The sequence below is a fragment of the Enterobacter sp. EGD-HP1 genome, assembly GCF_000733275.2.
GTDB lineage: Bacteria > Pseudomonadota > Gammaproteobacteria > Enterobacterales > Enterobacteriaceae > Enterobacter.
The window spans coordinates 226,468-341,810 of sequence record NZ_AVOP01000012.1; the positions used below are offsets into that span (position 1 = coordinate 226,468).

Consider the following 115,343-nt stretch of genomic DNA (forward strand, 5'->3'; position numbering starts at 1 on the left):
TCCCCTCTCCCACAGAGAGAGGGAGAAAACTGTAGGCCGGGTAAGGCGAAGCCGCCACCCGGCTTTTTTTCATCAGAACACGTTAAACGGGTATTCCACGTAAGCGCGGATCTCGTCCCCGCCCACGTTGTACTCGCTGGCGTTGCTGGAGACGCGCAGGACGGAGTAGCGCAGCTTCAGCTTCAGATCTTTCGCCGGGCCATCCTGCACCTGGTACTGGATCTGGTTAAACCACTCGTGCTCTTTGCCGTTGCTGGTTTCAGACGTTTTAATGTTGTCGCCACGCACGTAGGCGGTGGTCCAGCTCAGGCCCGGTAAGCCAAGGCCGGCAAAGTCCAGACCGTAGGATGCCTGCCAGGAGCGTTCGTCTTCGCCGTTAAAATCAGACCAGTAGGAGTTCGCCAGCCAGATGGTGTTGCCGCCGTCACCCACGCCGCCCTTGTCGCGATAGCCGCCGTAGTTGTAGCCGGTGCTGCCGCTGCTCTGCTGGTACGCCACTTTGAACGTGTGGATGTCCCAGATGTAGCTCGCCGCCAGGCTCCAGATGGTGTTGCTGCGGCCGGTGTCGAGGCTGTCCGCGTAACCCTGGTCCAGACGGGAGTTATAGCCGTTGAAGTCGAGCACCAACTGCTGCCCGGTGCTGAACGGCTGTTTGAAGTTCATACCCAGGTACTGCTTGTTCATCACCTCTTCATTATGAGAGGCGTACAGCGCGCCGCTAAACTGGTCGTTAAACTGATAGCTTGCACCGCCGAAGGAGAGGCTCTTCAGCCCGCTGTCGTGTCGGTCATCGCTTTTACGCTGCTCGTCGGTGAAGTAACCGGCGTTGATTTCCAGACCGTCGATCTCTTTCGAGGTCAGCAGGGTGCCGGTGTAGCTTTCAAACAGCAGGCGGGAGCTGTCGGCATTGATGATAGGCAGCTCGGGACGCTGATTTCCGTAGCTCAGGACGGTGTTTGATATGCGCATTTTGGCGGTTGCGCCAAACTTTGCCAGATCGGATTTTGCCCTGCCATCGTCTTCCTGCTTAAAGAAGTCGATGCCGCCTGCGCCGCTTTTACCACGGCCGCCGTCCAGGCGCACGCCGTATTGAGCAATACCGTCCACACCAAAGCCCACCAGCCCTTCGGTATAGCCGGATGCAAACGTGGCGATGATCCCCTGGCCCCATTCGGCTTTATCCTGCTGGCCCTGATGGTAGTCGCGGCTGATATACGCATTGCGTAAAAACAGATCCAGATGGCTGTCGTCAATGAAACCCCGGCTGTCGGATTGCTGGCTTGCAGCGGCAGGTAATGCGGCAAATAAACTTAAAGCAATTAATGATAATTCTTTTTTCACGGAGGGAACGTCTCTGTCTGGATATATTAATTTGAATAACTGCAGGATGATAATTACTGGAAAAAGTTACCTTTGCAATAATTATGTGACCAGACATTTCAATGTGATAGTGCAGATTTGGCGGGGCTTTCAGGGGAGTTATCGATACGTGCTGTTAAGTTAACAATTCATGCGAAATAAAAAGGAGGCAAATCTGCCTCCTTCCAAAATTATTTAATTCCGTCTGCGGCCATACGGTCGCGAATATGTTGTGCGCGCTCTTCTGAGGCCGGATGATCGTCAAACATGGAGCTTTGGCGTCCCGCTTCCAGCTTGGCCAGTTTTTCAAAGCTGGTGGCTAAACCTGATGGATTAATGCCGCGTTTGCGCAACAGATCGTAGGAGTAGTCATCCGCCTCGGACTCCTGACGCTGTGAGAACTGAGAGTTAACCAGCTTTTCACCCACGTCGCCAAGCTGTGATTGCGACAGGCTGCCAACGATACCGCCCGCTGAGGCCGCCGCTGCGCGGATGGCATTGGTGCCCAGGGCAACCTGCATCCCTTTCTTCACATGGCCCAGGGCAACGTGGCCCATTTCATGGCCGATGACCGCTTCCACTTCGTTGTCGGTCATCATGTCCATCAGCCCGCTATAGACGCGGATACAGCCGTTCGCCATCGCGAAGGCGTTAACGTCTTTCGCCATGTACACCTTGTAGTTCACCGGCTGGCCGTTGATGTTGTCGCCCAGCGCGGAAGCAATCTTATTCAGACGCTGCGTGTAGGTACTGTTAGCCGGCGCAAGGGTGGCTTTTCCGTCCATATCTTTACAGGCCTGGTCGCTCAGCGCTTTCACCTGTGCATCGCTCAGAGAATAGGCCTGAAAGGCCTCTGCGCCTGACGTCATCAGACCGTTAGAATCCATATTCTGACAGCCGCTCAGCAGGAGCGTTGTACCCAGGGCCAGCACTATTGCACGCATTTTCATGAGATTGCTTCCGTACTCGTTAATCTGAATAAAATCTGAAAAGTGCACCGTCAGCGAAGCCGGTGTCGGGCTAAGTATAAGGAATATCGACAGAGCCGGGCGAGTAGATTGCGCAACATGCGAGCATGATCCAGAGATTTCTTAACAAGCAAAAGAATGCTCCATGTACATGCCTTGCGGCTTGGGTTACATTGTTGGCACTTTTTTCCGGCGTAGCCCAAAACGCGCTGTCGTCAAGGGCATGGCCTTTAACAGTCCGATCTGGAGTTAAAATGTCCTCACGTAAAGAGCTTGCTAATGCTATTCGTGCGCTGAGCATGGACGCAGTACAGAAAGCCAAATCCGGCCACCCAGGGGCCCCTATGGGTATGGCTGATATCGCCGAAGTCCTGTGGCGTGATTTCCTGAACCACAACCCGCAGAACCCGTCATGGGCTGACCGTGACCGCTTTGTGCTGTCCAACGGCCACGGCTCTATGCTGATCTATAGCCTGCTGCACCTCACCGGCTACGATCTGCCAATCGAAGAGTTGAAAAACTTCCGTCAGCTGCACTCTAAAACTCCAGGTCACCCGGAAGTGGGTTACACCGCTGGCGTAGAAACCACCACCGGCCCGCTGGGTCAGGGTATTGCTAACGCTGTGGGTATGGCGATTGCCGAGAAGACGCTGGCGGCGCAGTTCAACCGTCCTGGTCACGACATCGTAGACCACTTCACCTACGCGTTCATGGGCGACGGCTGCATGATGGAAGGCATTTCTCACGAAGTGTGCTCCCTGGCAGGTACCCTGAAGCTGGGCAAACTGGTTGCGTTCTATGACGACAACGGTATCTCCATTGACGGTCACGTTGAAGGCTGGTTCACCGACGACACCGCAGCACGTTTCGAAGCCTACGGCTGGCACGTTGTGCGTGGCGTTGATGGCCACGATGCTGACTCGATTAAACGTGCAGTGGAAGAAGCGCGCGCTGTGACGGACAAACCGTCCCTGCTGATGTGCAAAACCATTATTGGCTTCGGTTCGCCAAACAAAGCGGGTACGCACGATTCCCACGGCGCGCCGCTGGGCGATGCGGAAATCGCACTGACCCGTGAAGCGCTGGGCTGGAAACACCCTGCATTCGAAATCCCATCTGAGATCTACGCTCAGTGGGATGCAAAAGAAGTAGGCCAGGCGAAAGAAGCGGCCTGGAACGAGAAGTTCGCTGCCTATGCGAAAGCGTTCCCGCAGGAAGCGGCTGAATTCACCCGTCGTATGAAAGGCGACATGCCGTCTGACTTCGATGCGAAAGCGAACGAATTCATCGCTAAGCTGCAGGCGAACCCGTCTAAAATCGCGAGCCGTAAAGCGTCTCAGAATGCGATTGAAGCATTCGGTCCTCTGCTGCCTGAATTCCTCGGCGGCTCCGCTGACCTGGCGCCATCTAACCTGACCCTGTGGTCTGGTTCTAAGCCAATCAACGAAGATACTGCCGGTAACTACATCCATTACGGTGTACGTGAATTCGGTATGACTGCGATTGCCAACGGTATCTCCCTGCACGGTGGTTTCCTGCCGTACACTTCTACCTTCCTGATGTTCGTTGAATATGCACGTAACGCCGTGCGTATGGCTGCGCTGATGAAACAGCGTCAGGTGATGGTCTACACCCACGACTCCATCGGTCTGGGCGAAGATGGTCCAACTCACCAGCCGGTAGAGCAGGTGGCTTCCCTGCGCGTCACCCCGAACATGAGCACATGGCGTCCATGTGACCAGGTTGAATCCGCGGTGGCATGGAAGTACGGCGTTGAGCGTCAGGACGGTCCAACCGCGCTGATCCTCTCCCGTCAGAACCTGGCACAGCAGGAACGTACCCCAGAGCAGCTGGCGAACATCGCTCGCGGTGGTTACGTGCTGAAAGATTGCGCGGGCCAGCCTGAGCTGATCTTCATCGCCACCGGTTCTGAAGTTGAACTGGCTGTTGCAGCGTGGGAAAAACTGACTGCCGAAGGCGTGAAAGCGCGCGTGGTCTCCATGCCGTCTACCGATGCGTTCGACAAACAGGATGCCGCTTACCGTGAATCCGTCCTGCCTAAAGCGGTTTCCGCGCGTGTGGCAGTGGAAGCGGGTATTGCTGACTACTGGTTCAAATACGTGGGTCTGAACGGCGCTATCGTCGGCATGACCACCTTCGGTGAGTCTGCTCCGGCAGAGCTGCTGTTCGAAGAGTTCGGCTTCACCGTTGAGAACGTTGTCGCGAAGGCGAAAGAACTGCTGTAATTGCTGTTTTGCCCGGTGGCGCGCTAGCGCTTACCGGGCCTACAAATGGCGCGAAAGTAGGCCGGGTAAGCGCTAGCGCGCCACCCGGCTTTTTTGTAGACATTATTCCACCTAAAATGTGACGCAAGTCATATAGCTCGCTTATTCATCTGGACAGACATTCCTTTTATTCCCCGATTCGCTTATTCTTGCTGAAGCGTTTCAGTCGATTAAATGTTCGACAATTGACCAATCAATCGCAGTTTGTGACAGCAAGGATTCCCCTTCGGGCGTAGCTGGATTACTCTTTCAGCCACCTCAAACTCAGGGATTGCTTTGCAGGAGATCTATGACCGTACGCGTAGCGATTAATGGCTTCGGTCGCATCGGACGTAACGTGGTTCGTGCTTTGTATGAATCCGGACGTCGGGCGGAAATAACCGTGGTGGCAATCAATGAACTGGCGGATGCTACGGGCATGGCGCATTTGTTGAAATATGACACCAGCCACGGACGCTTTGCCTGGGATGTACGCCAGGAAAGAGATCAGCTGTTTGTGGGCGATGACACTATTCGTGTGCTGCATGAGAACAGCATCTCCGGGCTACCCTGGCGTGAACTGGGTGTGGATGTGGTGCTTGACTGTACCGGTGTCTACGGCAACCGAGAACATGGCGAGGCGCATCTGGCTGCTGGTGCAAAAAAAGTCCTGTTTTCTCATCCCGGCAGTAACGACCTCGACGCGACCGTCGTGTTTGGCGTCAACCAGCATGAGCTGCAGGCCGAACACCGTATTGTCTCCAACGCCTCCTGTACCACCAACTGCATTATTCCGGTCATCAAACTGTTAGACGATGCGTATGGTATTGAATCCGGCACCGTGACCACGATTCATTCCGCCATGCACGATCAACAGGTTATCGACGCCTACCATCCGGATTTACGACGCACTCGCGCGGCGAGCCAGTCAATCATTCCGGTGGATACGAAACTGGCGGCAGGGATCACCCGAATCTTCCCGCAGTTTAACGATCGGTTTGAAGCGATTGCCGTGCGTGTCCCGACGATTAACGTCACTGCAATCGACCTTAGCGTGACGGTGAAAAAACCGGTAAAAGCCTGTGAAGTCAACCTGTTGCTGCAAAAAGCGGCACAGGGGGCATTTCATGGTATAGTTGACTATACGGAATTACCGTTGGTCTCAGTAGATTTTAACCACGACCCGCACAGCGCCATCGTTGATGGCACGCAAACGAGAGTCAGTGGTGCACACCTTATCAAGACGCTGGTCTGGTGTGATAACGAATGGGGCTTTGCTAACCGAATGCTCGACACCACGTTAGCAATGGCCGCTCAAGGTTTCAGGTAAGACGCATTGTGCGTCTGCAAAACTTTAAGAATCAACGAGAGGATTCACCATGTCTGTAATTAAGATGACCGATCTGGATCTGGCTGGTAAACGCGTTTTCATCCGTGCCGATCTGAACGTACCGGTTAAAGATGGCAAAGTGACCAGCGACGCGCGCATCCGTGCATCTCTGCCAACCATCGAACTGGCTCTGAAGCAGGGCGCGAAAGTGATGGTCACCTCCCACCTGGGTCGTCCAACTGAAGGCGAGTACAACGAAGAGTTCTCTCTGCTGCCAGTGGTTAATTACCTGAAAGACAAACTTTCCAACCCGGTTCGCCTGGTGAAAGATTACCTGGACGGCGTTGAAGTTGCTGCCGGTGAACTGGTGGTTCTGGAAAACGTTCGCTTCAACAAAGGCGAGAAGAAAGACGACGAAACGCTGTCCAAAAAATACGCTGCACTGTGCGACGTATTCGTGATGGATGCCTTCGGTACGGCTCACCGCGCTCAGGCGTCTACCCACGGTATCGGTAAATTCGCAGACGTAGCGTGTGCCGGTCCTCTGCTGGCTGACGAACTGGAAGCGCTGGGTAAAGCACTGAAAGAACCTGCTCGTCCAATGGTGGCTATCGTTGGTGGTTCTAAAGTTTCTACCAAACTGACCGTTCTGGATTCCCTGTCTAAAATCGCTGACCAGCTGATCGTTGGCGGTGGTATCGCGAACACCTTCGTTGCCGCTCAGGGCCACAACGTGGGCAAATCCCTGTACGAAGCAGACCTGGTTGACGAAGCCAAACGCCTGCTGAACACCTGCGATATCCCGGTTCCAACTGACGTTCGCGTAGCGACCGAGTTCTCCGAAACCGCAACCGCGACCCTGAAGTCTGTTAACGACATCAAAGATGAAGAGCAGATTCTGGATCTGGGCGACGTTTCTGCACAGAAACTGGCTGAAATCCTCAAAAACGCAAAAACTATCCTGTGGAACGGTCCTGTTGGCGTGTTCGAATTCCCGAACTTCCGCAAAGGTACTGAAATCGTTGCTAACGCTATCGCAGACAGCGAAGCGTTCTCTATCGCAGGCGGTGGTGACACCCTGGCAGCAATTGACCTGTTCGGTATCGCTGACAAGATCTCCTACATCTCCACTGGTGGCGGCGCATTCCTCGAATTCGTGGAAGGCAAAGTACTGCCAGCAGTAGCAATGCTCGAAGAGCGCGCTAAGAAGTAAGCCATTCAAGGGCAGGGAAACCTGCCCAATTTTCAGCGCGCTTTTAAGAGCTCGCACCTTTTCTAACGGCCGAAGATACAGGACTAAGCAACATGTCTAAAATTTTTGATTTCGTAAAACCTGGCGTTATCACTGGTGATGACGTACAGAAAGTGTTCCAGGTAGCTAAAGAAAACAACTTCGCTCTGCCAGCAGTTAACTGCGTGGGTACCGACTCCATCAACGCCGTACTGGAAACTGCTGCTAAAGTTAAAGCTCCAGTTATCGTTCAGTTCTCTAACGGCGGCGCTGCGTTCATCGCAGGTAAAGGCGTGAAAACTGACATTCCTCAGGGTGCTGCAATCCTGGGTGCTATCTCCGGTGCGCACCACGTACACCAGATGGCTGAACACTACGGTGTTCCAGTTATCCTGCACACTGACCACTGCGCGAAGAAACTGCTGCCGTGGATCGACGGTCTGCTGGACGCGGGTGAAAAACACTTTGCGGCAACCGGTAAGCCACTGTTCTCTTCTCACATGATCGACCTGTCTGAAGAGTCACTGCACGAAAACATCGAAATCTGCTCCAAATACCTGGCGCGCATGGCCAAAATGGGCATGACCCTGGAAATCGAACTGGGTTGCACCGGTGGTGAAGAAGACGGCGTGGACAACAGCCACATGGACGCTTCTGCACTGTACACCCAGCCAGAAGACGTTGATTACGCTTACACCGAGCTGAGCAAAATCAGCCCACGCTTCACCATCGCAGCGTCCTTCGGTAACGTACACGGCGTTTACAAACCAGGTAACGTGGTTCTGACCCCGACTATCCTGCGTGATTCTCAGGAATATGTTTCTAAGAAACACAACCTGCCGCACAACAGCCTGAACTTCGTCTTCCACGGCGGTTCCGGTTCTTCTGCTCAGGAAATCAAAGATTCCGTAAGCTACGGCGTAGTGAAAATGAACATTGATACCGACACCCAGTGGGCAACCTGGGACGGTATCCTGCAGTACTACAAAGCGAACGAAGCTTACCTGCAGGGCCAGCTGGGCAACCCGAAAGGCGAAGACCAGCCGAACAAGAAATACTACGACCCACGCGTATGGCTGCGCGCTGCCCAGACTTCTATGATTACTCGTCTGGAGCAGGCATTCAAAGAGCTGAACGCGGTAGACGTTCTGTAATTTGAGCTGCTAACAGCATCAGAAGGCCCGCAAATGCGGGCCTTTTTTTATGCTTTTTCAATACCCTGCTGGGGCTGTTTTTGTGATCTGTTTGGCAATACTTGCGCTTTTTGTTTACCCTTTACGGACCTGCCTGTCTCCATGGGGGATGGATTTTGTGTTTTGGTTTAACAAAAGGAAGAATAAATGGAACAACTCGATGTTGTAGACAGCATCAATAACGCCGGTAACTGGCTGGTGCGCAACCAGGCGCTGCTGCTGAGCTATGCCGTGAACATCGTCGCGGCGATTGCCATCATCATCGTCGGGATGATCGTGGCGCGTATCGTATCGAACGCGGTTAACCGCGTAATGCTGGCCCGTCACATTGACGCCACGGTGGCTGACTTCCTCTCTGCGCTGGTGCGCTACGGTATTATCGCCTTTACGCTGATTGCGGCGCTGGGCCGTGTGGGCGTACAGACCGCCTCCGTCATTGCCGTTCTCGGTGCCGCCGGTCTGGCTATTGGTCTGGCGCTGCAGGGCTCGCTTTCAAACCTGGCGGCAGGCGTTCTGCTGGTCACCTTCCGTCCGTTCCGCTCCGGCGAATACGTTGACCTTGGCGGCATTGCCGGGACCGTGCTGCAGGTGCAGATTTTCTCAACGACCCTGCGTACCGTCGATGGCCGCATCGTGGTCGTGCCGAACGGGAAAATCATCGCGGGCAACATTATTAACTTCTCCCGTGAACCGGTGCGTCGTAACGAACTGATTATCAGCGTGGCGTACGACTCCGATATCGATCAGGTGAAGTCGCTGATCAGCAACATCATTGCTTCAGACGATCGCATTCTGAAAGACAAAGAGCAGACGGTTCGCCTGAACGAGCTGGGCGCATCCTCAATTAACTTCGTGGTGCGTATCTGGAGCAAGAGCAGCGATCTGCAAAACGTGTACTGGGACGTGCTGGAACGCATCAAGCGCGACTTCGACGCCAACGGCATCAGCTTCCCGTACCCGCAGATGGACGTAAACGTCAAAAAAGTCAAAGAAGCAGAATAATTTCACCCGTAAGCCCGGTAAGCGCTAGCGCTTACCGGGCTTTATTTTTATAAGTACTGCTAATACCCAATTAATATTATCCATTTCCTCTAATGCAATTCGCGCAGTATAGTCTGATTCCAGAACAAAACTGTGAGAATTTCGTCATGTTATCCTATTACTTTCAAGGGCTTGCCTTAGGTGCAGCCATGATCCTTCCCCTCGGTCCGCAAAATGCGTTTGTGATGAACCAGGGCATTCGCCGCCAGTATCATCTGATGATTGCCCTGCTGTGCGCGGTAAGCGATTTACTGCTGATCTGTGCCGGGATTTTTGGCGGCAGCGCATTGCTGATGCAGTCTCCGTGGCTGCTGGCGCTGGTCACCTGGGGCGGCGTGGCGTTTCTGCTCTGGTACGGTTTTGGTGCCCTGAAAACGGCGATGAGCAGCAACCTCGAACTGGCGAGCGCGGAAGTCATGAAGCAGGGCCGCTGGAAGATTATCGTCACCATGCTGGCGGTCACCTGGCTTAACCCGCATGTTTATCTGGATACCTTCGTGGTGCTGGGCAGCCTGGGCGGGCAGCTGGACGTTGAGCCGAAACGCTGGTTTGCGCTTGGCACGGTCAGCGCCTCTTTCCTCTGGTTCTTCGGTCTCGCCATTCTGGCGGCATGGCTGGCACCTCGTCTGCGTACGGCCAAAGCCCAGCGCATCATCAACACGCTGGTGGGGCTGGTGATGTGGTTTATTGCTTTTCAGCTGGCTAAAGAGGGAATTCACCACGTTCAGGAATTGTTCATCTAATCCTTGTCTTATGGACAACTGAACAAGACCCGCTAAGCTTGCTGGCATGCGCCCTGTTAATGGGTACTCTTCGCAACATGGAGGAATAACAGTGAAGTTTAAGGTGATGGCCCTGGCGGCATTAGTAAGTTTTGGTGCGGTGTCGGTGCAGGCAAGTGAACTGCCGGATGGCCCGCACATCGTCACTTCAGGCACCGCAAGCGTGGACGCGGTACCCGATGTTGCAACGCTGGCAATTGAAGTCAATGTGGCTGCGAAAGATGCGGCATCTGCCAAGAAGCAGGCTGACGATCGTGTTGCGCAATATCTCTCTTTCCTCGAGCAGAACGGCGTAGGTAAAAAAGATATTAGTTCCGCTAACCTGCGTACCCAACCGGATTACGACTACCAGAACGGGAAAAGCATTCTCAAAGGCTACCGTGCCGTACGTACCGTGGAAGTGACCGTGCGCCAGCTTGATAAGCTGAACTCGCTGCTTGATGGCGCGTTAAAAGCGGGGCTGAATGAAATTCGTTCCGTCTCGCTGGGCGTTGCGCAACCGGAGAAATACAAAGACGAAGCGCGTAAAGCCGCGATTGATGATGCAATCCATCAGGCGGAGCAGCTGGCTTCTGGCTTTAAGAGCAAGCTCGGCCCGGTTTACAGCGTGCGTTACCACGTCTCTAACTACCAGCCAAGCCCGATGGTACGCATGATGAAGGCTGATGCAGCCCCGGTTTCTGCTCAGGAAACCTATGAGCAGCCAACCATTCAGTTCGACGATCAGGTGGATGTGGTGTTCCAGCTGGAACCTGTTGCAGCACAGCCGAAACCGGCTCAGTAACCTGTAGGCCGGGTAAGGCGAAGCCGCCACCCGGCTTATTTTTTAATCCTGTCTCAGCACCTTGTGCCCAAACGCCAGCAGCGCGTCGGTGACGTTGCGCATCATGCGGCTTTCCGGCGCAAAACGGTGCCAGTAGAGCATCCGGCGCTGATACAGCCCCGGCGTTAGGTCAATCAGCTCACCGCTTTTCAACTCTTTCTCAATCTGCAGATGCGGGATCATGCAGCAGGTGGTGCCCTGACGCGCAAGCTGCACAAAGGCTTCTGACGAGTTAACGATATGGCACGGCACGCTGCCCGGCGGCAGATCGAAGTTTTGCTGCAGGAACGCCTGATGCATATCGTCCAGATGATCGAACGCTACGGCGGGCGCTTTCAGCAGCGCGGCGCGGGTGACGCCGTTCGGGAAGTAGCGTTCGGCAAAGGCTTTTGAACCGACAAACAGGTAGTCCAGGGCGCCCAGCTGATCGACAAGACAGCTTGGCAGCGCCTGAGGCTGGATACTGACCGCCCCAACCACTTCACCGCGACGCAGGCGTTCCTGGGTACGGGTTTCATCTTCAACCTGTAAGTTCAGGCGGATAGGGGAGTCCGCTAATACCGGCGCAAGGGCCGGCAGCAGCCAGGTTGCCAGACTGTCGGCGTTGACCGCCAGAGAGAGCAGCAGCGGCGTAGAGCCCGTTTGTTCGTCACCAAGCCACTCATCTTCCAGCAGTTCAACCTGGCGCAGCAGGGCGAGGAGCTTTTGACCTTGCTCGGTTGGACGTGGCGGGACGGTACGCACCAGCAGCGGCTGACCGAACATGTTTTCAAGCTGTTTTATACGCTGTGATACGGCGGACTGGGTGATGCAAAGCTTTTGCGCCGCGCGCTCAAAACCGCGTTCACGAATAACTGCATCAAGTGCCTGTAGTGTTCTGTAGTCCGGACGTTTCATTGCTCTGGCTGGCTCCTTAATTTTGGTTATTCTGCACTATGACACAATTTTCCCTTCGTGGCAGACGAATTCCATTCGACGTGTTCTATAATGCGCCCTGAGTTTTCACACCACAGGCAAAACGATCATGACGCAGGATGAACTGAAAAAAGCAGTAGGATGGGCCGCTCTCCAGTACGTGCAGCCGGGTACCATTGTCGGTGTCGGTACGGGATCAACCGCGGCACACTTTATCGATGCGCTGGGCACGATGAAGGGGCAAATCGAGGGCGCGGTTTCCAGCTCTGATGCTTCCACGGAAAAGCTGAAAAGCCTCGGCATTACCGTTTTCGATCTCAACGAAGTGGATCGTCTGGGGATTTACGTTGATGGCGCGGATGAAATCAACGGCCACATGCAGATGATCAAAGGCGGCGGCGCGGCGCTGACGCGCGAAAAAATCATCGCCTCCGTTGCGGACAAGTTTATCTGCATCGCGGACGCTTCCAAGCAGGTCGACATTCTGGGTAATTTCCCGCTGCCGGTCGAAGTGATCCCGATGGCGCGTAGCGCGGTTGCTCGTCAGCTGGTGAAGCTGGGCGGTCGTCCGGAATATCGTCAGGGCGTCGTCACCGACAACGGTAACGTGATCCTCGACGTTCACGGTCTGGAAATTCTCGACGCGATTGCGCTGGAAAATGCCATCAATGGTATTCCAGGCGTAGTGACCGTAGGGCTATTCGCCAACCGTGGCGCGGATGTGGCGCTGATCGGCACCGCTGACGGCGTGAAAACCATCGTAAAATGATCTGACGGGGGGAGTCCTCCCCCCGCTAAAAAAATTTTGAAAAGCTAAATTCGGTGACTTGTGTCACGTTTTTCAGCCTCTTTTGCCGATCCTGCCGCGTTTGTAAATTTCCATAGCATTTTCCTCTGACATTTTGCCCTGGATGACTTTTCTTCAGAGTGCCGACGCAAACGTTCATATTGCTGCAATAGTTTTTTTTGATATGTTGGCTACAGCGGATTCATATCCAGCACAACATCAGTTCAGACAAAAACAGGGTCGGGTAAATGGCAAAGGTATCACTGGAGAAAGACAAGATTAAATTCCTGCTGGTCGAGGGCGTGCATCAAAAAGCAATCGATAGCCTTCGTGCGGCAGGTTACACCAACATCGAATTTCACAAAGGCGCGCTCGATACCGAAGAGCTGAAAGCGTCCATCCGTGATGCCCACTTCATTGGCCTGCGATCCCGTACTCACCTGACTGAAGAGGTTATTGCCGCGGCGGAAAAGCTGGTGGCTATCGGCTGCTTCTGCATCGGTACCAACCAGGTTGACCTGAATGCTGCCGCCAAACGCGGTATTCCCGTCTTCAACGCCCCGTTCTCCAACACCCGTTCCGTAGCGGAGCTGGTGATCGGCGAACTGCTGCTGCTGCTGCGCGGCATTCCTGAAGCGAACGCTAAGGCGCACCGCGGCGTGTGGAACAAGCTGGCGTCCGGCTCTTTCGAAGCGCGTGGTAAAAAGCTGGGGATTATCGGCTACGGCCACATCGGTACGCAGCTCGGTATTCTGGCGGAATCTCTCGGGATGCATGTCTTTTTCTACGATATCGAAAGCAAGCTGCCGCTGGGCAATGCGACCCAGGTTCAACACCTTTCTGACCTGCTGAACATGAGCGACGTGGTGAGCCTGCACGTGCCGGAAAATGCGTCCACCAAAAACATGATGGGCGCGGAAGAGCTGGCGCTGATGAAGCCCGGCTCACTGCTGATCAACGCCGCGCGCGGCACGGTTGTCGATATTCCGGCGCTGGCGGATGCGCTGAAGCGTAAGCATCTGGCGGGCGCGGCCATCGACGTCTTCCCGACGGAGCCTGCGACCAACAGCGATCCGTTTACCTCTCCGCTGTGCGAGTTCGACAACGTGATCCTGACGCCACACATCGGCGGTTCTACCCAGGAAGCGCAGGAGAATATCGGTCTGGAAGTGGCGGGTAAGCTGAGCAAATACTCCGACAACGGTTCTACGCTCTCTGCCGTGAACTTCCCGGAAGTGTCTCTGCCGCTGCACGGTGGTCGTCGTCTGCTTCACATCCACGAAAACCGTCCAGGCGTGCTGACCGCGATCAACCAGATCTTTGCCGAGCAGGGCGTCAACATCGCCGCGCAGTATCTGCAGACGAACTCGCAGATGGGCTACGTGGTTATTGATATCGAAGCGGATGACGATGTTGCCGAGAAAGCGCTGCAGAGCATGAAGGCGATTCAGGGAACAATTCGCGCGCGTCTGCTGTACTGATAGTGCGGTTTGTGGTGTCGGGTGGCGGCTGCGCCTTACCCGACCTACGTTGAGGTTTTGTAGGCCGGGTAAGCGTAAGCGCCACCCGGCTTTATTCTACCAGACCCAGATTTTGCTGGGCGTTACCACCGCCGGCAACGGCACATCCCATTTCTCCACCGGCAACGCCTCCACACCCTGACAATCATGCGCGTAGCCCACCGGCTGCAGCCCGTACTGCTGCCAGTTTTGCAGCGTCCGGTCGTAAAAACCGCCGCCCATCCCTAAACGCTGGCCCTGTTCATCAAACGCCACCAGCGGCGCGATCAGTACATCCAGCTGTGACAGCGGCAGCACGTCGCGCACGTCAAGTTTCGGCTCGGTGATTTTCAGACGGTTCACCACCAGCTCGCTGTGCGGGTGGTAGTGCAGGAACAGCAGATTGCCTTCGCTGAACGGGTGCAGCACCGGCAGATAGACCTTCTTCCCGGCGCGCCAGAGCTGCTCTATCAGCGGTTGGGTATCCAGCTCTCCATCAAACGACAGAAACAGCGCAACGGTGTGCGCCATCACGACAGGGGGATACGCCATCATACGGGCGGCGGCCTGCTGGGCAAAATGCGCTTGCTGATCGGGGGTTAACGCACGGCGGCGCTGACGAATGAGCTGACGGATGTCCTGGCGTGAAGCGGAAACTTCAGGGAATTGGGTCATGGTAGTCGGTAGAAGAAAAGAGAGGGAATCTCCGAGATGCCGCCGCAGGCTGTAACCCTTGAACCCTTGGTTCAAGGTGAATGTGTCGTCATAGTTTTAAGGCTTCTCGGACGGACCGAGCATGCTCACCAACCATGGAGCGCCACATTCTTGTGGTATGAAATATCGGCTCAGGGGACTGGCCCGCTTGCGAACATCTCAGAGAAATTTTGTCTTCACAGTTACTCTACCATAGTCAACTGAGAAGTGTTATTCAAACTTTGGTCCCGGTCTTTCGGGATTGCGACCTTGATCAAGCAACGCCTGTTCTATGGTCTGCTGGAGCATTTTAATGCGCTGCTCCATGCTTGCCGCGTAGTCGCGGGTCTTGGCTTTTTCCTGAGTCAGTTCATAGCTGATGTTCAACGCGGCGATGAAAACCAGCTGCTCAGTATTTGTGACTCTAGTGCGTTCTTTTAGATCTTGCAACCGCTGATTCAAATCGTCCGCTGCCTGATTCAAAGCATCCCTTTGTTCAGGCGGACAATTCACTCGCAGTGAACGGCCAAAAATCTGGAGATCGACGGGTTGTGCAGACATGCCACCTTCCTGCTGATTGACTGCGCTGCCTTCGCTTACTGCCCCGGGGGCTGCGAAGGGGCGACACTATAGCTACCCTGATGTGAAGATACAAGCCCTTTTCTGGTATCACCAGGGTCCAAAGTGGTAGCATATCATGAAACTTCCCCCCTTTGATGACGAATGCTCATGTCTATACAGAACGAAATGCCTGGTTACAAGGATTTAAACCAGTTACTGAACCAGCAGGGAGTTGGTTTAACCCCTGCCGAAATGCACGGTCTGATCAGTGGCATGCTGTGCGGCGGAAACAGCGACAGCTCATGGCAGCCGCTGATCCACGACCTCACGAATGAAGGGCTGGCGTTTGGTCACGAGCTGGCGGAAGCGCTGCGTAAAATGCACGCCGCAACCAGCGATTCGCTGGAAGACGATGGCTTCCTTTTTCAGCTTTATCTGCCTGAAGGCGACGACGTCAGCGTGTTCGATCGCGCCGATGCGCTGGCCGGCTGGGTAAACCACTATCTGCTGGGGCTGGGCGTGACGCAGCCTAAACTGGATAAAGTGACCGGCGAAGCGGGTGAAGCGATAGACGACCTGCGCAACATTGCCCAGCTTGGCTACGATGAAGACGAAGACCAGGAAGAGCTGGAAATGTCTCTTGAAGAGATTATTGAGTACGTGCGCGTGGCGGCACTGCTGTGTCACGACAACTTCACGCGCTCACAGCCGACCGCGCCGGAAGTCCGCAAGCCAACCTTACATTAAGAAAAATAACGCACAGGAGGGTGTCATGGTTATCTCGAGTCAAGAGTATTCCCGCCGCCGTCAGGCGCTGCTGGCAACAATGCAGCCGGGCAGCGCCGCGCTGATTTTTGCTGCGCCCGAAGTGACGCGCAGCGCCGACAGCGAATATCCCTATCGCCAGAGCAGCGATTTCTGGTACTTCACCGGCTTTAACGAGCCGGAAGCGGTGCTGGTGCTGATTAAGAGCAATGACACCCACAACCACAGCGTGATGTTCAACCGCGTGCGCGATCTGACGGCTGAAATCTGGTTTGGCCGCCGCTTAGGGCAGGAGGCCGCACCGGAAAAGCTGGGCGTTGACCGCGCGCTGGCGTTTAGCGAAATCAACCAGCAGCTCTATCAATTGCTTAACGGCCTCGACGTGCTCTATCACGCGCAGGGCGAATATGCTTACGCCGATGAGATTGTTTTCACCGCGCTGGATAAGCTGCGCAAAGGCTCGCGGCAGAATCTGTCCGCGCCCGCTACGCTGACGGACTGGCGTCCGGTGGTGCATGAGATGCGCCTGTTCAAGTCTGAAGAAGAGCTGAATTTGATGCGCCGCGCGGGTGAAATTAGCGCTCTGGCGCACACCCGCGCGATGGAGAAATGCCGTCCCGGGATGTTCGAATACCAGCTGGAAGGCGAAATTCACCACGAATTTAACCGTCACGGCGCGCGTTATCCCTCCTACAACACCATCGTTGGCGGCGGGGAAAACGGCTGCATTCTGCACTACACCGAAAACGAAAGCGCGCTGCGCGACGGCGATCTGGTGCTGATTGACGCCGGCTGCGAATATCAGGGCTACGCGGGGGATATCACCCGTACCTTCCCGGTGAACGGTAAATTCTCACCGGCACAGCGCGCGATTTACGACATCGTTCTCGAGTCGCTTGAGACGGCGCTCAGGCTGTATCGTCCCGGAACGTCCATGCAGGAAGTGACCGGCGAAGTGGTGCGCATCATGATTACCGGTCTGGTGAAGCTCGGGATCCTGAAAGGAGAGGTCGACACCCTGATTGCTGAGAATGCGCATCGACCGTATTTCATGCACGGCCTGAGCCACTGGCTGGGGCTGGATGTACATGACGTTGGCGCGTACGGCACCGACCGTTCGCGCGTGCTGGAGCCGGGCATGGTGTTAACCGTGGAGCCGGGGCTGTATATCGCGCCGGATGCCGACGTGCCTGAAGAGTACCGCGGGATTGGCATTCGTATTGAAGATGACATCGTTATTACCGAAACCGGTAACGAAAACCTGACCGCGAGCGTCGTGAAAAACGCTGACGATATCGAGGCGCTGATGGCAGCGGCACGCGTATGAGCGTGATTATCGTTGGCGGCGGCATGACCGGGGCCACGCTGGCGCTGGCCATCTCGCAATTGACGAAAGGCCAGCTTCCGGTGCACCTGGTGGAAGCCGTTGCGCCGCAGGCAAAGAATCATCCCGGTTTTGATTCCCGCGCCATTGCCCTGGCACAGGGTACCTGTCAGCAGCTATCCCGTATTGGCATCTGGCAGGCGATCGCCGATTGCGCCACGGCAATTAACACCGTTCACGTCAGCGATCGCGGCCATGCCGGGTTTGTGACGCTGGATGCCCATGATTACCGTATCGACGCGCTGGGTCAGGTTGTTGAACTCCACGACGTAGGCCTGCGTCTGTTCCGCCTGCTTCAGGATGCGCCGGGCGTTACGCTGCATTGTCCGGCGCGCGTGGCAAGCGTAAGCCGCAATGAGGCGTCGGTCAGCGTGACGCTGGAAAACGGCACCGTCCTTGAAGGCCAGCTTCTGGTCGCCGCGGACGGCTCGCGCTCGGCGCTCGGCACGCAGTGCGGCGTGGAGTGGCGTCAGCAGCCTTACGGGCAGGTTGCGGTCATTGCGAATGTCGCGACCGCAGCTGAACACAGCGGCCGGGCGTTTGAGCGTTTTACGCAGTACGGCCCGCTGGCGATGCTGCCGATGTCGGACGGGCGCTGCTCCCTGGTCTGGTGTCACCCGCAGGATAAGGCTGAAGAGGTTAAAGCCTGGTCAGACGAACGTTTTTGTACCGAGCTGCAAAAAGCTTTTGGCTGGCGGCTGGGGCGTATTACCCATGCGGGGAAACGTGCGGTCTATCCGCTGTCGTTAACCACCGCATCGCAGTCTGTTTCTCACCGCGTGGCGCTGGTCGGCAACGCCGCGCAGACATTACATCCGATTGCCGGACAAGGATTCAACCTTGGACTGCGTGATGTCATGAGCCTGGCGGAAACCCTTTCGCAGGCGTGGGGCGAGCAAAAAGATTGCGGCGCGTATTCGGTGCTAAGCCATTACCAGAAGCGCCGCCAGGTGGATAAAGAGGCGACAATCGGCGTCACCGACGGCTTAGTCCATCTCTTTGCCAATCGTTGGGCACCGCTGGTTGCAGGTCGCAACCTCGGGCTAATGGCGATGGAATTATTCATTCCGGCACGTGACGTGCTGGCGCAGCGGACCCTGGGTTGGGTCGCGCGTTAAGGAGTTATCACCGTGCAAAATGTTGATGTCGCCATCGTTGGCGGCGGTATGGTCGGACTGGCGCTGGCCTGTGGTTTACAGGGCAGCGGCCTGCGCGTGGCGGTGCTGGAGCAAAAGCAGCCTCAGCCCGTTGCACCAGATGCTCCGCCGGAACTCCGCGTCTCGGCGATCAATGCCGCCAGCGAGAAATTGCTGACGCACCTTGGCGTCTGGGCAGATATTGTGGCGCAGCGCGCCAGCTGCTATCACGGCATGGAGGTGTGGGATAAAGACAGCTTTGGTCATATTGCTTTTGATGATGAAAGCATGGGCTATAGCCATCTGGGTCATATCATCGAAAACGCGGTGATCCACCACGCGCTGTGGCAGAAAGCGCAGCAGTGCAGCGACGTGACCCTGATTGCGCCTGCGCAGATCCAGCAGGTGGCGTGGGGGGAAAACGAGGCGTTTATCACCCTGCAAAGCGGCGACATGCTGACCGCGCGTCTGGTGGTCGGTGCTGACGGTGCCAACTCCTGGCTGCGCAACAAAGCCGATATCCCGCTGACCTTCTGGGATTACCGCCATCATGCTCTGGTCGCGACGATCCGTACCGAGGAGCCGCACGGCGGCGTGGCGCGGCAGATTTTCCACAACGACGGCATTCTGGCGTTCCTGCCGCTTGCCGATCCGCACCTGTGCTCGATTGTCTGGTCACTGGTGCCGGAAAAAGCGCAGCTGATGCAGGAGGCGACGCCGGATGCCTTTAACCAGGCGCTGTGCGTGGCGTTTGATAACCGCCTGGGCCTGTGCACCCTTGAAAGCGAGCGTCAGGTGTTCCCGTTAACCGGCCGCTACGCGCGTCAGTTTGCCGCGCACCGGCTGGCGCTTGTGGGGGACGCGGCCCATACCATTCATCCGCTGGCCGGGCAGGGCGTTAACCTTGGCTTTATGGACGCGGCGGAGCTGGTTGACGAGCTGCGTCGCCTGCATCGCGAAGGCAAAGATATCGGTCAGCATCTCTACCTGCGTCGCTACGAGCGCAGCCGCAAGCACAGTGCGGCGATGATGCTGGCGGGCATGCAGGGCTTCCGCGAGCTGTTTGCCGGAGCCAATCCGGCGAAAAAACTGCTGCGCGATATCGGACTCAAGCTTGCTGACACCCTCCCGGGTGTTAAACCTCAACTCCTCCGTCAGGCGATGGGTCTTAACGACCTGCCGGACTGGCTACGTTAATTTAGACCCCTGTCACACTTTATTTTCCCGGCCTCTGCGCCGGGGAAATTCCCTCGTTTGAAATATTCTAATTTCACCTCATTTTTCGCATTAGATAATCTAATGTCACGTTTTTGTCGTTACGGAAATTCGGCCCGTTTTTCCGCACGAAATATCACCATGTGCTAAATCCTGTTAGAGCATTGTTAATTTTGTGCGGGTTTAATCGCATTTTTCCAGTGAATAACTCTGTAGGCTTTTCAGCGTTTTTTGGTCATAAGCTAATGTGATGACCCGTTTTGCCTTATGGTTAACCGCCGGTTTCGGTGGTAAGTTCAGGTAAAAGAGAACGTTTGCGTCGGCACTCGGGAACGAGGCCGATACCGGGTTTCACGGTGAATTTTTCAACGAGGACAAGATGGCTCAACAGACTCCTTTGTACGAACAACACGTGTTATGCGGCGCCCGCATGGTGGACTTCCATGGCTGGATGATGCCGCTGCACTACGGCTCGCAGATTGATGAGCACCACGCGGTGCGCACCGATGCCGGTATGTTCGACGTGTCCCACATGACGATTGTCGATCTGCGCGGTAGCCGCACCCGGGAGTTTTTGCGTTATCTGCTGGCAAACGACGTCGCCAAACTGAAGACGCCGGGTAAAGCGCTCTATACCGGCATGCTGAATGCCTCGGGCGGCGTGATTGATGACCTTATCGTTTATTACTTCACTGAAGATTTCTTCCGCCTCGTTGTAAACTCCGCTACCCGCGAAAAAGACCTCTCCTGGATCACCCAACACGCCGAACCTTATGCCATCGACATCACCGTCCGTGACGATCTGTCGCTGATCGCCGTGCAGGGGCCGAACGCGCAGGCGAAAGCCGCGTCTCTGTTTACTGACGAGCAGCGCAAAGCAACCGAAGGCATGAAGCCGTTCTTCGGCGTGCAGGCGGGGGATCTGTTTATCGCCACCACCGGCTACACCGGTGAAGCGGGCTACGAAATTGCCATGCCGAACGAGAAAGCCGCTGATTTCTGGCGCGCGCTGGTGGAAGCGGGCGTGAAGCCTGCGGGTCTGGGCGCGCGCGATACGCTGCGTCTGGAAGCGGGGATGAACCTCTACGGTCAGGAGATGGACGAAGGCGTCTCTCCGCTGGCCGCCAACATGGGCTGGACCATCGCGTGGGAACCGGCTGACCGTGACTTTATTGGCCGTGAAGCGCTGGAGATGCAGCGCGAGAAGGGCACTGAACAGCTGGTGGGTCTGGTGATGACGGAAAAAGGCGTGCTGCGCGGCGAACTGCCGGTGCGCTTCACCGATGCCGACGGCAATCATCGCGAAGGCGTGATCACCAGCGGTACCTTCTCCCCGACGCTGGGCTACAGTATTGCACTGGCACGCGTGCCGGCGGGTATTGGCGAAACGGCGGTGGTGCAAATCCGCAACCGCGAAATGCCGGTCAACGTAACCAAACCGATTTTTGTTCGCGCCGGTAAGCCGGTCGCCTAATCATTTTTATCAGGAGAACTTCAATGAGCAATGTGCCAGCAGAACTGAAATACAGCAAAGAACACGAGTGGCTGCGTAAAGAGGCGGACGGCACTTACACCGTTGGGATCACCGAGCACGCGCAGGAGCTGCTGGGCGACATGGTGTTTGTTGACCTGCCTGACGTGGGCACGACCGTTAGCGCGGGCGACGACTGCGCCGTAGCGGAGTCCGTTAAGGCGGCTTCTGACATTTATGCCCCGGTAAGCGGCGAAATCGTTGCCGTCAACGACGCGCTGAGCGATTCGCCAGAGCTGGTGAACAGCGAGCCTTATGAAGGCGGCTGGATCTTCAAGATCAAAGCCAGCGACGAATCTCAGGTTGCCGCGCTGCTGGATGCGACCGCGTACGAAGCACTACTGGAAGACGAATAACGTTGTGCCGGATGGCGCTGCGCTTATCCGACCTACAGCTCTACGTAGGCCCGGTAAGCGTTAGCGCCACCGGGCAACAGCGTTACAGATAATTACGATTCACTGCACGTTTCAGGAACCATCGCTCATGACACAGACTTTAAGCCAGCTTGAAAACCGTGGCGCCTTCATTGAACGTCACATTGGGCCGGATGCTCAGCAACAGCAGGAGATGCTGAAGACAGTTGGCGCGGATTCATTAAACGCACTGATCGGCCAGATTGTGCCAAAAGACATCCAGCTTGCCACGCCGCCTCAGGCGGGGGAAGCCACTACGGAATTCGCCGCGCTGGCGGAGCTGAAGGCTATCGCAGGCCTGAACAAGCGCTATAAGTCTTACATTGGCATGGGCTACACCAACGTGCAGTTGCCGCCGGTTATCCTGCGCAACATGCTGGAAAACCCGGGCTGGTACACCGCTTACACCCCCTATCAGCCAGAAGTCTCCCAGGGCCGCCTGGAAGCGCTGCTGAACTTCCAGCAGGTGACGCTGGATCTGACCGGTATGGATATCGCCTCCGCCTCGCTGCTGGATGAAGCGACCGCTGCCGCCGAAGCGATGGCGATGGCAAAACGCGTCAGCAAGCTGAAAAATGCCAACCGCTTCTTCGTGGCGGCGGACGTGCATCCTCAGACGCTGGACGTGGTGCGCACCCGTGCGGAAACCTTCGGCTTTGACGTGATCGTCGACGACGCTGACAAAGTGCTGGATCACCAGGACGTCTTCGGCGTGCTGCTGCAGCAGGTAGGTACCACCGGCGAAGTTCACGACTACGGCGCGCTGATTGCCGAGCTGAAATCCCGCAAAGTGGTTGTCAGCGTTGCCGCCGATTTTATGGCGCTGGTGCTGCTGACGGCGCCGGGCAAACAGGGCGCGGATATTGTCTTCGGTTCAGCGCAACGCTTCGGCGTGCCGATGGGCTACGGCGGCCCGCACGCGGCGTTCTTCGGCGCGAAAGATGAATTCAAACGCTCTATGCCTGGCCGTATTATCGGCGTCTCAAAAGATGCTGCCGGTAACACCGCGCTGCGCATGGCGATGCAAACCCGCGAGCAGCATATCCGCCGCGAGAAAGCGAACTCCAACATCTGTACCTCCCAGGTGCTGCTGGCAAACATCGCCAGCCTGTACGCCGTGTTCCACGGCCCGGCTGGCCTGAAGCGCATTGCCAGCCGCATTCACCGTCTGGCCGATATTCTGGCCTGCGGTCTGCAGCAGAAAGGCCTTAAGCTGCGCCACGCTCACTACTTCGACACCCTGTGTGTGGAAGTGGCGGACAAAGCGGCCGTGCTGGCGCGCGCGAACGCGGCAGAGATCAACCTGCGCAGCGACATCCACAACGCCGTTGGCATTACGCTGGATGAAAGCACCACCCGCGACGATATCCTGAACCTGTTCAGCGTGTTGCTGGGTGACGCACACGGTCTGGACATTGATGCGCTCGACAAAGAGGTCGCGCTCGACAGCCGCTCCATTCAGGAAAGCATGCTGCGCAATGACGCGATCCTGACGCATCCGGTCTTTAATCGCTACCACAGCGAAACCGAGATGATGCGCTATATGCACTCTCTGGAGCGCAAGGATCTGGCGCTAAACCAGGCGATGATCCCTCTGGGATCCTGCACCATGAAGCTTAACGCCGCGGCAGAGATGATCCCGATCACCTGGCCTGAATTCTCCGAGCTGCACCCGTTCTGCCCGCCAGAGCAGGCGGAAGGTTATCACATGATGATCAACCAGCTTTCCGACTGGCTGGTGAAGCTGACCGGCTACGACGCGCTCTGCATGCAGCCGAACTCCGGCGCGCAGGGTGAGTACGCGGGCCTGCTGGCGATCCGTCACTACCACGAAAGCCGCAACGAAGGCCACCGCGATATCTGCCTGATCCCAAGCTCCGCCCACGGGACCAACCCGGCCTCTGCCCAGATGGCGGGCATGGAAGTCGTAGTGGTGGCGTGCGATAAGAACGGCAACATCGATCTGGCCGACCTGCGTGCGAAAGCCGAGCAGGCGGGCGATAAGCTCTCCTGTATCATGGTGACCTACCCGTCAACCCACGGCGTGTACGAAGAGACCATCCGCGAAGTGTGCGAAGTGGTACACCAGTTCGGCGGTCAGGTTTACCTCGACGGCGCGAACATGAACGCTCAGGTTGGCATCACCTCTCCGGGCTTTATCGGCGCGGACGTGTCGCACCTGAACCTGCACAAAACCTTCTGCATCCCGCACGGCGGTGGCGGCCCGGGCATGGGTCCTATCGGCGTGAAAGCGCACCTGGCGCCGTTTGTGCCGGGCCACAGCGTGGTGCAGATTGAAGGCATGCTGACCCGTCAGGGCGCGGTCTCAGCGGCACCGTTCGGCAGCGCCTCTATCCTGCCAATCAGCTGGATGTATATCCGCATGATGGGTGCGGAAGGACTCAAGCAAGCGAGCCAGGTGGCGATCCTCAACGCCAACTACATTGCGACTCGCCTGAAGTCCGCCTTCCCGGTGCTCTATACCGGCCGCGACGGTCGCGTGGCGCACGAGTGCATCCTTGATATTCGTCCACTGAAAGAGCAGACCGGCATTAGCGAACTGGATATCGCCAAGCGTCTGATCGACTACGGCTTCCACGCGCCAACCATGTCGTTCCCGGTAGCGGGTACGCTGATGGTGGAGCCAACGGAATCTGAAAGCAAAGCCGAGCTGGACCGCTTTATCGACGCGATGCTGGCCATCCGCATGGAGATCGACCGCGTGCAGGACGGCGAGTGGACGCTGGAAGATAACCCGCTGGTCAACGCACCGCACACCCAGCACGAGCTGGTCGCAGAGTGGAACCACGGTTATTCCCGCGAGCTGGCGGTCTTCCCGGCAGGCGTGGCAAACAAATACTGGCCGACCGTGAAGCGTCTTGATGACGTCTACGGCGACCGTAACCTGTTCTGCTCCTGCGTGCCGATGAGCGAATACCAGTAATATTGCTGATGTAGTAACGTAAGCCGGGTAAGGCGAAGCCGCCACCCGGCTTTTTTATTGGGAGAGGAAAATGGCAATTGCACTGGTCACCGGCGCCAGCCGGGGCATAGGGAAAGCCACCGCGCTGCAGCTGGCACGCGAAGGCTATACCGTGGCGGTGAACTATCACCACAACATTAAGGCCGCGACGGACGTGATCAACCAGATCGTTGAAGCGGGCGGTAAAGCCTTTGTCGTCCGCGCAGATATCAGTGATGAAGCCCAGGTGCTGGCGATGTTTGACAGCCTCGATCGTGAAGGCGAGCCGCTTCGTGCGCTGGTCAATAATGCGGGCATTCTGTTTGAGCAATCGACTATCGAGAATTTGTCCGCCGAGCGCATTAACCGCGTTCTGGCGACCAACGTCACGGGCTACTTCCTCTGCTGCCGTGAGGCGGTAAAGCGCATGTCCTTCAAACATGGCGGCAAGGGTGGGGCGATCGTGAATGTCTCTTCCGCGGCATCGCGTCTGGGCGCGCCGGGTGAATATGTGGATTATGCCGCGTCGAAGGGGGCGGTGGATTCGCTAACCACCGGGCTATCGCTGGAGGTGGCGGCGCAGGGCATTCGCGTCAACTGCGTCCGTCCAGGGCTGATTTATACCGATATCCATGCGTCAGGCGGTGAACCGGGGCGCGTGGATCGCGTGAAATCGTTGCTGCCGATGCAGCGCGGCGGCCAGCCGGAAGAGGTGGCGCAGGCGATTGTCTGGCTGCTGAGCGAGAAGGCGTCGTACGTAACGGGAAGCTTTATTGAGTTAGCGGGCGGGAAGTAAGCGCCGGGTGGCGGCTTCGCCTTACCCGGCCTACGATCCGTGTAGGCCCGGTAAGCGCAGCGCCACCGGGCAAAAAAATTACAGCGCCTCGCCGTTGCTGGCAATCACGCCCTTATACCACTCGAAGCTCTTCTTGCGGGAACGCGACATATCGCCCGTGCCGTCGTCGTGTTTGTTCACGTAAATAAAGCCGTAGCGCTTGCTGTACTGGCCGGTGGTGAACGACACGCAGTCGATGCAGCCCCATGGCGTATAGCCCATCAGATCCACGCCATCGTGGGTGACGGCTTTGATCATCTCTTCCACGTGGGCACGCAGGTAGTCGATGCGATAGTCATCGTTGATGCTGCCGTCTTCTTCCACCTTATCGTAGGCGCCGAACCCGTTTTCCACGATAAACAGCGGCTTCTGATAACGTTCGTACAGTTCGCACAGGGCATAACGCAGGCCTACCGGGTCAATCTGCCAGCCCCAGTCGGACGCCTTCACGTGCGGGTTCGGCACGCTGCCCTCGAAACCGGAGATGGCATCGCCGGTACCACCTTCTGCTTTCACCGCGTTGGTCATGTAGTAGCTGAAACCTAAGTAGTCGCAGGTGCCTTCACGCAGGATCTGCTCGTCGCCTGCCTCCATCTTGATGGAGAAGCCACGGCGCTCCCACTCGTTCAGCACGTAGGACGGGTAGTAACCCCGCAGCTGGACGTCGGTAAAGACATAGCGCTCGCGCATGGATTCCTGGGCGAACATCACGTCTTCCGGTTTGCAGGAGAACGGATAGAGCGCCACCATGGCCAGCATGCAGCCGACTTTCATCTCCGGATTGATGCGGCGCGCGGCTTTCACCGCCAGGGCGCTGGCCACAAACTGGTGGTGCAGGACCTGGTACATGGTCTCTTCCGGATTGTCATGTTCGGTATAGACCACGCCCGAGCAGCAGTAGCCGAACAGCGGCGCGCGCCAGTTACGCTGGTTGTTGATTTCGTTGAAGGTCATCCAGTATTTGACCTTGTTTTTGTAGCGCTCGAAGACCACTTCCGCGAAGCGCACAAAGAAATCGACCACTTTACGGTTGGTCCAGCTACCGTACTCCTGCACCAGGTGCAGCGGCATTTCGAAGTGGGAGAGGGTGATCACCGGTTCGATGTTGTATTTCAGCAGCTCGTCGAACATGTCGTCGTAGAACTTCAGCCCCTCTTCGTTTGGCTGCGTTTCGTCACCGTTCGGGAAGATACGCGTCCAGGCAATAGAGGTGCGGAAACACTTGAAACCCATCTCGGCAAACAGCTTGATATCTTCTTTATAGTGGCCGTGGAAGTCGATGGCTTCATGATTGGGGTAGTATTTCCCCGGAACCACTTCCTGTGTGATTTCGCGAGGCACGCCGTGCGCGCCGCCGGTCAATACGTCGCAAATGCTTGGCCCTTTTCCGCCTTTGTTCCAGCCGCCTTCAACCTGGTGAGCCGCAACCGCGCCGCCCCATAAAAAATCTTTTGGTAAGGTCAATTTTTTCATCGCTGCTATTCTCAATAAATGGCTTATTGGCATCGAGTCTAGCAAAGCGAAATTAAATGTCACGATATAACAATTCACAGTAAATGTGATTTGTCACATCAAAAAAACAAGGTGTTTTATTCTGTGAGTTTCTTCGCCAGTTTACGTCCGAGAGACTCCAGAATATAAATGACGGGAATTTGCGTGGTGATGTCGTAGACGCCTGCAATACGCGTCTGAGGAACATGCCAGGAGAGATTAAAGTCCGCCAGTTTTGCGAGACGCGAGTGCTCGTGGCTGGTAATGGAGAGCACCTTGCAGTGATGCAGGCTGAACTGGCTGGCGAAGCGCAGGATCTCCTCGGTCTCACCCGAGACGGAGAGCACAATCGCCAGCGCATTTTTCGCCATATCGTTGGTGACCGGGAAATAAGGGTCATCAATATGGTTACTGAATTTCCCGATATTAGAAAAGAAACGTGCGCCATATTTTGCCAGCGAACCCGATGTTCCGGCACCGACAAATATAATTCGCTCGGACGATAAAATAATATCTACCGCATTATCCAATAACGCGTCGAACTCTTCATTATTCACGCTTTTAAAAAAGCTGATAATTTCGCTGGCACCGAAGTTCGCCTGCTGGGGCTCGTTCTGTTCAAGATAAAGCTTAAAGCGCACGCGAAACTCCGAGTATCCATCGCAGTTAAGCTTGCGGCAAAAGCGCAGGATAGTGGTGGTTGAGACGCCCGCCGCATCCGCCAGCTCGCGGATGGTCATATACATGACTTTGTCACGATTTTTTATGACATAGTTGTAGACCATCATCTCCAGGTTATTGAGACTGGCAATGGCGGAGTGGGTGAACATACTCACAATGGCATAACTCTCATTCTGATCTCATCGTCACATCATAACATGCACCCAGACGCCAGGATCCATTTTTATGCTCTTGATTCATAATGATTAAATTTTTATGTGAACAATTGTTAGGTGAAAGATTTCTTTATGTCTCTGATTTTTAGTTATAAATTTTGAAATGAATTTTTTTTAGCTAACAGGTGTTCACTGGAATCATTCTCAGTTAGCATAGTTGTGCGATGAATAATCATCTTTTGTTTTCCCGGAGTTTTGTATGGTGAGCAGACCATTAATCGCGCAGGGATATTCGCTGGCTGAGGAAGTAGCCAACAGCATCAGCCACGGCATTGGCCTGGTGTTTGGGATTGTCGGTTTAGTGTTATTGCTGGTGCAGGCGGTGGACGCCAATGCCAGCGCGATGGCCATTACCAGCTACAGCCTGTATGGCGGGAGCATGATCCTGCTGTTCCTGGCGTCGACGCTGTACCACGCCATCCCGCATCAGCGGGCCAAGACGTGGCTTAAGAAATTTGACCACTGCGCTATCTATCTTCTAATTGCAGGTACTTATACGCCGTTTCTGCTGGTGGGGCTCAACTCACCGCTGTCGCGTGGCCTGATGATTGTTATCTGGAGCCTGGCACTGCTGGGGATCCTGTTTAAGCTGACCATAGCGCACCGGTTTAAGGTGCTGTCACTGGTCACCTATCTGACCATGGGCTGGCTGTCGCTGATTGTGGTGTATCAACTCGCAGTCAAACTGTCGGTAGGAGGGGTAACGCTTCTGGCATTAGGCGGCGTGGTGTATTCGCTCGGCGTGATTTTCTACGTCTGCAAGCGCATCCCGTACAACCATGCCATCTGGCACGGCTTTGTGCTGGGCGGCAGCGTGTGCCACTTTTTGGCGATTTATTTGTATGTGGGGCAGGTGTAGTTTTTTGTCGGGTGGCGGCTTCGCCTTGCCCGACCTACGGGATAAGTAGGCCCGGTAAGCGCAGCGCCACCGGGCGATACGGCATCACTCTTCCAGAGAGTACGGCAGCGGCTCAATACTCAACGTATTCGCATCGTCACGCACGCGGAACACGCTGTCGGCTTCCATGTCGTTATTCATGACGGCTTGAACCAAAAGACGTCCATCATCCAGCTGTACGGCGGCTAACACGGTGCCGGTGCGGCGCCAGTTATCACCCATCTTCAGCTCTAAGTCCTCACCCGCTTCAGGTACACGGCTGGCATGGCCTGCCAGCGTCCACAGCCCACGTTTGTTTGCGCCGCGGAATTTTGCACGCGCCACCATCTCCTGGCCGGTGTAACAGCCCTTTTTAAAGCTGATCCCCCCCAGCGCCTGCAGGTTGGTCGCCTGAGGAATAAACTGCGCGCTGTTTGCGGCGTCAATCACCGGCAGACCCGCTTCGATGTTCAACGCCAGCCACTGCTGACTGTTGTTGAGCTGCGCTTCGCCGCGCAGCGCGTCGGTCACGCGTTCGGCGGTTGCCGCATCCGTGACTAACAGGAAACGCTCCGCCGGGTGTTCAAACCACAGGATGGAGGTCGCGCTTTCGCTGACCACCTGCTTTTCTGCATCCGGCAGTTCGCTGAAGAGATTTTTCAGCGCCGCACGCGCCTGGAAACCGGCCACACCCAGCAGGACATGTTCGTCATCCGGGGTGATAGTGACTTTGGAAAAGACCGCGTACTTTTTCAGCTCTTTGAGCTGGGCCTCTTGCAGGCTGCGGCGCTCAATAAAGGCAAAGCCGTCCTGACGGCGGAAGATGCGCAGATTGCTCCACATTTTGCCTTTTGGGTCGCAGTGCGCGGCCAGCAGGTGCTGGTGTTCGGTCATCAGGCTGACGTCGGCGGTCACCTGGCCCTGCAGGTATTTTTCGGCGTCGGCACCGGTGAGCGTTGCCAGCGCCCAGTCATCAAGAGAAATAAGCGTCAGCGGCAGACGCGCAGAGGCGGCGGGCTGGCGAGGAGAAAATGGTGTAAATGCCATAACGATATCCTGAATTGCTTAACGCTTTGATAATGCCTAATGGTAAAAGAGCCTGCAGGCAATGCAAGCGCTTTCAACAGACCATTTGTGCCATAAACCGGTTATGCGTAGCGCTACGCAAAATAATGTAATCCGCTGTCTTTGTAGGGATTATTCTGGAAGCCTGCTCGGCGATCGCAATATTCCAGTAATGAAACGGTCAAAAACACGTTACACTAGCTGGTGTCCCCGTAGAGAAATAAAGAACACTGAACGGGGTACCGACTGTGCCAAACGTAATGCAGGAAACTGAACATGGATATTAACAACAAGGCCCGTATTCACTGGGCGTGCCGTCGCGGCATGCGTGAACTTGATATTTCCATCATGCCTTTCTTCGAATATGAGTATGACAGCTTAAGCGATGACGATAAGCGTCTGTTTGTTCGCCTGCTTGAGTCTGACGATCCGGATTTGTTCAACTGGCTGATGAACCACGGCAAACCCGCCGACACCGAGTTGCAACGGATGGTGCAATTAATTCAAACACGGAATCGGGAACGTGGTCCTGTGGCAATCTGATCTTCGCGTCTCGTGGCGCTCGCAGTGGATGTCTTTATTGCTCCACGGCCTGGTTGCGGCCTTTGTGTTACTGATGCCGTGGCCGCTGAGCTATACGCCGCTGTGGCTGCTGTTACTGTCGTTTGTCGTTTTTGACAGCGTACGCAGCCAGCGTCGCATTAATGCCCGTCAGGGAGAGATTAAATTACTGATGGATTCCCGCCTGCGCTGGCAGGGAAAAGAGTGGGAGATTCTCGGTATGCCCTGGATGCTTAACTCCGGCATGATGTTGCGGTTACGCAAGGTGGACGGTGGGCGTTGCCAGCATCTGTGGCTGGCGGCTGACAGTATGGATGCTGCCGAGTGGCGGGACCTGCGCCGGATGCTGTTGCAGCAGACGACGCAGGAGTAACGCGCGTTAGCTAAACTTTTCTGCCATTTCGCCCAGAATCTGCTCGCACCAGCTTTGCAGGCGCTCATCGCTGAGATCGTACTGATTGGTTTCATCCAGCGCGAGCCCAACAAACAGCTCGCCGTCGGCAATAATCGGTTTTTTACTGGTGAACTCGTAACCTTCGGTTGGCCAGTAGCCGATAAACGACACCCCTTTCGGCGCCAGTTTGTCATGCAGCATGCCGAGCGCGTCCAGGAACCACTCCCCGTAACCCAGCTGATCCCCCATGCCGTACATGGCAATGATTTTGCCGTCGAGGTTGAGCGTATCAAGCTGGTCCCAGATAGCTTCCCAGTCTTCCTGTATCTCGCCGAAATCCCATGTCGGGATGCCGAGGATCAGCACGTCATACTGCTCCATCAGGGTTAGCGCGTCATCTTTCAGGTTATGCAACGTCACCAGTTCCGGGCCAATGATGTCGCGAATTTTCTCTGCCGCCATTTCGGTGTAGCAGGTGCTGGAACCATAGAACAGACCAATATTCATCGCGTAACTATCTCAATTCTTGCGTTGACTTTGCGCGTAGTGTACCAGAAACCGGTCGCAATCAGGCATAATGGCCTGACTGCAGAATCAAAGGGGCTGATGTGGAAAAGGATCTCGCACTGATCGAACAGTTTCTCGACGCGCTGTGGCTGGAGAAAAATCTGGCCGAGAATACCCTCAGCGCCTACCGTCGCGATCTTACCATGCTGGTGGAGTGGCTTGCACACCGGGGGTTATCCCTCGCGAGTGCGCAACGTGACGACCTGCAGGCGCTGCTTGGGGAACGTATCGCGGGGGGCTATAAAGCCACCAGTTCCGCGCGTTTGCTCAGCGCCATGCGTCGGCTGTTCCAGCATCTCTACCGGGAGAAGATTCGCGAAGACGATCCCAGCGCGCTGCTGGCATCTCCTAAGCTTCCGCAGCGGCTGCCGAAAGATCTCAGCGAAGCACAAGTTGAGAGATTATTACAGTCACCGGCTGTTGACCTGCCGCTGGAGTTACGCGATAAAGCCATGCTTGAGCTATTGTATGCTACCGGCTTGCGCGTTTCGGAACTGGTTGGCCTGACGATGAGCGACGTCAGCCTGCGTCAGGGCGTGGTGCGCGTCATCGGGAAAGGAAACAAGGAGAGGCTGGTTCCGCTGGGTGAAGAGGCGGTTTACTGGCTGGAAACGTACCTGGAGCACGGTCGTCCGTGGCTGCTCAATGGTACGTCTATCGACGTCCTGTTTCCGAGCCAGCGCGCCCAGCAGATGACGCGGCAAACGTTCTGGCATCGCATCAAGCATTACGCCACACTGGCGTGTATCGACAGTGAAAAGCTTTCGCCGCACGTATTGCGTCACGCCTTCGCGACGCATCTGTTAAACCACGGCGCTGATTTACGCGTGGTGCAGATGCTGCTGGGCCACAGCGATCTTTCCACGACGCAGATTTACACCCATGTCGCGACGGAACGCCTGCGGCAGCTACACCAACAGCACCACCCTCGTGCGTGAGTGCCGATGAATTGTAACAGGATCACATATGAAAAAGTCTTTCGCGCTGTTCACCCTGCTGGCAGCCTCATTTACCGGTTTCGCCCATGCGGACGACGCCGCCATCAAACAGTCGCTGGCTAAGCTTGGCGTCACCGGTAGCGATATTCAGCCTGCACCGGTTGCCGGCATGAAAACGGTACTGACCAACAGCGGCGTGCTGTACGTCACCGAAGACGGCAAACACATTATTCAGGGGCCAATGTACGACGTGAGCGGCGCGCAGCCGGTGAACGTCACCAACCAGCTGCTGATGAAAAACCTGAACGCGCTCGAAAAAGAGATGATCGTCTATAAAGCGGCGCAGGAAAAACACGTCATTACCGTCTTCACCGACATCACCTGCGGCTACTGCCACAAGCTGCATGAAGAGATGAAAGACTACAACGCGCTGGGCATCACCGTGCGTTACCTGGCCTTCCCGCGCGCGGGCGTGCAGAGCCAGCCAGAGCAGGACATGAAGGCGATCTGGTGTGCGAAAGACCGCAACAAAGCCTTTGATGATGCGATGAGCGGAAAAGAGGTTAAGCCAGCCTCCTGCGATATCGACATTGCTAACCACTACGCGCTCGGCGTGCAGTTTGGCGTGAGCGGTACGCCAGCGATTGTCCTGAGCAACGGGTATGTCGTTCCGGGCTATCAGGGACCGAAAGAGATGAAAGAGTTCCTCGACGCGCACCAGAAACAGGTGAGTGGTAAATAATCCGCGTGAAAGCCCCGATAAAATTGCGCCGCCGCGAGGCGGTTGAACCGGTTGATTTACCGGACGATCTCCCGCCGCTGCTGAAGCGCCTCTACGCCAGCCGCGGCGTGCGTCGCGCTGAAGATCTTGAACGCAGCGTGAAAGGGATGCTGCCCTGGCAGCAGCTGAACGGCATCGAAAAAGCCACTGAAATGCTCTACCACGCCCTGCGTGAGGGAACGCGAATAGTGGTGGTAGGGGATTTCGACGCCGACGGCGCCACCAGCACCGCGCTGAGCGTGCTCAGCCTGCGCGCGCTGGGCTGCGATAACGTCACGTATCTGGTGCCGAACCGTTTTGAAGACGGCTATGGCCTCAGCCCGGAAGTGGTCGATCAGGCCCACGCCCGTGGTGCACAGATGATCATGACCGTCGATAACGGGATCTCTTCTCATGCGGGCGTCGATCGTGCTCACGCTTTGGGGATCCCGGTGCTGGTCACCGATCACCATCTGCCGGGCGAAACGTTGCCCGCAGCGGAAGCGATTATTAACCCTAACCTGCGCGACTGCGATTTTCCGTCGAAATCCCTCGCAGGCGTGGGCGTGGCGTTTTATCTGATGCTGGCGCTGCGTACCCTGTTACGCGATAAGGGCTGGTTCGATTCCCGCGGTATTGCCGTACCGAACCTGGCCGAATATCTCGATCTGGTGGCGCTGGGTACCGTCGCCGACGTGGTGCCGCTTGATACCAATAACCGTATTTTGACCTGGCAGGGCTTAAGCCGCATCCGGGCAGGCAAGTGCCGTCCGGGGATCAAGGCGCTGCTGGAGATTGCCAACCGCGATCCGCTCAAGCTGGCGGCAAGCGATTTGGGCTTTGCCCTCGGGCCGCGTCTTAACGCAGCCGGAAGACTGGACGATATGTCCGTCGGCGTGGCGCTGCTGCTGTGCGATAACATTGGTGAAGCACGCGTGCTGGCCAACGAGCTGGACGCACTCAACCAGACCCGTAAAGAGATTGAGCAGGGGATGCAGGCCGAAGCGCTGACCCTGTGCGAAAAGCTGGAGCGCAGCGGCGATACGCTGCCGGGCGGCCTGGCGATGTACCATCCTGAGTGGCATCAGGGCGTGGTCGGGATTCTGGCGTCGCGTATTAAAGAGCGTTTCCACCGTCCGGTCATCGCGTTCGCCCCCGCGGGCGACGGCACGCTGAAAGGTTCCGGTCGTTCGATTCAGGGACTGCACATGCGCGATGCGCTGGAGCGTCTTGATACGCTGTACCCGGGTCTGATGATCAAGTTCGGCGGTCACGCGATGGCGGCAGGCCTGTCGCTGGAAGAGGCGAAGTTCGACGAGTTCCAGCGTCTGTTTGGCGAACTGGTCACCGAGTGGATCGATCCGGCTCTGTTGCAGGGGGAAGTGGTGTCCGATGGCGAGCTTTCACCGCTTGAGATGACGATGGACGTGGCGCAAATGCTCCGCGATGCTGGCCCATGGGGGCAGATGTTCCCGGAACCGCTGTTCGACGGGCGTTTCCGCCTGCTGCAGCAGCGTATCGTCGGCGAACGTCATCTGAAAGTGATGGTCGAGCCCGTGGGCGGCGGCCCGCTGCTCGACGGCATTGCCTTTAACGTTGACACGGCGGTATGGCCGGACAACGGCGTGCGCGAGGTTGAGCTGGCGTACAAACTGGACATCAACGAGTTTCGCGGTAACCGCACCCTTCAGATCATCATCGACAATATCTGGCCAATTTAGCGGCAGTAATCTCTATAAAAAAGGGCGTGGATTCGGTACAATCCCGCTCTTATCACCGCATTTTGACAAGTCCATAAAAGAAAACAGACCATGTTTGAAATTAATCCGGTAAAAAACCGTATTCAGGACCTCACGGAGCGCTCTGACGTTCTTAGGGGGTATCTTTGACTACGATGCCAAGAAAGAGCGTCTTGAAGAAGTAAACGCCGAGCTGGAACAGCCGGACGTCTGGAACGAACCTGAACGCGCACAGGCGCTGGGTAAAGAGCGTTCCTCTCTCGAAGCTATCGTAGATACGCTGGATCAAATGGCCCAGGGGCTGGAAGATGTTTCCGGTTTACTGGAGCTGGCCGTCGAAGCCGACGACGAAGAAACCTTTAACGAAGCCGTGGCAGAACTCGACGTGCTGGAAGAGAAGCTGGCGCAGCTGGAATTCCGCCGTATGTTCTCCGGCGAATACGACAGCGCTGACTGCTATCTCGATATTCAGGCTGGTTCTGGCGGCACCGAAGCGCAGGACTGGGCCAGCATGCTGACGCGTATGTACCTGCGCTGGGCCGAAGCGCGCGGCTTCAAAACCGAAATTATCGAAGAGTCTGAAGGTGAAGTGGCCGGTATTAAATCCGTGACCATCAAGATCATCGGTGATTACGCCTATGGCTGGCTGCGTACCGAAACCGGCGTTCACCGCCTGGTGCGTAAGAGCCCGTTCGACTCCGGTGGCCGTCGTCATACCTCCTTCAGCTCCGCGTTTGTTTATCCGGAAGTTGATGAAGATATTGATATCGAAATTAACCCGGCGGACCTGCGTATCGACGTTTATCGCGCATCCGGTGCGGGTGGTCAGCACGTTAACCGTACGGAATCTGCGGTGCGTATTACCCACATTCCAACCGGGCTGGTAACACAGTGCCAAAACGACCGTTCCCAGCATAAGAACAAAGACCAGGCCATGAAGCAGATGAAAGCGAAGCTTTATGAGCTGGAGATGCAGAAGAAAAATGCTGAGAAACAGGCGATGGAAGACAACAAGTCCGACATCGGTTGGGGCAGCCAGATCCGTTCTTACGTCCTTGATGACTCCCGCATCAAAGACCTGCGTACCGGGGTTGAAACCCGCAACACGCAGGCGGTGCTGGACGGCAGCCTGGACCAATTTATCGAAGCAAGTTTGAAAGCAGGGTTATGAGGAACCAACATGTCTGAACAACAAGCACAGGGCGCTGACGCGGTAGTCGATCTTAACAACGAACTGAAAACCCGCCGCGAGAAGCTGGCAGCGCTGCGCGAGCAGGGCGTGCCGTTCCCGAACGATTTTCGTCGTGACCACACCTCAGACCAACTGCACGCTGACTTCGATGCGAAAGAGAACGAAGAGCTGGAAGCGCTGAACGTTGAAGTGGCCGTTGCAGGCCGCATGATGACCCGTCGTATCATGGGTAAAGCCTCCTTCGTGACCTTGCAGGACGTTGGCGGCCGTATTCAACTGTACGTTTCCCGTGACGACCTGCCGGAAGGCATCTACAACGAGCAGTTCAAGAAGTGGGACCTGGGCGATATCCTGGGCGCGAAAGGTAAACTGTTCAAAACCAAAACCGGTGAACTGTCTATCCACTGCACCGAGCTGCGTCTGCTGACCAAAGCCCTGCGCCCTCTGCCGGACAAATTCCACGGCCTGCAGGATCAGGAAGCGCGCTATCGTCAGCGCTACCTGGATCTCATCTCTAACGATGACTCCCGCAAGACCTTCAAAATTCGCTCCCAGATCATGGCCGGTATCCGCCAGTTCATGGTGAACCGCGACTTTATGGAAGTGGAAACCCCAATGATGCAGGTGATCCCTGGCGGCGCGTCTGCGCGTCCGTTCATCACCCATCACAACGCCCTGGACCTGGACATGTACCTGCGTATCGCGCCGGAACTGTACCTGAAGCGTCTGGTCGTCGGTGGTTTCGACCGCGTGTTCGAAATCAACCGTAACTTCCGTAACGAAGGTATCTCCGTTCGTCATAACCCAGAGTTCACCATGATGGAACTCTATATGGCGTACGCGGATTACAAAGATCTGATCGAGCTGACCGAATCCCTGTTCCGCACCCTGGCGCAGGATATTCTGGGCACCACGCAGGTTCCTTACGGTGAAGAAGTCTTCGACTTCGGCAAGCCGTTCGAAAAACTGACCATGCGCGAAGCGATCAAGAAATACCGTCCGGAAACCAACATGGCGGATCTGGATAACTTCGACTCTGCGAAAGCGATCGCGGAAAGCATCGGTATCAAGGTTGAGAAGAGCTGGGGTCTGGGCCGTATCGTGACCGAGATCTTCGAAGAAGTGGCCGAAGCGCATCTGATTCAGCCGACCTTCATCACCGAATACCCGGCTGAAGTCTCCCCGCTGGCGCGTCGTAATGACGAGAACCCGGAAATCACCGATCGCTTCGAATTCTTCATCGGCGGCCGTGAAATCGGCAACGGCTTTAGCGAGCTGAACGATGCGGAAGACCAGGCTCAACGCTTCCAGGATCAGGTTGACGCGAAAGCGGCAGGCGACGACGAAGCGATGTTCTTCGACGAAGACTACGTGACCGCGCTGGAGCACGGCCTGCCACCAACGGCAGGTCTGGGTATCGGTATCGACCGTATGGTGATGCTGTTCACCAACAGCCACACCATCCGTGACGTGATCCTGTTCCCGGCGATGCGCCCGGTGAAATAAGGCGTCAAGATGTAAAAAAAAGCCCCGAAAGGGGCTTTTTTATTGCGTCGCGAAGGCTTTGAGTTTTTCGCGGGCGGTCTTCGCTTCCATGACCATCCACGGGCTAAAGGCCCAGGGCGTCGCGTCCAGCGCGCGGAATAACGCGTCCAGCTCAACCCACTGATAGTCCATCACTTCATCTTCGTTTATCGTCACGTCATTGGTGATGCGGGCAGCAAATACCGGACAAATTTCATTTTCCACGATCCCCGACGGGTCGGCTTCCCGATAGCGAAATTCAGGGGCGACGGCGGTGATATCGGCCAGTTCAGCGCCCACTTCAAAGCGGCAGCGGCGGATTATCGCCTGTACCGTCTCTTCGCCGGACTGCGGGTGGCCGCAGACGGAGTTGGTCCAGACGCCGGGCCAGGCTTTTTTGCTTAAGGCGCGTCGGGTGATCAGACATTCGCCGTTTGCGTTAAAAAGCCAGGACGAGAAAGCCAGATGCAGCGGGGTATGTAAGGTGTGCGCGGCATATTTTTCCTGAGTGCCAATCACCATTCCCTGGTCGTTTACCAAAATAACGTGTTCTTGAATACTCATTGATGCTCCAGTGCCAAAATGCCGAATGGTTCGGCACCATCAGCCGGATCATTATACTGCATTCTTATACGAACGGTTTGGCTCGTAGAGCGGAAAAGGGCATGACCCATATTCGTTTTGGCTGTTATCATAGTGCGCCATTCACGCTGACCGAGGATCTGTTTTGTTTGCAGGAAGCCTGACGAAAAATCCCATTACCGCCATTTTTTGCCTGACGCTGACGCTATTACTGGCGGGCTGCTCAGGAAGCAAATCATCAGATATGGGCAGCTATTCCGGTTCGGTCTATACCGTTAAGCGCGGGGATACGCTGTACCGGATTTCGCGCGCAACGGGGACCAGCGTGAAGGATCTGGCGCGGCTGAACAATCTCTCTCCACCCTACACCATTGAGGTGGGGCAGCAGCTGAAGGTGAGCGGCGGATCGTCCTCGGGTAAAAAATCCTCTTCGAAAGGCAAAACCGCCAAAGTGACGCCGTCCTATCAGGTGCCGCAATCGTCATGGCCGCCGGTTGGACAGCGCTGCTGGATTTGGCCTGCCAGCGGTAAAGTGGTCGCCCCTTACTCACTCTCTGAAGGTGGCAACAAGGGAATTGATATTGCCGCTGCGCGCGGTACGCCGGTTTATGCCTCCGGGGCAGGGAAGGTGGTTTACGTGGGTAACCAGCTGCGCGGCTACGGTAACCTGATCATGATTAAGCATGGCGAAGACTACATCACGGCCTATGCGCACAACGACACGATGCTGGTCAACAACGGGCAGAACGTCAAAGCCGGGCAGAAGATTGCCACCATGGGCAGCACCGGTACGGACGCGGTGAAGCTGCATTTCCAGATTCGCTATAAGGCGACGGCCATCGATCCGCAGCGTTATCTTCCTGCACCCGGCAGCAAACCGAAGTGCTAAGTGATTATTTAATCGCCGGTTAGTTGTGAAGAGGCTTGTATGAAGGTGTGTAAGGTCTATAATGCCTTACGCACCTCAAAGCGGGCGTAGTTCAATGGTAGAACGAGAGCTTCCCAAGCTCTATACGAGGGTTCGATTCCCTTCGCCCGCTCCAGAATCTCCCCTTGTAAACAAGCTGTTAAAGTCTTATATATCAATAATTTAAATAGATGCCTAATTTTGTCGCCTATGGGTTTTTACCATTCTGATGATCAAACGTATCTAAGTCCGATGTGTGGCTTTGTGGCTTCTTTTGTGAGCCAGCGTGAAAGCTGGCTATGTTCTTAGAAAGGTAAGGCGGTGAGGTAGACAGGCACTGAGTAGATCGAATCACGCGCTTTGTAGGCTGCCTGGTTGTGAAAGGTGTAGATGGTTCCCTTCACTGACAGATAGATCGCGTCATTCTCGACCTTCATCAATGCGTCCTTGTCCGTAGTGATCATGAAAGGCTCGTCATCGTCCTTCAGACTCTCCATAAATGCTCTATCGTCTTTGTTAGCATCATACATATAGAAACGGTAGGAAAAGCCTGTGGTAGCGCCTGCACTCGCTTCCGTGATGTAAAGATTAGCCAGGTTGTTTACTTTCACCTTCTTGATAATCTCTTGCTCAAGCGGTGAGAAGTGCAGCACCTTGTAGATCCCAAAGGCGATAACAGTCAACAGGATCAGAAGGAGATACTGTTTCTTAAAAACCTGTACGTTTTGCATAGTCGATACCCGCTCTTATCCAATACTGGTCATTAGGATCATCACCGTAAGGCGTTGAGCCATACCAATTACCAAAAGCTGCATCAGTTGTACCTGCACGACTCTGCGCCCATCCTGCGCCCCTAAGTAATACTTCGTCGGGAATCCCCGCAGCGTGACCAACAGCCCCGTAGTGGAAGTTTCCAAAACTCTCGAACTGTCTATCACGCTGTTTGTAATCCCACGGGCCATGCCCTCTAACCTGCTGATAAAACCATGCATAGGTGAGGGCTGACGGGCCACGGTGAAAGCGAGCCATCATCATATTACTGACGATATTCACATCTGGCGGGGCGAAAGAGGACACATCAAACGGCGGGTGAGGTGTTGCCGCTAATGTGGGGTATCTCACGCTTGCGCTCTCTCATTCCATGCATCGGTAAACTGCACGTTGCCATCGCAATATTTCCAGGTGATTTTTTCATAACGAAGTTCTACGCACTCAAGGTGATTATGCTTCTCTTTGGTCGGATCTTTGGTGTCGTGCATCACTGGCGAAACGCTGACAACTTTTACGCCTTCCAGCAGGAAGTTGAAGTATTCCGCTTCCTGTCCAGCGTCGTTGATCTTGTACCATTTGAACTCAGCAGATTTTAGCGTCTGACCAGTGGCAACGGCTTTATAGAGGTAGGGGGATGAACTATCAAACTCTTTTTGAATTAGCACAGCTGAATGCTTGCGGGTTCCTGTGATCTTTCCCGTCATTACGTCCGTTGGAATGCTGAGATTATGGGAAAATCCGGTGATCTCAATGCTGCCGTCACGGTCTTGAACGTCTACAGATCCCTTAATATCTGCGCCGCCGTCATCTTTAAGCCATAGATAAGCTGGAATAGCCATTTTTCTTTTTCCTTATGCTGTTATAAAAATCCATAAGGAAATTGTACCTATAGGGAAGGTAGTGGTAAATGAATAAGGTTATAATAATCAATTAGTTATATTTTATTGAATTTGAGTTAAGTAAAGCTAAATACATTTCTAATGTAAAAAAGGCCGCATCCCGCGGCCTTTTCCCCTCACATTCACCCTTTCGGGAACACCCACACATGCTTCTCCGGCAGCGAAAGATGGCAGTGCTGCGGATCCCGAACCTCATGCCCATACGCGCGGATCACAAAATCATCCCCGACCGTGCGGAACAGGTACTCCCAGCGGTCACCGAGATACATGCTGGTGAGCAGCGGCAGCTCAAGCTGATTTTCCCCTGGCCCCTCGACCACCGCCACGCGCTCGACGCGGATCACCGCCGTGGCTTCTTCACCGCTCTGCAGTCCTTCACCGGCCTGGCCCCACAGCACCCAGCCTTTTCCTTCGATGCGCGCTTTGCCGTCGCGCACTTCGGTGACCTTGCCGTGCAGGCGGTTGTTGCTGCCCATAAATTCGGCGGTAAACAGCGTTTTCGGCGAGCCGTACATCTCCTGCGGCGTGCCCTGTTGCTCAATTTTGCCGTTGTTGAGCAGCAGGATGCGGTCGGAAATGGACATCGCTTCGTTCTGGTCGTGCGTCACCATCAGTGCCGATAGCCCGAGCTTGATAATCAGCTCGCGTAGGAACACGCGGGCCTCTTCGCGCAGCTTGGCGTCGAGGTTAGAGAGCGGTTCGTCCAGCAAAATCACCGGCGGGTTGTACACCAACGCCCGGCCAATCGCCACGCGCTGCTGCTGCCCGCCGGAGAGCTGGTGCGGGTGACGTTTGCCAAGATGGCCCAGACCCAGCTGGTCCAGCACGTCCTGCACGCGCTGCTGGATCTCTTTGGCCGGGACTTTGCGCAGCTTGAGCGGATAGGCCACGTTCTCAAACACGGTCTTGTGCGGCCACAGGGCATAGGACTGGAATACCAGCCCCAGGTTACGCTCTTCCGCCGGGACCTCACTGCGCGGCGTGCCGTCGTAAACTTTATTATTGCCAATGACAATGGACCCCTGCGTCGGTTTTTCCAGACCCGCAACGGCGCGGAGCAGGGTGGTTTTACCGCTGCCGGAGGGGCCTAACAGGGAGACCACTTCGCCGCGCTTCAGGTTCATGGAGACACCTTTTAAAACAGGATTGTCGCCGTAGGTTAAGTGCAGATCGTCAACCGCTAATTCAATCATGTATTTTCACTCCGAAACGAAGGGCAATGCCCAGACCTACCACGACCAGCAGGATGTTAATGAAAGAGAGCGCCGCCACGATATCAATGGCACCCGCGGCCCAGAGGGAAACCAGCATCGAGCCGATGGTCTCCGTGCCGGGTGAAAGCAGGTACACACCCGTTGAGTATTCGCGTTCAAAGATCAGGAACATCAGCAGCCACGAACCGATAAGACCGTAGCGGGAGAGCGGAATGGTGACGTGGCGGGTGATCTGCCCGCGCGTCGCCCCGGTGCTGCGCGCCGCTTCCTCAAGCTCCGGCCCCACCTGCAGCAGCGTGGAGGAGATGAGCCTCAGCCCGTAAGCCATCCACACCACGGTATAGGCCAGCCAGACGCTGAAAATGGTGCTGCGCAGCGAACGCAGCCAGACGATGACGTTTTCACGCATCCAGTCGGTCCAGGCGAACCCGGAAAGCCAGCCGGATTTCAGCGAGTTATCCAGCCACATTGGCAGGAACAGGAACACCCACAGGAACGCCAGACCCGCCAGCAGGCCAGGCACGGCGCGCGGTACCAGCACGCTGTAGTCCAGGAAACGCGTGGTGTTATCCGGCTTACGGTGCATGGCAATGCCGACAAACAGGTAGCACACCACGGCCAGCGCGCCGCCAATGACGCCAATCGCCATGGAGTTGACGATGGCGCGCAGCAGGTTGGGCTGCGCCCAGATGGTGCGGAAGGTGTTCAGAGAAAGCTCGTCCCACAGCGAAACGCCCACGCCCCAGTTGGAGATAAACGCGCGCAGCACCACGCCGAGCAGCGGAACGCCGATGGTGACGGTGAGCCAGAAGGCAATCACCGCGCCAGCCACCCAGCGCCATTTACCCAGCGGCAGCGCGCGGGCCTGAGAGGCCTTACCCTTCATGGTGACGAAGCGGTTGGCGGTGCGCATCAGGCGACGCTGGAGCATCACCAGCGGGATGGTGATGCAGATCAGCACCACGGCAACCGCCGCCATCAGGTTATAGGATGGGGTGCCCATCTTGTTCGTTAGCTTATAGAGATAGGTCGCCAGCACCATGTTACCTTCCGGGTCGCCGAGCACCAGCATCAGGCCAAACACTTCCAGCCCGAGGAAGAACAGCAGCACGGTGGCGTACAGAATGGACGGGCGCACCATCGGCAGGCTGACGGAAGTCATCACCTGCCAGGGCGACGCCCCCGCGGTGCGCGCGGCTTCTTCCACGTCGGAGCCCACGCTGCGCAGCGCTGACGAGATATACAGATAGGCGTGCGGGACGTGCGTCAGGCCGGCGATGACCACAATGCTCGACATGTCGTAGATATTCCACGGCACAAACCCAATCAGCGCCTGAGCCCACTGGGAGAGAAAGCCCACCGGACCGGCGGCCACCACGTAGCCGAAGCCCAGCACCATCGGTGAAACGAAAATCGGGACCAGGATCAGCGGCTCAATCAACCGGCGGCCGGGCAGGTCGGTACGCACCATCAGAAACGCCAGCACGCCGCCCAGCGGAATGGAGATAAAGACCAACCCGAAAGCAAGAATAAAGCCGCTTTTCAGGGCTTTATAAAAATCAGGGTCGGTGAAAATAAACTCAAATGATTCAAAGCTCCACTCTTTTGACGGCGAAAAGAACGGGGCGGACAGGAAGCTCTGTATCACGATAAACGACAGCGGCGTGTAGATAACCAGGGCGGTTATCAGCACGACGACGCTTCGCGGCAGGCTTTGCCACTTTCTGCGTAATGTATTCATGGGGTATCCCTGGTGTTGCAGCCCAGACAAACGAACTCAGTCGATAAGGGAGCGCGGCGGCCTGCGCCGCGCTCAGACGCTTATTTACCGGCGGCGGTACGCCACTCTTTGATGTACTCCAGGCGTTTTTTCGGCTGGAGGTATTCCAGCAGCGTTTCATCAACCGGGATCGGCTTCAGCGCGTTGCCGAGGATTTTGGTCAGGCCGTCGATATCATTTTTCCCTTCGATATCGTTACGAATGGAGGGAATGTCTGCCTGATTGGCCAGAATGTTTTGCCCTTGTTCAGACAGCACATAGTCCAGCCACAGCTTCGCAGCGTTGCCGTTTTGCGCCTGCTGGCTGATGAACGACACGCGCGACAGCACCAGGGTGTAATCTTTTGGATAGGAAATGCCGAGCGACGGATCGTTCTTCGCACGCGCTTCCGCGTAGGAGCCGAGGATGTTGAAGCCGATCAGGTTTTCACCGGAGGAGACGCGCTCCATCATGGTGCCGGTAGACGACTGTACCGATAAGCCACCTTTGGCGACGTCAGCCAGGGTTTTAAAGTAGTTAGGATCGGCGTTGTGATCCTGAACCGAGAGCATAAAGCCCAGGCCCGATTTTTCGATGTCATAGGTGGTGACTTTGCCCTTGAATTTGTCCGTCTGGCTGGCAATCAGCTTCGCCAGCGCGGCGTGAGAGTCCGGCACGTCACCGGCCGGGATCAGGCGCTTGTTGTAGATAAAGACCACCGGCTCATAGGTAGTACCGTACGCCTTATCTTTCCAGACCGCCCATTTCGGCAGCTGGCTTTGCTCCGGCGATTTGTACTCCATGGCGTAATCGGTGGCGAGCTTCAGGCCGGTGTCCATCGAGGAGCTCCAGACCACGTCGCCGCTCACCCCACCGGAGGCCTGTTCGCTGATGAAACGGTTGTACAGCTCGGTGCTGTTCATGTCGTTGTATTCGACTTTAATGCCCGGGTAGGTTTTTTCGAAGCCCTGGATCAGCGGCCCGGCGGCTTTGATGTCGGTGGTGGAGTAAATAACAACCTTGCCCTCTTTCGTTGCGGCATCAACCACTTTTTGATACTCGGCAGGATACCCCTGCGGCAGGGCAGACAGTGCAGAAGCAGAGAACAGTACAGTAGCGGTAAGCAGAGAAATTCGGAATGTGTTCGACATTATAGTTAACCTTTTAGTTACATTTGAGGAACTAATTGTCAACATAGCGTATCGGGCTCCACCCACAATAGGGGGGAGCGGGTAATGATTCCGAAGTGTGATTGTCGCCGTCGTTTCAGCAATTAACACCATAAAATCCGCGAACGTTAGCCTGTGAACGGTTCTGGATTACGGTTTATCGGGCGCTTTACGGTATAACCTTCGCGGATGACCGATATTGCCATACAGCATTTCGACGCTGATTAACCCGCTCTCCACACAGTATTCAAGGTAGCGACGTCCCGTGGTTTTGCTGATCCCCACGTTATCCACCACCTCTTCAACCGACATCGCGTTGTCGGGATGCTCGGCGAACAGGCGTTTAATCCGTTCCAGCGTTTGGGGTTCAATGCCCTTTGTCGACGGCGTAATGGGGGCTTCCGCGGCAGGCAGATTAAACAGGCGATCCAGCGCATGCTGGTCGACCACCTTCACCTGCTGCACGGTGTGGATAAAGCGCATAAACCGCTCCAGCGAGGCGTGCAGGCGCTGGAAAAAGACGGGTTTAATCAGGTAGTCAAACGCGCCGCTGCGCATGGCGTGGCTGCAGGTCTGCATATCGCTGGCGGCGGTGATGAAGATCACCGAGCATTCGTAGCTTTTCAGCAGCGGGTTGTCGATGAGCTCCACGCCTTTACCATCCGGGAGATAGTTGTCCAGCAGGATAAGCCGCGGCTGATGCTGACGGATCAGGCTGCACGCCTGCTCTATCGACGCGGCGATGCCCACCACGCGCAAATGAAAATTTTGCTCGATATACTCGCGATGCAGCTCCGCCAGGTGCGGCTCATCCTCAACGATCACAACGTCAAGTGGTCGGGTCATGCTGTTGCCCATTCGGAATAAACACAGAAAAAATAGTGCCATGCGGCGCGTTGTCGGCAATCTCAATACTGCCGCCGGCCTTGTCGATATATCCTGCCACCAAAAACAGGCCAATACCGTGCTCGGTACCCACAATGTCGTTTTCGCTGTCCGGTTTGCTGCTGAACCCCTGGCGGAAAATATGCGGCTTCATCGCATCGTCCACCCCGCAGCCCCGGTCGGCTACCTCGATCAGCAGCTCCTGGTTACGGTCAGAAATGTAGAGTTCTACCGGCGCGTGGCCCGGCGCGTTGAGGGTCGCCTCCACGGCGTTATCCAGCAGATTACCAATAATGGACATCAGCTCCGTTTCACTCAGCGAGGCAGGCATGCGGGTGAGCTGGCAGGCGGGATCAAACAGCAGCTCGATGCCTTTTTCGCGCGCGCTGACGTATTTTCCGAGCAGCAGCCCGCACAGCGCCGGAGAGACAAAATGGGCCGAGACAAAGTCCAGCACACGCTGCGCGCCTTCTGACTGCACCTGGATGTAGCGGATCGCCTCGTCATAGTGTTTCATCTGCAGCAACCCGACCAGAGTTGCGGTCCAGTTCAGCTGTTCGTGGCGCATAATGCGCAGGTTGTCCGCATAGCGTTTGATCTGGCTGAGCTGGCTGCTGAGCGTGTTAATGTCATTTTTGTCGCGAAAGCTGTACACCCAGCCGCTTTCAACGCCCGGTTCGACCTCAATCGCTACGCGGTTGACGATCACCTCCCGCTGGTTCAGCACCGCAATCTGGTCGTGGCTCCCGCTGCTCACCGAGGCGTAGCGCTGGGATAAAAAGCCCGGCGACGTTTGCAGAATGTCTTCCAGCGGTTTGCCGATGAGGTCTTTCTCGCTTTGCCGAATATCCAGCATTTCTCGCGCGGCGCGGTTAATTAAAATCAGCTGCTTCTCGCCATTAACGGCAAATACCCCTTCGTACATGGCTTCTAATAGCGCGCGCTGCTGCAAAACCAGCTGAGCGATATCTTTTGGCTCCAGACGGAACATCTGTTTTTTGAGGTTGCGGGTAAACAGCCAGGAGAAAATAAACAGCAGCAGCAGAAGCGCTGCGCCGTACAACCCGGACTGCCAGAGAATGCGGGCGTTAATGTTGGCAATATACGAGGTCAGATAGCCGACGGAGACAATGCCAATCACCTGATGCTGCGCGTTGAAGATGGGCGCTTTGCTGCGTAGCGATACGCCAATCCCGCCCTGGCGCACGGAAATAATGGTTTTACCCTTTAACACCTCCGCGTTATCCCCGCCGATCATCGGTAAATTAATACGCTCCGGGGATTCTGAATGATAAAGGTGCTGTTCCTCGGTATCGCCAATCACAATATAGCTGGCATCGCTTTCGGCGCGCAGGGGCTGAATTAATCGGGCGATGCCGGGGATATCTCTGGCCGCAACCATTGCCGCCAGACCCGGCATCAGCGCGATCTGGCTGGCCTGAACCCGGGCGCGCTGGCCGAGATCGTGATGGAGCTGTCGGTCAATAAAATGAAACAGGATTGTTCCCAGCAGAACTAACAGCAGGCAGGAGAAGCACACCAGCGCTAAAAACAGCTTTACCTGAAAAGAGAGTCTGCGTTTCATTCAACCTGCGGAAGTTATGTAGAAGTGACACATTTACGGAGCCTGACATGTGCCAATAGCGGACGCAATCTGGCGAGAAAAGAGTTGTGACCTGGCTTTTCGTTTTCAGCCTGATAGCCATCAGGATCCCGTAAGGCTATGCTTCATTCAGCACCATAATAATTACAGAGGCAATGTCATGGATAAAGAACTACTGGATGCGGGTTACCGGGCCTATACCGGCGAGAAAATTGACGTTTACTTCAATACCGGGATCTGCAAACACTCAGGTAACTGCGTGCGTGGGAGCGCAAAGCTGTTTAATCTGAAACGTAAGCCGTGGATTATTCCCGATGAAGTGGACGTTGAAACGGTTGTACGCGTGATTGATACCTGCCCGAGCGGTGCGCTGAAGTATCGCCAAAAATAAGCGAGGAACCATGGAAATTCTGGAAGGCCATAACAAGTTTTACGTGAACGATGCGAGCGGCAACCAGGTCGCGGAGATTGTCTTTGTACCGACCGGCGAGCACCTGAGCATTATCGAGCACACCGATGTGGATGAGAGCCTGAAAGGGCAGGGCGTTGGTAAACAGCTGGTGGCGAAAGTGGTGGAGAAGATGCGCGGTGAGAACCGTAAAATTATTCCGCTGTGCCCGTTCGCGAAACATGAGTTTGATAAAACGCGCGAGTATGACGATATTCGGGCGTAAATCACGCGCCCGGCAGCACGCCGGGCACGAGCACGTTTAGCCGACAAACATCACCGACACGCACAGCACGCCGACGATCAGCGTCAGCAGGTTGCCAATGGAACGGTACTGTTTCAGGGAGGGGATCAGATACGTCGACAGCGTCGGCATGATAAACAAGATCATGGCGATAAGCGGGCCGCTGATGGCGTAAATCATCGAAATGGCGTTCGGGTTAATGCAGCAGACGGCAAAGGTGATTAACGACACTCCCATAATGGAAATCGCGCGGTTAAAGGCGCGGCTCTTTTTCACGCCCACCTGATTAAGCGACGACTTCACGATCTCCGTCGCCCCTTCAATCACCCCAAAATAGGTGCCGAGGAACGATTTCGACATCGCAATAATCGCCACGATAATCCCGGAAATGCCCAGCCACGCCGGTGAAGAAGGCATCATCGACAGCGCGGACAGGATCGTCACCCCTTGCTCTTTGGCCGCCACAATATACGACGGCGGAATAGAGAGCAGGCAGCTGAAGACAAAGAACAGCACGCTCAGGCAGATAATCAGGTACGCCACCTTCATGATTTTCTTGCATTTATCCATGGCACCGTCGGCAAATTTCTCGCGGCGATCAACGGCAAACGTGGAGATAATCGGGGTATGGCTGAAAGCAAATACCATCACCGGAATCGAAATCCATACCTGATGCAGGGTATGGCGATCGACGGCCATCTGGCTGGTCAGCAGCGAGGGTTGCCAGCTGCCAATCAGGTAGAGCGAGACAAACAGGAAATAGGCGATCAGCGGAAACACCAGGAAGCCCATCACTTTTATCGTGATATGCCGTCCCATCAGGAAGATCAGATTCAGAACCAGCACCACCCCCAGGCTAACCAGCACGCGAACGGCGGTATCCACCGTCAGGTGTTTTGCCAGCTGTTCCGTTAACGAGTTGGTGATGGCCACCGCATAAATCTGCACCACCACAAAGAAGGCGATGAAATAGAGCGTGGTGATCAAATTGCCAATCTTCCTGCCGTAGTAGTGCGAGACGGCGCCGGTGATCCCTTCATTGCCTTTTGTTTTTGACGACAGGATAAACTGCGCCAGCGCGCGGTGCGGCCAGTAGGTTAAGGGGTAGGCCACGAGGGCGGTAATAAACAGGACAATAGCGCCTGCGGAGCCCAGCTGAATGGGCAAGAACAGCGTTCCTGCGCCCACGGCCGTGCCATAGAGAGCGAAACTCCAGAGAGTCTCATCTTTTGACCAAATTTTCGACATTAGAGCAACGTTTCAACTATCAAACCATCAGAATGGCGTGCAATTTACCATAGTTATGCCTGGAGAGCGCAGTTGCTTCGATGGCGTTTGGCCGGAACGGGCGTCCGGCCAGAGGGCGTTTAGCCAGCCAGAGCGCGTCGTTGCTGGCGACGCTTAAGAAATTTCTCGCGAAGGCAATCGTACGCCCAGTTATAGAACATGGTGTACGGCAGGAAGAACAGGAAGAAACCTATCTCTAGTGTGAATGCCTGCAGCAGGGTGACGCCAAGCACGGCGGCGACAATCGACACGCCAATCACGATAAACCCGCATTCGAACCCCAGCGCATGCAGCGCGCGCACTTTTGCCGTACGTTTGACGCGCTGAACCGGCCAGAAACGGTCGAAGCCGAAGTTATAGATAATGTTCCACAGCATGGCGGTAGTGGCCAGGATAATGGTCAACCCGCCCATCTCCACCACGGAACGCTGCATAAGCCACGCCGCGGTGGGGGCGAGGATCGCCGTCGCAATCCCTTCAAAACAGACCGCATGAAAGATCCGCTCCGGCAGTTTACGTTGGAGTGCATCCTGATGTTGCATAGTCATAGACCTCATTAATTCGCCGGTATGGGCGTTGATGCGGCCTATTTTCATCGCTAAAGATGATATGTTAAAGATAGTATCCATCGTAAAAGTAGATAGGTTATGCGCTATTCACCCGAAGCCCTTAATGCGTTTGTCGAGACCGTTGCGGCCGGCTCTTTTTCGGCTGCCGCACGCCGGCTGCGTAAAAGCCAGTCGACGATCAGCACGTCCATTGCCAATCTTGAGGCCGATCTCGGTTTCGAGCTGTTTGACCGCTCGGCGCGCCAGCCGGTGTTAACGGCCCAGGGGGAACAGGTGCTGGGCTACGTGCAGGCCATCCTGGCCGCCAGCACGCGGCTGGACGAGCTGGCGGTGTCGCTCACGGCGCAAACGGAGGCGCGTCTGACGTTTGTCCTTTCCGATACCCTCAACCCGGACGTGCTGGAAGATATGATGAAACAGTTTGACGCGCGTTTTCCCCATACGGAATTCGAATGTCTGATTGGCGAGGAAGAGGACGTGATCGATCTGCTGCAAAAGGAGCGCGCGCAGATTGGCCTGACGGAAGCGCGAGATAGCTACCCTACGGATATCGGTGCCACCCGCCTGCCGATGCAGACCCGCATGGCGATCTATGTCGCGACCACGCACCCGCTGGCCGGTCAGGATGACGTTCAGCATGACGAGCTGCACGGCTGGCGCGAGCTGCGGTTGAGTACCTACCTTGAGCGCGAGGCAGAGATCGCGCGCGGGCCCGTCTGGTCTGCACCGAATTACCTGTTACTCTTGAGTATGGCGGTACAGGGATTTGGCTGGTGCGTATTGCCGTGTGCGCTGGTGGATGAATTTGCCGCTGCGAAATCCCTGGTACAGCTCAATGTTCCCGGCTGGCCGCGGGCGATCGGCATCGATCTGCTGTGGAATAAACGATCCCCTCCTGGTGTTGCCGGAAGCTGGCTGCGGCAGTATCTGCAGGATGCGCGCTGATCCTTGTGATTAAACTCACTATTTTTAAACAATTAAGATAATTGCCAGTAACAATCCTCTACTATCGTCATGTCATTTAACACAGAGGTCGTGATGAAAGATGTCGTAATAGTGGGTGCGTTGCGTACAGCTATCGGCTGTTTTCAGGGAGCGCTTGCGCGTCACTCGGCGGTTGACCTGGGGAGCGTGGTGGTAAAAGCGCTGGTGGAACGTAGCGGGATCGCAGCACATGAAGTTGATGAGGTGATCCTGGGACAGGTTCTCACGGCCGGAGCCGGGCAAAACCCTGCGCGTCAGGCGGCGCTGAAGGGCGGGTTGCCCAATACCGTCTCCGCTATCACCATTAACGACGTCTGTGGCTCAGGATTAAAAGCGCTGCATCTCGCTACGCAAGCTATTCAGTGTGGTGAAGCGGATGTAATCATTGCGGGCGGGCAGGAGAATATGAGCCGCGCCCCGCACGTATTGACCGACAGCCGTACCGGCGCGCAGCTGGGCAACAGTCAGCTGCTCGACAGCCTGGTGCATGACGGGCTGTGGGATGCGTTCAATGACTACCATATGGGCGTGACGGCGGAAAACCTGGCGCGCGAGTACGGCATCAGCCGTGAGGTGCAGGATGCCTATGCGCTAAGCTCGCAGCAAAAAGCGCGTGCGGCGATTGATTCCGGTCGTTTTCGCGACGAAATTGTCCCGGTCAGCACGCAGCGTCAGAGCGGCGAGCCTGTCGTTGTGGATACCGATGAACAGCCCCGCACCGACGCCAGTGCGGAAGGCCTGGCGAGGCTGAACCCGGCGTTTGAAATGCAGGGCTCGGTCACGGCGGGAAATGCCTCTTCTATTAACGACGGCGCTGCCGCCGTTATGATGATGAGCGAAAGCAAAGCCCTTGAACTCGATCTCCCCGTCCTGGCCCGCATTAAGGCATTTGCCAGCGTGGGTGTTGATCCTGCGTTAATGGGGATCGCGCCGGTCTACGCGACGCGCCGCTGCCTGGAGCGCGCGGGGTGGCAGCTTTCGGATGTGGATCTGATCGAAGTGAACGAAGCCTATGCCGCGCAGGCGATCTCCGTCGGAAAAATGCTGGAGTGGGATCCGCTGCGGGTCAACGTGAACGGTGGGGCGATCGCGCTGGGGCACCCGATCGGGGCGTCCGGCTGCCGGATCCTGGTTTCGCTGGTCCACGAAATGAAAAAGCGCAATGCCCGGAAAGGGATTGCCACCCTCTGTATAGGCGGCGGGCAAGGGGTGGCGCTGGCCATCGAACGCTAATCTTTCCTCAGTGAAAATGACCTCCTCCGGGAGGTTTTTTTTCGTGTTCTTTTTCTCCCTGCGGCTTAATTGTGATCCGAACATCATTTCTGTTATAAACAAAAATAAAAAATGAAACGTTGTTTTAAATATAATTGAAAAGCCCGCTTTATGCCGATAGTATGTGTTCATTATGAAAAACGGAACGCTGTTTCGTTTATTTCCGCCTTCGGGCATGACCACATCTGGAGGTTACCGTGGACGTCAGAGAAAGCATCCACAGTGCGCACGCCAAAACGCTGGATACTCAGGGGCTGCGCAATGCATTTTTAGTCGAGCAGGTATTCGAGGCCGACAGGTACACCATGGTTTACAGCCATATCGACCGCATTATTGTGGGCGGGATTATGCCCGTCACGAACAGCGTCTCCGTGGGCGGTGAGGTCGGTAAACAGCTGGGCGTGAGCTATTTCCTCGAGCGTCGCGAGCTGGGGGTGATTAACATCGGCGGGCCGGGCACCATCACCGTAGACGGACAGTGCTATGAGATTGGCCACCGCGAGGCGCTGTACGTGGGTAAAGGGGCGAAAGGCGTGGTCTTTGCCAGCATCGACGGCAGCAGGCCTGCGAAGTTTTACTACAACTGCGCGCCGGCTCACTCCACCTACCCAACCAAAAAAGTGACCCCGGCAGACGTCGCACCCGTGACGCTGGGCGACAACCTCACCAGCAACCGCCGCACCATCAATAAATACTTCGTGCCGGACGTGCTGGAGACCTGCCAGCTCAGCATGGGACTGACCGAGCTGGCGCCGGGCAACCTGTGGAACACCATGCCGTGCCATACCCACGAGCGCCGCATGGAAGTCTACTTCTACTTCAACATGGATGAGGACGCCTGCGTGTTCCACATGATGGGACAGCCGCAGGAAACCCGCCATATCGTGATGCACAACGAGCAAGCGGTGATTTCACCGAGCTGGTCAATTCACTCCGGCGTAGGGACGAAAGCCTATACCTTTATCTGGGGAATGGTGGGCGAAAACCAGGTCTTTGATGATATGGACCATGTTGCGGTCAGCGATCTGCGCTAGTCGCGGGCAGTGAACCATAAACCTGCCTGTGAGTGACAGGCTCTGAAAGAGTAAGGAATAAACATGATTCTGGATGCATTCTCTCTGCAGGGAAAAGTGGCCGTGGTTTCCGGGTGTGACACCGGGCTGGGGCAGGGGATGGCGTTAGGCCTGGCGGAAGCGGGCTGCGATATCGTCGGGATTAATATCGTTGAACCGACTGACACCATCGAACGCGTGACGGCCCTGGGCCGCCGTTTCCTGAGCCTGACCGCTGACCTGCGTAAAATCGAAGCCATTCCTGGCCTGCTGGAGCGCGCTGTGGCTGAATTTGGTCATATCGACATTCTGGTGAACAACGCCGGGCTGATTCGCCGTGAAGACGCGATCGGCTTCAGCGAGCGCGACTGGGACGACGTGATGGATTTGAACATCAAGAGCGTATTCTTTATGTCACAGGCAGCGGCAAAGCATTTTATTGCGCAGGGGAAAGGCGGCAAAATCATCAATATTGCCTCTATGCTCTCGTTCCAGGGCGGCATCCGCGTGCCGTCTTACACCGCGTCCAAAAGCGCCGTAATGGGCGTGACCCGCCTGCTGGCAAACGAATGGGCGAAACATAACATCAACGTGAATGCGATTGCGCCGGGCTACATGGCGACGAACAACACGCAGCAGCTACGCGCAGACGAAGAGCGCAACGCGGCGATCCTGGAGCGTATCCCTGCGGGACGCTGGGGCCTGCCGAGCGATCTGATGGGGCCGGTTGTCTTCCTTGCCTCCTCCGCATCGGATTACATCAACGGCTACACCGTGGCTGTAGACGGCGGCTGGCTGGCGCGTTAATTCCACCTGTATTAAGAACCTCTGCCCATGGGCGGAGGTTTTTTTGCGCAAAAATTGGCTTAGTCCATATCGTTAAAGATGAAAAATCCATACTGAAAAATCATAAATGACGGCAATCACACTTTTATTGCTTATATATTAACTGATTAGTAAAAATACGTGATTTTTCGCCACAAGTTGAAATTGTAATGTCCATCACAGAACCGTATGCCGTAGCGGAATAATCCATAACTTCGCGATTTCCGGCCTGACACTTTTCCTCGCTTTCTCGTAATTTCAGTTAACGAATTTTGCTGTTGAGGCAGGAAAAATATGACATCTATAAATGACTCTACCCTAATGCCCGCTGCGCTGCGTGATACTCGCCGCATGAACCAGTTTGTCTCCATCGCCGCCGCCGTGGCGGGCCTGTTGTTTGGGCTGGATATCGGCGTCATTGCCGGCGCATTACCGTTTATTACCGATCACTTTACCCTCAGTAACCGTCTGCAAGAGTGGGTGGTGAGCAGCATGATGCTCGGCGCGGCCATCGGGGCGCTGTTTAACGGCTGGCTATCGTTCCGCCTGGGGCGCAAATACAGCCTGATGGTCGGGGCAATCCTGTTCGTTGCGGGGTCGATCGGTTCCGCGTTTGCGACAAACGTAGAAGTGCTGCTGCTCTCCCGTGTACTGCTGGGCGTAGCGGTGGGGATTGCCTCCTACACCGCGCCGCTTTATCTCTCCGAAATGGCGAGTGAGAACGTGCGCGGCAAGATGATTAGCATGTATCAGCTGATGGTCACGCTGGGCATCGTACTGGCGTTCCTGTCTGACACCTACTTCAGCTACAGCGGCAACTGGCGCGCAATGCTTGGCGTGCTGGCCTTACCGGCGCTGGTGCTGATCGTCCTGGTTGTTTTCCTGCCAAACAGTCCGCGCTGGCTGGCGCAAAAAGGGCGCCACGTGGAGGCAGAAGAGGTCCTGCGCATGCTGCGTGATACCTCGGAAAAAGCGCGCGAAGAGCTGAACGAGATCCGCGAAAGCCTGAAGCTGAAGCAGGGGGGCTGGGCGTTGTTTAAGATCAATCGCAACGTGCGCCGCGCGGTCTTCCTCGGCATGTTGCTGCAGGCGATGCAGCAGTTCACCGGCATGAACATCATCATGTACTACGCGCCGCGCATATTCAAAATGGCCGGGTTCACCACCACGGAGCAGCAGATGATTGCGACCCTGGTGGTGGGGCTGACCTTCATGTTCGCCACCTTTATTGCGGTATTCACCGTGGACAAAGCTGGCCGTAAGCCGGCGCTGAAAATTGGCTTCAGCGTGATGGCGCTCGGCACGCTGATCCTGGGCTATTGTCTGATGCAGTTTGATAACGGCACGGCCTCAAGCGGGCTTTCCTGGCTTTCTGTCGGTATGACCATGATGTGTATCGCAGGTTACGCGATGAGCGCCGCGCCGGTGGTGTGGATCCTGTGCTCCGAGATTCAGCCGCTTAAATGTCGTGACTTTGGCATCACCTGTTCCACGACCACCAACTGGGTGTCGAACATGATCATCGGCGCGACGTTCCTGACGCTGCTGGACGCGATTGGCGCTGCCGGAACGTTCTGGCTCTATACGGTGCTGAACGTCGCATTTATTGGCGTCACGTTCTGGCTGATCCCGGAAACCAAAGGCGTGACGCTGGAACACATCGAACGCAAGCTGATGGCTGGGGAGAAGCTGCGTAATATCGGCGTGTGATCGTCTGGCCTGTTTAAGCGTTTAATACAGTCAGAGTTGGTAAGACGGTGCTTTATTACAATAGTAACGTAATGAAACTCACTACCAACTCTGGCAGGGGGAGATAAATATAGGGATTTGAACTTAAGATAATTCTTAGGATAATGTATCATCGGACCACCGCTATTTTTTGCGCAAAATGAAACGCATCCTAAAAAGAAAAATGCCTATGTCTGAGATGGATATCAAAAAAAGCACCGATCTTGATTTTCCCCGTTATACCGCCCCGGCTTTAAGCGAAAAAGAGATAGATCTTCTGGGTATCTTTGCGCTCCTTCTGGCGGCGAAAAAACGTATCGCCACCATTATCTTTGCTTTCGCGCTGGTGGGGCTGGCCCTTTCATTTTTACTGCCGCAGAACTGGACCAGTAAAGCCGTGATCACGCAGGCAGAACAGCTGCAGTGGAACCCGCTGCGCCAGATGCTGGTCGAGTTACAGGTGCTTGACGTGGATGCGAAAATTTCCCGCCCGGAAGTCTTTGACTTGTTTATCAAAAAGTTTCAGTCTCAGTCATTGCTCGAAGAGTACATGAAAACCTCTCCTTACGTGACGTCGCAGCTGGAAGGCGCGGAGGTGGACCCGCTTGAGCTGCATCGGGCGATAGTCAACATCTCAGAAAGAATGAAAGCGGTGAACGACACTCAGGCAAAAGATGCGGATAAAATGCCGTATGTCTCCTGGACATTAAGCTTCACTGCGCCGACAGCGGGCGATGCCCAATCCGTCCTGCAGGGATATATCAATTATATCGCAGCGATTGTCGAGAAAGAGACGGTGCAGAATATCCGCAGCCAGATCGCTCTGAAAACGAAAGCCGTTGAGCAGCAGCTGGAGTTGGATCGCGTCCGCCTGACCAATATTCACAATACCAACCTGCAGCGACTGAATTATTCGCTGGAAGTGGCAAATGCCGCAGGCATCAAGAAGCCGGTTTACAGCAACGGCCAAGCGGTGAAGGACGATCCTGATTACTCCGTTGCGCTCGGCGCTGACGGTATCGCGCAAAAGCTGCAGATCGAAAAAAATCTGAAGGACGTGACCGAGCTGAATGCAGATTTCCAGAACCGGGAATACCACCTTGCGCAGCTGAAAAAGCTCTCTTTTTCCGATGTTAAACTTGAGCCATTCAGGTATCAGCTTTCGCCTTCCATGCCGGTGAAAAAGGATGGCCCGAGCAAGGCTCTGATTGTCCTTCTGGCGGCGCTCATGGGGGGCCTGTTTGCCTGCGGTAGCGTTTTGCTGCGCGAGGCGATGCTCACCCGTACTCCGCTGACGGAGCCGGTGACGGAATAAACTCTGCAGTTTAAAAAAGGCGCTGAATAGAGCGCCTTTTTTTATTGGCGTTGGTTGTGCTAAAAAAAGAGACCAAAGATAAGGAGGGATGATGAAAACGATCGGCCTGATAGGCGGAATGAGCTGGGAATCGACAATCCCTTATTATCGCCTGATTAACGAAGGAGTTAAGCTGCGTCTGGGGGGGCTGCACTCCGCAAGCCTGCTGCTGCACAGCGTTGATTTCCATGAAATCGAAGCCTGCCAGTCGAGCGGTGAGTGGGATAAAGCCGGGGAGATCCTGGCCCAGGCGGCGCTGGGTCTGGAGCGTGCCGGCGCCGAGGGTATCGTGCTTTGTACCAATACTATGCACAAAGTGGCGTCGCATATTGAGGACCGCTGCTCGCTGCCGTTTCTGCATATCGCGGACGCGACCGGGCGTGCAATTGCGGCCTCCGGGATGCGCCGCGTAGCGCTTTTGGGTACACGCTACACCATGGAACAGGATTTTTATCGCGGACGTTTGCACAGTGAATTTGGGATCGAAAGCCTGATCCCGGATGAAGAAGATCGGGCGCGCATCAATCAGATTATCTTTGACGAGCTCTGCCTCGGTACCTTCAGCGACTCTTCCCGCGCGTATTACGTCAGCGTCATTGATAAACTCGCGCAGCAGGGGGCTGAAGGGGTGATATTCGGCTGCACCGAGATCGGTTTACTGGTGCCCGTCGAGCGAAGCCCCGTCCCGGTATTCGATACCACCGCCATCCATGCCGCGGATGCCGTGGCGTTTATGCTGTCATAACGGGTTTTGCAGGTCAGGTAAGCGAAGCGCCACCTGACGCGCGTGCTCCTTTAAGTGTTCGGTGAAAGCGTCCACCAGCGCGGAAGCCGGACGGTGCAGCGGGCGGATCAGGCTCACGGTGAACGGGACTGACACGCTAAAACGGCGGATGACGATCCCGCCTCCGGCATAGTCCAGCGCCGTGAGCGGGTTCACCACCGCGACGCCAACGCCTGCACGCACCATCGCGCAAATGGAAGCCGCACTGTGCGTTTCCACCACCATCCGGCGTTTGACCTGATGCTCGGCAAACAGCGTATCCAGCAGCTGTCTGTAACTGTCGGTCTGCGACAGGCTAATGTAGTTTTCCCCGTGGAAATCCTCCGGTGTGAGCACCGCCTTACCGGCAAGCCGATGCCCGGCGGGCAGAACGCACACTTCATCTAACGAGATCAGCTCCGTGCGTGCCGTTCCCGCTGGCGTGGAGAGGGTTTCGGTTAAGCCTAAATCATGGCGCTGGGCCGAAAGCCACTCTTCAAGCAGGGGAGATTCCTGAGGCACGATGGTGAGACTGACCTCCGGGTATCGGGCCAGGAAGGGCTGAAGCAGCATCGGCAAAAACGATTGCGAAAAGACGGGCAGGCAGACGATCGAAAGCTCGCCCTGGCGAAACTCGCGCAGGCTTTCCGCCGCACTCACTATTCTGTCCAGTCCGTACCAGGAGCGCTGTACTTCCTCGAACAGGCGTAACCCCTGCACCGTCGGGTGAAGCCTGCCCCGGGTGCGTTCAAACAGCTTCAGCCCCAGCACTTTCTCGAAGCGCGCCAGCTCGCGGCTCACCGTCGGCTGCGAGGTATGCAGCATCTGTGCGGCTTCGGTGAGATTGCCGGTGGTCATCACGGCATGAAAAATCTCAATGTGGCGTAAATTGACGGCAGGCATAGGGCTCCTGAAAGCAGATGACTATCCATATCATTTTTGCATAGACTCGCGATAAAACGATATTTTTTATTCTCTTTGCGCTGTGGCGTAATCATCAAAACGCATTTACCCGGAGAAGACCATGCCACGCCCGCTGAACCAGACTGATACCGATTTGAACGCCGACAACCTGCTGCGCCTGCCTGCCGAGTTTGGCTGCCCGGTGTGGGTCTACGACGCGCAGATCGTTCGCGAGAAGATCGCCGCCCTGCATCAGTTCGACGTGGTGCGTTTTGCCCAGAAAGCCTGCTCCAATATCCATATTCTGCGCCTGATGCGTGAGCAGGGCGTGAAGGTCGACTCCGTCTCCCTGGGCGAAATCGAGCGCGCGCTGGCGGCCGGATTCGATCCGAAAGCCGACGGCGACGCGATCGTCTTTACCGCCGACGTGATCGACGATGCGACGCTTGCGCGCGTCCACGAACTGCAGATCCCGGTGAATGCGGGTTCTGTGGATATGCTGGAGCAGCTGGGTCAGGTTTCTCCCGGCCATCGCGTCTGGCTGCGCGTGAACCCGGGCTTTGGTCATGGTCACAGCCAAAAAACCAATACCGGCGGCGAAAACAGCAAGCACGGGATCTGGTATGCCGATATGCCTGCCGCGCTGGAGGTATTACAGCGCTACAACCTGAAGCTGGTGGGTATTCATATGCACATTGGCTCTGGCGTCGATTACGGCCACCTGGAGCAGGTGTGCGGCGCGATGGTGCGCCAGGTTGTCGACTTCCGCCAGGATCTGGAGGCGATCTCTGCCGGTGGCGGTCTCTCTATTCCCTATCGCGAAGGCGAAGAGGCGATCGATACCGATCACTATTACGGTCTGTGGAGCGCCGCGCGTGATCAAATTGCCGCGCATCTTGGTCACGCGGTGAAGCTGGAAATTGAGCCGGGTCGTTTCCTGGTGGCGGAAGCCGGCGTGCTGGTTTCGCAGGTGCGCAGCGTGAAAGAGATGGGGTCTCGCCACTTCGTGTTGATTGACGCAGGTTTTAACGATCTGATGCGTCCGTCCATGTACGGAAGCTATCACCACATTACCGCCCTGGCCGCCGACGGCCGTGATTTAACGCAGGCGCCGCGGGTTGAGACGGTTGTTGCGGGGCCGCTGTGCGAATCGGGCGACGTGTTTACCCAGCAGGAAGGCGGCAAAGTAGAGACCCGCGCGCTGCCAGAGGTCAAGCCGGGTGATTATCTTGTGCTGCATGATACCGGTGCCTATGGGGCGTCGATGTCATCTAACTACAACAGCCGCCCGCTGCTGCCGGAAGTGCTGTTTGACAACGGCAAGGCACGGCTGATCCGTCGTCGTCAGACCATTCAGGAACTGCTGGCTTTAGAACTCATCTGATGAAAGTACGGCCCCGTTGTGACCGAATCGCGTAAGACCAGCGTGCCGGTAAACGGCGGGATGGCATCGACCGGCTGGTTTTTTGCCAGCCGGATCGCCTGATCGATGGCCGTGACAATCATGTTGTCGATGGGCAGATAAACCGATGAGAGTGCAGGCTCCAGCCATTTCGCGCTTGGGGCATCGTCAAAGCCGAACAGCGAAATATCCTGCGGGATTTTAAGCCCCGCCTGATGTAACGCTTTCGACGCGCCCAGCGCCATATCATCGTTACAGGCAAACAGGGCGCTAAACGGCACGCCGTCGGCAATCAACTCCTTGCACAGCTCGTATCCCCGCGTCATTCCCGCATCGCCGTACTTTATCCGACGCTCGTCCAGGCGAATACCGTGCTTTTCCAGCGCCTTGCGATAGCCCATCAGCCTCGCTTTCCCGGTTGGGGTATGGATCGGCACGGTGATACAGGCGATCTCCCGATGGCCCTGGCTTATCAGGTAATCCACGGCCTTAAACGCCGCATCCTGCTGTTCGAAGAACACACAGCGATCCGGCGCCTGGCTCACTTCACGGTTAATGACCACCAGCGGCGTTTTTACGGTGTCCATCAGTTTGACGATCGCTTTTTCGCTCATGTAGCGCGTGTAAAGCACGATGGCATCGCACTGGCGATCGGCCAGCATCTGTACCGCCTGTTCTTCCTGTTCCGGCGCGTCGTGACCGTCGGTGACGATCAGCTGTTTCCCGTGAGTTTCAGTCTGCCGCGAGGCCTGCTGGAGAAGGCGACCAAAGTAAAAGCCGTCGAAGGTAGAGACGACCAGACCAATGCTGTTGCTGGTCTGGTTAGCCAGCGAACGCGCGAGAAAGTTCGGGCGATAGCCCAGCTCTTCCATCGCCGTAAACACCTGCTGACGCGTACTCTCTTTAACCTGACCCGTGCCGTTCAGCACGCGCGAGACGGTAGCCTTCGACACGCCCGCACGCAGTGAGACATCCAGCATTGTTGCCATTCTACATTCCTGCTTCCACGTAATGGTTTGCAGTTTAACACAGACCTCACGGCGTATAAGCGATGCGGGAAGCGCAAAAACTCCGCCACGATCACGCTTTTGGTAACGATGCATCTGGTTAACCTGAAGTAAAACTAAATAGTCTGACTCTGGTAAAATAATCGCCGAACCGGGCCGGGGCTTCAGGCCGGCAGTTACATGAGAAAACGCAGGTGAAACGTGAAAAAGAGTGTCATCCTCCCGCTTTACCAGGCACCGCACTTTGCGGAGCAGGTCACCGACTGGCTCTGGCAGGCCTTTGGCGAAGGGCTCCCTCGGGAATTTTTCCACAGCATCGTTGAGCACAGCCAGACGCCGGGAGCATTACCGCTGACCTTTATCGCCGTTGAGGACGAACAGCTTCTGGGTACGGTAGGGCTCTGGCGCTGCGATTTGATAACCCGTCAGGACCTCTTTCCGTGGCTGGCGGCGCTCTACGTCGACGACGCGGCGCGAGGTAAGGGGCTGGCAGGACGGTTACAGCAGCATGTTATTACCTGGGCGGCACAGGCGGGGTATGAAGAACTGCACCTCTGGTCTGCCTGCCGCGACTTTTACGAGCGTTACGGCTGGCAGTATATTGGTGATGGGCTGGAATACCCCAACACGCGGGTTCACCTCTACCGCTATTCGCTCTGCGCTTCCGCAAGTGAGGCAACGGAGTGACGGCGAACCAGCGTCGGGCTAAACAGATGCGTAATATCCGGCGGCTGGCGCTGTTCCGCCAGCGCTAACGCCAGCTCGGCAGCCTGCGTGGCCATGGTGATAATCGGGTAGCGCACGGTGGTCAGACGCGGGCGCACATAGCGAGAGACCAGCACGTCATCGAAGCCAATCAGCGAAATTTCTGCCGGTACCTCAATCCCGTTGTCGTTCAACACCCCCATTGCCCCTGCGGCCATCGAGTCGTTATAGCTGGCAACCGCCGTGAAATTCCGTCCGCGACCCAGCAGTTCGGTCATGGCCTGCTCACCCCCGCTCTCATCCGGTTCACCGTAGGCCACCAGACGATCGTTACACGGCAGTCCGTTTTCGCGCAGGGCATCGTAGTAGCCCTGCAGGCGGTCTTCTGCATCAGAAATCGGGTGATTTGAACAGAGATAGCCAATCCGGGTGTGGCCCTGCTGAATCAGATGACGGGTCGCAAGCCACGCGCCGTAGCGGTCGTCGAGCGCCACGCAGCGTTTTTCAAACCCGGGAATAATGCGGTTGATGATGACCATCCCGGGGATCTGCTTCATCAGATGGATCAGTTCGGCATCCGGGATCATTTTGGCGTGAACCACCAGCGCCGCGCAGCGGTGGCGGATCAGCTGCTCGATGGCCTGGCGTTCTTTTTGTTCATTATGATAGCCATTGCCGATCAGCAAAAAATTGCCTGTCTGATAAGAAACCTGTTCAACGGCTTTCACCATCGCGCCGAAAAAGGGATCGGAGACATCGCCCACCACCAGACCAATGGTTTCTGTGGACTGCTGGGCGAGCGCGCGGGCATTGGCATTGGGATGATAGTTCAGGGATTCCATGGCGTTTTGTACCGCCTGGCGTGATGCGTCACTGGCTTTCGGTGAGTCGTTAATCACGCGGGAGACGGTTGCTACCGACACACCTGCCAGACGGGCCACATCCTTTATTGTCGCCATTCATTACCTTCTTATTGGGGGTAAGCGTTTACACACCAAATAGTGTTGCGGAAAAGCAGCGCGCATTCAAGGGGAGCGGATTTTCGCTCTCCACAAACGTGACGCAGCACAACCCTGGTAGTGTAATCGTTACACGCGCAGTCATGTCTGAAGAATGTCAATCTGAACCTTTGGTTACACTTTGCCTCAGGCTGTTGCGATTGTCCGATAGTAAGGGCGTTAAAGAGGTTGATACAGTTGTGATCCCAGAGGTATTGATTGGTGAGAATTCTTAGTACGGTTTCGTACTCATCTCTTGCACCAACCTGCGCGGATGCGCAGGTTTTTTTTCGCCTCTATTTTTGCTTGTCGCTCCCGTATCACTTCTCGTGTAATCTGCCACCATTTACTATCAACCCTTCACACTGGCTGGCAAAGGGAGTTGAGATGCTATTTGGGTTCTTCCGTACACTGTTCCGTATTTTCTTTCGCATCCGCGTGACTGGCGATGCCCAGGCGCTTCGTGGCGAACGCGTTCTTATCACACCAAATCATGTTTCCTTTATCGACGGCATCCTGCTAGCGCTGTTTTTACCCGTGCGCCCGGTGTTTGCGGTCTATACCTCCATCAGCCAGCAGTGGTACATGCGCTGGCTCACGCCGCTGATTGATTTTGTGCCGCTCGACCCGACCAAGCCGATGATGATTAAGCATCTGGTACGTCTGGTTGAGCAGGGGCGTCCGGTGGTGATTTTCCCGGAAGGGCGTATTTCAGTGACCGGTTCGCTGATGAAAATCTACGACGGCGCGGGGTTTGTCGCGGCGAAGTCAAAAGCGACCGTGGTGCCGCTGCGCATTGAAGGCGCAGAGCTGACCCATTTCAGCCGCCTGAAAGGGCGGGTGAAGCAGCGTCTGTTCCCAAAAATCACGCTGCATATTCTGCCGCCAACGTCGCTACCGATGCCCGACGCACCGCGTGCCCGCGATCGCCGTAAAATCGCCGGGGAAATGCTGCACCAGATTATGATGGAAGCGCGCATGGCCGTGCGTCCGCGCGAAACGCTGTACGAATCCCTGCTTTCCGCGCAGCACCGCTATGGCGCGAAGAAAAACTGCATCGAAGACATCAATTTTACTCCGGATACCTATCGCAAACTGCTAACCAAGACCCTGTTTGTGGGCCGCATCCTTGAGAAGTACAGCAAGAAGGGCGAAAAGATTGGCCTGATGCTGCCTAACGCGGGCATCAGCGCCGCGGTGATTTTTGGTGCAGTTTCCCGGGGGCGTATTCCGGCAATGATGAACTACACGGCTGGAGTGAAAGGGCTGACCAGCGCCATCACCGCTGCCCAGATTAATACCGTCTTTACCTCCCGTCAGTTCCTGGACAAGGGCAAGCTCTGGCATCTTCCCGAGCAGCTCACCCAGGTGCGCTGGGTCTTCCTGGAGGACCTGAAAGCGGACGTGACCACCGGCGACAAGCTGTGGATTTTTGCTCACCTGGTGATGCCGCGTCTGGCCCAGGTCAAACAGCAGCCGGAAGATGACGCGATTATCCTCTTCACGTCGGGGTCAGAGGGCAACCCGAAAGGCGTTGTCCACAGCCACAAAAGCATTCTGGCGAACGTTGAGCAGATCAAAAGCATTGCTGACTTTACCGCGGATGACCGTTTTATGTCGGCGCTGCCGCTGTTCCACTCCTTTGGCCTGACGGTGGGGTTGTTTACGCCGCTGCTGACCGGCGCGGAAGTGTTCCTCTACCCAAGCCCGCTGCATTATCGCATCGTGCCGGAGCTGGTTTACGACCGTAACTGCACCGTTCTGTTCGGCACTTCAACGTTCCTTGGCAACTATGCGCGTTTCGCCAATCCGTATGACTTCTATCGCGTGCGCTACGTGGTGGCCGGTGCGGAAAAACTGCAGGAGAGCACGCGTCAGATCTGGCAGGACAAGTTTGGCCTGCGCATTCTCGAAGGCTATGGCGTTACCGAGTGTGCTCCCGTGGTCTCGATTAACGTACCGATGGCGGCGAAGCCGGGTACGGTGGGTCGAATTCTGCCGGGGATGGACGCGCGTCTGCTGGCCGTGCCGGGCATTGAGGACGGTGGCCGTCTGCAGCTGAAAGGGCCAAACGTGATGAACGGTTATCTGCGCGTGGAAAACCCAGGCGTGCTTGAGGTGCCAACGGCTGAAAACGTCAACGGCGAAGTTGAAACCGGCTGGTACGACACCGGTGATATTGTCCGTTTTGATGAACAAGGCTTTGTGCAGATTCAGGGACGCGCGAAACGCTTCGCCAAAATCGCCGGTGAAATGGTCTCTCTGGAAATGGTCGAGCAGCTGGCGACGGCCGTCTCCGCGGATAAGATGCATGCGACGGTGGTGAAGAGTGATGCCAGCAAAGGCGAGGCGCTGGTGCTGTTTACGACCGACGCCGAGCTTAAGCGCGACAGGCTGCTGAGTCACGCGCGTGAACACGGTATTCCTGAACTGGCCGTGCCGCGCGATATTCGCTATCTGAAGCAGCTCCCGGTGCTGGGTAGCGGTAAGCCCGATTTCGTGACCCTGAAAGGCATGGTAGAAGAGGCGGAACAGCAAAATGCGTGAGTCAGTACACACTAACACATCGCTCAGGTCGAAAGGCATGATGGCCGTCATCGCCGCGCAGTTTCTCTCTGCGTTCGGTGATAACGCGCTGCTGTTTGCCACTCTGGCGCTGTTGAAAGCCGAGTTTTACCCCGACTGGAGCCAGCCGATCCTGCAGATGGTGTTTGTGGGCGCTTACATTATCTTTGCTCCGTTCGTCGGGCAGGTGGCGGACAGTTTCCCGAAAGGCCGGGTGATGATGTTTGCCAACGGTCTCAAGCTGCTGGGGGCCGCCAGTATTTGCTTTGGTTTCAATCCGTTTATTGGCTACACGCTGGTGGGCATTGGCGCCGCCGCCTACTCCCCGGCGAAGTATGGCATCCTCGGAGAGCTGACCACGGGCGATAAGCTGGTGAAAGCCAACGGTCTGATGGAGTCGTCAACCATTGCCGCTATCCTGCTCGGATCCGTCGCGGGCGGTGTGCTGGCCGACTGGCATGTCCTGGCGGCACTGGGCGTATGCGCGGTGGTGTATGGCGGGGCAGTTGTGGCGAACCTGTTTATTCCTAAGCTGCCTGTGGCTCGTCCGGGCCAGTCCTGGCGCTTTAAACCGATGACCGGCAGTTTCTTTACCGCCTGTCGCGTGCTGTGGCGTAACGGAGAAACGCGTTTCTCCCTGATGGGAACCAGTATGTTCTGGGGCGCGGGCGTCACGCTGCGCTTCCTGTTGGTGCTGTGGGTGCCGGTGGCGCTGGGCATTACGGACAACGCGACGCCGACCTATCTGAATGCGATGGTGGCCATCGGCATTGTGGTGGGGGCAGGCGCGGCGGCGAAGCTGGTGACGCTCGAGACGGTAGCACGCTGCATGCCCGCAGGCATCCTGATTGGCGTCGTGGTGCTGATTTTCTCGCTGCAACATGCGTTATTGCCTGCGTATGCTCTCCTCATCCTGATTGGTATTCTGGGCGGTTTCTTCGTGGTGCCGCTGAACGCGTTGCTGCAGGAACGTGGCAAGCAGACCGTCGGGGCGGGGAATGCTATCGCGGTACAAAACCTGGGTGAAAACCTGGCGATGCTGTTGATGCTGGGGCTCTACTCGCTGGCGGTAAAAGTGGGTGTGCCGGTAGTGGGGATTGGCGTCGGGTTTGGTGGGCTATTTGCGCTGGCGATTGCGGGTTTGTGGATCTGGCAGCGTCGGCGCTGATAAGTGCGGCCTGATGCCCTCACCCCGGCCCTCTCCCACAGGGAGAGGGAGCAAACCCTAAAAACGGCAACGTGCGTTGCCGTTTTGCTTTTATTACGGCGCAGGATACGTATAAACCTGATGCACCGCTTCAATCTCCGCTAATACCTCTTCGCTCAGGTTCAGGTGGAAACTCTCAATATTGGTTTTCAACTGTTCCATGGTGGTCGCGCCCAGCAGGGTGCTGGCAACAAACGGCTGACGACGCACGAAGGCCAGCGCCATCTGCGCAGGGTCAAGACCGTGACGCTTTGCAATATCCACGTAGGCTGCAACGGCTTTCTGCGTCTGCTCGCCGCTGTAGCGGGTAAAGCGGCTAAAGAGGGTGTTACGCGCTCCGGCCGGCTTCGCGCCGTTCAGGTATTTCCCCGTCAGCGTGCCAAAGCCGAGACAGGAATAGGCGAGAAGCTCCACTTCTTCATACTGTGTTACTTCTGCCAGGCCTACCTCATAGCTACGGTTAAGCAGGCTGTACGGATTCTGGATGGTGACGATACGCGGCAGATCGTGTTTATCTGCAAGGTGCAGATAACGCATTACGCCAAAGGCCGTTTCGTTGGAAACGCCAATGTAGCGGATTTTTCCCGCGCGCTGGCACTCAGTCAGCGCTTCCAGCGTTTCCAGCAGCGTTACGGCGGGGGCGCTCTCATTCCAGCTATAGCCAAGCTTACCAAAGCAGTTGGTTGGGCGCTGCGGCCAGTGCACCTGATACAGATCGAGATAGTCGGTTTGCAGGCGCTTCAGGCTGGCGTCCAGCGCGGCGCGGATATTCTTGCGATCGAGGATCTGATTTGGGCGGATCCCGGAATCGTTGTTGCGCGCAGGGCCACTGACTTTTGAGGCAATCACCAGCTTTTCACGGTTGCCGCGTTTTGCCAGCCAGTTACCGACGTAGGTTTCGGTAAGTCCCTGCGTTTCCGGACGTGGCGGAACAGGGTACATCTCTGCGACATCAATCAGGTTAATACCCTGGCTGACGGCGTAATCGAGTTGTGCATGGGCATCGGCTTCGCTGTTTTGTTCACCAAATGTCATCGTGCCCAACCCCAGTTGGCTTATTTCCAGAGCGCTGTGGGGGATACGGTGATAATGCATAGCCGGCTTCCTCAGTAGACTTATAGACCGCGTCAGGGCGTGCCCGACAAAGGAATATAAACATGGCAGAGGGGAAGCAAAAGGGGAAGAAAAAAATCAAAAAGGCCAGCAAGTGACTGACCTCTCTCTGATTATCGCTCGATAATTTGCGATACTTCGTCGCGATTGATCTGCATTTTATTGCCTTCCTGGTCGCGGTAGCTGACCAGACCGGTATCATCGTCGACTTCGGGTTTGCCGTCGGTCAGGATCATTCGACCATCTTTTGTCGCCATAACGTAATCGCTGCTACAGCCCGATACGGCAAACGCTAAACCGACTGCTGAAACTAACACTGCCCATTTTTTCATCGTTATCGTCCTCATCTGGCGCGTATCAAATCATAATCTAGTATTAACCCGATATGGCGGCTTGAGGAAGCGGTAAAATCTTAAAAAGCAGTCGATTATTTTTGAGAGCTCTCAAAATAAATAAAAAACTATGTTTTTAACAGGAAATGACGTGCCAGAAGTGCGCCGGTGAAATTCTTTTTGAGATAAAAACCGCGCGGCAACGTCAGGATCGGCTCACCCTGCGCGCCGATTGCCTCGGTAAGCGCTTTGCTGTTGGCTGCTTTCGGGCGCAGTTGTAATACTTCTCCGTGTCGGGCGGTGATGCGCTCTACCTGCCCAAGCACAATCATGTCCATCAGTTCCTCCCAGTCCAGCCGCAGCTGATGCTCTTCATCGTCGTTCGGGCTCCAGAGCAGCGGCGCGCCAACGCGACGCTCAGCCAGAGGGATCTGACGCTCACCTTCAACCGGTACCCACAACACGCGCTTCAGCTTGTGGCGAACGTGGCTGGATTCCCACGTCACGCCGGTGTTACCGGTTAATGGCGCAACGCAGACGAAGGTGGTCTCCAGGGGCTTGCCCTGGCTGTCTATTGGGATGGTTTTTAATTCCACGCCAAGTGCTGCAAAATCCTGCTCGGGTTTGCTCCCTGCGCTGGCACCCAGCCAGAGTTCAAGCAGCATGCCGATCCAGCCTTTATCCCGCTTCAGATCCTTCGGGATCTGAAGCCCTGCCATTGCCGCCAGCTCGCCAAGCGAAAAGCCAGCCAGTCGCTGTGCCTGCTGTAGCAGCTGGCCCTCGCTGGACGGAGGTGAGAGCAAGGGTGTAAGCGGATGCATGAAGGTAACCTTTTGATTAAAAAACAAGCTAAGAAATTGTCCCCTGTGGATAGAGTTTAACTATTTCTGTACCAATATTCCATGTCTATGATTTATAGGTTTTTTTATTGGCTTGAAATCGTTTCACCTGAGGCAGAAAACCGGTTGTTCAAATCTGGTCACTGACAATGAACAGGATCTTACACCATGTTATCCACAGAAAAATGGGATAACTGGGCATAACCCTGACTACTGTTTCAATTTACAGCCTTGACGTGCGATGAAAATCGAATTTTCAAACAAATTGTGACTAACTTATTGGCACAATCTGTGGATAAAACCGACGCTGTTCGATCTTTCATCAGCACGACGATCCCTGATGTGACGATCGTCACGCTATTCTGTTTTGTGTACATGAAAACACATATAACTATATGAAAATAAATATATTATTGAGTTAAGGTAAAAGAGAGAGCACGGCGGTGTTTCAGGTTGTTCATCGGTAATCAGACACTTCTTCACAACTATATCCACAGAAAAGGTGAATAAAATTCCCTTTACTGACTCTCATCTGTTTATAACTCAGCACTTATTTGTGAGTTATTCAAATGTTATTAGGCTGCAGCCCTGTAAGAGAGTGGTTTACCGCCTCCCTGTAGTGTGAAACAATCATTCATATATAAGGTTTAGTTTGGGGTAGTCCGGTGATTGATGACGATGGCTACCGCCCGAACGTAGGAATAGTAATTTGTAATCGTCAGGGCCAGGTAATGTGGGCCCGGCGATATGGTCAGCACTCCTGGCAGTTCCCGCAAGGCGGGATCAATCCAGGAGAGTCCCCAGAACAAGCGATGTACCGGGAGCTTTTTGAAGAGGTCGGTTTAAGCCGGAAAGATGTTCGCATCCTGGCTTCGACCCGCAACTGGTTGCGTTACAAGTTACCGAAACGTTTGGTGCGTTGGGACACAAAGCCGGTTTGTATCGGCCAGAAACAGAAGTGGTTTCTGTTGCAGTTGGTGGGCAACGATTCAGACATCAATATGCAAACCAGCAGTACGCCGGAGTTCGATGGCTGGCGCTGGGTGAGCTATTGGTATCCTGTTCGTCAGGTCGTGTCATTTAAACGCGATGTTTACCGAAGGGTGATGAAAGAGTTTGCAAGTGTGGTAATGCAGCTTCAGGAGATCCCGCCTAAGCCGCAGAGCGCACCTGCATGGCGACGTAAAAGAGGTTAAGCTACGCAAATCATGCTCACCCGCTTGCGAGAAATAGTCGAGAAGGTGGCCAGTGCTCCGCGTCTGAACGAGGCGCTGAATATTCTGGTCACTGACATCTGTCTTGCGATGGAGACCGAGGTCTGTTCGGTGTATCTGGCCGACCACGATCGGCGCTGCTATTACCTGATGGCGACCCGTGGTTTGAAAAAACCACGTGGACGCACCGTAACGCTGGCATTTGACGAAGGTATCGTCGGTCTGGTTGGCCGGCTGGCTGAACCTATCAACCTTGCTGATGCACAAAAACACCCCAGCTTTAAATACATCCCTTCCGTAAAAGAAGAGCGCTTCCGCGCTTTCCTTGGCGTGCCGATTATCCAGCGTCGCCAGCTGCTTGGCGTGCTGGTCGTCCAGCAGCGCGAGCTACGTCAGTACGATGAAAGCGAAGAGTCTTTCCTCGTCACGCTGGCCACGCAGATGGCGGCGATCCTCTCCCAGTCCCAGCTTGCCGCGCTCTTTGGTCAGTATCGCCATACGCGCATTCGTGCCCTTCCGGCCTCGCCAGGCGTGGCGATAGCGGAAGGCTGGATGGATGCCACCCTGCCGCTAATGGAGCAGGTTTACGAAGCCTCAACGCTTGATGAAGCGCTTGAGCGCGAGCGTCTTACCGCCGCGCTGGAAGAGGCGGCGAATGAATTTCGGCGTTACAGCAAGCGCTTTGCCGCAGGCGCGCAAAAAGAGACGGCAGCGATCTTTGACCTCTATTCGCACCTGCTCTCCGATGCGCGTCTGCGTCGCGAGCTTTTTGCGGAGGTGGATAAAGGCTCGGTCGCGGAGTGGGCGGTTAAGAAGGTCATCGAAAAATTTGCCGACCAATTTGCGGCACTAACCGACGGTTACCTGAAAGAGCGGGCTGGCGATCTCCGCGCCCTGGGTCAACGTCTGCTGTTCCATCTCGACGACACCATTCAGGGGCCGAATGCCTGGCCAAAACGGTTTGTTCTGGTCGCCGATGAACTCTCGGCAACGACGCTGGCTGAACTGCCCCAGGACAGGCTGGCCGGTGTGGTGGTGCGCGATGGTGCCGCCAACTCGCATGCCGCCATTATGGTGCGCGCGCTGGGTATCCCAACCGTTATGGGGGCCGATATCCAGCCGTCGGTACTGCACCGCCGTACGCTGGTAGTTGACGGCTATCGCGGTGAGCTGCTGGTCGATCCTGAGCCGGTTCTGCTCCAGGAATACCAGCGTCTTATCAGCGAAGAGAATGAATTAAGCAAGCTGGCGGAAGATGACGTTAACCTGCCCGCACAGCTAAAGAGCGGAGAGCGAATCAAAGTCATGCTCAACGCCGGTTTAAGCCCTGAGCATGAAGAAAAGCTCGGCAGCCGCATCGACGGTATTGGTTTATACCGTACTGAAATCCCGTTCATGCTACAGAGCGGTTTCCCCTCCGAAGAGGAGCAGGTGGCGCAGTATCAGGGGATGCTGCAGATGTTTAACGACAAACCTGTCACCCTGCGAACCCTGGATGTCGGCGCGGATAAACAGCTGCCCTATATGCCGATCAGTGAAGAAAACCCGTGCCTGGGCTGGCGTGGGATCCGCATTACGCTCGATCAGCCGGAGATCTTCCTGATCCAGGTGCGTGCGATGCTGCGCGCCAACGCGGCGACGGGCAATCTCAGCATCTTACTGCCGATGGTCACCAGCATTGATGAGATCGACGAGTCCCGGAGACTGATCGAACGTGCAGGCCGTGAAGTAGAAGAGATGATCGGCTATGCGATCCCGAAACCGCGGATTGGGGTGATGCTTGAAGTGCCGTCTATGGTCTTTATGCTGCCGCAGCTGGCAAACCGTGTTGATTTTATCTCTGTCGGCACAAACGACCTGACGCAATACATCCTGGCCGTTGACCGTAACAACACCCGCGTGGCCAGTATCTACGATAGCCTGCACCCGGCAATCATTCGTGCGTTAGCGATGATCGCCCGCGAGGCTGAACAGTACGGCATTGATCTACGCCTGTGCGGTGAAATGGCCGGAGATTCAATGTGTGTTGCTATCCTGATTGGCCTTGGATACCGCCATCTGTCGATGAACGGTCGCGCGGTTGCCCGCGTGAAGTACCTGCTGCGACATATCGACATCAATGATGCCCGCGAGCTGGCTGAACGAAGCCTTGACGCGCAGCTTGCGGCTGAGGTTCGTCATCAGGTCGCGGCGTTTATGGAACGGCGCGGTATGGGGGGCCTGATCCGCGGCGGCCGCTAGTTCTCTCTGCCCTCTCCCTGTGGGTGAGGGCATCAGCGCACTCAAAACCCTATACACATCTTTTACATCTCTGGCGCATCCTCCGCGCCCGCCTTGTGCTATGATTCGCAACTTTGGAGCCTCTGCTTACGGCAGAATCGCATTTCTACCGCTGTCCACTTTCAGCGGAATAACAACATCTTGTGGTGACAGATGAACAGTGGTTATCTGCATTTTCCGGAATTTGATCCGGTCATTTTCTCAGTAGGGCCTGTTTCGCTTCACTGGTACGGTCTGATGTACCTGGTGGGCTTCATTTTTGCCATGTGGCTCGCTGGCCGTCGCGCCAGCCGTCCGGGCAGCGGCTGGACGAAAAACGAAGTTGAAAACCTGCTTTATGCGGGCTTCCTCGGCGTGTTCCTCGGTGGCCGTATTGGTTATGTGCTGTTCTATAACTTCCCGGTATTCCTGAACGATCCGCTCTATCTGTTCCGCGTCTGGGACGGCGGCATGTCCTTCCACGGAGGCCTGATTGGGGTGATCCTGGTAATGGTAATTTTTGCCAAACGGACCAAACGCAACTTCTTCCAGGTGTCAGATTTCATCGCACCACTGATCCCGTTTGGTCTCGGCGCTGGCCGTTTGGGCAACTTTATCAACGGTGAGCTGTGGGGCCGCGTCGACCCGAGCGTGCCGTATACGATGCTCTTCCCGGGCTCCCGCGCAGAAGATATCGCGCTGCTGCCATCACATCCGGAGTGGCAGTCCATTTTCGATACCTACGGCGTGCTGCCGCGCCATATGTCTCAGCTGTACGAGCTGGCGCTGGAAGGCGTGGTGCTGTTTATCATCCTCAACCTGTTTATCCGCAAACCGCGTCCGATGGGCGCTGTCTCCGGCCTGTTCCTGATCGGCTACGGTGCATTCCGTATTATCGTCGAGTTCTTCCGTCAGCCAGACGCACAGTTTACCGGTGAGTGGGTACAGTACATCAGCATGGGGCAGATCCTCTCCATTCCGATGATTGTCGCGGGTGCCATTATGATGATTTGGGCGTATCGTCGTCGTCCACAGCAACAAATTTCCTGAGGAACCATGAAACAGTATCTTGAATTGATGAAAAAAGTGCTCGATGAGGGCACGCCGAAAAACGACCGCACCGGTACCGGTACGCTCTCCATTTTTGGCCACCAGATGCGCTTCAATCTGCAAGAAGGCTTCCCGCTGGTGACGACAAAGCGCTGCCACCTGCGCTCGATCATTCATGAACTGCTCTGGTTCCTGCAAGGCGATACCAACGTTGCGTATCTGCACGAAAATAACGTCTCAATCTGGGACGAGTGGGCAGATGAAAACGGCAACCTGGGTCCGGTTTACGGCAAGCAGTGGCGCGCCTGGCCAACGCCTGATGGTCGCCATATTGACCAGATCACCACCGTGATGAACCAGCTGAAAAACGATCCGGACTCGCGCCGAATCATCGTTTCCGCCTGGAACGTCGGCGAGCTGGATAAAATGGCGCTGGCACCGTGCCACGCGTTCTTCCAGTTCTATGTGGCGGATGGCAAGCTTTCCTGTCAGCTCTACCAGCGCTCCTGTGACGTGTTCCTCGGTCTGCCGTTTAACATTGCCAGCTATGCGCTGTTAGTCCACATGATGGCGCAGCAGTGCGACCTGGAAGTGGGTGATTTTGTCTGGACCGGTGGGGATACCCATCTTTACAGCAACCACATGGAACAGACGCATCTCCAGCTGACCCGCGAACCGCGTGCGCTGCCGAAGCTGATTATTAAACGCAAACCGGCATCAATCTTCGATTACCGCTTTGATGATTTCGAAATTGAGGGTTACGACCCGCATCCTGGCATCAAAGCGCCCGTCGCTATCTGATGCGATAAAGCGTGACACAACCGGTGCTCTTTAGCGCCGGTTTTTTTTTGCCTTTATCCTGTTTCCCGAAGCGCTATCCAGAAAGTGTGCAACGCGCTGCAACTCTCCCAATTCTGCGGATAACGCCTCGTAAAATGAGGATCCGTCGCTCGTCATGTTCACGGCGCTTCGCCACACTCCCGGTATGAAAAAAGAGAACGGTTTTACGCTTATCGAAACGCTGATCGCGATTTCGCTTGTCGTTATCCTCAGCGCCTCAGGGCTGTACGGCTGGGACAGCTGGCAGCGACAGCAGCGGCTGTGGCAAACCGCCAGTCAGGTGCGCGATTACCTGCTGTTTCTGCGCAACCATGCCAACCGCTACAACCGCGACCATCAAATTACCCTTCTGCGGGTGGGAGGCCGGGACTGTCTGGTGAGCTCTGCCGTGCAGGGCTGTGAAAAGGGCAGTCCCTTTGTGATGATTCCGCTCTGGCCTGAGGTCGAGGTCAGTGAGGTCACGCCGTCGCTGACGTTCTTTGGATTAAGGGATACGGCATGGTCGGGGCGGATACGCGTTCAAAGCCGTGCAGGAGCATGGCTGATTATTGTCTCAAATGGAGGACGCATCAGGATGTGTAAAGTCTCGGAGGGAGGTTCATGTTGATGAGGCAGCGCGGTTTCTCACTGACTGAAGTTCTGATTGCCACGGCAATTAGCAGCCTTTTGCTGATAAGCGCATCGCGTTTTTTACCCGGCTTGCAGCGGGCCGTCTTGCTGCAATCCGGCCAGAGGGAGCTGGAGGAAGAGGTCTGGCAACATCTGTTTTCCCTGGGCAAACAGCTTCAGCGCGCGGGGTACTGCGCGGGAAACTGTCAGGGACAGGCGCTGGTGATTGCCAGGCTTGGAGGCTGCGTCATTGTGCGGTGGGATGCCAACAGCAACGGCAGCTGGGATAGCAGCGCCTCAGAAAATGACAGCACCGGTTTTCGTCTGGAATCGGGCGCACTGGAAATCCAGCGTGGGGCGACGTCGTGTGAAGGAAAAGGATGGGAAAAGCTCACCGACCCGAACAGGCTTACGATCGCGCATTTTGTGGTGAAGAAAGTGGAACATGCCGGTTTTGCGCCAGAGGTGAATATCGAACTATCCGCGATGCGTAAAGGCGGACAGGGGGAGCCCTGGCAGGCGTTGTATACGGTCACGGGGTACAACCTGTGAACCGTCAACGCGGAATGTCTTCACTGGCGCTGGTTCTGCTTTTACTGGTGCTCGGTACCCTGATCCTCACGGGGCTCAATCAGCAGCTGACAACGTTTAGCGCGCTCGTTGGTGGCGAGAGCCGCTCGCTTCAGCAGCAGGCGACGGTACAGTCCGCGCTTGAGTGGGGACGGGTTCAGATCTGGTCGTCAGAGCCACAGATTCAGTGCAAAAAGGCATCGGCGTGGCGAGTGTGTTTGCGCCAGCTGAATGAGGCGCGTGTGCTGCTGATTGCCGGAGACAGCGGTCTGCTGCTCTGGCGCGCGGGAGAGATAGTCGACGGGAAAATTCGCTTTTCACCGCACGGCTGGAGTGATTTTTGCCCCCTTAAGGAGAGCGCGTTATGTCAGTTGCCGTGAGCAGAGAAAAAGGGTTTAGCATGGTGGAGGTCCTGCTGGCGATGATGCTGCTGGCGATCGTCGTGACGGCCCTGTCGGGTTATCACCGGGCGCTGGCGGCACGGTTTACTCTCTTTAACCAGTATCGCCAGCTTTGGCACTATGCCTGGAATCAGTCTCAGCTCTCAACAAATGTTCTCCCCGAAGGCTGGCAGGCCAGTAGGGGGCAGACAACGCACGCAGGATGTGTCAGCATCACGGTTACACTTATTTCTCCTCTGGGGCGACGCGGTGAGATGACGCGTCTGCATTGCCCGGTTAGCCAGTAGTCGGGAGCGTCTATGTTAAGGGTCTACCACTCAAATCGTCTGGATGTGCTGGAAGCACTGATGGAATTTATCGTTGAGCGCGAGCGGCTTGACGATCCTTTTGAGCCCGAAATGGTGCTGGTGCAGAGCACCGGTATGGCACAGTGGCTGCAAATGTCGCTTTCCCGTAAATTTGGCATAGCCGCGAACATTGATTTCCCGCTGCCCGCGAGCTTTATCTGGGACATGTTCGTTCGCGTGTTGCCGGACATCCCGGAGCAGAGCGCTTTCAACAAGCAGAGCATGAGCTGGAAGCTGATGGCGCTTCTGCCGGACATGCTGCAGCGTGATGAATTCGCCATGCTGCGCCATTACCTGAATGACGATACCGATAAGCGCAAGCTGTTCCAGCTGGCGTCGCGCACCGCCGATCTCTACGATCAATACCTTGTTTACCGTTCTGACTGGTTAATTCGTTGGGAAGCGGGCGAGTTGATTGAAGGGCTGCCGGAGGCGCAAATTTGGCAGGCACCGCTGTGGAAAGCGCTGGTAGAGTATACGGAGAAACTTGGCCAGCCTAAGTGGCACCGAGCCAATCTTTACGATCGGTTTATCTCAATACTTGAAAATGCGTCGGAGCGCCCGGCCCGACTGCCGTCACGCGTTTTTATCTGCGGGATATCCGCATTACCCCCCGTCTATCTGAAGGCGTTGCATGCGTTGGGTAAGCATATTGATATCCATATTTTGTTTACCAACCCCTGCCGACAGTATTGGGGGGATATCCTCGACGAACGTTGGCTAGCCCGGCTGGTTACCCGCCAAAGAAAGCGCCTTTTTGAAGAACGTGCCGTCCCGCTGTTTAAAGACGGCTCGACCGCCGGGCAGCTTTTTGATGAAGACGGTATCCAGAACCTGCCCAATCCGCTGCTTGCCTCATGGGGGAAGCTGGGGCGTGACTACATTCACATGCTTTCAGACATCACTTCATCAGGCGAAGGCGACGTGGATGCGTTTGTCGAGATTACCCCGGATAGCCTGCTTCACCATATTCAGCTGGATATTCTGGATCTGGAAAACCGTGCCGTGATGGGCGTGACGGCGAACGAGTTCGAGCGCAGCGACAGCAAGCGGAAGCTGGACGCTGACGATCGCAGCATCACGATCCATGTTTGCCATAGCCCGCAGCGTGAGGTCGAAGTGCTTCACGACCAGCTGCTGGCGATGCTGCAGGACGATCCCGAACTGACGCCCCGCGATATCGTGGTGATGGTGGCGGATATCGACAGCTACAGTCCCTTTATTCAGGCCGTCTTTGGCAGTGCGACGGGCGAGCGATACCTGCCTTACGCTATCTCTGACCGTCGTGCCCGCCAGTCGCATCCTGCACTGCAGGCCTTTATCACTCTGCTTTCACTGCCGGATAGCCGCTTTATCTCCGAAGATGTCCTGGCATTACTGGATGTTCCCGTACTGGCTGCACGCTTCAACATCAATGAAGAGGGGCTGCGCTACCTTCGCCAGTGGGTGAATGAGTCTGGCGTTCGCTGGGGGATCGATGACGATAACGTTCAGGAGTTTGAGCTTCCCCCAACCGGCCAGCACACGTGGCGATTTGGCCTGACGCGTATGCTGCTGGGCTACGCCATGGAGAGCAGCCAGGGCGAGTGGAACGAGGTGCTGCCTTACGATGAGTCCAGCGGGTTAATTGCTGAACTGGTGGGGCATTTAGCGTCACTTCTGATGCAGCTTAACCGCTGGCGACACGAGCTGCTTCAGCCGCGTCCGCTTGACGCGTGGCTTCCGGTTTGCAGGGCGTTGCTTAATGATTTCTTCCTGCCAGACAGTGACACCGAAGCGGCGATGGCGCTCATTGAAACGCAGTGGCAGGCTATCATCGACGAAGGCGTGAATTCCCACTATCAGGAGGCTATCCCGCTGTCGCTGTTAAGGGATGAGCTGACGCAGCGGCTCGATCAGGAGCGAATCAGCCAGCGTTTCCTGGCGGGCCCCATCAATATCTGCACCCTGATGCCAATGCGTTCTATCCCGTTTAAAGTGGTCTGTCTGCTTGGTATGAACGACGGCGTTTATCCGCGCGCGCTGGCGCCGCTGGGGTTCGATTTGATGAGCGCCAATCCAAAGCGGGGCGATCGTAGCCGCCGTGATGACGACCGCTACCTCTTCCTTGAGGCGCTCATTTCTGCCCAGAATAAGCTTTATATCAGCTATATCGGCCGTTCCATTCAGGACAACAGCGAGCGTTTCCCCTCCGTTCTGGTGCAGGAGCTGGTGGACTATATCGGCCAGAGCCACTATCTGCCGGGAGATGAAGAACGCAACTGCGATGAAACCGAGCAGAGGGTGAAAGCCCATATCACCTGTTTCCACAGCCGCATGCCGTTTGACCCGGTGAACTACACGGCCAGCGAGCGCCAGAGCTATGCTCAGGAGTGGCTACCGGCGGCGAAAATGGAGGGGAATGCGCACACGGATTTCATTCAGACGCTTGACCCGCTTCCCATTAAAACCCTGACTTTTGAACAGCTTCAGCGGTTTTGGGCGCATCCGGTGCGGGCCTTCTTCCAGCAACGATTGCAGGTCAACTTCCGTTCTGAAGAGAGCGAAATTCCGGATGCAGAGCCTTTTACGCTGGAAGGGCTGGAGCGCTATCAGCTCAACCTCCAGCTGCTGAATGCGCTGGTTGACGAGGAAGATGCTGACAAACTTTACCGCCGCTACCGTGCTGCAGGGCAGTTGCCCTACGGGGCGTTCGGAGAAATTGTCTGGGAGGCGCAGTGTCAGGAGATGACCGCCCTCGCAGAGCGTGTGAGAGCGTGCCGGCAGCCGGGCAAAAGTATTGAAATCGATCTCAACTGCAATGGCGTAGAGCTCACGGGCTGGTTAACTCAGGTTCAGCCGGATGGATTGCTGCGCTGGCGGCCCTCTATGCTGAGCGTTTCACAGGGATTGCAACTCTGGCTGGAACATCTTGTCTACAGTGCGGGTGGTCATAAAGGTGAAAGCCGGATTTTCGTGCGCAAAGAGGGCGAATGGCGCTTCCCGCCGATGGAGTCTGAGCAGGCGTTACGGTATCTGTCTTTGTACATTGAGGGCTATCTTCAGGGAATGAATAAACCCCTTTTACTGCTGCCTGAAAGCGGTGGTGCGTGGATAAAAGCCTGTTATGACGCGCAAAATGATGCGATGTTAACGGATGAGGCTTCGCTGCAGAAAGCACGCAGTAAATTTATGCAGGCCTACGAAGGTAACATGATGGTGCGTGGTGAAGGTGAAGATGTCTGGTATCAGCGCTTATGGCGAACCCTTGAGCCAGAGCACTTCGAGGCTATCACGGAAGAGGCGCAGCGCTACCTGCTGCCGTTGTTTAAATTTAATCAGTCCTGAGTGCTGTATAAAAATTGCGCAGCATGGGGTGTTCATTTATGATGCACTTCTTATCACGGACTGATGTACCCAATAAAGAGATGTTGGCGTGTCCAGCACGCAATGTGTTAATGATGTAGCCGTGATAAAGAGGTAGCACCTTGTTTAAAGCGTTTGTTTTGTTTTTCGCCCTCTGGGTACCCGTCACTCAGGCAGACTCCGGTTGGCAACCCGTTCAGGAAACGATTCGTAAAAGCGAAAAAGATACCCGTCAATATCAGGCTATTCGTCTTGATAACGGCATGACTGTGCTGCTGGTTTCCGATCCGCAGGCGGTGAAATCCCTTTCGGCATTAGTGGTGCCGGTTGGATCGCTGGAAGATCCTGACGCTCATCCAGGGCTTGCACACTATCTGGAACATATGACGCTGATGGGGTCAAAAAAATACCCGCAGCCAGATAGCCTGTCCGAATTTCTGAAAATGCATGGCGGCAGCCACAATGCCAGCACGGCACCGTACCGCACGGCCTTTTATCTTGAAGTCGAAAATGATGCGCTGGAAGGCGCGGTCGATCGCCTTGCTGATTCCATCGCCGCCCCCTTGCTGGATAAAAAGTATGCCGATCGTGAACGCAATGCGGTGAATGCCGAGCTGACCATGGCCCGCACGCGAGACGGTATGCGCATGGCACAGGTCAGCGCTGAAACCATCAACCCTGCGCACCCGGGGTCGCGTTTCTCCGGCGGTAACCTGGAGACGTTAAGCGACAAACCGAACAGCCCGGTGCTTGATGCCCTGCACGCGTTTCGCGATAAATACTACTCCGCCAACCTGATGAAAGCGGTCATCTACAGCAATAAACCGTTGCCTGAACTGGCCGGCATGGCGGCTAAAACGTTTGGTCGGGTGCCGAATAAAAATATCGACCTGCCGCAGATAGACGTACCGGTGGTCACGGACGCGCAAAAAGGGATCGTTATCCACTACGTGCCGGCGCTGCCGCGCAAAGTGCTGCGCGTGGAGTTCCGCATTGATAACAACACCGCACAGTTTCGCAGTAAAACCGATGAGCTGGTGACCTACCTGATAGGTAACCGCAGCCCGGGTACACTTTCTGACTGGCTGCAAAAACAGGGGCTGGTGGAAGGTATTCGCGCCGATTCCGATCCAGTTGTAAACGGCAATAGCGGCGTGCTGGCGATCTCCGCCACCCTCACCGACAAAGGGCTGGCAAACCGTGATGAAGTGGTGGCGGCGATCTTCAGCTACCTCTCTTTGCTGCGAGAGAAAGGCGTCGATAAGCGCTACTTTGATGAACTCGCCCACGTGCTGGATCTCGATTTCCGTTACCCGTCCATTACCCGCGACATGGATTACGTTGAGTGGCTGGCGGATACCATGATCCGCGTGCCGGTGGAACACACCCTCGACGCGGTCAATATTGCCGACCGGTATGACGCCGAGGCGGTAAAAGCCCGCCTGGCGATGATGACGCCGGAGAATGCCCGCATCTGGTACATCAGCCCGAATGAACCGCATAACAAGACGGCGTATTTTGTCGATGCCCCTTATCAGGTAGACAAAATCAGCGCGCAGACCTTCGCCGACTGGCAGAAAAAGGCCGGGGAGATTGCGTTGAAGCTGCCGGAGCTGAACCCCTATATTCCGGATGACTTTTCGCTGATCAAAACGACTAAAGATTACCCGCACCCGGCGCTGATCGTTGATGAGCCAACGCTGCGCGTGGTGTATACCCCAAGCCGCTATTTCGCAAGCGAGCCAAAGGCCGATGTCAGCGTGGTGCTGCGTAACCCGAAAGCGATGAACAGCGCCAAAAATCAGGTGATGTTCGCCCTCAATGACTATCTCGCCGGGATTGCGCTCGATCAGCTTAGCAACCAGGCGGCCGTGGGCGGCATCAGCTTCTCCACCAACGCCAACAACGGTTTGATGCTCAATGCAAACGGCTATACCCAGCGTTTGCCTCAGCTGTTCCAGGCACTGCTCGAAGGGTATTTCAGCTACACGCCGACGGAAGAGCAGCTTGAGCAGGCCAAATCGTGGTATGCGCAGATGATGGATTCTGCGGAGAAGGGCAAAGCTTACGATCTGGCGCTTATGCCAGCGCAAATGCTGTCGCAAGTTCCTTATTTCCAGCGAGAAGACCGCCGCGCGCTATTGCCTTCGATCACCTTAAAAGACGTGCTGGCTTACCGTGACGCGCTGAAAACCAACACGCGCCCGGAGTTTCTGATCGTCGGCAACATGAGTGAGGATCAGGCCAAAACGCTGGCGGAGAATGTACGTACTCAGCTCGGTTCGAAAGGCGACGAGTGGTGCCGCAACCAGGACGTGCTGGTTGAGAAAAAACAGAATGTGATTTTTGAAAAGGCGGGTAACAGCACGGATTCCGCGCTGGCCGCGGTATTTGTGCCAACGGGCTATGATGAATTCGCCAGCTCGGCGCAGAGTGCCGTGCTGGGGCAAATTATTCAGCCGTGGTTCTACAACCAGTTGCGTACAGAAGAGCAGCTTGGCTACGCGGTATTTGCCTTCTCCATGAACGTAGGTCGACAGTGGGGGCTGGGTTTCCTGCTGCAAAGCAGCGACAAACAGCCGGCGTATCTCTGGCAGCGTTACCAGGCCTTCTTCCCGCAGGTGGAAGCAAAACTGCGCGCCATGAAGCCGGAAGAGTTTGCGCAAATCCAGCAGGCCGTCATCGCGCAGGTGATGCAGCCGCCGCAGACGCTCGGTGAAGAAGCCTCGCAGCTGAGCAAAGATTTCGATCGCGGTAATCTGAAATTTGATTCGCGTGATAAAGTAGTGGCCGAGATAAAACAGCTGACGCCGCAGAAGGTTGCCGACTTCTTCCACCAGGCGGTCATTAAGCCGCAGGGTATCACCATCCTGTCTCAGGTTTCCGGTAGCCAGAACGGGAAAACGGAGTACGTGAACCCGAAAGGCTGGAAAGTCTGGAAGAGCGTCAGCGCGCTGCAGCAATCTATGCCCTGGAGTAAGAAAGAATGACCGATACCGCTGAGTCCCTTGATCCCTTACGTTTACCTCTGCAGGGTGAGCGATTGATTGAAGCCTCAGCGGGAACGGGAAAAACCTTCACCATCGCCGCCCTCTATCTGCGTCTGCTGCTGGGGCTTGGCGGCAACGCCGCTTTTCCACGCCCCTTGAGCGTGGAAGAGCTGCTGGTGGTGACCTTCACCGAGGCTGCCACCGCTGAGCTGCGGGGCCGTATTCGTACCAATATCCACGAGCTGCGCATCGCCTGTCTGCGTCAGAGCACGGATAACCCTCTCTACGCGAGCCTTCTGGAAGAGATTGCCGATAAGCAACAGGCAGCCCAGTGGCTGCTCCTCGCCGAACGGCAGATGGATGAAGCGTCCGTCTTCACCATTCACGGTTTTTGCCAGCGCATGCTGAGCCTCAATGCGTTTGAATCCGGCATGCTGTTTGAACAGCAGCTTATTGAAGATGAATCCGTGCTTCGCTATCAGGCCTGCGCGGATTTCTGGCGTCGCCACTGTTACCCGTTACCGCGCGATATCGCCGAAGCGGTACATGCGTTGTGGAAGGGCCCGGAGGCGCTGCTGCGCGCTATCGATCGTTATCTGCAGGGGGAAGCGCCGGTCATTAAATCCCCGCCGCCTGCGGATGAAACCCTGGCCTCACGGCATGAAAAAATCATCGCGAAAATTGTCGACATCAAGCAAAAATGGATTGAGTCCGTTGGCGAGATTGACGCAATTATCGAAAATTCCGGGATTGACCGACGCAAGTTTAACCGTGGCAATCAGGGTAAATGGATCGACAAGATCGGCGCCTGGGCGCAGGAAGAGACGCGAGGCTATCAGCTCCCGGACGCGCTGGAGAAATTTTCCCGGCGTTTTCTGGTTGAGCGAACCAAAGCCGACGGCATCGTGCCTGAGCATCCCCTGTTTGTGGCGATTGAAACCCTGCTGGCTGAGCCCTTAACGCTCAACGATCTGATGATCACTCGCGCGATGACGGAAATTCGCGACGCCGTCGCGCGTGAAAAACGCCGCCGGGGTGAGCTGGGGTTCGACGACATGCTGAGCCGCCTCGATGCGGCGCTGTGCAGTGAAAATGGCGAAGCGCTTGCCGCTGCGATTCGAACCCGCTTCCCGGTGGCGATGATTGATGAATTTCAGGATACCGACCCTCAACAATACCGCATTTTCCGCCGTATCTGGCGCCAGCAGCCCGGCACCGCGCTGTTGTTAATCGGCGATCCGAAACAGGCCATTTACGCCTTCCGCGGTGCGGATATTTTCACCTACATGAAAGCGCGCAGCGAGGTTGACGCGCACTACACGCTGGACACCAACTGGCGCTCCGCTCCCGGCATGGTGGAAAGCGTCAACGCGCTCTTCGGCCGCATGGATACGGCGTTTATGTTCCGGGAGATCCCGTTTCAGCCGGTAAAATTCGCCGGGAAAAATGCCTCGTTGCGCTTCGAGTTCAACGGCGAGACGCAGCCTGCCATGAACTTCTGGCTGCTGGACGGGGAAGGCTACGGCGTTGCCGACTATCAAAATGCCATGGCCCAGCACTGTGCCGCGCAAATCCGCGACTGGCTCAGTGCGGGCGCGCACGGTAAGGCGCTGCTGTGGAAGGGGGATAAACCCACTCCCGTAAAGGCATCTGATATCACGGTGCTGGTGCGCAGCCGTCAGGAGGCCGCGCTCATCCGCGACGCCCTGACGCTACTGAATATTCCGTCCGTCTACCTCTCAAACCGCGACAGCGTCTTTGAAACGCTGGAAGCGCAGGAGATGCTATGGCTGCTGCAGGCCGTGCTGGCTCCGGAGCGGGAAAGCACGCTGCGCAGCGCGCTGGCCAGCGCAATGCTCGGGCTGAACGCGCGGGATATCGATGCGCTCAACAATGACGAAGCCGCATGGGATGCCGTTGTAGAAGAGTTTGTTCGCTACCGCGAAAAATGGCAGAAGCGCGGCGTGATGGCGATGGTGCGCGAGCTCATGGCTCAGCGCCACATTGCGGAGAATATGCTGGCGACAGCGGGCGGCGAGCGTCGGCTGACCGATATTTTACATATCAGCGAACTGCTGCAGGAAGCGGGTACGCAGCTGGAGAGCGAGCACGCTCTCGTGCGCTGGCTGGCGCAGCAGATTGCCGACCCGAACAGTAATTCCTCCAGCCAGCAGATGCGCCTTGAGAGTGATAAACATCTGGTGCAGATTGTCACCATTCACAAATCGAAAGGCCTTGAGTATCCGCTGGTCTGGCTGCCGTTTATTGCCAATTACCGCGTCCAGGATCAGGCCTTTTACCACGATCGCGAATCTTTTGAGGCGGTGCTCGATCTCAGCAACGCGGAGTCCAGCGTTGAGCTGGCGGAGGCCGAACGTCTTGCGGAAGATTTACGCCTGCTCTACGTGGCGTTGACCCGTTCGATCTGGCACTGCAGCCTGGGCGTTGCGCCTCTGTTCCGTCGCCGTGGCGAAAAGACCGGGGAGAGCGATTTTCATCTGAGCGCGCTGGGGCGGCTTATTCAGCACGGCGAACCCAAAGACGCGGCGGGCCTGCGCCAGTGCATTGAATCACTTTGCACAGAGCATATTGCGCTGCATATTCCGTCGCAGCCCGACACTAGCCGCTGGCAGATGCCTGAGCTGCGTGAGCCAGCGCTCCATGCCCGCCAGGTTGTGCGTACCATTGCCGACGACTGGCGCGTCACCAGCTACTCCGGTTTACAGCAGCACGGGCAGAGTATTGCGCAGGATCTGATGCCAAAACTGGACGTGGATGCCGCAGGAGCCGGCAGCGTACCCGCTGAGCCGGCGCTCACGCCGCACCAGTTCCCGCGCGGCGCCTCCCCGGGCACGTTTTTGCACAGCCTGTTTGAAGAACTGGATTTTACCCAGCCGGTTTCCGAAGAGTGGGTGCTAAAGATGTTACAGAGTGGCGGCTACGACGCACAGTGGCAGCCGGTTCTGCGTGACTGGATCCACGCGGTTCTGCACGCGCCGCTTACAACGCAGGGGATCTCGCTGAGTCAGTTGACCGCCAAAGATAAGCAGGTGGAGATGGAGTTTTATCTCCCCATCGCCAGCCCGCTCAGAGCCGAGGCGCTTGATGCGCTGATCCGCGAGTACGATCCGTTATCCGCCGGGTGTCCGCCGCTGAACTTCCGTCAGGTGCAGGGGATGCTCAAAGGCTTTATCGACCTGGTTTTCCGTCACGAAGGGCGCTACTACCTGCTGGATTACAAATCGAACTGGCTGGGTGAAAGCAGCGAAGCCTATACGCAAGACGCGATGGCCTCGGCCATGCAAATGCATCGCTACGATCTGCAGTATCAGCTTTACACCCTGGCGCTGCACCGTTACCTGCGTCATCGCATGGCCGATTACCGCTACGACGCGCATTTTGGCGGCGTCATTTACCTGTTCCTGCGCGGAGTGGATGCTAACGACCCGCGTTCCGGCGTCTTTAGTACGCGTCCGGCTGCGGAACTGATTGAAAAAATGGATAACCTGTTTGCTGCAAGCACGGAGGAGGTGGCATGACGATGCAGGCGCTACTGCTGGACGCGGTTGAACAACGATTACTGCGCCACCTGGATGTGCAGTTCGCCATGATGGTGGCAGGTGAGGAGCCTGCCGTCATGCTTGCCGCCGCCATTCTGAGCAAAGACGCGGGGGAGGGGCACGTGTGTCTGCCGCTGTCGCGCCTGGCGGTGGATGAGAAGATGCCTCCGGCTTTACAGGCGTGTTTCGCGCTGCTGGGTGATGCAGTGGACTGGCAGGCGATATTACTCGGCTCGCCTGCCGTGAGCGGCGCCGATACCGGGACGCCGATGATCCTTGTCGGCGAGCGTTTGTATCTCAACAGGCTGTGGCGTAACGAACTGACGGTAGCGCGCTTCTTCAGCGAGACCAACGCGCCGCTTCCCTGCGATGAAGCACAGCTCCGGCAAACGCTCGATACGCTGTTTACCTCTGACGACGCGACAGACTGGCAGAAGGTGGCGGCAGCCGTGGCCTTAACGCGACGGATTTCGGTGATTTCTGGCGGCCCGGGTACCGGGAAAACGACCACCGTGGCAAAACTGCTTGCCGCGCTGATTCAGCTATCGGGTGAGCAAAAGTGCCGTATTCGCCTGGCGGCCCCCACCGGCAAAGCGGCGGCACGTCTGACGGAGTCGTTAGGCGGCGCGCTGCAAAAGCTGCCGCTAACCGGGGATCAGCTTGCGCTTTTCCCTAATGAAGCCAGCACGCTGCACCGTTTGCTTGGCGCACAGCCGGGTAGCCAGCGTCTGCGCTATCATGCCGGTAACCCCCTGCATCTTGATGTGCTGGTGGTGGATGAAGCGTCGATGATTGACCTGACGATGATGTCGCGTTTGATCGATGCGCTCCCGCCGCACGCGCGGGTTATTTTCCTGGGCGATCGCGACCAGCTTGCCTCCGTTGAGGCGGGGGCCGTATTGGGGGATATCTGCACCTATGCCAGCCTGGGATATACAGCTGAACGCGCGCAGGAGCTGGCCCGTCTCACCGGATGTTCGCTCACGTCTGAAAACCATTCGCTTGCGGGGGCGCTGCGCGACAGCCTGTGTCTGCTGCAAAAAAGCTACCGTTTCGGCAGCGACTCCGGCATCGGCCAGCTTGCGGCAGCGGTGAACCGGGGCGACCGGCGCACCACCACTGCGGTATTTGACGGAACCTATACGGATATTGAGAAAAAATCGCTGCAAAGCGGGGAAGAGTATCAGGCGATGCTGGACGACGCCCTGCAGGGGTACCAGCGCTTTCTGACGGGCGTGCAACAGCAAAATACGCCGGAGCAGGTCATTGCCGCGTTTGGCGAATATCAGTTGCTCTGTGCGTTGAGGGAAGGCCCCTTTGGCGTCCGGGGTCTGAACGACAGGCTGGAACAGCTGCTGGCGCAAAAACGCAAAATTAACCGTACCCCGCACTCCCGATGGTATGAAGGGCGGCCGGTGATGATCTCCCGCAACGACAGCGCGCTGGGGTTGTTTAACGGGGATATCGGGATTGCGCTCGACTGCGGTCAGGGCCTGCGCGTCTGGTTCCAGATGCCGGACGGGAGCGTGAAGTCCTTCCAGCCCAGCCGTTTGCCCGAGCATGAAACCGCCTGGGCGATGACGGTGCATAAATCCCAGGGATCCGAGTTTAACCATGCGGCGCTGATCCTGCCCACGCAGCTTTCACCCGTCATTACCCGCGAGCTGATCTATACCGCCATTACGCGCGCGCGTCAGCGCCTGTCGCTGTATGCCGATGAACGGGTGCTGGTGCAGGCGATCGCCACCCGAACGGAACGTCGAAGCGGGCTGAGCGCAATATTTGAGTCCCTCTGAACGAAAGCCCTCGCCGGACGGTGAGGGCGTCGTATCATCCCAGATCGGCCATCAGCACTTTTGAACGACGCTGATAGTTGTACATCTCTTTCTTCGTTTCCGGCAGGGAATCGATATCCACCGGCGTGAAGCCGCGCTCCTGGAACCAGTGAATGCTGCGCGTCGTCAGGACGAACAGCTTGCTCAGCCCCATCTGGCGCGCCTGTGCCGCCACGCGCTCAAGCAGCATTTCCCCGCGTGAAGAGCTGCGGTAGTCCGGGTGCACCGCCACGCAGGCCATTTCACCAATCTTCTCTTCCGGGAACGGATAGAGCGCGGCGCAGGCGATGGTCAGGTTATCGCGCTGGATAATGGTGAATTTATCGATCTCCATCTCCAGCTGTTCGCGTGAGCGACGCACCAGAATACCCTGCTGTTCCAGCGGGCGGATCAGCTCCAGAATGCCGCCGATGTCGTTAATGGTGGCGCGGCGGATCTGCTCCGCACTCTCCATTACAATCTGGGTACCAATACCGTCGCGGGAGAACAGCTCCTGCAGCAGGGCCCCGTCTTCCTGATAGCTGATCAGGTGGCTGCGGCGCACGCCGCTGCGGCAGGCCTTCACTGCGCCGCGCAGGAAGCGGACGGTGCCGGAGTGGTAATCGCCTTCGGCTTCCAGCGCCTCCACGCGTGCCTGGGCTTCATTCGGGAAAAGTTCCGGCACTATTACCCCTTCATCGTTCACGACACCCTGGGAGGAGCAAAACCCAATCATTTTTTCCGCCTTCAGCTTGATTGCCAGCTGCGTGGCAATCTCTTCTGAGGTCAGGTTAAAGCTTTCACCGGTTACGGAGACCGCCACCGGGCCCATCAGCACGATGGCACCGCTGTCCAGCTGGCGGTGAATGGCTTCTTCATCAATACGACGAATGCGACCGCTGTGGCAGTAATCCACGCCATCGTCCACGCCGAGCGGCTGGGCAATGATAAAGTTGCCGCTCACGACGTTGATATGCGCGCCCTGCAGCGGCGTATTGTTCAGGCTCATCGACAGGCGAGCGGTAATATCCAGTTGCAGCAGACCCGCCGCCTGTTTCACCAGCTCAAGGGTTTTGGCATCGGTAACGCGGGTATGTTTGTGGTAAATCGGCTCGTGGTGGTGAGCGGCCAGGTTGGCATCGATCTGCGGACGCGCGCCATACACCACCACCAGGCGGATCCCGAGGCTGTGCAGCAGGCCAATGTCATTGACGATGCTGGAAAAATTTTCATGCTCAATGGCTTCGCCGCCAAGCATGATGACAAACGTTTTTCCCCGATGGGCGTTGATATAGGGAACAGAATGGCGGAATCCCTGGACCAGTTCGGTTCTACGTTCCTTCACCATGGCACAACCCTTAATGAATGTTTATTCGTAATTTCTGTATTTTTATTCGATTGTGGCCGCGTGTGCAAGCGCAAATTTTCCGCGACCCACAGAAAATGATAAGTAATCCGTGCGTTAGCGTATGATTGTTTACCCTTTTATAGATGACAGTTTATGCGTCATTCGTTAAAGTTTTCGGTCAATCTGGACATTTTGTATATCAGTCAGTGTTCTTGCTCGGGAGAAGCATGTCGGGATCCAATTCAGCAATAAGCCGCCGCCGTTTGTTAAAAGGGGCCGGGGCAATGTGGTTGCTTAGCGTCAGTCAGGTCGGTCTTGCCGCCACGAGTCAGGTGGTGGCGGTGCGCGTCTGGCCGTCGTCGACCTATACGCGCGTGACGGTCGAATCGAATCGCGTGCTGAAATATAAGCAATTTGCCCTCAGCAACCCTGAACGCGTGGTAGTGGATCTTGAAGGCGTTAACCTCAACTCCGTGCTGAAGGGTATGGCGGCGCAGATCCGCGGCGACGATCCGTTTATTAAATCGGCGCGCGTCGGGCAGTTTGATCCGCAAACCGTGCGCATGGTGTTTGAACTGAAGCAGAACGTTAAGCCGCAGCTGTTTGCTCTGGCGCCCGTTGCGACGTTCAAAGAGCGCCTGGTGATGGATCTCTACCCGGCCAATGCGACGGATATTCAGGATCCGCTGCTTGCGCTGCTGGAGGATTACAACAAAGGCGATCTGCAGAGTCAGGTTCCACCTGCGCAAAGCGGCCCGCAGCCGGGCAAAGCAGGGCGCGATCGTCCGATTGTGATCATGCTCGATCCTGGACACGGCGGCGAAGACTCCGGCGCGGTGGGGAAATACCATACGCGTGAAAAAGACGTGGTGTTGCAAATTGCCCGTCGCCTGAAAGCGTTGATTGATAAAGAAGGCAATATGCGCGCCTATATGACGCGCAATGAAGACGTCTTTATTCCGCTGAAGGTCCGGGTGGCGAAAGCGCAGAAGCAGCGCGCCGATTTGTTCGTGTCGATCCATGCGGATGCGTTTACCAGCCGCCAGCCAAGCGGCTCGTCGGTGTTCGCGCTCTCGACCAAAGGCGCGACCAGTACCGCAGCAAGATTCCTGGCTGACAGCCAGAACGCCTCTGACCTGATTGGTGGCGTGAGCAAAAGCGGCGACCGCTACGTCGATCACACTATGTTCGATATGGTGCAGTCGCTGACCATTAACGACAGCCTGAAGTTTGGTAAAGCGGTGCTGGGCAAGCTGGGCAATATTAATAAGCTGCATAAAAACAGCGTTGAACAGGCCGGGTTTGCGGTACTCAAGGCACCGGACATCCCGTCCATTCTGGTAGAAACTGCGTTTATCAGTAACGTTGAAGAGGAACGTAAGCTCAAGACGGCAAAATTCCAGCAGGAGGTTGCGGAGTCGATTCTGGCGGGGATTCGGGCGTATTTCTCTGACGGGGCGACGCTGGCGCGGCGCGGGTAAATCTTTCTGCCGGGTAAACGCCCGGCAAATTCACAAACGACAGATACAAAAAAACACCCTTTAGGGTGTTTATTGTTTTTTAGAAGTGTTGGTTGCGGGGGCCGGATTTGAACCGACGACCTTCGGGTTATGAGCCCGACGAGCTACCAGGCTGCTCCACCCCGCGTCCGTCTTTCTACTCGTGTAGAAACTTACTTCTTCAAATTTGATTGGTTGCGGGGGCCGGATTTGAACCGACGACCTTCGGGTTATGAGCCCGACGAGCTACCAGGCTGCTCCACCCCGCGTCCGTCTTTCTACAGTCGTAGAAGATACTTCATCAAATTTTAATTGGTTGCGGGGGCCGGATTTGAACCGACGACCTTCGGGTTATGAGCCCGACGAGCTACCAGGCTGCTCCACCCCGCGTCCGTGGATGCGCACTATACTCGGATAGGTTTGTGATGCAACCCCTTTTTCACATAAATCATGATTTTGTATGCAAATTGAACGACATGGCTTTGTTTGGACTATTTTTTGCGCAAAATTTGCCAAAGGGCATGCGATCGCATTTCATTAGCCCTGGCGGTTTGTTATCTTCATCACGCGGAAATGGGCAACTTAAAGACGAGATATAATGAAAGGACGTTGGGCGAAGTATCTGATGGCGGGCGCAATGGTAGCGATTCTTGCGGCCTGTTCTTCCAAACCGACCGATCGCGGTCAACAGTATAAAGACGGGAAGTTATCCCAGCCTTTCTCTTTAGTTAATCAGCCTGATGCCGTCGGCGCACCGATTAATGCCGGTGATTTCTCCGAGCAGGTCTACCAGATCCGCAACGCGTCGCCGCGTCTGTATAGCTCACAGAACAGTGTTTATAGCGCGGTCCAGGATTGGCTGAAAGCAGGCGGCGATACGCGCAATATGCGCCAGTTTGGTATCGACGCCTGGCAGATGGAAGGGGCCGATAACTACGGCAACGTCCAGTTTACCGGCTATTACACCCCGGTTATCCAGGCACGCCACTCTCGTCAGGGCGAGTTCCAGTATCCTATCTACCGTATGCCGCCAAAACGCGGTCGTCTGCCGTCTCGCGCTGAGATCTACGCCGGTGCGCTGAGCGAAAACTACGTTCTGGCCTACAGTAACTCCCTGATGGATAACTTCATCATGGACGTTCAGGGCAGCGGCTACATTGATTTTGGCGACGGGTCGCCGCTTAACTTCTTCAGCTATTCGGGTAAAAACGGCCACGCCTATCGCAGCATCGGTAAGGTGCTGATCGACCGCGGCGAAGTGAAGAAAGAAGACATGTCGATGCAGGCGATCCGCGAGTGGGGTGAGAAACACAGCGAAGCCGAGGTGCGTGAGCTGCTGGAGCAGAACCCGTCGTTCGTCTTCTTCAAACCGCAAAACTTCGCGCCGGTGAAAGGGGCGAGTGCAGTTCCGCTGATTGGCCGCGCGTCGGTTGCATCGGATCGTTCGATTATACCTGCAGGCACCACGCTGCTGGCTGAGGTTCCCCTGCTGGACAACAACGGCAAGTTCAACGGCCAGTATGAGCTGCGTCTGATGGTGGCGCTGGACGTTGGCGGGGCGATTAAGGGCCAGCACTTCGACATCTATCAGGGGATTGGCCCTGACGCAGGCCATCGCGCGGGCTGGTATAACCACTACGGACGCGTGTGGGTACTGAAGGCGGCGCCGGGTGCTGGAAACGTATTCAGCGGCTGATTGTGGTATTCTGAGCGCAATACGGATTACTGTTCAGGGTGAGGAAAACCTCACCCTTTTTACATCTGAGGTTTTATGTCTGTGGTAATCAGCGACGCCTGGCGCCAGCGTTTTGGCGGTACGGCACGTTTATATGGTGAAAAAGCCCTGCAGCTGTTTGCGGATGCGCATGTCTGCGTCGTGGGCATTGGTGGTGTGGGGTCGTGGGCGGCAGAAGCGCTGGCGAGAACCGGTATTGGCGCAATCACGCTGATTGACATGGATGACGTTTGCGTCACCAATACCAACCGTCAAATTCACGCCCTGCGCGATAGCGTCGGCCTGGCGAAGTCTGAGGTCATGGCGGAGCGTATCCGTTTGATCAACCCGGAGTGCCGCGTGACGGTGATCGACGACTTTGTGACGGCAGATAACGTCGCGGAGTACATGAGCAAAGGCTACAGCTATGTGATTGACGCCATCGACAGCGTGCGGCCAAAAGCGGCGTTAATCGCTTACTGCCGTCGCTACAAGGTGCCGCTGGTCACGACGGGCGGTGCGGGCGGGCAAATCGATCCGACGCAGATCCAGGTGGCCGATCTGGCGAAAACCATTCAGGATCCGCTGGCTGCCAAGCTGCGTGAACGCCTGAAGAGCGACTTTAACGTGGTGAAGAACAGCAAAGGCAAGCTGGGCGTCGACTGCGTGTTCTCGACCGAAGCGCTGGTCTATCCGCAGGCGGATGGGTCAGTCTGCGCAATGAAGAGTACGGCGGAAGGGCCAAAGAGAATGGATTGCGCCTCCGGGTTTGGTGCGGCCACGATGGTGACCGCCTCTTTCGGCTTTGTGGCGGTGTCTCACGCCCTCAGGAAAATGATGGCCAAGGCGGAACGTCAGGCCTGAGCCTGACGTGCGGCATCCAGGACCGCGTCGCTGAGCGCGATCAACCCCTGACCGCGCGAGGCGCTGAGCTGCGCGCGCAGTCCAAGCTCATCAAATAACGCCAGCGGCGAATGTGCCAGCAATTCCGCCGCGCTTTTCCCTTCCACAGCGGTCAACAATACGGCCAGCAGCCCCCTGACGATGCGACCTTCGCTGTCGCCGAAGAAGTGCAGCTTCTCGCCGGAGACGCTCACGCCCAGCCAGACGCGGTTTTCACAGCCTGCGATCTCTTTCGCCTGCGCTTTGAGATCGTCTGAAAGCGCAGGGAGCTGTTTACCCAGCAGGATCAGCTGACGATATTTATCCTCCCACTGCTGGAGCGGGGCGAAGGTCTGTTTTAAGGTCTCTTCTGTGATGACCGTGCCAAACGGATGTCCGGCTAAAGCAGCGCTAGTCATTAATCCACCAGTATTTCAAGGGCGCGGTCAACGGCGGCAACCAGCGCGTCGACATCGCTTTGGGTATTATACGGCGCAAATGAGGCGCGCAGCGTACCGTTAACGCCAAGCGCCGCCAGCAGCGGCTGGGCGCAGTGCTGCCCGGCACGCAGGGCAATGCCGTACCCGGCCAGCAGCGTCACCATGTCGCTATGGTGAACGCCCGCAAAATCAAAGGCGAGCAGGCTTGAATCCTGAACGCGGAACGAACGGAAACCCGGGCGCTTTTTCAGTTCTTCCTCGGCCAGCGTCGCCAGCCCCCGGCTCCAGCTTTCAGCCTGGACAATGTCAGTTTCCGCCAGCCACTCCAGCGCCGCGCTTAAGCCAATCACCCCCGCCACGTTCGGCGTACCGGCCTCCAGACGATAGGGAACGTCCTGAGTTTTGAAGCCATCGAACGACACTTCGGTAATCATTTTGCCGCCACCGAGCCACGGCGTCATTTTTGCCAGCAGTTCTGGCTTACCGTACAACGCCCCAATACCCGTTGGCCCGTAGAGCTTATGTCCTGAGAAGGCATAGAAGTCGATATCAAGCGCCTGCACATCAGCGGGGAAGTGCACCACGCCCTGCGCGCCGTCGACCATCACCACCATCCCGCTGGCATGAGCTATGCGAATGGCCTGAGCCAGGTCCGGACAACCTCCCGTGACGTTCGACATCTGTCCGAGCGCCAGAATGCGGCTGCGGGGAGTCATCAGCTCGGGGAGACGGGCCACGTCGGGCAGAAGGTCCGCACCCAGTGGGAGTTTAACCACGTGTGCACCCGTTTGCTCGGCCACCATCAGCCATGGCACCAGGTTGGCATGATGTTCCGCTTCGCTGACGACGATCTCATCGCCCGGCTGAAGCAGCGGGCGCGCGTAGCACTGGGCCACCATATTGATGGCCTCTGTTGTGCCGCGCGTCCAGACGATGTTTTTCCCGCTTTCGGCATTGATCAGGCGCGCGACCTGATCGCGTGCGGCTTCGTAGCGCGCGGTTAATCGCTGCGCTTCGGCAAACTGGCTGCGATGTACGTTCCCGGCGCTCAGGCTGTAGAACTGCCGCGTGGCTTCAATCACCGCCTGTGGCTTAAGGGCGGTCGCGGCGCTATCCAGGTAAATACCGGCATCGGCCAGGGCCGGAAACTGTGCGCGGAACTGCGCAGGACTGAAAGCGTTCATGGGATTCCTCATTTCAATATAGCGATCGTCGCGCAATTTCAGCGGCAGGGCAAGGAGGTTGATATCTATCAGAATTGTCTGCTTATCCTTACGGCCTCAAAAAAGCAGGTTATGCTAAATAGTGTTAGGCGGATGTTTTAGCCTGTTATAAATCGAGGTTTGAATAGCATTAATTGCTAAAGGAGAATAATCATGAATAAGACAGCTGCAATCATTTCTGCCTGTGCGTTTACTTTTGCCCTGAGCGCCTGTTCTGGTAATAACTACGTGATGCACACCAACGATGGTCGTTCTATCGTTTCGGAAGGGAAACCGACTACCGATAATGATACCGGGATGATTTCGTACAAAGATGCTAACGGGAACAAGCAGCAGATCAACCGCACGGACGTGAAAGAGATGAAAGAGATCGAGCATTAACAGATCGCAGGCGAAAAAAAAGCACCGCAAATTGGCGGTGCTACATTAATCACTATGGACAGACAGGGTAAATGTACAGGAAGTGAAAAATTGGTAGCGTTGCTACCGTGGTCTGAATCGCAGACCAATTGCAAACACAACAACACAACATCACAACCGTAAGCCAAAAGCCCTTCAGAACACGCATTCCGAAAAAAGCTCTTCGTTCCGGCTCAGGAAGTGCCGCCACTATAGGTATTTGCTGGTAGTTCCTCAACGGACAAATTATAATGGCTCAGATAAAAAAAACTAATAGGTTAAACGTTGTTTCCTGTTTGTTAAAATCCGTTAACATCTAAGCCAGATAACCATGTCAAAGCGATTGCCACCCCTCAATGCATTACGTGTTTTTGATGCAGCAGCACGTCACCTGAGCTTTACCCGCGCAGCAGATGAGCTTTTTGTGACACAGGCCGCAGTAAGTCACCAAATCAAGTCTCTGGAGGATTTTCTGGGCCTTAAGCTGTTTCGTCGACGCAACCGTTCGTTGCTGTTGACCGAAGAGGGGCAGAGCTATTTTCAGGATATTAAAGAGATTTTTTCCCAGCTTACGGAAGCCACGCGTAAGCTGCAGGCTCGCAGTGCAAAAGGTGCCCTGACTGTTAGTTTATTGCCCAGTTTTGCCATTCATTGGCTGGTGCCCAGACTCTCAAGCTTTAACTCAGCTTATCCGGGGATCGACGTTCGAATCCAGGCGGTAGATCGTCAGGAGGACAAACTGGCCGATGACGTCGATGTCGCCATTTTTTATGGTCGCGGTAACTGGCCGGGCTTGCGTGTTGAGAAATTATACGCAGAATATCTCCTGCCGGTCTGTTCTCCCCTGCTGTTAACAGGTGAAAAGGCGCTGAAGTCACCCGCTGACCTGGCTCAGCATACGCTTTTACATGATGCCTCTCGCCGCGACTGGCAAACTTATACCCGTCAATTAGGTCTTACACATATAAACGTGCAGCAGGGACCCATCTTTAGCCACAGTGCGATGGTGTTACAGGCTGCCATACACGGGCAGGGCGTGGCGTTGGCGAACAACGTCATGGCGCAGTCCGAAATTGAGGCAGGCCGCCTGGTTTGCCCTTTTAATGATGTACTGGTCAGCAAGAATGCGTTTTATCTGGTTTGTCATGACAGTCAGGCAGAACTGGGTAAAATAGCCGCCTTCCGGCAGTGGATACTGGCGAAAGCGGCAACCGAGCAAGAAAAATTCCGCTTCAGGTATGAGCAATAACGTTTGTGTGCCGGGCACGCATCAATTCAGGACTTAAACATGACCAGCCGATTCATGCTGATTTTTGCCGCGGTGAGTGGCTTTATTTTTGTTGCACTGGGCGCCTTTGGCGCACATGTATTAAGCAAGTCTTTGGGCGCAGTAGAGATGGGGTGGATCCAGACCGGCCTTGAATATCAGGCGTTCCACACGCTGGCTATTTTTGGGCTGGCGGTGGCGATGCAGCGTCGTATCAGTATCTGGTTTTACTGGAGCAGCGTGTTTATGGCGCTGGGTACCGTGTTGTTCAGCGGTAGCCTGTACTGCCTTGCGCTCTCACATCTGCGCCTGTGGGCGTTCGTTACACCTGTCGGCGGCTTCAGCTTCCTGGCGGGTTGGGTATTAATGTTTATCGGAGCTATCCGTCTGAAACGCAAGGGCGTTGTTCATGAATAAGGTTGTTTTATATTGTCGCCCGGGGTTTGAGAAAGAGTGTGCCGCGGAAATTACCGATAAAGCGGCGAAGCGTGAAGTCTTCGGCTTTGCCCGCGTAAAAGAGAACGCGGGCTATGTGGTATTCGAGTGCTATCAGCCTGAAGACGCAGACAAGCTGGCGCGCGAGCTGCCGTTCAGCTCGCTGATCTTCGCTCGCCAGATGTTTGTTGCGGGTGAGCTGCTGAAGGATCTTCCGCCGGAAGACCGCATCACGCCAATTGTCGGCATGCTGCAGGGCGTGGTTGAAAAGGGCGGCGATCTGCGCGTTGAAGTGGCGGATACCAACGAAAGTAAAGAGCTGATGAAGTTCTGCCGTAAGTTCACCGTGCCGCTGCGTGCGGCGCTGCGTGATGCGGGCGTGCTGACGAACTACGAAACGCCAAAGCGTCCGGTGGTGCATATCTTCTTTATCGCACCGGGCTGCTGCTATACGGGCTATTCGTACACTACCAACAACTCTCCCTTCTTTATGGGCATCCCGCGTTTACGCTTTCCGTCCGATGCGCCAAGCCGTTCCACGCTCAAGCTGGAAGAGGCGTTCCACGTCTTTATCCCGGCGGATGAGTGGGATGAGCGTCTGGCAAACGGCATGTACGCCGTCGACCTTGGCGCGTGCCCGGGCGGCTGGACCTATCAGCTGGTGAAACGCAATATGTGGGTATCGTCCGTTGATAACGGCCCAATGGCACAAAGCCTGATGGACACCGGGCAGGTCACCTGGCTGCGTGAAGACGGTTTCCGCTATCGCCCGAACCGTAACAACATCTCGTGGATGGTGTGCGATATGGTTGAGAAGCCGGCAAAAGTGGCCGCGCTGATGGCCTCCTGGCTGGTGAACGGCTGGTGTCGTGAGACCATTTTCAACCTCAAGCTGCCGATGAAAAAGCGCTATGAGGAAGTGTCGCAGAATCTGGCGTACATTCAGGAGCAGATGGATGAACACGGTATTAACGTGGAGATCCAGGCGCGTCAGCTGTATCACGACCGTGAAGAGGTGACGGTTCATATTCGTCGCTGGTGGGCTGCGGTCGGCGGACGTCGCGACGAGCGATAGTGCGTGCTTTGTTTTGCCCGGTGGCGCTGCGCTTACCGGGCCTACAAAACCGTGTAGTGTTTTTAACGTTGTAAACGCAACTGCTGTAAATTCCCGTCCAGCTGTAAATCCGTCTGTAGCGTTGCGATTTCCCGGCAGATAAACGCCATCTCTTTATGCGCCTCCAGCTTCTTGCGCCACTTTTCTGGCACCTCATCCAGACGCGCGTAAATCCCTTCCAGACTCTTAAAATCGGTCAGCAGCTGTGCGGCGCTCTTCGGCCCAATACCGGCGACACCCGGAACCTTAGAACTGCTGATGCCTGCCAGCCCCCAGTAATCCGGCAGTTGCTCAGGCGAGACGCCGAACTCGCTGGCAATAAACGGCGCGTCCAGCCAGCGTTTTTGAAAATAGTCGCGAATGCGGATGGTCGGCGAGAGCAGCTGGCAGTAGCCTTTGTCAGTTGAAACGATAGTGGCCTGATGCCCGGCGCTTGCCACCTTTACGGCCAGAGTGGCCGCGAGATCGTCGGCTTCATTTCCCTGTGCACCCCAGCAGGGGACGCCCCGCTGTTCAAATGCAGCGCGCAGCATGGGCAATTCAGCGTGGAGATCGTCCGGCATCGGTGCGCGTCCGGCTTTGTAGTCCGGCAGACGCTGGTGTCGCCAGCCCGTGTTGCGGGCTTCGTCATCAAATACCGCGACCGCGTGGGTCGGCTCACTGTGGCGGATAAGCTGTTCCAGCGCGTGCAGGCAGGTGTCTTTACAAGGCGTCCCCTGTACCGCATGGATACGGCGGATCAGGTTAAGAGCATCGACGATAAGTAAATGAACGGCCACAGATAATCTCCCTTCTATCTCATGCGTGAAGGGTAACACTGTCAGCAGCGTGAAACTATGAATGGTGGGGAAAACAGGAAGAAGCCTCGCAAAACGAGGCTTCCTGAGGGGCTTAATCGCAGGTCACGATCTTCATCGCCAGGCCGCCGCGAGAGGTTTCGCGGTATTTGGCGTTCATATCTTTACCGGTTTCGTACATGGTTTCGATAACCTTATCGAGACAGACGCGCGGCTCGCTGGTGCGGCGCAGCGCCATACGTGCCGCGTTCACCGCCTTCACGGAGGCAATCGCGTTACGCTCGATGCACGGCACCTGTACCTGCCCGGCAACCGGGTCACAGGTCAGCCCCAGGTTATGTTCCATGCCGATTTCCGCAGCAATGCACACCTGTGTTGGGCTTGCACCCAGCAGTTCGGCCAGACCCGCCGCCGCCATGGAACACGCCACGCCGACTTCACCCTGACAGCCCACTTCCGCACCGGAAATGGACGCGTTCATCTTATACAGCGAACCAATCGCACTGGCGACCAGCAGGTAGCGGGCCAGTGAGTTCGCGTTCACTTCACGAATAAACTTGTCGTAGTACGCCAGCACCGCCGGAACGATACCGCAGGCACCGTTAGTCGGCGCGGTGACCACACGGCCCCCTGCGGCGTTCTCTTCGTTTACCGCCAGTGCGAACATGTTGATCCAGTCTACGACGGCCATCGGGTCCGTTGTCGTTTTGTCGGTGCTCACCAGCATACGGCGCAGCGCTGCAGCACGACGCGGCACGCGAAGCTTGCCCGGCAGAACGCCTTCGGTGGTGATCCCGCGCTCAATACCGCCGCGCATCACTTCCCAGACGTTAGTGAAGTGCTGTTCGAGCTCTTCTTTGCTGTGAAGTGCCAGTTCGTTTTTCATCATCAGGCCGGAGAGGGAAAGGCCCGTCTCCTGGCAGTGACGCTGAAGATCCGCCGCCGTTTTGTACGGATACGGCACCTCGACAGAAGCGTTATCGGTTTGACCAAAGTGGTCTTCGTCGACGATAAAACCACCGCCGATAGAGTAATACGTCTGGCTGTAAACCGCTTTGTCGCCGGCCAGCGCGGTAATGCGCATGCCGTTTTCGTGCAGCGACAGGTTGTCCGCATGGAAATTCATGCAGTGGTCAACCGGGAATTCAACCTCATGCTCACCGTTCGCCAGCAGCAGGCGACCGTGGGTGTTCACATCCTGGATGAAGCCAGGGATCGCATCAATATCAACGGTATCCGGCAGATTTCCCGCCAGGCCCATGATAATGGCGATATCGGTATGGTGGCCTTTCCCGGTCAGGGAAAGCGAGCCGTATACATCGACAACCACGCGGGTAATGTCATGCAAGATGCCGCGTGCAATCAAGTCATCCGTGAACTGCTTACCGGCTTTCATTGGTCCGACGGTGTGAGAGCTGGAAGGACCAATACCGATTTTGAAGATATCGAATACGCTAATCATGATGCGTCCATTGCTTTCAGTCAGAGAGGGAGGAGTGCGCCGTCCGGGGACGGCGCAGGAGGTATTAGCTGAACAGCGAGTAGAAAATCGCGGAGATGGCAATCAGGCCCATAATCACAACGAACACGTTGCTGATATGGCCGCTGTATTTACGCATCGCAGGGACTTTCTGAATCGCGTACATCGGCATCAGGAACAGAATCATCGCGATAACCGGGCCGCCCAGGGTTTCAATCATGCCCAGGATGCTTGGGTTCAGGGTCGCTACCGCCCAGGTGGTGAGCAGCATGAACAGTGCAGTGATTTTGTTCAGCTTGTTGATTTCAATACTCTTGCCTTTACCGCGCAGAGATTTAATCACCATACCGTTGAAGCCTTCACGTGCGCCGAGGTAGTGGCCCAGGAAGGATTTAGTGATGGCGATAATCGCGATGATAGGTGCCATCCACGCAATAACCGGTGCGTTAAAGTGGTTCGCCAGGTAGGACAGAATAGAGATGTTCTGCTCTTTCGCTGCCGCCAGATCCGCCGGAGAGAGGCTCAGTACGCAGCTGAAGACGAAGAACATAACGGTCAGTACCATCATGATGTGAGCGCGTGCCAGGATGCTGGAGCACTTCTTCTCTGCGCCATTACCGTACTCTTCACGTTTCGCCACAGCGAAAGAGGAGATGATTGGGGAGTGGTTGAAAGAGAACACCATCACCGGAATCGCCAGCCAGAGAGTCATCAGCAGGCCGTTACCGGTTGCCGATGCGCTGCTCAGGGACAGGGTTTCCAGTGCTGCACCGTTCCACTGCGGGATCAGGTAGCAAGCCAGTACCATCAGAGCAATAACGAACGGGAAGACCAGTACGCTCATTGCTTTCACAATCATCTGCTCACCGAAGCGCACGATGGTCATCATGCCCACAATCAGGATCAGAGACAGAATCGCACGCGGAGGCGGCGTCATGTGCAGCTGGTGCGCCATGAAGCTTTCTACGGTGTTAGTGATCGCCACGCTGTAAACCAGCAGGATTGGGTAAATCGCGAAGAAGTAGAGCAGGGTAATCAGTTTACCTGCGCCAATGCCGAAATGCTCTTCAACCACTTCAGTGATATCTTCGCCCGGATTTTTACCGGACAGCACGAAGCGGGTCAGACCGCGGTGTGCGAAGAAGGTCATCGGGAAAGCGATGATAGCCATAATGATCAGCGGGATCAGACCGCCGACGCCTGCGTTGATAGGAAGGAACAGTACACCAGCGCCGATTGCTGTGCCGTAAAGGCCAAGCATCCACATGGTATCCGTTTTGCGCCAACCACTTCGGGATTCAATCGAAGCAACGGTGCTGGTTTGAGTGGTTTCCATCTATATCTCCTGGAGGAAGCGAATTGTCAGGTTTTTTAGTCAAATCCGATGAAAAAGTGCCTGACGGTAATATGAAATTCGTTCAGTGACGGTTTTTTAATAATTTTCACCCGTAACTATTGGCGGGCGGAAAGATACATTCTAGTTATGAATCTATCAGTGATCGTGATCTCAAATGCAATAATCCACTTATGATGTGGGCATCTTTAGACCATTTATCTGTTAAAAAAACATCAAAGAGAATTTACGGGCGCGAAGGCTACCACCAACGACATGGGAGCTAAAAGAGCGGTCCGCGAGATAGGTGTCTTTCGCTGTAAAGAAATGGGTTTTTAGGATTTTCTGGCGGGTAATTTAGATTAAGGCTGATAACTCACGGTTGTAAAAAGGAGGTAATCGTTTGCGTTTGTAAGGAATTTGTAAAAGATATAAGTGATGCCTATGAATTGCTTCGGTAAAAAAAACCGGGACGCGCGAGAGGGCGACCCGGTTTAGAGGAGATGCTGCTAAGCGTTAGGTGCAGATTTCATAGCAAGGAATGTAGGCGGAGCCTGGTAGCTTCATGCGGTGCTGTGCGACGAAGCCCTGCAGCATGTCGTCCATACGGCGCATCATCTCAGGGTCGCCGTGGATCTTGTACGGACCGTACTGTTCAATGGCGCGGATGCCCATCTCTTTAACGTTGCCCGCCACAATCCCGGAGAAGGCACGACGCAGATCGGCAGCCAGGACTTCCACCGGCTGGTCCGGGTAGAGTTTCAGGTTCGCCATATTTTCATGCGTTGGTTCGAACGGGATCTGCAGGTCCGGTGCAATCCGGATGGACCAGTTAAAGCTGTACGCATCCCCGGTATCACGACGGTTCTCTTTCACCAGCGGCATCGCTTTCTTCATCTGGCGCGCCACTTCTGCGGCATCGTCAATGATGATGCGATAGTGACGACGCGCGGCTTCACCCAGCGTGTGCACGATAAACTCGTCCAACACGCGGAAGTAGTCGGCGCTCTCTTTTGGCCCGGTCAGGATCAGCGGCAGAACCTGATCTTTGTTGGCCGGGTTCATCAGAATACCCAGCAGATAAAGCAGCTCTTCCGCTGTCCCAACGCCGCCCGGGAAGATGATAATGCCGTGGGCGATACGGACAAACGCCTCAAGACGTTTCTCGATATCCGGCATGATAATCAGCTCGTTAACCAACGGGTTAGGTGGCTCAGCGGCGATGATTGACGGCTCGGTCATGCCGATAAACCGCCCCTCTTTATAACGCTGTTGCGCATGCCCGACCGCCGCGCCTTTCATAGGCGCTTCCATCGCACCCGGACCGCAGCCGGTACAGATGTTCAGCTCGCGCAGGCCAAGCTGGGTGCCCACCCGACGCGCATAAAGGTATTCGGTTTCGTTAATGGAGTGACCGCCCCAGCAAACGACCATGTTCGGTGCTTCGCCAACGTGCAGGGCGCGGGCGTTACGCAAAATGGAGAACACCAGGTTGGTGATATGGACCGAGCTTTCCAGGTCGAGGTGCTGGAAACGGCCTGCGTTGTGGATCTGCCCGTTAACAAACAGGATGTCACGCAGCACGGCAAACAGGTTAGCCTGAAGTGAACGAATGATACGCCCGTCGACAAAGGCCTCTTCCGGCGGGTTGATGACTTCAAGCTTCACGCCACGCTCGCGGCGCAGCACGTTGATATCAAAACTTTCGAAACGGGACAGCAGTTCTTTACTGTTATCTGTCAGGCTTCCGGAGTTCAGTACGGCAAGTGAACAGTTACGAAACAGTTGATAAAGATCGCTGCTGGCCGTGCGCTTAAGCATGTCCACTTCCAGCTGCGACAACATATCCATTGAGCCAAGCGGGCTAATATGTGTAATCAAGTGAGCTCCTTACGGGACGATTATCGTCTTTCCCTGTTGATTACAATAGCCCTGGCGCGTGACGTTTCACAACCTAAAGCGCGGAAGATACCGCGCATATTGTGAAAATATTTATATTATTGACGCACCAGCCGTCCCGTCGCAGGCACAAAATCGGTGTTGGTGCGCCACGGGTTAATGTCCAGACCGCCTCGGCGGGTGTAGCGCGCATAAACGCTCAGTTTTTCTGGCTGGCAGAAACGCTGAATATCGCTAAAGATACGCTCCACGCACTGTTCGTGGAATTCGTTGTGATGTCGGAACGACACCAGGTAGCGCAGCAATTTTTCCCGGTCAATTTTCGGGCCGCGATACTGTATCTGCACCGAGCCCCAGTCCGGCTGGTGGGTGATCAGGCAGTTGGATTTCAGCAGATGACTGACCAGCGTCTCTTCGACCACCTTTCCGCTCGCCGCGTTTTCGAGGTAATCGGCGCTGAATTCATAATTCTCTACCTCAATATCCTGCTCGTCGATGCACGTCCCGTTGAAGTGGGCGACTGGCTGTCCTTCCAGCTCGTGCAGGCGATACAGTGAAACGCTTACCTTTCCCTGCGCGCAGGCGCTTAAATCACGTTCCAGGGTGTGCTGAACGTCGTCCCAGCTGTTGAATTTTGTCTGGTTAAAACTGTTGAGATAGAGCTTAAAGCTTTTGGACTCGACGAGATTATCGCTGGCGTAATCGAGCTCCACATGGCCGACGGCCACCTGCGGCAGACCGCGTGCGTTGAGCCAGGAGAGTTCGTACAGCGTCCAGATATCACCGCCGACAAACGGCAGCGCGTCCGCATGCAGACCCAGAGGATCGCGATTCAGGCTGCGCGGCACGCCCTGCAGCAGGCTTGCATCGTAGGTATCGCGGTAATCGGTCGATTTACCCAGCGTTAAGCCGGTTAACGCCTGATGATTTTCGTAAGACATGTTTCATAGCCACTTTACAGGTACACTTATGGGCTGAGTTTATCCTGTCTGACAAGAAGAGAGAAATCGGTGGACATCGAAACTGCAAATGCCCTCACTACCTTCACGACCCGCTATTGCGACGCATGGCATGAAAAGCAGGGCTCGTGGCCGCAAAGTGCCGATTTATATGGCGTACCATCTCCGTGTATTATCTCTTCGCTCGACGATTACGTTATCTGGCAGCCTAAGCCCAATACCGGCGAGCAAAATGTAAACGCGGTTGAACGGGCAATGGATATTGTGGTACAACCAGCGGTTCATGCGTTTTATACCACGCAGTTCGCAGGGGACATGTCTGCGCGCTTTGCTGATATTATGCTGACGCTGTTGCAGACCTGGAGTGAAGACGATCTGCAGCGTGTTCAGGAAAACCTGATTGGCCATCTGGTCACGCAAAAACGCCTTAAGCTTTCTCCGACGCTCTTTATTGCCACGCTGGACAGCGAACTGGATGTGTTATCCGTCTGTAACCTGTCAGGTGAAGTGATTAAAGAGACTATCGGTACCCGCAATCGCGAGACTCTCGCCCCCTCTCTTGCGGATTTCCTCACCCGACTTGAGCCACTTCTGTAATCCATGATGCCATAGCGCGTGTGAGAGATCTCTTACAAGGTTTGTGAGAGATCGCTGGAACATTCAGTATTACCTCATTTAATTCAGATTAATATTAGTCTATTTTTCAACGGATTACTGATTTGTTGCATCGTTTTTAGGGATTTCTTACGGCTTACAACCCTGTAAGGGTGGGTTGTAAGACGAAGCGGAATAGCGGATTCTATCTCCGTCGACAGGACGCCGACACGATAAACGAACATCAGGATGATGGCGTTTCTCACTCAGGACTCGTCAGGATGACGCTGCAGGAAGGCTTCAGGATGAAGCGAAGTGGAGCACGCAGGATGCGTAAGGGACACCTCCAGGAAGGAGAAAGAGAGCCGGTCAGGATGGTCGGTGGGTCAGGAAGGCCAGGACGTTTCAGGATGAAACAAACACGTCATGAAGATGTGTGCAGGATGCAACGGTTTACGGATGACCAGGCCTTCGGGCTTCAGGAAAAGTTGTCACGGATGAGCAGGGAGCACGAATTGTAGCTGGAATGCTGCGGAACGAACCGGGAGCACTGTTTTTACAGTGCTCCCTTTTTTTATTTCTGCCCTCCGCAATGCTATGCTGCGCGCCGTTCACTTTTTCAGTTGAGGTTACTATGACGCAACACGATAGCGTTCGTGCTCAGTTGCACGCCATCGAAGCCCTTTTGCGCCAACATCAGCTGTGGCAGGAGACCGCGCCGCAGCCAGAAGCGTTCGCGAGCACCCAGCCCTTCTGCCTGGATACGCTGGCCCCGTTTGAGTGGCTGCAGTGGGTGTTAATTCCGCGCATGCATGCCCTGCTTGAGGGCGGTCATCCGCTGCCGCAGGCGTTTGCTGTCTCCCCCTACTATGAAATGGCGCTTGAGGCGACGCACCCTGCGCGCGATGTGGTGCTGGTCGAACTGGAAAAACTGGATGCCCTGTTTGCCGGTGAAGATGCATGACGCTTGAGATCGTCTATCAGGACGAATGGCTGGTGGCGGTGAACAAACCGTCAGGCTGGCTGGTGCACCGCAGCTGGCTCGATCGCGACGAGAAAGTGGTGGTGATGCAAACGGTGCGTGACCAGATTGGTCAGCATGTTTTTACCGCCCATCGTCTCGACAGACCGACCTCCGGCGTGCTGCTGATGGGGCTTTCCAGCGAGGCGGGACGTCTGCTGTCACAGCAGTTCGAACAGCACCAGATCCAGAAACGCTACCATGCGATCGTCCGGGGCTGGCTGACCGAGTCCGCCACGCTGGACTACCCGCTGGTGGAAGAGCTGGACAAAATCGCCGATAAATTTGCCCGCGATGACAAAGGTCCGCAGCCCGCAGTAACGGATTATCGCGGCATGGCGACGACCGAGATGCCGGTGGCAACCAGCAAATTTCCGACCACACGATACAGCCTGGTTGAGCTTCTGCCTAAAACCGGGCGTAAGCACCAGCTGCGGCGCCATCTTGCGCACCTGCGCCACCCGATTATTGGCGACAGCAAACACGGTGATTTGCGCCAGAACCGCAGCGCGGCTGAACACTTTGGCTGCCATCGTCTGATGCTGCACGCCAGCGAGCTGAGCCTGACGCACCCGTTTACCGGCGAACCGCTGACTATCCGTGCGGGGCTGGACGACGTCTGGATGCAGGCACTGTCACAGTTTGGCTGGCTGGGACAACTCCCCGAAAATGAAAGGGTTGAGTTTGTATCGGGCAACGTTCAGGATGAACGGTAAACGCATTCATTATGGGAAAATATCATGGCTGAAGTAGGCATTTTTGTCGGAACAATGTACGGCAACTCGCTGCTGGTTGCGGAAGAGGCTGAGGCAATACTCGCCAGCCAGGGCCATAAAGCCACGGTCTATGAAGACCCGGAACTGGCAGACTGGGAAAAGTATAAAGACAAATACATTCTGGTGGTGACCTCCACGACCGGGCAGGGCGATCTGCCCGACAGCATCGTGCCGCTGTTCCAGGGGATTAAAGACCAGCTTGGCTATCAGCCGGACGTACACTACGGCATCATTGCCCTGGGAGACAGCTCCTACGCTAACTTCTGCGGCGGCGGCAAGCAGTTCGATGCGCTCCTGCAGGAACAGAGCGCCCAGCGCGTCGGCGAGATGCTGCTGATTGATGCCGGGGAGCACCCGGAGCCAGAAAGCGAATCAAACCCGTGGGTGGAGAACTGGGCAACTCTCCTTAAATAGTTATGGAGGCCGGGTAAGGCTTAGCCGCCACCCGGCAACGAAGCCGCAGCAAATCCTCAATTCCGTGAACCACCTTCCACTCCCCTGGGCTTATGCCATAAACAACCTCTAATACACTCTTCAATACTGTGTTTCTGCACGGTGAGAGAACGTGTCACTCCTTCATATACTTTCCCGGTCACTATAAAACGGCGTCAGGCCGTACCAAAACGACAAAACACAAATCTCATTCTGATTACCCTACCGGTGCTGTACAGAATGAACCAGGCGAAAGCTATGTTTCAGGAGTGCAACAATGAGTACATTAAGCCACGCAGCGAGCGGCGCTGAAAAGCGCACCAATGCCCGCTACTGGATAGTGGTGATGCTGTTTATCGTCACGTCCTTTAACTATGGTGACCGCGCCACGCTGTCGATTGCCGGTTCGGAAATGGCAAAAGATATCGGCCTTGATCCCGTGGGCATGGGTTACGTTTTCTCCGCATTCTCATGGGCCTACGTCATCGGGCAAATTCCTGGCGGCTGGCTGCTGGACCGTTTTGGATCTAAACGCGTCTATTTCTGGTCCATCTTTATCTGGTCGATGTTTACCCTGCTGCAGGGTTTCGTCGATATCTTCAGCGGCTTCGGCATTATCGTGGCGCTCTTCACGCTGCGCTTCCTGGTGGGCTTAGCGGAAGCGCCTTCCTTCCCGGGGAACAGCCGCATTGTCGCTGCCTGGTTCCCGGCGCAGGAGAGGGGAACGGCGGTAGCGATCTTCAACTCCGCACAGTACTTCGCAACGGTGATCTTCGCGCCAATCATGGGCTGGTTGACGCATGAGGTGGGCTGGTCACACGTCTTCTTCTTCATGGGCGGGCTTGGGATCGTCATCAGCTTCGTCTGGCTGAAAGTGATCCACGAACCCAACCAGCATCCTGGCGTGAACAAAAAAGAGCTGGAGTACATCGCGGAAGGCGGAGCGCTGATCAATATGGATCAGAAATCCGCAAAAGCAAAAGTCCCGTTTAGCCAGAAATGGGCGCAGATCAAGCAGCTCGTCGGCTCGCGCATGATGATCGGCATCTATCTGGGTCAGTACTGTATTAACGCCTTAACCTACTTTTTCATCACCTGGTTTCCGGTATACCTGGTGCAGGCTCGCGGCATGTCGATTCTGAAAGCGGGATTTGTCGCGTCGGTTCCGGCAATCTGCGGTTTCGTCGGCGGCGTACTCGGCGGGGTGATTTCCGACTGGCTGATGCGCCGCACGGGGTCCCTGAATATCGCGCGTAAAACGCCGATTGTGCTCGGCATGCTGCTCTCTATGACTATGGTGTTCTGTAACTACGTCAGCGCCGAATGGATGATTATCGGCTTTATGGCGATGGCCTTCTTCGGCAAAGGCATTGGCGCGCTGGGCTGGGCGGTGATGGCGGACACGGCACCGAAGGAGATCAGCGGCCTGAGCGGCGGTCTTTTCAACATGTTCGGCAACATCTCCGGGATTGTGACGCCAATCGCTATTGGCTACATCGTCGGCACGACTGGATCTTTCAACGGGGCGCTGATCTACGTGGGGGTGCATGCGCTGGTGGCGGTGCTGAGTTACCTGGTGCTGGTAGGAGATATCAAACGCGTCGAACTTAAACCTGTAGCGGAGCGTGGATGATGACAACGCAATCGAGTCCAACCGTCACGGAGATGAAGGTCGTCCCGGTGGCCGGGCAGGACAGCATGCTGCTCAATATTGGCGGCGCGCATAACGCCTGGTTTACCCGTAATATCGTCGTGCTGAAAGACAGCGCAGGGAATACCGGCGTGGGCGAGGCCCCTGGCGGAGAGGTGATTTACCAGACGCTGGTCGATGCCATTCCGCAGGTCGTTGGCCAGGAGGTCGCCCGTCTGAACAAGGTTGTTCAGCGGGTGCATAAGGGCAATCAGTCGGCGGACTTTGATACGTTCGGTAAAGGTGCCTGGACGTTTGAACTGCGCGTCAATGCGGTCGCCGCCCTGGAGGCCGCTCTGCTCGACTTACTGGGTAAGGCGCTCAATGTTCCGGTTTGCGAGCTGCTGGGGCCCGGCAAACAGCGCGATGCGGTTACCGTGCTGGGCTATCTGTTCTACGTTGGCGATCGCAATAAGACCGATCTCCCTTATCTGGCTCGATCCGCGGGCGATCACGACTGGTATCAGCTGCGCCACCAGGAAGCGCTCTCCAGCGACGCGGTGGTACGGCTGGCCGAGGCGGCGCAGGATCGCTACGGCTTTAAGGATTTCAAGCTAAAGGGCGGCGTGCTGCCCGGCGAGCAGGAGATTGAAACGGTCCGGGCGCTGAAAAAACGCTTCCCGGATGCGCGGATCACCGTCGATCCCAACGGCGCGTGGCTGCTGGATGAAGCGATTAGCCTGTGCAAAGGGCTGGGAGATGTCCTGACCTACGCGGAAGACCCCTGCGGCGCGGAGCAGGGCTTCTCGGGCCGCGAAGTGATGGCCGAATTCCGTCGTGCTACCGGGCTGCCGGTGGCGACCAATATGATCGCCACCAACTGGCGTGAAATGGGGCACGCGGTGATGCTGAACGCCGTCGACATTCCGCTGGCGGATCCGCACTTCTGGACGCTTTCAGGTGCAGTGCGCGTGGCGCAGCTGTGCGACGACTGGGGGCTGACCTGGGGCTGTCACTCGAACAATCACTTTGATATTTCGCTGGCGATGTTTACCCACGTTGGCGCGGCGGCACCGGGTAACCCGACCGCCATCGACACCCACTGGATTTGGCAGGAAGGGGAAGCCCGCCTGACGAAAAATCCGCTGGAAATCATCAACGGCAAGATTGCCGTACCGGATGCGCCGGGCCTGGGCGTGGAGATTGACTGGGATCAGATCCATAAAGCCCATGAGGCGTATAAAAAACTACCGGGCGGCGCGCGTAACGACGCGGGCCCGATGCAGTATCTGATCCCCGGCTGGACATTTGACCGTAAGCGACCTGTTTTCGGACGTCACTGATAAAAGGATTGAACGATGAGTACTTTTTCTACCCCTGTAGTCACCGCCATGCAGATCGTTCCGGTTGCGGGCCATGACAGCATGTTGATGAACCTGAGCGGCGCGCATGCGCCATTCTTTACCCGCAACATTGTCATCATCAAAGACAATTCCGGCCATACGGGTGTGGGCGAAATTCCGGGCGGGGAGAAGATCCGCCAAACGCTGGAAGATGCCATTCCGCTGGTGGTGGGCAAAACGCTGGGTGAGTACAAAAACGTCCTCAACACCGTGCGCAACACCTTTGCCGATCGCGATGCCGGAGGGCGTGGCCTGCAGACCTTCGATCTGCGCACCACCATCCACGTGGTGACCGGGATTGAATCCGCCATGCTGGATCTGCTGGGTCAGCATCTGGGCGTCAACGTTGCGTCGCTGCTGGGCGAGGGCCAGCAGCGCAGCGAAGTGGAAATGCTGGGCTATCTGTTCTTTGTCGGCGACCGCAGGCTGACGTCGTTGCCTTATCAGAGCCAGCCGGATGAACAATGCGACTGGTACCGACTCCGCCATGACGAGGCGATGACCCCGGATGCGGTGGTGCGCCTGGCGGAAGCCGCTTATGAAAAATATGGCTTCAATGATTTCAAACTGAAGGGCGGCGTGCTGGCCGGTGATGAAGAGGCGGAAGCCGTCACCGCGCTGGCAAAACGTTTCCCGCAGGCGCGCGTGACGCTGGATCCGAACGGCGCATGGTCGCTTAATGAGGCCATTGCGATCGGGAAACAGCTGAAAGGCGTGCTGGCATATGCGGAGGATCCGTGTGGGGCTGAGCAAGGCTTCTCGGGCCGTGAAGTCATGGCGGAATTTCGCCGCGCGACGGGGCTGCCGACCGCGACCAATATGATTGCCACCGACTGGCGTCAGATGGGACATACCCTGTCCTTGCAGTCTGTTGATATTCCGCTGGCGGACCCGCACTTCTGGACGATGCAGGGGTCGGTGCGCGTGGCGCAAATGTGCCACGAGTTTGGCCTGACCTGGGGCTCGCACTCTAACAACCACTTCGACGTGTCGCTGGCGATGTTCACGCACGTTGCCGCCGCCGCGCCGGGCACGATTACCGCTATCGACACGCACTGGATCTGGCAGGAAGGTAACCAGCGTCTGACTAAGCAGCCGTTTGAGATCAAAGGTGGCATGGTGCAGGTGCCTTCTACCCCGGGGCTGGGCGTTGAGCTGGATATGGATCAGGTGATGAAGGCTCACGAGCTGTATCAAAAACACGGCCTGGGCGCGCGCGACGACGCGATGGCGATGCAGTATCTGATCCCGGACTGGACATTCGACAATAAACGCCCGTGCATGGTACGATAAACGCATTGGGACCGCTCCCATGAGCGGTCTTTTACGTGGTGTATGCTTAACGTAACGACTATGCGTAAGGATGGCTTATGAAAATTGTTATCGCACCGGACTCGTATAAGGAAAGTTTGAGTGCGCTTGAGGTTGCGACAGCGATAGAACGTGGTTTTCGCGAGATCTTCCCCGAGGCGGTTTACGTCAAACTGCCGGTCGCGGACGGTGGCGAAGGGACGGTTGAGGCGATGATCGCGGCAACGCAGGGACGCATTGTGCATGTTCCGGTGACCGGCCCGCTGGGTGAGCGCGTGGAAGGGTTTTATGGCTTATCCGGTGACGAGCAGAGTGCCTTTATTGAAATGGCGGCGGCAAGCGGCCTGGAGCTGGTCGCACCTTCGCAGCGTAATCCCCTGAAAACCACCTCCTGGGGTACGGGCGAACTGATTCGTCACGCGCTGGATGCCGGCGTTAAGCATATCATTATTGGCATTGGCGGCAGCGCTACCAATGACGGCGGCGCAGGCATGGTGCAGGCGCTGGGGGCGAAGCTGCTGGACGACAATGAACAGCCTCTTGGGCAGGGCGGGGGCGAGCTGGGAAAACTCGCGCGTATCGACCTGAGCGGGCTGGACAGACGTCTGGCGGAGTGCCGGATAGAGGTCGCCTGTGATGTGACGAATCCGCTCACCGGTAAGGATGGCGCGTCAGCCGTATTTGGCCCGCAAAAGGGGGCCACACCCGAGATGATCGTCACCCTGGACAACGCGCTGGCGCAGTATGCGAGAGTCATTGCCCGGGATCTGGATATCGATGTGCTAAACCTTGCTGGCGGCGGCGCGGCGGGTGGCATGGGGGCCGCGCTGTACGCCTTTTGCGGCGCGCAGCTGCGCCAGGGCATTGAGATTGTGACCGATGCGCTACACCTGGCTGACCAGGTGGCCGATGCGGATCTGGTGATCACGGGAGAAGGTCGCATCGACAGCCAGACGATCCACGGCAAAGTCCCGGTGGGGGTGGCGAAGGTGGCGAAACGCTTTAACAAACCCGTTATCGGCATTGCAGGAAGCCTGACGGCGGACGTTGGCGTGGTACACGATCACGGCATTGATGCGGTGTTTAGCGTGATCTACACCATCTGCTCACTGGAAGACGCGCTGGAAAATGCCAGCGAGAACGTCAGGATGACCGCAAGGAATATCGCGGCGGTGCTGAAGGTGGGGCAGGCATTTTAGCTGTGATTGCCGGGTGGCGGCTTCGCCTTACCCGGCCTACGTCAGAGCACCTGTAGGCCCGGTAAGCGTAGCGCCACCGGGCTTTTACCTCAGTTCCCCAATACCTTCATCGCTTCCCGCGTCACGTTATCCATTTCATCCAGCAGCTCCAGGAACTCCGGTTCAAGCTCTGATTCCGGCGTACCGGCACGCAGCTGCTGCTCCAGCAGCTGGCAAAGATTTTTCAGCCGCGGCACGCCGCTGTACCCGCAGCTGCCGTGCAGCTTGTGGATCGCGTCCAGCAGATCTTCCGGGTTTTCACCCACCAGCTGCTCTTCCACCTTATTGCGAATTTCCGGCAGAAACGCGACCAGCATCTGCAGCATTTCGCGGGCCAAATCGGGTTTACCTGCCGCCTGGCGCAGGGCAAGCTGCCAGTCAAAGGTCGCGTTCTGGTTGACGCTGATTTCAACCGGCTCGCTGGAAACCGTGTACGTCCCGCCAATATGACCCGGCTTATAGCGTAACAGCAGGTTATGAAGTTTCTCTTCATCGATGGGCTTTGCCAGATAATCATTCATTCCGGCGCTCAGCAGCTTCTCTTTCTGACCGGCCATCGCGTGCGCGGTGACCGCAATGACCGGCGTTTGCTGCTGATGCGGCAGCTGGTGGATCAGCTCGCAGGCCCGAATGCCATCCATGCCCGGCATCTGAATATCCATCAGGATTAAATCGAACTGCATCTGCTTAGCCTGTTCAACCGCCTGCGCGCCGCTGGTGCACAGCTCAACGTGCTGAACCTGGTCTTCAAGCAATGCGCCAATGAGCTTCAGGTTGGCCGGATTATCATCCACTGCCATCACGCTCATCGGCAATTTTTGCTCATCGTCAACCAGCGGGAGGGCATGCTGGCTAAGACGGCAATACTCCGTGAGCGCGGGCAGCAGGCGGGTCGCGGTAAGCGGTTTCAGCAGACACGCGGCTGCCCCGTCATTTTTCAACTCTTCTGCATTGAGCTGGGCATGGCAGGGCAGCGCCAGCAGCAGGTAGTCGGTCATCGACGCGGCTTTCGCCAGCCGCTCCTGCTGCATGGTCAGTTCGCCGGTGAAGGTGACCGGGATCCCCATCAGCAGAATGTCATAGTGCTCAACGGCAAGCGCCGAGAAGGTTGGGCTATAGACCACCTCCAGCGGCGTGGTGCTTAAAATATCGAGCGCGCACTGCGCGGCCGCCGCGTTAGGTTCGACGTAGGCCAGACGCTTGCCTTTCAGGCAGTCCGTCACCGGGCCATCGGTCAGGACATTCGGATTGAGGTCCAGATTAATATGGAACCAGAAGGTTGAACCGCGGTTCGGCTGGCTGTGGAAGGAGATATCGCCGCCCATCTCGTTCACCAGGCGCTGGGTGATCACCAGCCCCAGACCGGTACCGCCATGACGGCGGGAGATACTGGCGTCCGCCTGACGGAACGCCTGGAACAGACGCGACTGGTCGCGCTCCGGAATACCGATGCCGGTATCGCGGATCTGGACTTCAATCTGAACCTTATTGCTGCTGATCGAGCGTTTCTCTACCAGAATGTCGATATTACCGCTTTCGGTGAACTTAATGGCATTCCCGACAAGGTTGGTAATGACCTGCTGCAGGCGCAGCGGATCGCCAATAACGTTATCCGGCACGTCGTTTTTAATGTTGAGCGTCAGCTCAAGGCCTTTGTCGTGCGACGAGTGGGCGAGCAGCGTCACCACTTCATCGAGCGTACTGCGCAGCGGGAAGGGAATACTCTCCAGGATCAGCTTGCCCGCTTCCAGCTTGGAGAAGTCCAGCACGTCGTTGATGATCGCCAGCAGGTTGTTGGCCGAGCGTTCAATGGTGTGCAGGTGATCGCGCTGAGTCGGGTTGAGTTCGCTTTTCAGGGTCAGGCGGGTGAAGCCGATCACGCCATTGAGCGGCGTACGCAGTTCGTGCGACATATTGGCCAGGAATTCCGACTTAATACGTGCCGCTTCCTGAGCGCGCTTTTTCGCCAGATCCAGCTCAACGTTCTGGATCTCCATCTGCTCCAGCGTTTCGCGCAGGTCGGACGTCGCCTGGTCAACGTTGTGCTGCATCTCTTCGTGATACGCCGCCAGC

At 56.1% G+C, this 115,343-nt stretch carries 101 protein-coding genes, 4 tRNA genes and 1 other RNA gene (1 of these 106 running past the window's edge); 67 read left to right on the forward strand and 39 right to left on the reverse strand.

Going from position 1 to position 115,343, the window contains the following annotated elements:
• Nucleotides 1–72 precede the first annotated feature (72 nt).
• A complete protein-coding gene (locus N037_RS10180) occupies nucleotides 73–1,341 on the reverse strand; it encodes an OprD family outer membrane porin (protein ID WP_032640674.1) in 1,269 nt (422 codons plus the stop codon).
• 209 nt (nucleotides 1,342–1,550) lie between these two features.
• A complete protein-coding gene (locus N037_RS10185; RefSeq protein WP_021242066.1) occupies nucleotides 1,551–2,309 on the reverse strand; it encodes a M48 family metallopeptidase in 759 nt (252 codons plus the stop codon).
• A gap of 272 nt (nucleotides 2,310–2,581) precedes the next feature.
• On the opposite strand from N037_RS10185, the gene tkt reads away from it, so the two are divergent.
• From tkt to N037_RS10220, 7 genes are all read left to right on the forward strand, one after another.
• Nucleotides 2,582–4,573 (forward strand): transketolase, encoded by a 1,992-nt coding sequence (gene tkt, locus N037_RS10190; RefSeq protein ID WP_032640676.1) that lies wholly within the window; start codon nucleotides 2,582–2,584, stop codon nucleotides 4,571–4,573.
• Nucleotides 4,574–4,901: 328 nt separating this feature from the next.
• Nucleotides 4,902–5,921, forward strand: coding sequence for an erythrose-4-phosphate dehydrogenase (gene epd / locus N037_RS10195; RefSeq protein ID WP_032640678.1), 1,020 nt, complete (start codon nucleotides 4,902–4,904; stop codon nucleotides 5,919–5,921).
• Between the two features lie 49 nt (nucleotides 5,922–5,970).
• Nucleotides 5,971–7,134, forward strand: a complete 1,164-nt coding sequence (gene pgk / locus N037_RS10200; RefSeq protein ID WP_032640680.1) for a phosphoglycerate kinase — start codon at nucleotides 5,971–5,973, stop codon at nucleotides 7,132–7,134.
• 92 nt (nucleotides 7,135–7,226) lie between these two features.
• Nucleotides 7,227–8,306 carry a class II fructose-bisphosphate aldolase gene (fbaA, locus tag N037_RS10205; protein WP_014885155.1) on the forward strand — a complete coding sequence of 360 codons (1,080 nt, stop codon included), beginning with the start codon at nucleotides 7,227–7,229 and terminating at the stop codon, nucleotides 8,304–8,306.
• Between the two features lie 186 nt (nucleotides 8,307–8,492).
• Entirely contained in the window at nucleotides 8,493–9,347 is an 855-nt protein-coding gene (mscS, locus tag N037_RS10210; RefSeq protein WP_023333322.1) for a small-conductance mechanosensitive channel MscS, read from the forward strand.
• 146 nt (nucleotides 9,348–9,493) lie between these two features.
• Nucleotides 9,494–10,129 (forward strand): arginine exporter ArgO, encoded by a 636-nt coding sequence (argO, locus tag N037_RS10215; protein WP_032640682.1) that lies wholly within the window; start codon nucleotides 9,494–9,496, stop codon nucleotides 10,127–10,129.
• Nucleotides 10,130–10,220: 91 nt separating this feature from the next.
• A complete protein-coding gene (locus tag N037_RS10220; protein ID WP_023333320.1) occupies nucleotides 10,221–10,952 on the forward strand; it encodes an oxidative stress defense protein in 732 nt (243 codons plus the stop codon).
• A 42-nt stretch (nucleotides 10,953–10,994) separates the two neighbouring features.
• On the opposite strand, the gene argP is transcribed toward N037_RS10220, so the two are convergent.
• Nucleotides 10,995–11,888 (reverse strand): DNA-binding transcriptional regulator ArgP, encoded by an 894-nt coding sequence (gene argP, locus N037_RS10225; protein ID WP_003860089.1) that lies wholly within the window; start codon nucleotides 11,886–11,888, stop codon nucleotides 10,995–10,997.
• A gap of 127 nt (nucleotides 11,889–12,015) precedes the next feature.
• Here argP and rpiA point away from each other — a divergent pair, with 127 nt between their 5' ends.
• Both rpiA and serA read left to right on the forward strand, forming a co-directional pair.
• A complete protein-coding gene (rpiA, locus tag N037_RS10230) occupies nucleotides 12,016–12,675 on the forward strand; it encodes a ribose-5-phosphate isomerase RpiA (RefSeq protein ID WP_003860091.1) in 660 nt (219 codons plus the stop codon).
• Between the two features lie 266 nt (nucleotides 12,676–12,941).
• Complete coding sequence (gene serA, locus N037_RS10235; protein ID WP_023333318.1) at nucleotides 12,942–14,174, forward strand: phosphoglycerate dehydrogenase; 1,233 nt, start codon at nucleotides 12,942–12,944, stop codon at nucleotides 14,172–14,174.
• Nucleotides 14,175–14,270: 96 nt separating this feature from the next.
• Here serA and N037_RS10240 read toward each other — a convergent pair whose 3' ends face one another.
• The 3 genes from N037_RS10240 to zapA all read right to left on the reverse strand — a co-directional run bounded on the left by N037_RS10240 (nucleotide 14,271) and on the right by zapA (nucleotide 15,446).
• A complete protein-coding gene (locus N037_RS10240) occupies nucleotides 14,271–14,867 on the reverse strand; it encodes a 5-formyltetrahydrofolate cyclo-ligase (protein ID WP_032640684.1) in 597 nt (198 codons plus the stop codon).
• A 24-nt stretch (nucleotides 14,868–14,891) separates the two neighbouring features.
• A non-coding RNA gene (gene ssrS / locus N037_RS23800) (6S RNA) lies at nucleotides 14,892–15,075 on the reverse strand.
• 41 nt (nucleotides 15,076–15,116) lie between these two features.
• A complete protein-coding gene (zapA, locus tag N037_RS10245) occupies nucleotides 15,117–15,446 on the reverse strand; it encodes a cell division protein ZapA (protein ID WP_006811891.1) in 330 nt (109 codons plus the stop codon).
• 168 nt (nucleotides 15,447–15,614) lie between these two features.
• Here zapA and N037_RS10250 point away from each other — a divergent pair, with 168 nt between their 5' ends.
• From N037_RS10250 to N037_RS10285, 8 genes are all read left to right on the forward strand, one after another.
• Nucleotides 15,615–16,193, forward strand: coding sequence for a YecA/YgfB family protein (locus N037_RS10250; RefSeq protein ID WP_029739212.1), 579 nt, complete (start codon nucleotides 15,615–15,617; stop codon nucleotides 16,191–16,193).
• Between the two features lie 31 nt (nucleotides 16,194–16,224).
• Nucleotides 16,225–17,538, forward strand: a complete 1,314-nt coding sequence (gene pepP / locus N037_RS10255) for a Xaa-Pro aminopeptidase (protein WP_156369722.1) — start codon at nucleotides 16,225–16,227, stop codon at nucleotides 17,536–17,538.
• Nucleotides 17,535–18,713: a 2-octaprenyl-6-methoxyphenyl hydroxylase gene (ubiH, locus tag N037_RS10260; RefSeq protein ID WP_032640691.1), complete on the forward strand. Its 1,179-nt coding sequence runs from the start codon at nucleotides 17,535–17,537 to the stop codon at nucleotides 18,711–18,713. Before pepP ends, ubiH begins: the two co-directional genes overlap by 4 nt.
• 12 nt (nucleotides 18,714–18,725) lie before the next feature.
• Nucleotides 18,726–19,928, forward strand: a complete 1,203-nt coding sequence (gene ubiI / locus N037_RS10265) for an FAD-dependent 2-octaprenylphenol hydroxylase (RefSeq protein WP_032640694.1) — start codon at nucleotides 18,726–18,728, stop codon at nucleotides 19,926–19,928.
• Nucleotides 19,929–20,325: 397 nt separating this feature from the next.
• Nucleotides 20,326–21,420 carry a glycine cleavage system aminomethyltransferase GcvT gene (gene gcvT, locus N037_RS10270; RefSeq protein ID WP_032640695.1) on the forward strand — a complete coding sequence of 365 codons (1,095 nt, stop codon included), beginning with the start codon at nucleotides 20,326–20,328 and terminating at the stop codon, nucleotides 21,418–21,420.
• Between the two features lie 23 nt (nucleotides 21,421–21,443).
• Entirely contained in the window at nucleotides 21,444–21,833 is a 390-nt protein-coding gene (gcvH, locus tag N037_RS10275; RefSeq protein ID WP_008499718.1) for a glycine cleavage system protein GcvH, read from the forward strand.
• Nucleotides 21,834–21,960: 127 nt separating this feature from the next.
• A complete protein-coding gene (gene gcvP, locus N037_RS10280) occupies nucleotides 21,961–24,834 on the forward strand; it encodes an aminomethyl-transferring glycine dehydrogenase (RefSeq protein WP_032640697.1) in 2,874 nt (957 codons plus the stop codon).
• 70 nt (nucleotides 24,835–24,904) lie between these two features.
• Nucleotides 24,905–25,648, forward strand: coding sequence for an SDR family oxidoreductase (locus N037_RS10285; RefSeq protein WP_032640699.1), 744 nt, complete (start codon nucleotides 24,905–24,907; stop codon nucleotides 25,646–25,648).
• 78 nt (nucleotides 25,649–25,726) lie between these two features.
• Here the strand turns inward: N037_RS10285 and bglA are convergent, their stop codons facing one another.
• Both bglA and N037_RS10295 read right to left on the reverse strand, forming a co-directional pair.
• Nucleotides 25,727–27,160, reverse strand: coding sequence for a 6-phospho-beta-glucosidase BglA (gene bglA / locus N037_RS10290; protein WP_023333309.1), 1,434 nt, complete (start codon nucleotides 27,158–27,160; stop codon nucleotides 25,727–25,729).
• A 116-nt stretch (nucleotides 27,161–27,276) separates the two neighbouring features.
• Nucleotides 27,277–28,008: a MurR/RpiR family transcriptional regulator gene (locus tag N037_RS10295; protein ID WP_023333308.1), complete on the reverse strand. Its 732-nt coding sequence runs from the start codon at nucleotides 28,006–28,008 to the stop codon at nucleotides 27,277–27,279.
• A 265-nt stretch (nucleotides 28,009–28,273) separates the two neighbouring features.
• Here N037_RS10295 and trhA point away from each other — a divergent pair, with 265 nt between their 5' ends.
• The gene (gene trhA / locus N037_RS10300; RefSeq protein WP_023333307.1) at nucleotides 28,274–28,933 is read left to right on the forward strand and encodes a PAQR family membrane homeostasis protein TrhA; all 660 of its coding nucleotides are present in this window, start codon (nucleotides 28,274–28,276) and stop codon (nucleotides 28,931–28,933) included.
• A gap of 84 nt (nucleotides 28,934–29,017) precedes the next feature.
• Here the strand turns inward: trhA and ygfZ are convergent, their stop codons facing one another.
• Nucleotides 29,018–29,998: a tRNA-modifying protein YgfZ gene (gene ygfZ / locus N037_RS10305; RefSeq protein WP_032640701.1), complete on the reverse strand. Its 981-nt coding sequence runs from the start codon at nucleotides 29,996–29,998 to the stop codon at nucleotides 29,018–29,020.
• A 294-nt stretch (nucleotides 29,999–30,292) separates the two neighbouring features.
• Here ygfZ and sdhE point away from each other — a divergent pair, with 294 nt between their 5' ends.
• Nucleotides 30,293–30,559 (forward strand): FAD assembly factor SdhE, encoded by a 267-nt coding sequence (sdhE, locus tag N037_RS10310; protein WP_010435322.1) that lies wholly within the window; start codon nucleotides 30,293–30,295, stop codon nucleotides 30,557–30,559.
• A complete protein-coding gene (locus tag N037_RS10315; protein ID WP_023333305.1) occupies nucleotides 30,540–30,950 on the forward strand; it encodes a protein YgfX in 411 nt (136 codons plus the stop codon). The genes sdhE and N037_RS10315 overlap by 20 nt, the downstream gene beginning before the upstream one ends.
• A 6-nt stretch (nucleotides 30,951–30,956) precedes the next feature.
• On the opposite strand, the gene fldB is transcribed toward N037_RS10315, so the two are convergent.
• The gene (gene fldB / locus N037_RS10320) at nucleotides 30,957–31,478 is read right to left on the reverse strand and encodes a flavodoxin FldB (protein WP_023333304.1); all 522 of its coding nucleotides are present in this window, start codon (nucleotides 31,476–31,478) and stop codon (nucleotides 30,957–30,959) included.
• Between the two features lie 101 nt (nucleotides 31,479–31,579).
• Between fldB and xerD the strand changes: the two genes are divergently transcribed.
• From xerD to lysS, 5 genes are all read left to right on the forward strand, one after another.
• Complete coding sequence (gene xerD / locus N037_RS10325; RefSeq protein ID WP_032640703.1) at nucleotides 31,580–32,476, forward strand: site-specific tyrosine recombinase XerD; 897 nt, start codon at nucleotides 31,580–31,582, stop codon at nucleotides 32,474–32,476.
• Between the two features lie 28 nt (nucleotides 32,477–32,504).
• The gene (gene dsbC, locus N037_RS10330) at nucleotides 32,505–33,218 is read left to right on the forward strand and encodes a bifunctional protein-disulfide isomerase/oxidoreductase DsbC (protein WP_023333302.1); all 714 of its coding nucleotides are present in this window, start codon (nucleotides 32,505–32,507) and stop codon (nucleotides 33,216–33,218) included.
• A gap of 5 nt (nucleotides 33,219–33,223) precedes the next feature.
• A complete protein-coding gene (gene recJ / locus N037_RS10335) occupies nucleotides 33,224–34,957 on the forward strand; it encodes a single-stranded-DNA-specific exonuclease RecJ (protein ID WP_032640705.1) in 1,734 nt (577 codons plus the stop codon).
• Nucleotides 34,958–35,047: 90 nt separating this feature from the next.
• A protein-coding gene (gene prfB, locus N037_RS10340; protein ID WP_096059326.1) for a peptide chain release factor 2 occupies nucleotides 35,048–36,146 on the forward strand; the annotation gives its coding sequence in 2 pieces (ribosomal slippage) (nucleotides 35,048–35,122 and nucleotides 35,124–36,146; 1,098 coding nt in all).
• A gap of 9 nt (nucleotides 36,147–36,155) precedes the next feature.
• Nucleotides 36,156–37,673 (forward strand): lysine--tRNA ligase, encoded by a 1,518-nt coding sequence (gene lysS, locus N037_RS10345; RefSeq protein WP_029740338.1) that lies wholly within the window; start codon nucleotides 36,156–36,158, stop codon nucleotides 37,671–37,673.
• A 39-nt stretch (nucleotides 37,674–37,712) separates the two neighbouring features.
• Here lysS and idi read toward each other — a convergent pair whose 3' ends face one another.
• Nucleotides 37,713–38,255, reverse strand: coding sequence for an isopentenyl-diphosphate Delta-isomerase (gene idi / locus N037_RS10350; RefSeq protein ID WP_032640707.1), 543 nt, complete (start codon nucleotides 38,253–38,255; stop codon nucleotides 37,713–37,715).
• Between the two features lie 163 nt (nucleotides 38,256–38,418).
• Here idi and actS point away from each other — a divergent pair, with 163 nt between their 5' ends.
• Together actS and N037_RS10360 are read left to right on the forward strand one after the other, a co-directional pair.
• Nucleotides 38,419–39,162: an amidase activator ActS gene (actS, locus tag N037_RS10355; RefSeq protein ID WP_023333298.1), complete on the forward strand. Its 744-nt coding sequence runs from the start codon at nucleotides 38,419–38,421 to the stop codon at nucleotides 39,160–39,162.
• Nucleotides 39,163–39,242: 80 nt separating this feature from the next.
• Nucleotides 39,243–39,316: transfer RNA gene (locus N037_RS10360), tRNA-Gly, on the forward strand.
• A 169-nt stretch (nucleotides 39,317–39,485) separates the two neighbouring features.
• On the opposite strand, the gene N037_RS10365 is transcribed toward N037_RS10360, so the two are convergent.
• The 8 genes from N037_RS10365 to N037_RS10400 all read right to left on the reverse strand — a co-directional run bounded on the left by N037_RS10365 (nucleotide 39,486) and on the right by N037_RS10400 (nucleotide 47,462).
• On the reverse strand, nucleotides 39,486–39,911 hold the full coding sequence (locus tag N037_RS10365; protein WP_032640709.1) for a hypothetical protein: 426 nt from the start codon (nucleotides 39,909–39,911) through the stop codon (nucleotides 39,486–39,488).
• Complete coding sequence (locus N037_RS10370; protein ID WP_231686684.1) at nucleotides 39,889–40,302, reverse strand: polymorphic toxin type 44 domain-containing protein; 414 nt, start codon at nucleotides 40,300–40,302, stop codon at nucleotides 39,889–39,891. Before N037_RS10370 ends, N037_RS10365 begins: the two co-directional genes overlap by 23 nt.
• A complete protein-coding gene (locus N037_RS10375; protein WP_032640712.1) occupies nucleotides 40,299–40,790 on the reverse strand; it encodes an Hcp family type VI secretion system effector in 492 nt (163 codons plus the stop codon). The genes N037_RS10370 and N037_RS10375 overlap by 4 nt, the downstream gene beginning before the upstream one ends.
• A gap of 182 nt (nucleotides 40,791–40,972) precedes the next feature.
• Entirely contained in the window at nucleotides 40,973–42,043 is a 1,071-nt protein-coding gene (locus tag N037_RS10380) for an ABC transporter ATP-binding protein (RefSeq protein WP_032640714.1), read from the reverse strand.
• Nucleotides 42,036–43,805, reverse strand: coding sequence for an ABC transporter permease (locus tag N037_RS10385; RefSeq protein WP_032640717.1), 1,770 nt, complete (start codon nucleotides 43,803–43,805; stop codon nucleotides 42,036–42,038). The genes N037_RS10380 and N037_RS10385 overlap by 8 nt, the downstream gene beginning before the upstream one ends.
• Before the next feature lie 80 nt (nucleotides 43,806–43,885).
• Nucleotides 43,886–44,974, reverse strand: a complete 1,089-nt coding sequence (locus tag N037_RS10390; protein WP_023333292.1) for an ABC transporter substrate-binding protein — start codon at nucleotides 44,972–44,974, stop codon at nucleotides 43,886–43,888.
• 168 nt (nucleotides 44,975–45,142) lie between these two features.
• Complete coding sequence (locus tag N037_RS10395; RefSeq protein ID WP_156369720.1) at nucleotides 45,143–45,838, reverse strand: response regulator; 696 nt, start codon at nucleotides 45,836–45,838, stop codon at nucleotides 45,143–45,145.
• Nucleotides 45,822–47,462: an ATP-binding protein gene (locus tag N037_RS10400; protein WP_032640720.1), complete on the reverse strand. Its 1,641-nt coding sequence runs from the start codon at nucleotides 47,460–47,462 to the stop codon at nucleotides 45,822–45,824. Before N037_RS10400 ends, N037_RS10395 begins: the two co-directional genes overlap by 17 nt.
• A 178-nt stretch (nucleotides 47,463–47,640) precedes the next feature.
• Here N037_RS10400 and yjdI point away from each other — a divergent pair, with 178 nt between their 5' ends.
• Nucleotides 47,641–47,871, forward strand: a complete 231-nt coding sequence (gene yjdI, locus N037_RS10405) for a 4Fe-4S mono-cluster protein YjdI (protein ID WP_008499689.1) — start codon at nucleotides 47,641–47,643, stop codon at nucleotides 47,869–47,871.
• A gap of 10 nt (nucleotides 47,872–47,881) precedes the next feature.
• A complete protein-coding gene (locus tag N037_RS10410) occupies nucleotides 47,882–48,154 on the forward strand; it encodes a GNAT family N-acetyltransferase (RefSeq protein WP_023333289.1) in 273 nt (90 codons plus the stop codon).
• A 36-nt stretch (nucleotides 48,155–48,190) separates the two neighbouring features.
• Here the strand turns inward: N037_RS10410 and N037_RS10415 are convergent, their stop codons facing one another.
• Both N037_RS10415 and N037_RS10420 read right to left on the reverse strand, forming a co-directional pair.
• On the reverse strand, nucleotides 48,191–49,420 hold the full coding sequence (locus N037_RS10415) for an amino acid permease (RefSeq protein ID WP_023309066.1): 1,230 nt from the start codon (nucleotides 49,418–49,420) through the stop codon (nucleotides 48,191–48,193).
• 119 nt (nucleotides 49,421–49,539) lie between these two features.
• A complete protein-coding gene (locus N037_RS10420; protein ID WP_023333288.1) occupies nucleotides 49,540–50,001 on the reverse strand; it encodes a multidrug/biocide efflux PACE transporter in 462 nt (153 codons plus the stop codon).
• A gap of 105 nt (nucleotides 50,002–50,106) precedes the next feature.
• On the opposite strand from N037_RS10420, the gene N037_RS10425 reads away from it, so the two are divergent.
• From N037_RS10425 to N037_RS10455, 7 genes are all read left to right on the forward strand, one after another.
• On the forward strand, nucleotides 50,107–50,973 hold the full coding sequence (locus tag N037_RS10425; protein WP_023333287.1) for a LysR family transcriptional regulator: 867 nt from the start codon (nucleotides 50,107–50,109) through the stop codon (nucleotides 50,971–50,973).
• A gap of 93 nt (nucleotides 50,974–51,066) precedes the next feature.
• Complete coding sequence (locus tag N037_RS10430) at nucleotides 51,067–52,245, forward strand: acetyl-CoA C-acetyltransferase (protein WP_023333286.1); 1,179 nt, start codon at nucleotides 51,067–51,069, stop codon at nucleotides 52,243–52,245.
• Between the two features lie 236 nt (nucleotides 52,246–52,481).
• Entirely contained in the window at nucleotides 52,482–53,318 is an 837-nt protein-coding gene (gene kduI / locus N037_RS10435) for a 5-dehydro-4-deoxy-D-glucuronate isomerase (protein ID WP_032640722.1), read from the forward strand.
• Nucleotides 53,319–53,381: 63 nt separating this feature from the next.
• Complete coding sequence (kduD, locus tag N037_RS10440; protein ID WP_032640725.1) at nucleotides 53,382–54,143, forward strand: 2-dehydro-3-deoxy-D-gluconate 5-dehydrogenase KduD; 762 nt, start codon at nucleotides 53,382–53,384, stop codon at nucleotides 54,141–54,143.
• Between the two features lie 312 nt (nucleotides 54,144–54,455).
• A complete protein-coding gene (araE, locus tag N037_RS10445) occupies nucleotides 54,456–55,871 on the forward strand; it encodes an arabinose-proton symporter AraE (protein WP_023333283.1) in 1,416 nt (471 codons plus the stop codon).
• Between the two features lie 208 nt (nucleotides 55,872–56,079).
• Complete coding sequence (wzz(fepE), locus tag N037_RS10450) at nucleotides 56,080–57,204, forward strand: LPS O-antigen length regulator Wzz(fepE) (RefSeq protein ID WP_032640726.1); 1,125 nt, start codon at nucleotides 56,080–56,082, stop codon at nucleotides 57,202–57,204.
• A gap of 91 nt (nucleotides 57,205–57,295) precedes the next feature.
• A complete protein-coding gene (locus tag N037_RS10455; protein ID WP_032640728.1) occupies nucleotides 57,296–57,988 on the forward strand; it encodes an aspartate/glutamate racemase in 693 nt (230 codons plus the stop codon).
• On the opposite strand, the gene N037_RS10460 is transcribed toward N037_RS10455, so the two are convergent.
• On the reverse strand, nucleotides 57,983–58,909 hold the full coding sequence (locus N037_RS10460; protein ID WP_023333280.1) for a LysR family transcriptional regulator: 927 nt from the start codon (nucleotides 58,907–58,909) through the stop codon (nucleotides 57,983–57,985). The two genes, N037_RS10455 and N037_RS10460, sit on opposite strands and share 6 nt — an antisense overlap.
• Before the next feature lie 121 nt (nucleotides 58,910–59,030).
• On the opposite strand from N037_RS10460, the gene lysA reads away from it, so the two are divergent.
• Complete coding sequence (gene lysA / locus N037_RS10465; RefSeq protein WP_032640731.1) at nucleotides 59,031–60,293, forward strand: diaminopimelate decarboxylase; 1,263 nt, start codon at nucleotides 59,031–59,033, stop codon at nucleotides 60,291–60,293.
• Here the strand turns inward: lysA and N037_RS10470 are convergent.
• Nucleotides 60,263–61,300, reverse strand: coding sequence for a LacI family DNA-binding transcriptional regulator (locus tag N037_RS10470; RefSeq protein ID WP_032640733.1), 1,038 nt, complete (start codon nucleotides 61,298–61,300; stop codon nucleotides 60,263–60,265). The two genes, lysA and N037_RS10470, sit on opposite strands and share 31 nt — an antisense overlap.
• A 219-nt stretch (nucleotides 61,301–61,519) precedes the next feature.
• Between N037_RS10470 and N037_RS10475 the strand changes: the two genes are divergently transcribed.
• Complete coding sequence (locus N037_RS10475; protein ID WP_023333277.1) at nucleotides 61,520–62,005, forward strand: GNAT family N-acetyltransferase; 486 nt, start codon at nucleotides 61,520–61,522, stop codon at nucleotides 62,003–62,005.
• Here the strand turns inward: N037_RS10475 and galR are convergent.
• Nucleotides 61,966–62,982, reverse strand: coding sequence for an HTH-type transcriptional regulator GalR (gene galR / locus N037_RS10480; protein ID WP_032640736.1), 1,017 nt, complete (start codon nucleotides 62,980–62,982; stop codon nucleotides 61,966–61,968). The genes N037_RS10475 and galR overlap by 40 nt on opposite strands.
• A gap of 426 nt (nucleotides 62,983–63,408) precedes the next feature.
• Here galR and aas point away from each other — a divergent pair, with 426 nt between their 5' ends.
• Nucleotides 63,409–65,568: a bifunctional acyl-ACP--phospholipid O-acyltransferase/long-chain-fatty-acid--ACP ligase gene (gene aas, locus N037_RS10485; RefSeq protein WP_032640738.1), complete on the forward strand. Its 2,160-nt coding sequence runs from the start codon at nucleotides 63,409–63,411 to the stop codon at nucleotides 65,566–65,568.
• A complete protein-coding gene (gene lplT / locus N037_RS10490; protein WP_023333274.1) occupies nucleotides 65,561–66,754 on the forward strand; it encodes a lysophospholipid transporter LplT in 1,194 nt (397 codons plus the stop codon). Before aas ends, lplT begins: the two co-directional genes overlap by 8 nt.
• A gap of 93 nt (nucleotides 66,755–66,847) precedes the next feature.
• On the opposite strand, the gene N037_RS10495 is transcribed toward lplT, so the two are convergent.
• The 3 genes from N037_RS10495 to mutH all read right to left on the reverse strand — a co-directional run bounded on the left by N037_RS10495 (nucleotide 66,848) and on the right by mutH (nucleotide 69,059).
• On the reverse strand, nucleotides 66,848–67,888 hold the full coding sequence (locus tag N037_RS10495; protein ID WP_032640740.1) for an NADP(H)-dependent aldo-keto reductase: 1,041 nt from the start codon (nucleotides 67,886–67,888) through the stop codon (nucleotides 66,848–66,850).
• A 131-nt stretch (nucleotides 67,889–68,019) separates the two neighbouring features.
• On the reverse strand, nucleotides 68,020–68,238 hold the full coding sequence (locus N037_RS10500; protein WP_008499668.1) for a YgdI/YgdR family lipoprotein: 219 nt from the start codon (nucleotides 68,236–68,238) through the stop codon (nucleotides 68,020–68,022).
• Nucleotides 68,239–68,366: 128 nt separating this feature from the next.
• Nucleotides 68,367–69,059 (reverse strand): DNA mismatch repair endonuclease MutH, encoded by a 693-nt coding sequence (gene mutH, locus N037_RS10505; RefSeq protein WP_023333272.1) that lies wholly within the window; start codon nucleotides 69,057–69,059, stop codon nucleotides 68,367–68,369.
• 683 nt (nucleotides 69,060–69,742) lie between these two features.
• Here mutH and rppH point away from each other — a divergent pair.
• The 12 genes from rppH to recD all read left to right on the forward strand — a co-directional run bounded on the left by rppH (nucleotide 69,743) and on the right by recD (nucleotide 88,058).
• A complete protein-coding gene (gene rppH / locus N037_RS10510) occupies nucleotides 69,743–70,273 on the forward strand; it encodes an RNA pyrophosphohydrolase (RefSeq protein ID WP_013098553.1) in 531 nt (176 codons plus the stop codon).
• 12 nt (nucleotides 70,274–70,285) lie between these two features.
• On the forward strand, nucleotides 70,286–72,532 hold the full coding sequence (gene ptsP, locus N037_RS10515; protein ID WP_023309047.1) for a phosphoenolpyruvate--protein phosphotransferase: 2,247 nt from the start codon (nucleotides 70,286–70,288) through the stop codon (nucleotides 72,530–72,532).
• Nucleotides 72,533–72,724: 192 nt separating this feature from the next.
• Complete coding sequence (gene lgt / locus N037_RS10520) at nucleotides 72,725–73,600, forward strand: prolipoprotein diacylglyceryl transferase (protein WP_023309046.1); 876 nt, start codon at nucleotides 72,725–72,727, stop codon at nucleotides 73,598–73,600.
• A gap of 6 nt (nucleotides 73,601–73,606) precedes the next feature.
• Nucleotides 73,607–74,401 (forward strand): thymidylate synthase, encoded by a 795-nt coding sequence (gene thyA, locus N037_RS10525; protein WP_014885081.1) that lies wholly within the window; start codon nucleotides 73,607–73,609, stop codon nucleotides 74,399–74,401.
• A 184-nt stretch (nucleotides 74,402–74,585) separates the two neighbouring features.
• Nucleotides 74,586–75,047 carry a prepilin peptidase-dependent protein gene (locus tag N037_RS10530; protein ID WP_032641018.1) on the forward strand — a complete coding sequence of 154 codons (462 nt, stop codon included), beginning with the start codon at nucleotides 74,586–74,588 and terminating at the stop codon, nucleotides 75,045–75,047.
• Nucleotides 75,041–75,601 (forward strand): prepilin peptidase-dependent protein, encoded by a 561-nt coding sequence (locus N037_RS10535; RefSeq protein ID WP_032640742.1) that lies wholly within the window; start codon nucleotides 75,041–75,043, stop codon nucleotides 75,599–75,601. Before N037_RS10530 ends, N037_RS10535 begins: the two co-directional genes overlap by 7 nt.
• Entirely contained in the window at nucleotides 75,598–75,999 is a 402-nt protein-coding gene (locus N037_RS10540; RefSeq protein WP_032640744.1) for a DUF2509 family protein, read from the forward strand. Before N037_RS10535 ends, N037_RS10540 begins: the two co-directional genes overlap by 4 nt.
• On the forward strand, nucleotides 75,984–76,307 hold the full coding sequence (locus N037_RS10545) for a prepilin-type N-terminal cleavage/methylation domain-containing protein (protein ID WP_032640745.1): 324 nt from the start codon (nucleotides 75,984–75,986) through the stop codon (nucleotides 76,305–76,307). The genes N037_RS10540 and N037_RS10545 overlap by 16 nt, the downstream gene beginning before the upstream one ends.
• A gap of 12 nt (nucleotides 76,308–76,319) precedes the next feature.
• Nucleotides 76,320–79,694: an exodeoxyribonuclease V subunit gamma gene (gene recC / locus N037_RS10550; RefSeq protein WP_032640747.1), complete on the forward strand. Its 3,375-nt coding sequence runs from the start codon at nucleotides 76,320–76,322 to the stop codon at nucleotides 79,692–79,694.
• Between the two features lie 140 nt (nucleotides 79,695–79,834).
• Nucleotides 79,835–82,702, forward strand: coding sequence for a pitrilysin (gene ptrA, locus N037_RS10555; RefSeq protein WP_032640749.1), 2,868 nt, complete (start codon nucleotides 79,835–79,837; stop codon nucleotides 82,700–82,702).
• Nucleotides 82,699–86,241, forward strand: coding sequence for an exodeoxyribonuclease V subunit beta (gene recB / locus N037_RS10560; protein ID WP_032640751.1), 3,543 nt, complete (start codon nucleotides 82,699–82,701; stop codon nucleotides 86,239–86,241). Before ptrA ends, recB begins: the two co-directional genes overlap by 4 nt.
• Nucleotides 86,238–88,058: an exodeoxyribonuclease V subunit alpha gene (gene recD, locus N037_RS10565; protein WP_032640753.1), complete on the forward strand. Its 1,821-nt coding sequence runs from the start codon at nucleotides 86,238–86,240 to the stop codon at nucleotides 88,056–88,058. Before recB ends, recD begins: the two co-directional genes overlap by 4 nt.
• Nucleotides 88,059–88,092: 34 nt before the next feature.
• Here recD and argA read toward each other — a convergent pair whose 3' ends face one another.
• On the reverse strand, nucleotides 88,093–89,424 hold the full coding sequence (argA, locus tag N037_RS10570; RefSeq protein ID WP_014885072.1) for an amino-acid N-acetyltransferase: 1,332 nt from the start codon (nucleotides 89,422–89,424) through the stop codon (nucleotides 88,093–88,095).
• A 227-nt stretch (nucleotides 89,425–89,651) separates the two neighbouring features.
• Here argA and amiC point away from each other — a divergent pair, with 227 nt between their 5' ends.
• Nucleotides 89,652–90,905 carry an N-acetylmuramoyl-L-alanine amidase AmiC gene (gene amiC, locus N037_RS10575; protein ID WP_032640755.1) on the forward strand — a complete coding sequence of 418 codons (1,254 nt, stop codon included), beginning with the start codon at nucleotides 89,652–89,654 and terminating at the stop codon, nucleotides 90,903–90,905.
• A gap of 89 nt (nucleotides 90,906–90,994) precedes the next feature.
• On the opposite strand, the gene N037_RS10580 is transcribed toward amiC, so the two are convergent.
• The 3 genes from N037_RS10580 to N037_RS10590 form a co-directional block, all read right to left on the reverse strand.
• A tRNA-Met gene (locus N037_RS10580) sits at nucleotides 90,995–91,071 on the reverse strand.
• Nucleotides 91,072–91,115: 44 nt separating this feature from the next.
• Nucleotides 91,116–91,192: transfer RNA gene (locus N037_RS10585), tRNA-Met, on the reverse strand.
• 44 nt (nucleotides 91,193–91,236) lie between these two features.
• A tRNA-Met gene (locus N037_RS10590) sits at nucleotides 91,237–91,313 on the reverse strand.
• A gap of 208 nt (nucleotides 91,314–91,521) precedes the next feature.
• Between N037_RS10590 and mltA the strand changes: the two genes are divergently transcribed.
• Both mltA and tcdA read left to right on the forward strand, forming a co-directional pair.
• The gene (mltA, locus tag N037_RS10595; RefSeq protein ID WP_023333261.1) at nucleotides 91,522–92,619 is read left to right on the forward strand and encodes a murein transglycosylase A; all 1,098 of its coding nucleotides are present in this window, start codon (nucleotides 91,522–91,524) and stop codon (nucleotides 92,617–92,619) included.
• 75 nt (nucleotides 92,620–92,694) lie between these two features.
• Nucleotides 92,695–93,501 carry a tRNA cyclic N6-threonylcarbamoyladenosine(37) synthase TcdA gene (tcdA, locus tag N037_RS10600; RefSeq protein WP_023333260.1) on the forward strand — a complete coding sequence of 269 codons (807 nt, stop codon included), beginning with the start codon at nucleotides 92,695–92,697 and terminating at the stop codon, nucleotides 93,499–93,501.
• On the opposite strand, the gene csdE is transcribed toward tcdA, so the two are convergent.
• Both csdE and csdA read right to left on the reverse strand, forming a co-directional pair.
• Complete coding sequence (gene csdE, locus N037_RS10605) at nucleotides 93,492–93,938, reverse strand: cysteine desulfurase sulfur acceptor subunit CsdE (protein WP_023333259.1); 447 nt, start codon at nucleotides 93,936–93,938, stop codon at nucleotides 93,492–93,494. The two genes, tcdA and csdE, sit on opposite strands and share 10 nt — an antisense overlap.
• On the reverse strand, nucleotides 93,938–95,143 hold the full coding sequence (gene csdA, locus N037_RS10610; protein ID WP_032640757.1) for a cysteine desulfurase CsdA: 1,206 nt from the start codon (nucleotides 95,141–95,143) through the stop codon (nucleotides 93,938–93,940). Before csdA ends, csdE begins: the two co-directional genes overlap by 1 nt.
• Nucleotides 95,144–95,335: 192 nt before the next feature.
• Here csdA and N037_RS10615 point away from each other — a divergent pair, with 192 nt between their 5' ends.
• From N037_RS10615 to rlmM, 4 genes are all read left to right on the forward strand, one after another.
• Nucleotides 95,336–95,563: a YgdI/YgdR family lipoprotein gene (locus N037_RS10615; protein ID WP_008499648.1), complete on the forward strand. Its 228-nt coding sequence runs from the start codon at nucleotides 95,336–95,338 to the stop codon at nucleotides 95,561–95,563.
• Between the two features lie 349 nt (nucleotides 95,564–95,912).
• A complete protein-coding gene (gene gcvA / locus N037_RS10620; protein ID WP_023309032.1) occupies nucleotides 95,913–96,830 on the forward strand; it encodes a glycine cleavage system transcriptional regulator GcvA in 918 nt (305 codons plus the stop codon).
• Between the two features lie 39 nt (nucleotides 96,831–96,869).
• Nucleotides 96,870–97,265, forward strand: a complete 396-nt coding sequence (locus N037_RS10625; RefSeq protein ID WP_023309031.1) for a DUF423 domain-containing protein — start codon at nucleotides 96,870–96,872, stop codon at nucleotides 97,263–97,265.
• Entirely contained in the window at nucleotides 97,258–98,358 is a 1,101-nt protein-coding gene (gene rlmM, locus N037_RS10630) for a 23S rRNA (cytidine(2498)-2'-O)-methyltransferase RlmM (protein WP_023309030.1), read from the forward strand. The genes N037_RS10625 and rlmM overlap by 8 nt, the downstream gene beginning before the upstream one ends.
• Nucleotides 98,359–98,420: 62 nt before the next feature.
• Here rlmM and xni read toward each other — a convergent pair whose 3' ends face one another.
• The 5 genes from xni to queF all read right to left on the reverse strand — a co-directional run bounded on the left by xni (nucleotide 98,421) and on the right by queF (nucleotide 104,847).
• Nucleotides 98,421–99,176, reverse strand: a complete 756-nt coding sequence (gene xni / locus N037_RS10635) for a flap endonuclease Xni (RefSeq protein WP_023333256.1) — start codon at nucleotides 99,174–99,176, stop codon at nucleotides 98,421–98,423.
• A gap of 112 nt (nucleotides 99,177–99,288) precedes the next feature.
• A complete protein-coding gene (gene sdaB, locus N037_RS10640) occupies nucleotides 99,289–100,656 on the reverse strand; it encodes an L-serine ammonia-lyase II (protein ID WP_023333255.1) in 1,368 nt (455 codons plus the stop codon).
• A 64-nt stretch (nucleotides 100,657–100,720) separates the two neighbouring features.
• Complete coding sequence (locus N037_RS10645) at nucleotides 100,721–102,010, reverse strand: HAAAP family serine/threonine permease (protein ID WP_023333254.1); 1,290 nt, start codon at nucleotides 102,008–102,010, stop codon at nucleotides 100,721–100,723.
• A gap of 513 nt (nucleotides 102,011–102,523) precedes the next feature.
• On the reverse strand, nucleotides 102,524–103,888 hold the full coding sequence (gene ppnN / locus N037_RS10650; RefSeq protein WP_023309027.1) for a nucleotide 5'-monophosphate nucleosidase PpnN: 1,365 nt from the start codon (nucleotides 103,886–103,888) through the stop codon (nucleotides 102,524–102,526).
• 116 nt (nucleotides 103,889–104,004) lie between these two features.
• Nucleotides 104,005–104,847: an NADPH-dependent 7-cyano-7-deazaguanine reductase QueF gene (gene queF, locus N037_RS10655; protein WP_032640759.1), complete on the reverse strand. Its 843-nt coding sequence runs from the start codon at nucleotides 104,845–104,847 to the stop codon at nucleotides 104,005–104,007.
• 69 nt (nucleotides 104,848–104,916) lie between these two features.
• Here queF and syd point away from each other — a divergent pair, with 69 nt between their 5' ends.
• The 8 genes from syd to N037_RS10700 all read left to right on the forward strand — a co-directional run bounded on the left by syd (nucleotide 104,917) and on the right by N037_RS10700 (nucleotide 113,231).
• On the forward strand, nucleotides 104,917–105,462 hold the full coding sequence (syd, locus tag N037_RS10660; RefSeq protein ID WP_032640761.1) for a SecY-interacting protein: 546 nt from the start codon (nucleotides 104,917–104,919) through the stop codon (nucleotides 105,460–105,462).
• 631 nt (nucleotides 105,463–106,093) lie between these two features.
• A complete protein-coding gene (locus N037_RS10670; protein ID WP_023333250.1) occupies nucleotides 106,094–106,423 on the forward strand; it encodes a YqcC family protein in 330 nt (109 codons plus the stop codon).
• Nucleotides 106,420–107,196, forward strand: a complete 777-nt coding sequence (gene truC / locus N037_RS10675; protein ID WP_023333249.1) for a tRNA pseudouridine(65) synthase TruC — start codon at nucleotides 106,420–106,422, stop codon at nucleotides 107,194–107,196. Before N037_RS10670 ends, truC begins: the two co-directional genes overlap by 4 nt.
• 24 nt (nucleotides 107,197–107,220) lie before the next feature.
• Entirely contained in the window at nucleotides 107,221–107,670 is a 450-nt protein-coding gene (locus N037_RS10680) for a flavodoxin (RefSeq protein ID WP_023333248.1), read from the forward strand.
• Nucleotides 107,671–107,965: 295 nt separating this feature from the next.
• A complete protein-coding gene (gene gudP / locus N037_RS10685; protein WP_023333247.1) occupies nucleotides 107,966–109,321 on the forward strand; it encodes a galactarate/glucarate/glycerate transporter GudP in 1,356 nt (451 codons plus the stop codon).
• The gene (locus tag N037_RS10690) at nucleotides 109,321–110,661 is read left to right on the forward strand and encodes an enolase C-terminal domain-like protein (RefSeq protein WP_032641020.1); all 1,341 of its coding nucleotides are present in this window, start codon (nucleotides 109,321–109,323) and stop codon (nucleotides 110,659–110,661) included. The genes gudP and N037_RS10690 overlap by 1 nt, the downstream gene beginning before the upstream one ends.
• A gap of 15 nt (nucleotides 110,662–110,676) precedes the next feature.
• Complete coding sequence (gene gudD, locus N037_RS10695) at nucleotides 110,677–112,014, forward strand: glucarate dehydratase (protein ID WP_032640765.1); 1,338 nt, start codon at nucleotides 110,677–110,679, stop codon at nucleotides 112,012–112,014.
• A 77-nt stretch (nucleotides 112,015–112,091) separates the two neighbouring features.
• Complete coding sequence (locus tag N037_RS10700) at nucleotides 112,092–113,231, forward strand: glycerate kinase (RefSeq protein WP_032640767.1); 1,140 nt, start codon at nucleotides 112,092–112,094, stop codon at nucleotides 113,229–113,231.
• Between the two features lie 89 nt (nucleotides 113,232–113,320).
• Here the strand turns inward: N037_RS10700 and barA are convergent, their stop codons facing one another.
• A protein-coding gene (gene barA / locus N037_RS10705) for a two-component sensor histidine kinase BarA (protein ID WP_032640769.1) crosses the window boundary here: on the reverse strand, nucleotides 113,321–115,343 show its 3' portion. It continues 737 nt past the right edge of the window; 2,023 of the gene's 2,760 nt are visible here — the last part of the coding sequence; its start codon lies off the right edge, out of view; the stop codon is at nucleotides 113,321–113,323.

Excerpts from the sequence above, each read along its gene's own strand:
- N037_RS10185 (WP_021242066.1), bottom strand. The coding sequence starts at position 2,309 with ATGAAAATGCGTGCAATAGTGCTGGCCCTGGGTACAACGCTCCTGCTG.
- tkt (WP_032640676.1), top strand. The coding sequence starts at position 2,582 with ATGTCCTCACGTAAAGAGCTTGCTAATGCTATTCGTGCGCTGAGCATG.
- epd (WP_032640678.1), top strand. The coding sequence starts at position 4,902 with ATGACCGTACGCGTAGCGATTAATGGCTTCGGTCGCATCGGACGTAAC.
- pgk (WP_032640680.1), top strand. The coding sequence starts at position 5,971 with ATGTCTGTAATTAAGATGACCGATCTGGATCTGGCTGGTAAACGCGTT.
- fbaA (WP_014885155.1), top strand. The coding sequence starts at position 7,227 with ATGTCTAAAATTTTTGATTTCGTAAAACCTGGCGTTATCACTGGTGAT.
- mscS (WP_023333322.1), top strand. The coding sequence starts at position 8,493 with ATGGAACAACTCGATGTTGTAGACAGCATCAATAACGCCGGTAACTGG.
- argO (WP_032640682.1), top strand. The coding sequence starts at position 9,494 with ATGTTATCCTATTACTTTCAAGGGCTTGCCTTAGGTGCAGCCATGATC.
- argP (WP_003860089.1), bottom strand. The coding sequence starts at position 11,888 with ATGAAACGTCCGGACTACAGAACACTACAGGCACTTGATGCAGTTATT.
- rpiA (WP_003860091.1), top strand. The coding sequence starts at position 12,016 with ATGACGCAGGATGAACTGAAAAAAGCAGTAGGATGGGCCGCTCTCCAG.
- serA (WP_023333318.1), top strand. The coding sequence starts at position 12,942 with ATGGCAAAGGTATCACTGGAGAAAGACAAGATTAAATTCCTGCTGGTC.
- N037_RS10240 (WP_032640684.1), bottom strand. The coding sequence starts at position 14,867 with ATGACCCAATTCCCTGAAGTTTCCGCTTCACGCCAGGACATCCGTCAG.
- zapA (WP_006811891.1), bottom strand. The coding sequence starts at position 15,446 with ATGTCTGCACAACCCGTCGATCTCCAGATTTTTGGCCGTTCACTGCGA.
- N037_RS10250 (WP_029739212.1), top strand. The coding sequence starts at position 15,615 with ATGTCTATACAGAACGAAATGCCTGGTTACAAGGATTTAAACCAGTTA.
- ubiH (WP_032640691.1), top strand. The coding sequence starts at position 17,535 with ATGAGCGTGATTATCGTTGGCGGCGGCATGACCGGGGCCACGCTGGCG.
- gcvT (WP_032640695.1), top strand. The coding sequence starts at position 20,326 with ATGGCTCAACAGACTCCTTTGTACGAACAACACGTGTTATGCGGCGCC.
- gcvH (WP_008499718.1), top strand. The coding sequence starts at position 21,444 with ATGAGCAATGTGCCAGCAGAACTGAAATACAGCAAAGAACACGAGTGG.
- gcvP (WP_032640697.1), top strand. The coding sequence starts at position 21,961 with ATGACACAGACTTTAAGCCAGCTTGAAAACCGTGGCGCCTTCATTGAA.
- N037_RS10285 (WP_032640699.1), top strand. The coding sequence starts at position 24,905 with ATGGCAATTGCACTGGTCACCGGCGCCAGCCGGGGCATAGGGAAAGCC.
- bglA (WP_023333309.1), bottom strand. The coding sequence starts at position 27,160 with ATGAAAAAATTGACCTTACCAAAAGATTTTTTATGGGGCGGCGCGGTT.
- N037_RS10295 (WP_023333308.1), bottom strand. The coding sequence starts at position 28,008 with ATGTTCACCCACTCCGCCATTGCCAGTCTCAATAACCTGGAGATGATG.
- trhA (WP_023333307.1), top strand. The coding sequence starts at position 28,274 with ATGGTGAGCAGACCATTAATCGCGCAGGGATATTCGCTGGCTGAGGAA.
- ygfZ (WP_032640701.1), bottom strand. The coding sequence starts at position 29,998 with ATGGCATTTACACCATTTTCTCCTCGCCAGCCCGCCGCCTCTGCGCGT.
- sdhE (WP_010435322.1), top strand. The coding sequence starts at position 30,293 with ATGGATATTAACAACAAGGCCCGTATTCACTGGGCGTGCCGTCGCGGC.
- fldB (WP_023333304.1), bottom strand. The coding sequence starts at position 31,478 with ATGAATATTGGTCTGTTCTATGGTTCCAGCACCTGCTACACCGAAATG.
- dsbC (WP_023333302.1), top strand. The coding sequence starts at position 32,505 with ATGAAAAAGTCTTTCGCGCTGTTCACCCTGCTGGCAGCCTCATTTACC.
- lysS (WP_029740338.1), top strand. The coding sequence starts at position 36,156 with ATGTCTGAACAACAAGCACAGGGCGCTGACGCGGTAGTCGATCTTAAC.
- idi (WP_032640707.1), bottom strand. The coding sequence starts at position 38,255 with ATGAGTATTCAAGAACACGTTATTTTGGTAAACGACCAGGGAATGGTG.
- N037_RS10365 (WP_032640709.1), bottom strand. The coding sequence starts at position 39,911 with ATGCAAAACGTACAGGTTTTTAAGAAACAGTATCTCCTTCTGATCCTG.
- N037_RS10375 (WP_032640712.1), bottom strand. The coding sequence starts at position 40,790 with ATGGCTATTCCAGCTTATCTATGGCTTAAAGATGACGGCGGCGCAGAT.
- N037_RS10380 (WP_032640714.1), bottom strand. The coding sequence starts at position 42,043 with ATGATTGAATTAGCGGTTGACGATCTGCACTTAACCTACGGCGACAAT.
- N037_RS10385 (WP_032640717.1), bottom strand. The coding sequence starts at position 43,805 with ATGAATACATTACGCAGAAAGTGGCAAAGCCTGCCGCGAAGCGTCGTC.
- N037_RS10390 (WP_023333292.1), bottom strand. The coding sequence starts at position 44,974 with ATGTCGAACACATTCCGAATTTCTCTGCTTACCGCTACTGTACTGTTC.
- N037_RS10395 (WP_156369720.1), bottom strand. The coding sequence starts at position 45,838 with ATGACCCGACCACTTGACGTTGTGATCGTTGAGGATGAGCCGCACCTG.
- N037_RS10400 (WP_032640720.1), bottom strand. The coding sequence starts at position 47,462 with ATGAAACGCAGACTCTCTTTTCAGGTAAAGCTGTTTTTAGCGCTGGTG.
- yjdI (WP_008499689.1), top strand. The coding sequence starts at position 47,641 with ATGGATAAAGAACTACTGGATGCGGGTTACCGGGCCTATACCGGCGAG.
- N037_RS10410 (WP_023333289.1), top strand. The coding sequence starts at position 47,882 with ATGGAAATTCTGGAAGGCCATAACAAGTTTTACGTGAACGATGCGAGC.
- N037_RS10415 (WP_023309066.1), bottom strand. The coding sequence starts at position 49,420 with ATGTCGAAAATTTGGTCAAAAGATGAGACTCTCTGGAGTTTCGCTCTC.
- N037_RS10420 (WP_023333288.1), bottom strand. The coding sequence starts at position 50,001 with ATGCAACATCAGGATGCACTCCAACGTAAACTGCCGGAGCGGATCTTT.
- N037_RS10425 (WP_023333287.1), top strand. The coding sequence starts at position 50,107 with ATGCGCTATTCACCCGAAGCCCTTAATGCGTTTGTCGAGACCGTTGCG.
- N037_RS10430 (WP_023333286.1), top strand. The coding sequence starts at position 51,067 with ATGAAAGATGTCGTAATAGTGGGTGCGTTGCGTACAGCTATCGGCTGT.
- kduD (WP_032640725.1), top strand. The coding sequence starts at position 53,382 with ATGATTCTGGATGCATTCTCTCTGCAGGGAAAAGTGGCCGTGGTTTCC.
- araE (WP_023333283.1), top strand. The coding sequence starts at position 54,456 with ATGACATCTATAAATGACTCTACCCTAATGCCCGCTGCGCTGCGTGAT.
- N037_RS10455 (WP_032640728.1), top strand. The coding sequence starts at position 57,296 with ATGAAAACGATCGGCCTGATAGGCGGAATGAGCTGGGAATCGACAATC.
- N037_RS10460 (WP_023333280.1), bottom strand. The coding sequence starts at position 58,909 with ATGCCTGCCGTCAATTTACGCCACATTGAGATTTTTCATGCCGTGATG.
- lysA (WP_032640731.1), top strand. The coding sequence starts at position 59,031 with ATGCCACGCCCGCTGAACCAGACTGATACCGATTTGAACGCCGACAAC.
- N037_RS10470 (WP_032640733.1), bottom strand. The coding sequence starts at position 61,300 with ATGGCAACAATGCTGGATGTCTCACTGCGTGCGGGCGTGTCGAAGGCT.
- galR (WP_032640736.1), bottom strand. The coding sequence starts at position 62,982 with ATGGCGACAATAAAGGATGTGGCCCGTCTGGCAGGTGTGTCGGTAGCA.
- aas (WP_032640738.1), top strand. The coding sequence starts at position 63,409 with ATGCTATTTGGGTTCTTCCGTACACTGTTCCGTATTTTCTTTCGCATC.
- lplT (WP_023333274.1), top strand. The coding sequence starts at position 65,561 with ATGCGTGAGTCAGTACACACTAACACATCGCTCAGGTCGAAAGGCATG.
- N037_RS10495 (WP_032640740.1), bottom strand. The coding sequence starts at position 67,888 with ATGCATTATCACCGTATCCCCCACAGCGCTCTGGAAATAAGCCAACTG.
- N037_RS10500 (WP_008499668.1), bottom strand. The coding sequence starts at position 68,238 with ATGAAAAAATGGGCAGTGTTAGTTTCAGCAGTCGGTTTAGCGTTTGCC.
- mutH (WP_023333272.1), bottom strand. The coding sequence starts at position 69,059 with ATGCATCCGCTTACACCCTTGCTCTCACCTCCGTCCAGCGAGGGCCAG.
- ptsP (WP_023309047.1), top strand. The coding sequence starts at position 70,286 with ATGCTCACCCGCTTGCGAGAAATAGTCGAGAAGGTGGCCAGTGCTCCG.
- lgt (WP_023309046.1), top strand. The coding sequence starts at position 72,725 with ATGAACAGTGGTTATCTGCATTTTCCGGAATTTGATCCGGTCATTTTC.
- thyA (WP_014885081.1), top strand. The coding sequence starts at position 73,607 with ATGAAACAGTATCTTGAATTGATGAAAAAAGTGCTCGATGAGGGCACG.
- N037_RS10530 (WP_032641018.1), top strand. The coding sequence starts at position 74,586 with ATGAAAAAAGAGAACGGTTTTACGCTTATCGAAACGCTGATCGCGATT.
- N037_RS10535 (WP_032640742.1), top strand. The coding sequence starts at position 75,041 with ATGTTGATGAGGCAGCGCGGTTTCTCACTGACTGAAGTTCTGATTGCC.
- N037_RS10545 (WP_032640745.1), top strand. The coding sequence starts at position 75,984 with ATGTCAGTTGCCGTGAGCAGAGAAAAAGGGTTTAGCATGGTGGAGGTC.
- recC (WP_032640747.1), top strand. The coding sequence starts at position 76,320 with ATGTTAAGGGTCTACCACTCAAATCGTCTGGATGTGCTGGAAGCACTG.
- recB (WP_032640751.1), top strand. The coding sequence starts at position 82,699 with ATGACCGATACCGCTGAGTCCCTTGATCCCTTACGTTTACCTCTGCAG.
- recD (WP_032640753.1), top strand. The coding sequence starts at position 86,238 with ATGACGATGCAGGCGCTACTGCTGGACGCGGTTGAACAACGATTACTG.
- argA (WP_014885072.1), bottom strand. The coding sequence starts at position 89,424 with ATGGTGAAGGAACGTAGAACCGAACTGGTCCAGGGATTCCGCCATTCT.
- amiC (WP_032640755.1), top strand. The coding sequence starts at position 89,652 with ATGTCGGGATCCAATTCAGCAATAAGCCGCCGCCGTTTGTTAAAAGGG.
- mltA (WP_023333261.1), top strand. The coding sequence starts at position 91,522 with ATGAAAGGACGTTGGGCGAAGTATCTGATGGCGGGCGCAATGGTAGCG.
- tcdA (WP_023333260.1), top strand. The coding sequence starts at position 92,695 with ATGTCTGTGGTAATCAGCGACGCCTGGCGCCAGCGTTTTGGCGGTACG.
- csdE (WP_023333259.1), bottom strand. The coding sequence starts at position 93,938 with ATGACTAGCGCTGCTTTAGCCGGACATCCGTTTGGCACGGTCATCACA.
- csdA (WP_032640757.1), bottom strand. The coding sequence starts at position 95,143 with ATGAACGCTTTCAGTCCTGCGCAGTTCCGCGCACAGTTTCCGGCCCTG.
- N037_RS10615 (WP_008499648.1), top strand. The coding sequence starts at position 95,336 with ATGAATAAGACAGCTGCAATCATTTCTGCCTGTGCGTTTACTTTTGCC.
- gcvA (WP_023309032.1), top strand. The coding sequence starts at position 95,913 with ATGTCAAAGCGATTGCCACCCCTCAATGCATTACGTGTTTTTGATGCA.
- N037_RS10625 (WP_023309031.1), top strand. The coding sequence starts at position 96,870 with ATGACCAGCCGATTCATGCTGATTTTTGCCGCGGTGAGTGGCTTTATT.
- rlmM (WP_023309030.1), top strand. The coding sequence starts at position 97,258 with ATGAATAAGGTTGTTTTATATTGTCGCCCGGGGTTTGAGAAAGAGTGT.
- sdaB (WP_023333255.1), bottom strand. The coding sequence starts at position 100,656 with ATGATTAGCGTATTCGATATCTTCAAAATCGGTATTGGTCCTTCCAGC.
- N037_RS10645 (WP_023333254.1), bottom strand. The coding sequence starts at position 102,010 with ATGGAAACCACTCAAACCAGCACCGTTGCTTCGATTGAATCCCGAAGT.
- queF (WP_032640759.1), bottom strand. The coding sequence starts at position 104,847 with ATGTCTTACGAAAATCATCAGGCGTTAACCGGCTTAACGCTGGGTAAA.
- N037_RS10670 (WP_023333250.1), top strand. The coding sequence starts at position 106,094 with ATGACGCAACACGATAGCGTTCGTGCTCAGTTGCACGCCATCGAAGCC.
- truC (WP_023333249.1), top strand. The coding sequence starts at position 106,420 with ATGACGCTTGAGATCGTCTATCAGGACGAATGGCTGGTGGCGGTGAAC.
- N037_RS10680 (WP_023333248.1), top strand. The coding sequence starts at position 107,221 with ATGGCTGAAGTAGGCATTTTTGTCGGAACAATGTACGGCAACTCGCTG.
- gudP (WP_023333247.1), top strand. The coding sequence starts at position 107,966 with ATGAGTACATTAAGCCACGCAGCGAGCGGCGCTGAAAAGCGCACCAAT.
- N037_RS10690 (WP_032641020.1), top strand. The coding sequence starts at position 109,321 with ATGACAACGCAATCGAGTCCAACCGTCACGGAGATGAAGGTCGTCCCG.
- gudD (WP_032640765.1), top strand. The coding sequence starts at position 110,677 with ATGAGTACTTTTTCTACCCCTGTAGTCACCGCCATGCAGATCGTTCCG.
- N037_RS10700 (WP_032640767.1), top strand. The coding sequence starts at position 112,092 with ATGAAAATTGTTATCGCACCGGACTCGTATAAGGAAAGTTTGAGTGCG.